General features: G+C 71.2%; 104 protein-coding genes and 2 pseudogenes (1 of these 106 cut by a window edge). 64 read left to right on the top strand and 42 right to left on the bottom strand.

What is annotated here, in order from left to right:
* Positions 1-12, bottom strand: partial view of an MFS transporter gene (locus ACQEV1_RS29800; protein ID WP_433397746.1) — the 5' portion only. The gene continues 1,473 nt to the left of window position 1, outside the view; the window shows 12 of its 1,485 coding nt (coding positions 1-12); it begins with the start codon at positions 10-12; its stop codon lies off the left edge, out of view.
* Positions 13-159: 147 nt separating this feature from the next.
* Here ACQEV1_RS29800 and ACQEV1_RS29795 point away from each other — a divergent pair, with 147 nt between their 5' ends.
* Entirely contained in the window at positions 160-765 is a 606-nt protein-coding gene (locus ACQEV1_RS29795) for a TetR family transcriptional regulator (RefSeq protein ID WP_433397744.1), read from the top strand.
* A gap of 282 nt (positions 766-1,047) precedes the next feature.
* Here the strand turns inward: ACQEV1_RS29795 and ACQEV1_RS29790 are convergent, their stop codons facing one another.
* Genes ACQEV1_RS29790 through ACQEV1_RS29780 form a run of 3 tightly spaced genes read right to left on the bottom strand, consistent with a single transcriptional unit; the run spans position 1,048 to position 2,942 of the window.
* Positions 1,048-1,668: a universal stress protein gene (locus ACQEV1_RS29790; RefSeq protein WP_433406005.1), complete on the bottom strand. Its 621-nt coding sequence runs from the start codon at positions 1,666-1,668 to the stop codon at positions 1,048-1,050.
* Between the two features lie 42 nt (positions 1,669-1,710).
* On the bottom strand, positions 1,711-2,613 hold the full coding sequence (locus ACQEV1_RS29785; RefSeq protein ID WP_433397742.1) for a universal stress protein: 903 nt from the start codon (positions 2,611-2,613) through the stop codon (positions 1,711-1,713).
* Positions 2,610-2,942: a hypothetical protein gene (locus ACQEV1_RS29780; protein WP_433406003.1), complete on the bottom strand. Its 333-nt coding sequence runs from the start codon at positions 2,940-2,942 to the stop codon at positions 2,610-2,612. Before ACQEV1_RS29780 ends, ACQEV1_RS29785 begins: the two co-directional genes overlap by 4 nt.
* Positions 2,943-2,995: 53 nt before the next feature.
* Between ACQEV1_RS29780 and ACQEV1_RS29775 the strand changes: the two genes are divergently transcribed.
* Both ACQEV1_RS29775 and ACQEV1_RS29770 read left to right on the top strand, forming a co-directional pair.
* Positions 2,996-3,529: a CBS domain-containing protein gene (locus ACQEV1_RS29775; RefSeq protein WP_433397740.1), complete on the top strand. Its 534-nt coding sequence runs from the start codon at positions 2,996-2,998 to the stop codon at positions 3,527-3,529.
* A 39-nt stretch (positions 3,530-3,568) separates the two neighbouring features.
* Positions 3,569-4,060 (top strand): lysophospholipid acyltransferase family protein, encoded by a 492-nt coding sequence (locus tag ACQEV1_RS29770; protein WP_433397738.1) that lies wholly within the window; start codon positions 3,569-3,571, stop codon positions 4,058-4,060.
* A gap of 45 nt (positions 4,061-4,105) precedes the next feature.
* Here the strand turns inward: ACQEV1_RS29770 and ACQEV1_RS29765 are convergent, their stop codons facing one another.
* Positions 4,106-4,357: a DUF1876 domain-containing protein gene (locus ACQEV1_RS29765; RefSeq protein WP_285622217.1), complete on the bottom strand. Its 252-nt coding sequence runs from the start codon at positions 4,355-4,357 to the stop codon at positions 4,106-4,108.
* Positions 4,358-5,652: 1,295 nt separating this feature from the next.
* Between ACQEV1_RS29765 and ACQEV1_RS29760 the strand changes: the two genes are divergently transcribed.
* On the top strand, positions 5,653-6,591 hold the full coding sequence (locus ACQEV1_RS29760; RefSeq protein ID WP_433397736.1) for an SDR family oxidoreductase: 939 nt from the start codon (positions 5,653-5,655) through the stop codon (positions 6,589-6,591).
* 173 nt (positions 6,592-6,764) lie between these two features.
* Positions 6,765-7,763 carry a phosphotransferase gene (locus ACQEV1_RS29755; RefSeq protein ID WP_433397734.1) on the top strand — a complete coding sequence of 333 codons (999 nt, stop codon included), beginning with the start codon at positions 6,765-6,767 and terminating at the stop codon, positions 7,761-7,763.
* A 290-nt stretch (positions 7,764-8,053) separates the two neighbouring features.
* Here ACQEV1_RS29755 and ACQEV1_RS29750 read toward each other — a convergent pair whose 3' ends face one another.
* The 3 genes from ACQEV1_RS29750 to ACQEV1_RS29740 all read right to left on the bottom strand — a co-directional run bounded on the left by ACQEV1_RS29750 (position 8,054) and on the right by ACQEV1_RS29740 (position 10,219).
* Positions 8,054-8,746 (bottom strand): SDR family oxidoreductase, encoded by a 693-nt coding sequence (locus ACQEV1_RS29750; protein WP_433406001.1) that lies wholly within the window; start codon positions 8,744-8,746, stop codon positions 8,054-8,056.
* Positions 8,747-8,792: 46 nt separating this feature from the next.
* Positions 8,793-9,248, bottom strand: a complete 456-nt coding sequence (locus ACQEV1_RS29745; protein WP_433397732.1) for an SgcJ/EcaC family oxidoreductase — start codon at positions 9,246-9,248, stop codon at positions 8,793-8,795.
* Positions 9,249-9,322: 74 nt separating this feature from the next.
* Positions 9,323-10,219: an SDR family oxidoreductase gene (locus ACQEV1_RS29740; protein WP_433397730.1), complete on the bottom strand. Its 897-nt coding sequence runs from the start codon at positions 10,217-10,219 to the stop codon at positions 9,323-9,325.
* Positions 10,220-10,335: 116 nt separating this feature from the next.
* Here ACQEV1_RS29740 and ACQEV1_RS29735 point away from each other — a divergent pair, with 116 nt between their 5' ends.
* The 3 genes from ACQEV1_RS29735 to ACQEV1_RS29725 all read left to right on the top strand — a co-directional run bounded on the left by ACQEV1_RS29735 (position 10,336) and on the right by ACQEV1_RS29725 (position 12,777).
* On the top strand, positions 10,336-11,007 hold the full coding sequence (locus ACQEV1_RS29735) for a winged helix-turn-helix transcriptional regulator (RefSeq protein ID WP_433397728.1): 672 nt from the start codon (positions 10,336-10,338) through the stop codon (positions 11,005-11,007).
* Between the two features lie 107 nt (positions 11,008-11,114).
* Positions 11,115-11,516, top strand: coding sequence for a YciI family protein (locus ACQEV1_RS29730; protein WP_285622204.1), 402 nt, complete (start codon positions 11,115-11,117; stop codon positions 11,514-11,516).
* Positions 11,509-12,777 (top strand): RNA polymerase sigma factor, encoded by a 1,269-nt coding sequence (locus tag ACQEV1_RS29725; protein WP_433397726.1) that lies wholly within the window; start codon positions 11,509-11,511, stop codon positions 12,775-12,777. Before ACQEV1_RS29730 ends, ACQEV1_RS29725 begins: the two co-directional genes overlap by 8 nt.
* Here the strand turns inward: ACQEV1_RS29725 and ACQEV1_RS29720 are convergent, their stop codons facing one another.
* The 3 genes and pseudogenes from ACQEV1_RS29720 to ACQEV1_RS29710 form a co-directional block, all read right to left on the bottom strand.
* Positions 12,778-13,428 carry a hypothetical protein gene (locus ACQEV1_RS29720; RefSeq protein WP_433405999.1) on the bottom strand — a complete coding sequence of 217 codons (651 nt, stop codon included), beginning with the start codon at positions 13,426-13,428 and terminating at the stop codon, positions 12,778-12,780.
* 9 nt (positions 13,429-13,437) lie between these two features.
* Positions 13,438-13,530: pseudogene (locus tag ACQEV1_RS29715) on the bottom strand (helix-turn-helix domain-containing protein); the annotation flags it as partial.
* A 12-nt stretch (positions 13,531-13,542) separates the two neighbouring features.
* Positions 13,543-13,701: a hypothetical protein gene (locus ACQEV1_RS29710; protein WP_433397724.1), complete on the bottom strand. Its 159-nt coding sequence runs from the start codon at positions 13,699-13,701 to the stop codon at positions 13,543-13,545.
* Positions 13,702-13,891: 190 nt separating this feature from the next.
* Here ACQEV1_RS29710 and ACQEV1_RS29705 point away from each other — a divergent pair, with 190 nt between their 5' ends.
* Positions 13,892-14,875: an aldo/keto reductase gene (locus ACQEV1_RS29705; RefSeq protein ID WP_433397722.1), complete on the top strand. Its 984-nt coding sequence runs from the start codon at positions 13,892-13,894 to the stop codon at positions 14,873-14,875.
* Between the two features lie 65 nt (positions 14,876-14,940).
* Here the strand turns inward: ACQEV1_RS29705 and ACQEV1_RS29700 are convergent, their stop codons facing one another.
* Positions 14,941-15,477 carry a carboxypeptidase-like regulatory domain-containing protein gene (locus ACQEV1_RS29700; RefSeq protein ID WP_433397720.1) on the bottom strand — a complete coding sequence of 179 codons (537 nt, stop codon included), beginning with the start codon at positions 15,475-15,477 and terminating at the stop codon, positions 14,941-14,943.
* Between the two features lie 292 nt (positions 15,478-15,769).
* Between ACQEV1_RS29700 and ACQEV1_RS29695 the strand changes: the two genes are divergently transcribed.
* From ACQEV1_RS29695 to ACQEV1_RS29680, 4 genes are all read left to right on the top strand, one after another.
* Entirely contained in the window at positions 15,770-17,023 is a 1,254-nt protein-coding gene (locus ACQEV1_RS29695) for a TetR/AcrR family transcriptional regulator (protein ID WP_433397718.1), read from the top strand.
* An 89-nt stretch (positions 17,024-17,112) separates the two neighbouring features.
* Positions 17,113-17,775, top strand: a complete 663-nt coding sequence (locus ACQEV1_RS29690; protein ID WP_433397716.1) for a helix-turn-helix transcriptional regulator — start codon at positions 17,113-17,115, stop codon at positions 17,773-17,775.
* Positions 17,772-17,999, top strand: coding sequence for an ANTAR domain-containing protein (locus tag ACQEV1_RS29685; protein ID WP_433397715.1), 228 nt, complete (start codon positions 17,772-17,774; stop codon positions 17,997-17,999). Before ACQEV1_RS29690 ends, ACQEV1_RS29685 begins: the two co-directional genes overlap by 4 nt.
* A gap of 144 nt (positions 18,000-18,143) precedes the next feature.
* Positions 18,144-18,722 (top strand): SDR family NAD(P)-dependent oxidoreductase, encoded by a 579-nt coding sequence (locus ACQEV1_RS29680; protein ID WP_433405997.1) that lies wholly within the window; start codon positions 18,144-18,146, stop codon positions 18,720-18,722.
* Between the two features lie 71 nt (positions 18,723-18,793).
* Here the strand turns inward: ACQEV1_RS29680 and ACQEV1_RS29675 are convergent, their stop codons facing one another.
* Positions 18,794-19,249, bottom strand: coding sequence for a YbhB/YbcL family Raf kinase inhibitor-like protein (locus ACQEV1_RS29675; RefSeq protein WP_433397713.1), 456 nt, complete (start codon positions 19,247-19,249; stop codon positions 18,794-18,796).
* Positions 19,250-19,323: 74 nt separating this feature from the next.
* On the opposite strand from ACQEV1_RS29675, the gene ACQEV1_RS29670 reads away from it, so the two are divergent.
* From ACQEV1_RS29670 to ACQEV1_RS29655, 4 genes are all read left to right on the top strand, one after another.
* Positions 19,324-19,569: a hypothetical protein gene (locus ACQEV1_RS29670; RefSeq protein ID WP_433397711.1), complete on the top strand. Its 246-nt coding sequence runs from the start codon at positions 19,324-19,326 to the stop codon at positions 19,567-19,569.
* Positions 19,570-19,692: 123 nt separating this feature from the next.
* Positions 19,693-21,075 carry an FAD-binding oxidoreductase gene (locus ACQEV1_RS29665; RefSeq protein ID WP_433397709.1) on the top strand — a complete coding sequence of 461 codons (1,383 nt, stop codon included), beginning with the start codon at positions 19,693-19,695 and terminating at the stop codon, positions 21,073-21,075.
* Positions 21,072-21,635: an AAA family ATPase gene (locus ACQEV1_RS29660; RefSeq protein ID WP_433397707.1), complete on the top strand. Its 564-nt coding sequence runs from the start codon at positions 21,072-21,074 to the stop codon at positions 21,633-21,635. Before ACQEV1_RS29665 ends, ACQEV1_RS29660 begins: the two co-directional genes overlap by 4 nt.
* 52 nt (positions 21,636-21,687) lie before the next feature.
* On the top strand, positions 21,688-22,473 hold the full coding sequence (locus ACQEV1_RS29655) for a GH25 family lysozyme (protein ID WP_433397705.1): 786 nt from the start codon (positions 21,688-21,690) through the stop codon (positions 22,471-22,473).
* Positions 22,474-22,486: 13 nt separating this feature from the next.
* Here the strand turns inward: ACQEV1_RS29655 and ACQEV1_RS29650 are convergent, their stop codons facing one another.
* The 3 genes from ACQEV1_RS29650 to ACQEV1_RS29640 all read right to left on the bottom strand — a co-directional run bounded on the left by ACQEV1_RS29650 (position 22,487) and on the right by ACQEV1_RS29640 (position 25,994).
* A complete protein-coding gene (locus ACQEV1_RS29650) occupies positions 22,487-23,509 on the bottom strand; it encodes an LLM class flavin-dependent oxidoreductase (protein WP_285622175.1) in 1,023 nt (340 codons plus the stop codon).
* A 93-nt stretch (positions 23,510-23,602) separates the two neighbouring features.
* A complete protein-coding gene (locus ACQEV1_RS29645; RefSeq protein ID WP_285622173.1) occupies positions 23,603-24,145 on the bottom strand; it encodes an EF-hand domain-containing protein in 543 nt (180 codons plus the stop codon).
* Positions 24,129-25,994, bottom strand: a complete 1,866-nt coding sequence (locus ACQEV1_RS29640; RefSeq protein WP_433397703.1) for an acyl-CoA dehydrogenase family protein — start codon at positions 25,992-25,994, stop codon at positions 24,129-24,131. Before ACQEV1_RS29640 ends, ACQEV1_RS29645 begins: the two co-directional genes overlap by 17 nt.
* Before the next feature lie 120 nt (positions 25,995-26,114).
* On the opposite strand from ACQEV1_RS29640, the gene ACQEV1_RS29635 reads away from it, so the two are divergent.
* The gene (locus ACQEV1_RS29635; protein WP_433397701.1) at positions 26,115-26,441 is read left to right on the top strand and encodes an IclR family transcriptional regulator domain-containing protein; all 327 of its coding nucleotides are present in this window, start codon (positions 26,115-26,117) and stop codon (positions 26,439-26,441) included.
* Positions 26,441-26,743, top strand: a complete 303-nt coding sequence (locus tag ACQEV1_RS29630) for a hypothetical protein (RefSeq protein ID WP_433397699.1) — start codon at positions 26,441-26,443, stop codon at positions 26,741-26,743. The genes ACQEV1_RS29635 and ACQEV1_RS29630 overlap by 1 nt, the downstream gene beginning before the upstream one ends.
* Before the next feature lie 75 nt (positions 26,744-26,818).
* Here ACQEV1_RS29630 and ACQEV1_RS29625 read toward each other — a convergent pair whose 3' ends face one another.
* Positions 26,819-27,196 carry a VOC family protein gene (locus ACQEV1_RS29625; RefSeq protein WP_285622163.1) on the bottom strand — a complete coding sequence of 126 codons (378 nt, stop codon included), beginning with the start codon at positions 27,194-27,196 and terminating at the stop codon, positions 26,819-26,821.
* Positions 27,197-27,432: 236 nt separating this feature from the next.
* On the opposite strand from ACQEV1_RS29625, the gene ACQEV1_RS29620 reads away from it, so the two are divergent.
* From ACQEV1_RS29620 to ACQEV1_RS29605, 4 genes are all read left to right on the top strand, one after another.
* On the top strand, positions 27,433-27,888 hold the full coding sequence (locus ACQEV1_RS29620; protein WP_285622160.1) for an NUDIX hydrolase: 456 nt from the start codon (positions 27,433-27,435) through the stop codon (positions 27,886-27,888).
* Between the two features lie 141 nt (positions 27,889-28,029).
* Positions 28,030-29,244 (top strand): MFS transporter, encoded by a 1,215-nt coding sequence (locus tag ACQEV1_RS29615; protein WP_433397696.1) that lies wholly within the window; start codon positions 28,030-28,032, stop codon positions 29,242-29,244.
* Positions 29,241-29,690 (top strand): hemerythrin domain-containing protein, encoded by a 450-nt coding sequence (locus ACQEV1_RS29610; RefSeq protein WP_433397694.1) that lies wholly within the window; start codon positions 29,241-29,243, stop codon positions 29,688-29,690. The genes ACQEV1_RS29615 and ACQEV1_RS29610 overlap by 4 nt, the downstream gene beginning before the upstream one ends.
* A 480-nt stretch (positions 29,691-30,170) precedes the next feature.
* The gene (locus tag ACQEV1_RS29605; protein WP_433397692.1) at positions 30,171-31,178 is read left to right on the top strand and encodes an iron-containing redox enzyme family protein; all 1,008 of its coding nucleotides are present in this window, start codon (positions 30,171-30,173) and stop codon (positions 31,176-31,178) included.
* Between the two features lie 164 nt (positions 31,179-31,342).
* Here the strand turns inward: ACQEV1_RS29605 and ACQEV1_RS29600 are convergent, their stop codons facing one another.
* Positions 31,343-31,585, bottom strand: coding sequence for a CDGSH iron-sulfur domain-containing protein (locus tag ACQEV1_RS29600; protein ID WP_285622150.1), 243 nt, complete (start codon positions 31,583-31,585; stop codon positions 31,343-31,345).
* Positions 31,586-31,649: 64 nt separating this feature from the next.
* Here ACQEV1_RS29600 and ACQEV1_RS29595 point away from each other — a divergent pair, with 64 nt between their 5' ends.
* Complete coding sequence (locus ACQEV1_RS29595) at positions 31,650-32,942, top strand: M18 family aminopeptidase (protein WP_433397690.1); 1,293 nt, start codon at positions 31,650-31,652, stop codon at positions 32,940-32,942.
* Positions 32,943-32,999: 57 nt separating this feature from the next.
* Here the strand turns inward: ACQEV1_RS29595 and ACQEV1_RS29590 are convergent, their stop codons facing one another.
* The 3 genes from ACQEV1_RS29590 to ACQEV1_RS29580 all read right to left on the bottom strand — a co-directional run bounded on the left by ACQEV1_RS29590 (position 33,000) and on the right by ACQEV1_RS29580 (position 36,070).
* The gene (locus ACQEV1_RS29590; RefSeq protein ID WP_433397688.1) at positions 33,000-33,977 is read right to left on the bottom strand and encodes an NAD-dependent epimerase/dehydratase family protein; all 978 of its coding nucleotides are present in this window, start codon (positions 33,975-33,977) and stop codon (positions 33,000-33,002) included.
* Positions 33,974-34,411: a MerR family transcriptional regulator gene (locus tag ACQEV1_RS29585; protein WP_433397686.1), complete on the bottom strand. Its 438-nt coding sequence runs from the start codon at positions 34,409-34,411 to the stop codon at positions 33,974-33,976. Before ACQEV1_RS29585 ends, ACQEV1_RS29590 begins: the two co-directional genes overlap by 4 nt.
* A gap of 162 nt (positions 34,412-34,573) precedes the next feature.
* A complete protein-coding gene (locus ACQEV1_RS29580) occupies positions 34,574-36,070 on the bottom strand; it encodes an exo-alpha-sialidase (protein WP_433397684.1) in 1,497 nt (498 codons plus the stop codon).
* A 513-nt stretch (positions 36,071-36,583) separates the two neighbouring features.
* Here ACQEV1_RS29580 and ACQEV1_RS29575 point away from each other — a divergent pair.
* Genes ACQEV1_RS29575 through ACQEV1_RS29560 form a run of 4 tightly spaced genes read left to right on the top strand, consistent with a single transcriptional unit; the run spans position 36,584 to position 43,573 of the window.
* Positions 36,584-38,977 (top strand): hypothetical protein, encoded by a 2,394-nt coding sequence (locus ACQEV1_RS29575; RefSeq protein WP_433397682.1) that lies wholly within the window; start codon positions 36,584-36,586, stop codon positions 38,975-38,977.
* 21 nt (positions 38,978-38,998) lie between these two features.
* Entirely contained in the window at positions 38,999-40,471 is a 1,473-nt protein-coding gene (locus ACQEV1_RS29570) for a glycoside hydrolase family 28 protein (RefSeq protein WP_433397680.1), read from the top strand.
* A gap of 13 nt (positions 40,472-40,484) precedes the next feature.
* Complete coding sequence (locus ACQEV1_RS29565) at positions 40,485-41,843, top strand: DUF1593 domain-containing protein (protein WP_433397678.1); 1,359 nt, start codon at positions 40,485-40,487, stop codon at positions 41,841-41,843.
* Positions 41,844-41,875: 32 nt separating this feature from the next.
* Positions 41,876-43,573 carry a glycoside hydrolase family 43 protein gene (locus tag ACQEV1_RS29560; RefSeq protein WP_433397676.1) on the top strand — a complete coding sequence of 566 codons (1,698 nt, stop codon included), beginning with the start codon at positions 41,876-41,878 and terminating at the stop codon, positions 43,571-43,573.
* A 26-nt stretch (positions 43,574-43,599) separates the two neighbouring features.
* Here the strand turns inward: ACQEV1_RS29560 and ACQEV1_RS29555 are convergent, their stop codons facing one another.
* The 8 genes from ACQEV1_RS29555 to ACQEV1_RS29520 form a co-directional block, all read right to left on the bottom strand.
* The gene (locus ACQEV1_RS29555; protein ID WP_285622126.1) at positions 43,600-44,382 is read right to left on the bottom strand and encodes a FadR/GntR family transcriptional regulator; all 783 of its coding nucleotides are present in this window, start codon (positions 44,380-44,382) and stop codon (positions 43,600-43,602) included.
* A gap of 13 nt (positions 44,383-44,395) precedes the next feature.
* Positions 44,396-45,640: a four-carbon acid sugar kinase family protein gene (locus ACQEV1_RS29550; RefSeq protein ID WP_433397674.1), complete on the bottom strand. Its 1,245-nt coding sequence runs from the start codon at positions 45,638-45,640 to the stop codon at positions 44,396-44,398.
* Positions 45,637-46,056 carry a VOC family protein gene (locus ACQEV1_RS29545; protein WP_285622120.1) on the bottom strand — a complete coding sequence of 140 codons (420 nt, stop codon included), beginning with the start codon at positions 46,054-46,056 and terminating at the stop codon, positions 45,637-45,639. The genes ACQEV1_RS29550 and ACQEV1_RS29545 overlap by 4 nt, the downstream gene beginning before the upstream one ends.
* The gene (locus ACQEV1_RS29540) at positions 46,049-46,813 is read right to left on the bottom strand and encodes an HpcH/HpaI aldolase family protein (RefSeq protein WP_433397672.1); all 765 of its coding nucleotides are present in this window, start codon (positions 46,811-46,813) and stop codon (positions 46,049-46,051) included. The genes ACQEV1_RS29545 and ACQEV1_RS29540 overlap by 8 nt, the downstream gene beginning before the upstream one ends.
* Positions 46,810-47,856: an NAD(P)-dependent oxidoreductase gene (locus tag ACQEV1_RS29535; protein WP_433397670.1), complete on the bottom strand. Its 1,047-nt coding sequence runs from the start codon at positions 47,854-47,856 to the stop codon at positions 46,810-46,812. Before ACQEV1_RS29535 ends, ACQEV1_RS29540 begins: the two co-directional genes overlap by 4 nt.
* Complete coding sequence (locus tag ACQEV1_RS29530) at positions 47,849-49,588, bottom strand: hypothetical protein (RefSeq protein WP_433397668.1); 1,740 nt, start codon at positions 49,586-49,588, stop codon at positions 47,849-47,851. The genes ACQEV1_RS29535 and ACQEV1_RS29530 overlap by 8 nt, the downstream gene beginning before the upstream one ends.
* Before the next feature lie 5 nt (positions 49,589-49,593).
* Complete coding sequence (locus ACQEV1_RS29525; RefSeq protein WP_433397666.1) at positions 49,594-49,716, bottom strand: hypothetical protein; 123 nt, start codon at positions 49,714-49,716, stop codon at positions 49,594-49,596.
* A 144-nt stretch (positions 49,717-49,860) separates the two neighbouring features.
* Complete coding sequence (locus tag ACQEV1_RS29520) at positions 49,861-50,865, bottom strand: aldo/keto reductase (protein ID WP_433397664.1); 1,005 nt, start codon at positions 50,863-50,865, stop codon at positions 49,861-49,863.
* Positions 50,866-51,046: 181 nt separating this feature from the next.
* On the opposite strand from ACQEV1_RS29520, the gene ACQEV1_RS29515 reads away from it, so the two are divergent.
* The 12 genes from ACQEV1_RS29515 (at position 51,047) to ACQEV1_RS29460 (ending at position 64,495) form a co-directional block, all read left to right on the top strand.
* Positions 51,047-53,761 carry a family 78 glycoside hydrolase catalytic domain gene (locus tag ACQEV1_RS29515; RefSeq protein ID WP_433397662.1) on the top strand — a complete coding sequence of 905 codons (2,715 nt, stop codon included), beginning with the start codon at positions 51,047-51,049 and terminating at the stop codon, positions 53,759-53,761.
* Positions 53,758-55,074 (top strand): ABC transporter substrate-binding protein, encoded by a 1,317-nt coding sequence (locus tag ACQEV1_RS29510; RefSeq protein ID WP_433397660.1) that lies wholly within the window; start codon positions 53,758-53,760, stop codon positions 55,072-55,074. The genes ACQEV1_RS29515 and ACQEV1_RS29510 overlap by 4 nt, the downstream gene beginning before the upstream one ends.
* A 38-nt stretch (positions 55,075-55,112) precedes the next feature.
* Entirely contained in the window at positions 55,113-56,054 is a 942-nt protein-coding gene (locus tag ACQEV1_RS29505; RefSeq protein ID WP_433397658.1) for a carbohydrate ABC transporter permease, read from the top strand.
* Complete coding sequence (locus ACQEV1_RS29500) at positions 56,051-56,863, top strand: carbohydrate ABC transporter permease (RefSeq protein WP_433397657.1); 813 nt, start codon at positions 56,051-56,053, stop codon at positions 56,861-56,863. Before ACQEV1_RS29505 ends, ACQEV1_RS29500 begins: the two co-directional genes overlap by 4 nt.
* Positions 56,864-56,903: 40 nt before the next feature.
* Positions 56,904-57,653, top strand: coding sequence for an SDR family NAD(P)-dependent oxidoreductase (locus ACQEV1_RS29495; protein ID WP_433397655.1), 750 nt, complete (start codon positions 56,904-56,906; stop codon positions 57,651-57,653).
* Between the two features lie 29 nt (positions 57,654-57,682).
* Positions 57,683-58,087: a carboxymuconolactone decarboxylase family protein gene (locus tag ACQEV1_RS29490; RefSeq protein WP_285622095.1), complete on the top strand. Its 405-nt coding sequence runs from the start codon at positions 57,683-57,685 to the stop codon at positions 58,085-58,087.
* A 1-nt stretch (position 58,088) separates the two neighbouring features.
* A complete protein-coding gene (locus tag ACQEV1_RS29485; RefSeq protein ID WP_433397652.1) occupies positions 58,089-59,315 on the top strand; it encodes a Tm-1-like ATP-binding domain-containing protein in 1,227 nt (408 codons plus the stop codon).
* Entirely contained in the window at positions 59,312-60,133 is an 822-nt protein-coding gene (locus ACQEV1_RS29480) for a phosphoenolpyruvate hydrolase family protein (RefSeq protein ID WP_285622091.1), read from the top strand. Before ACQEV1_RS29485 ends, ACQEV1_RS29480 begins: the two co-directional genes overlap by 4 nt.
* A gap of 10 nt (positions 60,134-60,143) precedes the next feature.
* Entirely contained in the window at positions 60,144-60,557 is a 414-nt protein-coding gene (locus ACQEV1_RS29475) for a cupin domain-containing protein (RefSeq protein WP_285578661.1), read from the top strand.
* Positions 60,554-60,955, top strand: coding sequence for a cupin domain-containing protein (locus ACQEV1_RS29470; protein ID WP_285622089.1), 402 nt, complete (start codon positions 60,554-60,556; stop codon positions 60,953-60,955). Before ACQEV1_RS29475 ends, ACQEV1_RS29470 begins: the two co-directional genes overlap by 4 nt.
* Positions 60,956-61,016: 61 nt before the next feature.
* Positions 61,017-63,539 carry an MGH1-like glycoside hydrolase domain-containing protein gene (locus ACQEV1_RS29465; RefSeq protein ID WP_433397649.1) on the top strand — a complete coding sequence of 841 codons (2,523 nt, stop codon included), beginning with the start codon at positions 61,017-61,019 and terminating at the stop codon, positions 63,537-63,539.
* A gap of 92 nt (positions 63,540-63,631) precedes the next feature.
* A complete protein-coding gene (locus ACQEV1_RS29460) occupies positions 63,632-64,495 on the top strand; it encodes a DUF6745 domain-containing protein (protein ID WP_433397647.1) in 864 nt (287 codons plus the stop codon).
* Positions 64,496-64,618: 123 nt separating this feature from the next.
* On the opposite strand, the gene ACQEV1_RS29455 is transcribed toward ACQEV1_RS29460, so the two are convergent.
* From ACQEV1_RS29455 to ACQEV1_RS29445, 3 genes are all read right to left on the bottom strand, one after another.
* On the bottom strand, positions 64,619-68,002 hold the full coding sequence (locus ACQEV1_RS29455) for a hypothetical protein (RefSeq protein WP_433397646.1): 3,384 nt from the start codon (positions 68,000-68,002) through the stop codon (positions 64,619-64,621).
* Positions 68,003-68,049: 47 nt separating this feature from the next.
* On the bottom strand, positions 68,050-69,597 hold the full coding sequence (locus ACQEV1_RS29450; protein ID WP_433397645.1) for an FAD-binding oxidoreductase: 1,548 nt from the start codon (positions 69,595-69,597) through the stop codon (positions 68,050-68,052).
* A gap of 235 nt (positions 69,598-69,832) precedes the next feature.
* A complete protein-coding gene (locus ACQEV1_RS29445; RefSeq protein WP_433397643.1) occupies positions 69,833-71,302 on the bottom strand; it encodes an ABC transporter substrate-binding protein in 1,470 nt (489 codons plus the stop codon).
* A gap of 642 nt (positions 71,303-71,944) precedes the next feature.
* On the opposite strand from ACQEV1_RS29445, the gene ACQEV1_RS29440 reads away from it, so the two are divergent.
* Genes ACQEV1_RS29440 through ACQEV1_RS29430 form a run of 3 tightly spaced genes read left to right on the top strand, consistent with a single transcriptional unit; the run spans position 71,945 to position 79,324 of the window.
* Positions 71,945-74,419 (top strand): pectinesterase family protein, encoded by a 2,475-nt coding sequence (locus ACQEV1_RS29440; RefSeq protein ID WP_433397641.1) that lies wholly within the window; start codon positions 71,945-71,947, stop codon positions 74,417-74,419.
* A gap of 4 nt (positions 74,420-74,423) precedes the next feature.
* Entirely contained in the window at positions 74,424-75,647 is a 1,224-nt protein-coding gene (locus tag ACQEV1_RS29435; protein ID WP_433397639.1) for a hypothetical protein, read from the top strand.
* Positions 75,648-75,676: 29 nt separating this feature from the next.
* Positions 75,677-79,324 (top strand): glycosyl hydrolase, encoded by a 3,648-nt coding sequence (locus tag ACQEV1_RS29430; protein WP_433397638.1) that lies wholly within the window; start codon positions 75,677-75,679, stop codon positions 79,322-79,324.
* A 183-nt stretch (positions 79,325-79,507) separates the two neighbouring features.
* Here ACQEV1_RS29430 and ACQEV1_RS29425 read toward each other — a convergent pair whose 3' ends face one another.
* Together ACQEV1_RS29425 and ACQEV1_RS29420 are read right to left on the bottom strand one after the other, a co-directional pair.
* Positions 79,508-83,365, bottom strand: coding sequence for a glycoside hydrolase family 2 TIM barrel-domain containing protein (locus tag ACQEV1_RS29425; protein ID WP_433397636.1), 3,858 nt, complete (start codon positions 83,363-83,365; stop codon positions 79,508-79,510).
* A gap of 561 nt (positions 83,366-83,926) precedes the next feature.
* The gene (locus ACQEV1_RS29420; RefSeq protein WP_285622062.1) at positions 83,927-84,988 is read right to left on the bottom strand and encodes a LacI family DNA-binding transcriptional regulator; all 1,062 of its coding nucleotides are present in this window, start codon (positions 84,986-84,988) and stop codon (positions 83,927-83,929) included.
* Positions 84,989-85,115: 127 nt separating this feature from the next.
* Between ACQEV1_RS29420 and ACQEV1_RS29415 the strand changes: the two genes are divergently transcribed.
* The 3 genes from ACQEV1_RS29415 to ACQEV1_RS29405 all read left to right on the top strand — a co-directional run bounded on the left by ACQEV1_RS29415 (position 85,116) and on the right by ACQEV1_RS29405 (position 90,039).
* On the top strand, positions 85,116-87,662 hold the full coding sequence (locus ACQEV1_RS29415; protein WP_433397633.1) for a glycoside hydrolase family 31 protein: 2,547 nt from the start codon (positions 85,116-85,118) through the stop codon (positions 87,660-87,662).
* A gap of 33 nt (positions 87,663-87,695) precedes the next feature.
* Entirely contained in the window at positions 87,696-89,120 is a 1,425-nt protein-coding gene (locus ACQEV1_RS29410) for a glycoside hydrolase family 28 protein (protein WP_433397631.1), read from the top strand.
* 190 nt (positions 89,121-89,310) lie between these two features.
* Positions 89,311-90,039 carry a hypothetical protein gene (locus ACQEV1_RS29405; RefSeq protein WP_433397629.1) on the top strand — a complete coding sequence of 243 codons (729 nt, stop codon included), beginning with the start codon at positions 89,311-89,313 and terminating at the stop codon, positions 90,037-90,039.
* A 16-nt stretch (positions 90,040-90,055) separates the two neighbouring features.
* On the opposite strand, the gene ACQEV1_RS29400 is transcribed toward ACQEV1_RS29405, so the two are convergent.
* On the bottom strand, positions 90,056-91,888 hold the full coding sequence (locus ACQEV1_RS29400; protein WP_433397627.1) for a substrate-binding domain-containing protein: 1,833 nt from the start codon (positions 91,886-91,888) through the stop codon (positions 90,056-90,058).
* Between the two features lie 261 nt (positions 91,889-92,149).
* Here ACQEV1_RS29400 and ACQEV1_RS29395 point away from each other — a divergent pair, with 261 nt between their 5' ends.
* The 3 genes from ACQEV1_RS29395 to ACQEV1_RS29385 all read left to right on the top strand — a co-directional run bounded on the left by ACQEV1_RS29395 (position 92,150) and on the right by ACQEV1_RS29385 (position 93,872).
* Positions 92,150-92,602 carry a luciferase family protein gene (locus tag ACQEV1_RS29395; RefSeq protein WP_433397625.1) on the top strand — a complete coding sequence of 151 codons (453 nt, stop codon included), beginning with the start codon at positions 92,150-92,152 and terminating at the stop codon, positions 92,600-92,602.
* A gap of 518 nt (positions 92,603-93,120) precedes the next feature.
* Complete coding sequence (locus tag ACQEV1_RS29390; protein ID WP_433405995.1) at positions 93,121-93,567, top strand: hypothetical protein; 447 nt, start codon at positions 93,121-93,123, stop codon at positions 93,565-93,567.
* Complete coding sequence (locus ACQEV1_RS29385) at positions 93,480-93,872, top strand: hypothetical protein (protein WP_433397623.1); 393 nt, start codon at positions 93,480-93,482, stop codon at positions 93,870-93,872. Before ACQEV1_RS29390 ends, ACQEV1_RS29385 begins: the two co-directional genes overlap by 88 nt.
* Positions 93,873-93,876: 4 nt before the next feature.
* Here ACQEV1_RS29385 and ACQEV1_RS29380 read toward each other — a convergent pair whose 3' ends face one another.
* Positions 93,877-94,503, bottom strand: coding sequence for a TetR/AcrR family transcriptional regulator (locus tag ACQEV1_RS29380; protein WP_433397621.1), 627 nt, complete (start codon positions 94,501-94,503; stop codon positions 93,877-93,879).
* Between the two features lie 77 nt (positions 94,504-94,580).
* Here ACQEV1_RS29380 and ACQEV1_RS29375 point away from each other — a divergent pair, with 77 nt between their 5' ends.
* Together ACQEV1_RS29375 and ACQEV1_RS29370 are read left to right on the top strand one after the other, a co-directional pair.
* A complete protein-coding gene (locus tag ACQEV1_RS29375; protein WP_433397619.1) occupies positions 94,581-95,402 on the top strand; it encodes an oxygenase MpaB family protein in 822 nt (273 codons plus the stop codon).
* A gap of 78 nt (positions 95,403-95,480) precedes the next feature.
* Positions 95,481-95,861: a DUF1330 domain-containing protein gene (locus ACQEV1_RS29370; RefSeq protein ID WP_433397617.1), complete on the top strand. Its 381-nt coding sequence runs from the start codon at positions 95,481-95,483 to the stop codon at positions 95,859-95,861.
* A gap of 62 nt (positions 95,862-95,923) precedes the next feature.
* Here ACQEV1_RS29370 and ACQEV1_RS29365 read toward each other — a convergent pair whose 3' ends face one another.
* Both ACQEV1_RS29365 and ACQEV1_RS29360 read right to left on the bottom strand, forming a co-directional pair.
* Positions 95,924-96,736, bottom strand: coding sequence for an SAM hydrolase/SAM-dependent halogenase family protein (locus tag ACQEV1_RS29365; protein ID WP_285634705.1), 813 nt, complete (start codon positions 96,734-96,736; stop codon positions 95,924-95,926).
* A gap of 248 nt (positions 96,737-96,984) precedes the next feature.
* Positions 96,985-97,668 (bottom strand): NUDIX hydrolase, encoded by a 684-nt coding sequence (locus tag ACQEV1_RS29360; RefSeq protein WP_433397615.1) that lies wholly within the window; start codon positions 97,666-97,668, stop codon positions 96,985-96,987.
* Between ACQEV1_RS29360 and ACQEV1_RS29355 the strand changes: the two are divergent.
* The 8 genes and pseudogenes from ACQEV1_RS29355 to ACQEV1_RS29320 all read left to right on the top strand — a co-directional run.
* Positions 97,579-97,944, top strand: a pseudogene (locus ACQEV1_RS29355) (hypothetical protein); the annotation flags it as partial. The gene ACQEV1_RS29360 and the pseudogene ACQEV1_RS29355 overlap by 90 nt on opposite strands.
* A gap of 43 nt (positions 97,945-97,987) precedes the next feature.
* Complete coding sequence (locus ACQEV1_RS29350) at positions 97,988-98,422, top strand: hypothetical protein (RefSeq protein WP_433397613.1); 435 nt, start codon at positions 97,988-97,990, stop codon at positions 98,420-98,422.
* A 25-nt stretch (positions 98,423-98,447) separates the two neighbouring features.
* Positions 98,448-98,999 (top strand): hypothetical protein, encoded by a 552-nt coding sequence (locus ACQEV1_RS29345; protein WP_433397611.1) that lies wholly within the window; start codon positions 98,448-98,450, stop codon positions 98,997-98,999.
* 204 nt (positions 99,000-99,203) lie between these two features.
* On the top strand, positions 99,204-100,157 hold the full coding sequence (locus ACQEV1_RS29340; RefSeq protein ID WP_433397609.1) for an ABC transporter substrate-binding protein: 954 nt from the start codon (positions 99,204-99,206) through the stop codon (positions 100,155-100,157).
* Entirely contained in the window at positions 100,154-100,984 is an 831-nt protein-coding gene (locus ACQEV1_RS29335; protein ID WP_433397607.1) for an ABC transporter permease, read from the top strand. Before ACQEV1_RS29340 ends, ACQEV1_RS29335 begins: the two co-directional genes overlap by 4 nt.
* A 64-nt stretch (positions 100,985-101,048) precedes the next feature.
* Entirely contained in the window at positions 101,049-101,831 is a 783-nt protein-coding gene (locus ACQEV1_RS29330; protein WP_433397606.1) for an ABC transporter permease, read from the top strand.
* A gap of 1 nt (position 101,832) precedes the next feature.
* Positions 101,833-102,657, top strand: coding sequence for an ABC transporter ATP-binding protein (locus ACQEV1_RS29325; RefSeq protein ID WP_433397604.1), 825 nt, complete (start codon positions 101,833-101,835; stop codon positions 102,655-102,657).
* Positions 102,658-102,778: 121 nt separating this feature from the next.
* On the top strand, positions 102,779-103,444 hold the full coding sequence (locus tag ACQEV1_RS29320; RefSeq protein WP_433397602.1) for a GntR family transcriptional regulator: 666 nt from the start codon (positions 102,779-102,781) through the stop codon (positions 103,442-103,444).
* Between the two features lie 5 nt (positions 103,445-103,449).
* Here ACQEV1_RS29320 and ACQEV1_RS29315 read toward each other — a convergent pair whose 3' ends face one another.
* Together ACQEV1_RS29315 and ACQEV1_RS29310 are read right to left on the bottom strand one after the other, a co-directional pair.
* Entirely contained in the window at positions 103,450-104,442 is a 993-nt protein-coding gene (locus ACQEV1_RS29315) for a catechol 2,3-dioxygenase (protein ID WP_433397600.1), read from the bottom strand.
* Positions 104,439-105,515, bottom strand: a complete 1,077-nt coding sequence (locus ACQEV1_RS29310; RefSeq protein WP_433397598.1) for a 4-oxalomesaconate tautomerase — start codon at positions 105,513-105,515, stop codon at positions 104,439-104,441. The genes ACQEV1_RS29315 and ACQEV1_RS29310 overlap by 4 nt, the downstream gene beginning before the upstream one ends.
* A gap of 352 nt (positions 105,516-105,867) precedes the next feature.
* On the opposite strand from ACQEV1_RS29310, the gene ACQEV1_RS29305 reads away from it, so the two are divergent.
* A complete protein-coding gene (locus tag ACQEV1_RS29305; protein ID WP_285634701.1) occupies positions 105,868-106,356 on the top strand; it encodes a TIGR03618 family F420-dependent PPOX class oxidoreductase in 489 nt (162 codons plus the stop codon).
* A 27-nt stretch (positions 106,357-106,383) separates the two neighbouring features.
* Here ACQEV1_RS29305 and ACQEV1_RS29300 read toward each other — a convergent pair whose 3' ends face one another.
* Positions 106,384-107,577: a cytochrome P450 gene (locus tag ACQEV1_RS29300; protein ID WP_433397595.1), complete on the bottom strand. Its 1,194-nt coding sequence runs from the start codon at positions 107,575-107,577 to the stop codon at positions 106,384-106,386.
* 175 nt (positions 107,578-107,752) lie between these two features.
* On the opposite strand from ACQEV1_RS29300, the gene ACQEV1_RS29295 reads away from it, so the two are divergent.
* The 3 genes from ACQEV1_RS29295 (at position 107,753) to ACQEV1_RS29285 (ending at position 110,977) form a co-directional block, all read left to right on the top strand.
* Positions 107,753-108,448 carry a DUF2510 domain-containing protein gene (locus tag ACQEV1_RS29295; protein ID WP_433397593.1) on the top strand — a complete coding sequence of 232 codons (696 nt, stop codon included), beginning with the start codon at positions 107,753-107,755 and terminating at the stop codon, positions 108,446-108,448.
* 65 nt (positions 108,449-108,513) lie between these two features.
* Positions 108,514-109,725 (top strand): CoA transferase, encoded by a 1,212-nt coding sequence (locus ACQEV1_RS29290; protein WP_285634695.1) that lies wholly within the window; start codon positions 108,514-108,516, stop codon positions 109,723-109,725.
* Between the two features lie 61 nt (positions 109,726-109,786).
* On the top strand, positions 109,787-110,977 hold the full coding sequence (locus ACQEV1_RS29285) for an acyl-CoA dehydrogenase family protein (protein WP_433397591.1): 1,191 nt from the start codon (positions 109,787-109,789) through the stop codon (positions 110,975-110,977).
* 33 nt (positions 110,978-111,010) lie between these two features.
* Here ACQEV1_RS29285 and ACQEV1_RS29280 read toward each other — a convergent pair whose 3' ends face one another.
* The gene (locus ACQEV1_RS29280; protein ID WP_433397589.1) at positions 111,011-111,688 is read right to left on the bottom strand and encodes a TetR/AcrR family transcriptional regulator; all 678 of its coding nucleotides are present in this window, start codon (positions 111,686-111,688) and stop codon (positions 111,011-111,013) included.
* 215 nt (positions 111,689-111,903) lie between these two features.
* Between ACQEV1_RS29280 and ACQEV1_RS29275 the strand changes: the two genes are divergently transcribed.
* The gene (locus ACQEV1_RS29275) at positions 111,904-112,461 is read left to right on the top strand and encodes a MarR family winged helix-turn-helix transcriptional regulator (protein WP_433397587.1); all 558 of its coding nucleotides are present in this window, start codon (positions 111,904-111,906) and stop codon (positions 112,459-112,461) included.
* Positions 112,462-112,547 lie beyond the last annotated feature (86 nt).

The raw sequence follows: 112,547 nt of genomic DNA, 5'->3' as shown, positions 1-112,547 counted from the left end.
TATATCGGTCATGAGAGAGGCTCCTGGCGAGGTCGGCAGAGCACGCTGACGTGCTGGTTGACGTCGTTCGGCGCTGCCGTAGGATTAATTCATCAAGCGACGACTTTAAATTCTGTACTTGATGAATTTTAGTGTCAACCGTGCTGGGAGGTTTTTGTCATGAGCGCTCGTACGCCGCTGGGGCGCCGTCCTGGGGAGAGCGTCACCCGCGAGACGATCCTGGACGCGGCGCGCCGCAAGTTCGCCGAGCTCGGCTACGACCGCACCACGCTGCGGAACGTCGCCGCCGACGCCGGTGTGGACGCCGCTCTCGTCTCCCACTTCTTCGGCACCAAGCAGCAGTTGTTCGTCGCGGCGGCGCCGATGCCGCTCGATCCCGAGACCGTCCTGGCCGACCTGCTGAACGGCCCGCGGGAGACCATCGGCCACCGGCTGGCCCGCCATGTCGTGGGGGTCATGGAGTCTACGGACGGCCGATTGAAGATCACCGGCCTGATCCGTGCGGCGACCTCGGAGGAGGCGGCCGCCCGGCTGATCCGCGAGCGCATCACCGAAGCGGTACTGGAACCGTTGGCGCGAGGTCTGGACGTCCCCGAAGCCCGGCTGCGCGCCGCGATGGCGGGATCCCAGGTGGTCGGCCTGATCATGTCCCGGCACGTCATCGGAGTTCAGGCGCTGGCCGACTGCGACGCCGAGACCCTGATCAACACACTGGGGCCGGTCCTGCAGCACTACCTCACCGGACCCCTGCACCGCACCGGATAGGCCCCGGTTCCGCAATGTGGTCGCTGGGAAGAACCGGAGCGGTATGGCTCCGGACCCGCTCGCCCGTCACCTGCGACTACTCGCCACCATCAGCGCGTAGAACACCGCCGTGCCGGGCTCCCGGCGCCTGCCGGTGGAGCAGACGGGGCCCGCCGGGGGCGGGTCCGTCCAGTTAACGGTTCTGTCGCTCTTTCGGTGGTAGCGGGGATCGCCCTGTCAGCTGAGGCGTGCTTGAGGTCAACCAGCTGGTCGGTGTGGTGTTTTCGGGCCTGTCCGGCCTGGTCATCGATGATGTGACGGACGAAGGCGAGCTGATCCGGGTGCGGGCCCGTAGGCAGGAGGTCCCCGTCCCGTCCCGTGTCCCCACCGAAAGGGCGACAGAGCCGAAAACCGTGCACGCAAGGACGTCTCCTCCGACGCGAGGCCCACGGCATCGACGGGGCCTGCGGAGCCGTCGACACCGACAACGATCTCGGCTCGTCGTGGCCGGGTGTCGGTGTCGGTGTCGTGCGGGACGATGACGACCGGGCACGGGGCGTGTTCGGCCACCTGGAGGCTTACCGAGCCGAGCAACAGCCGGGTGAAGCCTCCGGTCCCGCGTGGACCCAGCACCAACAGGGCGGCGTCTTCGGCTTCCTGGAGCAGTGTGAGCGGGATGGGGCCGATCGCGAGCCGGCGATCGACCTGCGGGGATGCGAGGGTGCGGGCCCGTTCTTCCGCGACACGTAGGACCTGCAGCCCTGCGGCCTCCGGCCGTGCCGCCTCCGTTCCGGGCTCTGCCGGAGCTTCGACGTCGTACTCCCAGCGGACCGCGACGTGCACGATCCGCGACGGCTGCCGTCTTCCCGCGGCCTCGGCGGCGGCCCAGTCCGCGGCGTACAGCGCCGTCGCGGATCCGTCCACATCGACCACAACGGGTTGCTCACGGCACCTGGCCTCGGGTGTTCAGCCGGTGCTGGCCGGCCGGACGATGAGCAGGGGGCACGGCGCGTGGTGGATCAGCGCCTGGCTGGTCGAGCCCAGCAGCATCCCGGTGAACCCACCGCGGCCCCGGCTTCCCGCCACCAGCAGTTGCGCGTCGGCGGCCAGTTCGAGCAGTCGCTTCGCCGCCCGTCCTCCGGTGACAACGCGCCGTACGGTGACGTCGGGGTACTTCTCCTGCCATCCGGCCAGCCGCTCCGCGAGCACCTCCTGCTCCCTCGCCTCGATGTCCTCCCAGTCGATGAAGTACTGGCGAGCGGAGGCGTACGCGATGTCGGAGGGGTACTCGGCCCACGCGTGCAGCACCACCAGATCGGTGCGGCGCGCCGCCGCCTCCTCAAAGGCCGTCGCGAGCGCCGCCTCGCTGGTCGGGGAGCCGTCCACGCCGACCACGACCGGTCCGTGCGACGGTGGTGTTCCTTCAGCGCCGGTGCCGCGGATCACTGCTACGGGGCAGTGACCGTGGGCGACCAGGGCGACGGCAGCGGAGCCGGTGAGGAGACCACGGAAACCACCCGCCCCCCTGGCGCCCAGGACCATCAGGTCGGCGTCGTGGGAGATGCCGATCAGCGCCCGTACGAGGTCATCGACCCGCAGAATGGTGTCGACGTCCAGTTCGGGGTGATCTTGGCGGATCGTGGCCGCGGTCTCGGCCAGCTGCCGCCGACCTTCTCCCTCCATCGCCGTGAAGAAGTCACGGGGCGCCGGGAACTGGGCGGCGACCGATGAGACGTCGACGACCTGGACCAGCCGCAGCGGTACCTGCCGGCGTACGGCCTCGTCGGCCGCCCAGCGTGCCGCCTGCAGGCCCGGAGCCGAACCGTCCACACCCGCGACGACCGTTCTCCGGGTGCCATTCTCGGTCATGAGGAGCTCCTTCTCGCCATATCCGGGAACCACGCGCCCACTGTTTCGCCCGGGAAACCGGGCGGACAGTGCCGAAGGTCCCGTCTCGTCCAGGACCCCGACGTCGTCGGCTTGAGCCTTGCCCGTGGTTCCAAGAAAGTTCTCTGCCACCAGTTGTCGTGGACGGGCAGGCCCAGCGCCTCCTGCCCTCGGACGACCGCCTCGGGGTTGAGCGGCTCACCGACACTCGCGACGAAACGCAGCGCCGACAGGTCGTAGTCGTCGGCGACCTCCGCGCCGTGCCTCACCGGCATCCGGATCGCGGTGGGCGCGGTGTACCAGCCCGTCACCCTGTGCTCGGCCAGCACGCGGTACCAGCGGCGCGCGTCGAACTCGCCCGCCGGTGGGTGAGCTCGCGGTCCGCCGGCCTACGGACAGGCGATGTCCGGTTGCGGCGGCCTGGCGTATCCGCTCGGCCGCCTGCGTCCCCTGCCGAATGCGCCGCCCGAGTTCAACCTCGTCTTCGGCGAAGGTCCCGGTGGCCGGTGACCAAGGGCGGAAGTACCGGAGATGGCAGCTTGCACACGCCGCACAGCGGATGCGCGACCTCGATATCGGCGCGATGCCGGTCTGCGGGGATGATGACCGCCTCCACGGAATGATCACCGACCGTGACATCGTGATCAAGTGTGTCGCGGCGGGCGGGGACCCGACGACGATGACCGCGGGCGCGCTCGCGCAGGGCACCCCGGTCTTCATCGGTGCGGACGAGGACGCCGGTCAGGTGCTGCACCTGATGGAAGATCATCGGATCAGGCGGCTGCCGATGATCGACAACCACCGGCTCGTCGGCATGATCAGCGAGGCCGATCTGTTCCGTCATCTTTCCGAGCAGGCCGTCGGTCATTTCGTCGAGGAGGTCTGCGCCAGCGGTTGACGCGGTCGGAAGGCGGCGCCGTCGAGCCAGCTCTCATGGTTGGCCACCGCGACCCACGCTCCCGCCGGAAGCCGATCGGCGGCATCCCGAAGTACATGCTGCTCAGCCACGCTCGACGTCCGGCGGCGGCTCAGCGGCTTCGTCCTACGGTGTCCGGGCGCTGAGTTCGTCGAACGCGTCGACCGGGAAAGCGGTGTCCGTGACACCGCCCGGCTCACCGCGGCCCTCAGACGCGGACAGCGCCTGGTCATGTTCCCGGAAGGACGCCTGGCCGCGGCTGCCCGGCTCCAGGCGTTCCCTATGGGCGCCTTCGTCAGCGCGGTACGCGCCGGGGTGCCGGTGGTGCCGGTCACCATCCAGGGCACCCGGTCGATCCTGTGCCCTGGCCGGTGCTTCCCCCGGCATGGTGCCGTCCGCGTCACTGTCGAGTCGCCCATCCGGCCGGAAGGTACGGGCTGGGCCGCGGCGGTTCAGGCCCGGCAGGCTGCTCAGACGGCGATCGCGCACCGGTCCGGCATCCGACGGCCGTGACACCGCGGTCACCGTCATGCGCTGACCATCCATTCCCGCGGTCGTTCACCGGCCTGCCACGGATTGGGCGACCTCGGCGTTGGCGAGCTGTACGAGCCGGTGGCCCAGATCGATGAGCGCCCGGCCCGCGGCCAGCTCGTCGCCGATCTCCGGTACGGCACGGTCTCGCGGATTCCGCCGGGCGTGGCCGCTTCCCTCGATCGTCATGCCGTCCATCGTGGTGAGCGCGGCACGCACATGGGTGTTCTTGCCGTCCTCATCGATGTCGATCTGCACACTCCACTGTTTGGTCTTCATGGCATCACATCTCCGTTCTCAGCGCGCTCGCGTTCGGCGGCGGCGACGTTCCGCTGCCCGCACAGTCCGACCTTGCGGCGCTGGGAATGGGCCGCGGATGCCCCAGCCGAGCACCCAGACGCCGTCCGGCATCAACGCGATCAACGAACATCATGACTTCGCCCCTCCCACCCTCACGTTTCGTCGGAGAAGCCGGTGTGGCCAGGGCCGATGGTCCTCCGTGCGGGTGTCCCTCCGTCTGGTGGCGGCCACATCCGATCGCGACGGAGACGGCACATGGCTCGCCGGCCTGTGTGAGGAAGGAGGGGCGGTGATCGCCGAGTCGCCATGGTTCCCGCTGGTTGAGGACGTTCGCCCCTGGAGCAGCCGAAATAGGCGGGAAAGCGTGGGACGAGGCCTGCGAGACGAGCGAGGGAGCTTGACCGTGAACCTCCGGCGAAGGAGAGCTCCGACAAAGAGGCCGAGGGAAGGGCTGAGGCCGAACGGGCACCATGCCGGTACGGCGACCTCCACTACCTGAACCGGGTGATACCGGCGGAGGGAGTTCGCCTCGCAGGTCTTCGCGTGTCGAGGGAGACGGGGGCGGCCCGGGACCTGGCGAGGCCGGTGGGCGAATCCCGATCACGGCAGTGAGCTCGGGGTGATCGCCGGGCAGGTCGGGACCGCCTTCGCCGTACGCACCCAACGAGCGTCGCCACGGCTCCTCGGCATGCCGCCGCCGCGGCGCGTGCGTTATCCCGACGTCGCGGTGGCGGAGAACACGCCTCGCGATCGTCCGGTCACGGCGCTCGTGGAGGCATCGGTGGATGCGGACCTCGCCGTCGTCGCCGCCGCGGCCACACCGGTCTACGGCTCGGCTCGGTCGGCCACGGCCTCATCCGCCACGCCCGTTGCCTCGTCGTGGTCGTCCCCTCCCGCGGCGCGGAGAGCGAGGCAAGAGAGGTAGGAAACGTCAGAGCAGGTCCAGGCGGCTGAGTTCGCGGCCGTCGGGCAGGGTTCGACGCCGATGGGTGAACAGGCTCAGCATCTGGCGCGCGGTGCCGACTCGGTGTGGCGGCGTCGAAGACCACTGCGCGCCGGTTGGTCGGCATCGTGGCAAGGGATCGGGTCGGTGTCGGTCCGTAGCCCGCTCGACGTCTCCTCGTCCGTCATGCGTCCGAGCGCGCCCGACGCTGCCGAGAGGTGGATCGGCGATCCGTGGACAGGGCGGCCCTGAATCCGCGGACGGTGAGGTTCGAGCATGGACTCATCCGCCGGTCCGTAGCGGATTCGCCGCAGAACGAAGGAGACCGCTCATGTCTCGCAGCATTGATATCGCCATCCCCGATCTGTCCGGGAAGCTCGCCGTCATCACCGGTGCGAGCGACGGCATCGGGTTCGTCATCGCCACCCGCCTCGTCGAAGCGGGCGCCGAGGTGATCATGCCGGTTCGCAACACGGTCAAGGGTGAGAAGGCCGCCGACCGCATCCGTGGTCTCGTCCCGGGTGCGAAGATCACCACCCGAGCCCTCGACCTGTCCTCGCTCGACTCGGTGGCGGCCCTCGCGGACCGGCTCGTGAGTGAAGGCCGTCCGATCGACATCCTCATCAACAACGCCGGTGTGATGACGCCGCCCAGCCACCAGGTCACCAAGGACGGATTCGAGCTGCAGTTCGGCACCAACCATCTCGGTCACTTCGCCCTCACCCAGGGCCTGCTGCCGCTGCTTCGCGAGGGCATGGCCCGGGTCACGCACCAGACGAGCGTCGCCGCACGCAGCGGTGCGATCAACTGGGACGACCTGAACTGGGAGAACGGTTACGACGCGAGAAAGGCCTACAGCCAGTCCAAGATCGCTGTCGGCCTGTTCGCCCGTGAGCTCGACGCGCGCAGCAAGGCGGCCGGGTGGGGCATCACCAGCAACCTCGCCCACCCCGGCATCTCTCCCACGAACCTGCTGTCCGCACAGCCCGGCATGGGGCGGCAGAAGGACACCGGCTCCGTCCGCCTGATCCGCGCGCTCTCCCGCATGGGCATCCTCGTCGGTACGGTCGACACCGCCGCCCTGCCCGCGCTGCTGGCCGCGACCGGCCCGGACGCGCAGGGCGGCCAGTTCTACGGCCCCAAGGGACGCGGCGACCTCGGTGGCGCTCCAGCGCGGCAGGAGCCGTGGGCTCCGCTGCGCAGCATGGACGACGCCGGCAGGCTCTGGGACGCTTCCGAGCGGCTGGTCGGCGTGCGATTCCCCGCCTGACCGCCGGGGGTGTGCACGCGATCGGGCATTGGTGATCACATGTTCAGGTCATGATCGCTGGACGACCACCTCTATGGTCTCCGGGCGCACCGGCTGGAGTATTAGCCTGCTGTCGGCCCTGGTCTCCGGCTCGAGCGCGGCGACCATCACGACTGTTCCAAGGCTCCGTTCCGATGACCGAATCCTCCAGCGAAGCTCAACTCGCCGCGGTGCGGGCTTACGCGTCAGACGCGATGGGCCGGCCTGCCGAGGCCGTCACCGCCGTGACCCCGTTCGAGGACGGCAACCGCCACGCGGTACACCGGGTCTCCTTTCGCGACGCATCAGATGGCATCCGGGACGTCGTGGTCAGAGTCTCCTTCGGCGGCGACGCCTCCGAGACCGCTCAGGCTGAGCGCGAGGCCGCTGTCCTTGAGCACGTGGGTGGCGTCGCAGCCCCTGTGTTGTACGACTTCCGCCGCACGAGCGATTGGTTCGCTACGCCGGCGATGTGCATGCAGTTCCTTCCCGGACGCCGGGAGGATTTGCGGACGGTGGGCCTGACGGAGATCCGGCGACTCGCCTCGCTCGTGGCCTGGGTCCATGAGCGCCCCGTCGACGGCCTGGGTGAGGGGGCGCGAACCACGATCGCGTCGTATGCCGGTGACCGGCTTCGGGCGATCCTGTCGACCCTCGTCTGGGCTCGTGACCCACTGCCTGAAACGCTCCAGGACCGGTTGCGGAGCGCCGCCGGTTCGCTGGCGGAGAGCTTCGCGGCCTCCTGGGATTCCGGCGAGACCCTCTCGTTGCTGCACGGTGACATCGCTCCGGGAAACGTGCTCTGGAACCCCGGCCCCTGCCTGATCGACTGGGAGTACACGCGGCTCGGAGACCCCGCCGACGAGCTGGCGTACACGTTCGACCAGAACGCGCTGACGCCGTCCCAGCGCCGGGCGTTCTGGGACGGGTACCGGCACGGCATGGACAGCCGCTCGAGACTGGCCTCGATCATTGAACGCGTCAACTGGTGGGAACCGGTGACCCTGCTGGGTTCCGCCCTCTGGTGGGTCGAGCGGTGGGTGCGCCGCACAGAAGGCAACGCCGATCCGGGAGTGCCACGCGAACCGGGCTACTACCTCGGCCACGTCATCAGCCGCATTGATCGGCTGGACACCCTGGTGAGCCCGCCGTGAGGCGCGTCCGCACCAGACCAATGCCTGACGAGGGCGGGTCGGCTCGAAGACGGTCTCCCGGTCCAGCGGTGGCACGCACGGCGTCCACGTCGCCGTCCACGAGGGCGCGGCACCTCGACACTGCGCGACGTCGTTGGGGCCGTCGTGGCGACCGCGTCCGGACGAGCGGCGGTCAGTGGACCGTCTCCGTCCCGGATGAGCCGGACCGCCCATCGCCCGACGCGCGCGTTCCCCTGGTCCCGTCCGGAACACCGGACGGGACCATTCGGACGGAGACTCGCCGATGAGTTCTATCCGGCCGCCGGATAGAGCCGGGCGGCTCCGCCGGCCAGGTTCGTCCGGACCCGGCGGGCGTCTTCGTCGGCGATGATCTCGATGGAGCCCTCCTCGAGAGCGTCGAGGGACAGGGCGGCGATCGCCGCGGGATCGCTCTTGGGAGCGTCGACGGACGCGACCATGTCGGTGTCCATGTATCCGACGTGCAGGGCGGCGACGCTCGTGCCCTGAGCCGCGAGTTCGAGCCGCAGCGCATTGGTGAGCGACCACTGCGCCGACTTGGCCGCGGCGTAGCCGCTGTAACCCGGATAGGTCACCCATGACAGCACGGACAACACGTTGAGGATCGTGCCGCCGCCGCTGTCGGCCAGTTGCGGGGCGAAGGCGCGGCTCACCGTCAGCGTGCCGAAATAGTGGGTCTCCATCTCCAGACGAATGTCCTGCAGGGAACCGTCGGACACCGACGCGCCCGTGTAGGAACCCGCGTTGTTGATCAGCAGCGACACGCCCGACGCCCTCTCCGCCGCGGCGGCCACGGACGCGGCGTCCGTGACATCGATCGCGACGGGAATCACCCCCGGCACATCGAGTGACGCGACGTTCCGGACGCCGCCGTACACGGTGGCGCCGCGTGCCACGAGCTGTTCCGCGAAACGCCGGCCCAATCCGCGATTGGCGCCAGTGACGAATGCCGTACTTCCAGCCATCTTCATCGAATTTCGTTCTCCCTGGGTAAGTCCGGTTTCCTGCCGGTCACGCTTCCGGCGGAGCGGCTCCGGCCGGGCAACTGTGGTAGGCCTCGACGAGCCATCCGTCGTCTCCTCGGGAGAGCGCCCATGTCGCCAGCTCCCATCGGTCGGCCGGAGGCTCGGACTCGCCGGGGAACACGGTCGCGCTCCGGGTGATCACGATCGCCGTGTCGGCGTTGAGGAACCGGACGTTCTCGGCCCGGTGAAGGCGCGTGGATCCCTTCAGCGGGAGGGCGAAGGCCTCGGCCATGCCGGTTCGTACGGCCGCCCTGCCCCGCAGGTGGACCCCGGGCAGGATCACGCTGGCGTTCTCTCCGTACCGCCTGGCGAACGCGTTCGCGTCGCCCTTCGCCCATGCGCTGGACGTCTCGTCGAACACGGCGAGCACCGCACGCTCCTCGACCGGTACGGCCGAGTCGCTGTCACCCGCATCCGCCCGTTCCCGCAGATACGAACTCATCTCATCCCCTTTGTCTCGGCGGCCTTTGCTGGACCGACGCGGCGGACGTGTTGATTTGGACCTCGAGCGCCCGCTCAGGTGGGGGTGACGACGTAGTCGGAGGCGCCGCGGAAGGTGTCGGCGTTGCGACGGGCGAACTCCGCGAAGGTGGTCGGTTCGATGCCGAAGCGCTCGTGGGCGGTGAGGTCGACGGTCGAGCGACCCAGCCGGGTCCGCTCCTGGAAGAGTTGTGTGAACGCGCTCGCTCGCGCCGGCGGGTATCCGGCCTCGATCCAGTCCCGCCGCTTCTCCTCGGCGGTCACGTCGCGGTAGCGGACCGGCTTGCCGATGGCATCGGAGATGTGGCCGGCGACGTCGGTCATGGTGAGGGCCTCAGGACCGGTCATCGTGTACGTCCTGCCTTCGTGACCGGGGGTGGTGAGCACGGCGTAGGCGACTTTGGCGATGTCCTCGACGTCGATCGGGGCGAGCGTCGTGTCACCGAGCGGCAGGCGAAGCTCGCCGGAGCGGACGATGTCCGGCACCTCCTCGAAGTACACCTGCATGAACTGGCTTGGCCGCAGCACGGTCCACGGCGTACCGGAGGCGACCAGGTAACGCTGGATCTGCTCGTGGCTCCGGGACGAGCGGAACCGCTCGGGGTCGAACCCGTCGATCGAGTCCTTGCCGGAGAACTTCACGATGTGGCCCACTCCGGCCCGGATCGCCGCGTCGATGAACGTGCACTGGGTTTCCAGCATCTGCGGACCCGCGCTGCTGATCATCAGTACGCGGTCCACCCCGGCCAGCGCGGATTCCAGCGTCTCGGGCCAGAGCATGTCGCCGGTCCGGACGTCGACGCCCGGCAGTGCCCGTAGACCGTCCGCCTTCTTCGGGTCCCGCACGAGCGCGCGGACCGGTGTGCCCTGCCGTGCGAACTCCCGAACGACGGCAGATCCGGGACGTCCGTTCGCTCCTGTGATGAGGATCATCGCTCCTTCTTCCTGTTCGGAGAACCAGGCGGAGAGTACTTCTCTGGAACTAGTTAGTACAACTTCGATACCAGACAGCTCCGTATCGGAACGTACCGTCGGTTAGACTGGAGGACGTGGGAAGCCCGCGAACCTACGGCGACGCCTGCGCCGCCGCGCATGCCCTCGACCTGGTCGGCGAGCGCTGGGCCCTCCTGGTCGTACGGGAGCTGCTCCTGGGGCCCAAGCGCTTCAGTGATCTGCGCAGCGGCCTGCCGAACGCCGGCCCGAACCGCGTGTCGCAGCGACTACGTGAACTCGAAGAGGCCGGCATCGTGCGTCGCCGCAAGCTCGGTCCGCCCGCCCGGTCCTGGGTGTACGAGCTCACGGAGTGGGGGCGGCAGCTTCAACCGGTCCTCGTCCACCTCGGCCGCTGGGGCAGGCTCTCACCGTTCCGCGACCTCGACGCGGACACCAGCGTGGACGCTCTCATGCTGGCCCTTCAGGGGGACTTCGCCCCGGAGACCGGCGACGGCCGGTCCGCGACCTACGGGCTCGTCTTCGGCGACGACCAGGTCACCGTGCGGATCGCCGACGGTGACATCGGCATCAGCCGCGGCGAGCCCTCCGCTCCGGACGCGACGATCGCCACCGACACCAGGACGTTCGCGGTCGTACTGACCCGAAGACGTGACCTGGAGGAGGCCGTACGCGCCGGAGACCTCACCGTGTCCGGCGACGTGCACGCGGTCGAGTGGCTGTTCGACTCCTTCCCGCGCCCGGAAACGGCCGAGACGCCGTCGGCGTGACCGAACGGCCCTGACCACACGGTTCACGGGGGAGCCGTCCAAATTCCGTGCCGCCCTGCGTCGTATCGGTGAAGAGGGCCATACGACGGCGAAACCGAGGAGGCGAGATGCCGGAGTACATGGTGTTGCTGTACGCCCCGGAGACCGAGGACGAGCAGGACAGGTGGGCGGACATGTCGGAGTGGCTGGCGGTGACGGAGAGCCTGCGGAAGGCCGGGCTGCTCGTCGCCAACGGTCCCCTCCATCCGGTGGCGAGCGCGACCACCGTTCGCGTGCGGGGCGGGGAGACCGAGCTCACCGACGGGCCCTTCGCGGTGACCAAGGAGTTCCTCGCCGGCTACTACGTGCTGAACTGCGCCGACCTCGACGAGGCGTTGCACCACGCGGCGCGAATGCCGACGGCACGCCGGGGCTCGGTCGAGGTCCGGCCGGTCATGAGCGCGCGTGAGGTCCCGGCGCCCGGACCGGACGCCGGGGGCCGGAAGCGGGCCGGAACCGGCAATGGCTGACCTGGCCGCCACGACGGTCGTCCGCGTGTTCCGCGATGAGCGGGCGGCCGTCCTGGCGACCTTGATCAGGTACGTCGGTGACTTCCAGGTCGCCGAAGACGCCGTGCAGGAGGCGTTCGAGGCCGCGCTCGCGACCTGGCGGCGAGATGGGATCCCGGACAACCCTGGAGCGTGGATCACGGTCACCGCCCGGCGGCGGGCGATCGATCTGCTGCGCCGCGCCCGGTCGATCTCCGATCGGGCCGAGCGGCTGGCCGCGCTGCTGCGCCTGGACCAACAGGAGCATGCTCCGATGGGCGAAGCGAGTGCGATCGCCGATGACCGGCTGAGGTTGATCTTCACCTGCTGCCATCCCGCGCTGGACATGCCGGCCCGGGTCGCGCTGACGCTGCGCACGCTCGGTGGTCTGACGACGGGTGAGATCGCGCGGGCCTTCCTGGTCGCCGAGCCCACGATGGGGAAGCGCATCGTCCGAGCCAAGCGCAAGATCGCCGATGCCCACATTCCGTACCGGGTGCCCGCCGGCGAGGAGCTCCCCGGCCGTGTCCGGGGTGTGCTCCGCGTGGTCTACCTGATCTTCAATGAGGGCTATTCCGCCAGCGAGGGCGATCGTCTCGTACGGGCGGAGCTCTGCGACGAGGCGATCCGCCTCGGGCGTCTCCTGTGCGAGCTGATGCCCGGCGACACCGACGCGTGGGGGCTCCTCGCGTTGATGCTGCTGCACGACGCGCGTCGCGCCGCCCGGGTGGACGGACGCGGGCGCTACGTCGCGCTGCGGGATCAGGACCGGGCCCGGTGGGATCGAGACCGGATCAGGGAGGGACTCGGCGCGCTGGAACGCGCCGTGCGGTCCGCGCCCCCCGGCCGGTACCAGCTCGAGGCGGCGATCACCGCACTGCACATCCAGGCATCCGACGCCGACGCGACGGACTGGGCGCAGATCGCGGAGCTGTACGGCGCGCTCGGCCGGCTCAACCCCTCTCCGGTGGTCGGGCTGAACCATGCCACCGCGGTCGGGTTCGCCTACGGGGCCGAAACCGGTCTGGAATTCCTCGGGCCGCTGCTCGATGATCCGGCGCTCGATCACTATCAGCCGTTGCACGCCACGCACGCCGAGTTGCTCAGGCGCGCCGGTGACCTGACGGGCGCCACGCGGGCCTACGCACGAGCGATCGCGCTCTCCGCGAACGCCGTGGAGCGCGCCGAGCTCGAGCGGCGGCTGGAGACGCTGACCGCCGACCGGAGCGGTGACGGAGGCTGATCACTCGGAGCCGTTCTCCTTGCCGGAGCCGACGGTCGATCCGGTCCGGCCCGAGTCCCACCCCGGCGTGCCGGTGAGGTCGAGCAGGACCATGGCGTCGTGGTCGGGGCCGCCCGGCTGGGCGTGGTAGGCGCTGAGGCGCTGGCCGGGGGTGCCCTCCAGCAGCATGCTCTGGTATCCGAGGGTCAGGTCGCCGACGTCGGGGTGATGGAAGGCCTTGGTCGCCGAGGCGTGGGGTCGTACGTCGTAACGTTCCCAGAGCCGGGCGAAGTCGGGGCTCTTCAGGAGCAGTTCGCCGACGAGGGCCGCGAGGTCGGGAGCGTCGGGGTCGGTGCCGGCGAGGGCTCGCAGGCGGGCGACGCAGCCGCGGACCTGACTGGTCCAAACGTCGCCGAACAGGGCGCGGGCAGCGGGATGGAGAAAGACGTACCGGGCCAGGTTGCGATGCCTGGCGGGCCAGTCCTCCAGGCCGGCGTACAGCCGCAGCCCCGCGGGGTTGGCGGCCAGGATGTCCATGGTGCGGCTGAGGATCATCGCGGGGTGGGGCCGCAGGCTCTCCAGCAGGAGCTTGAGGCCGGGTCTGACGGCACGGCTGGGTGCGGCCGGTGGATCGGGGAGGTGGCGCGCCGCGCGGACGGCGAGTTCGAGCAGGTGCTCGTGCTCGGTTTCGCTGAGGCGCAGCGCGCGGGCGAGGGCGTCGACGACGGCCGGGCTCGGGTGGGTCTCGCGGCCGCGTTCGAGGCGGGTGTAGTAGTCGACGCTGACTCAGGCGAGTGTGGCGAGTTCCTCGCGGCGCAGGCCGGGGGTGCGGCGCAGGCCGGGGCCGACGGTGAGGCCGACCCGGTCGGGGGTGATCTCTTCGCGGCGGGCCCGGAGGAACCGCCCGAGCTCGGTTCCGCCGTCGGTGTTCTTCTCACCTGCCATGTCCTCAGTGTTACACCAGGTCCGACGTGCTCAGCGGCGTCGTGAGGGGCCCTGTCACACCCTGGAACGTCCCGGTCTGTCACCCGGCCGACGCGACGTGCAGGGTTGATGTCAGCGGGTCGCCCCCTGCGAATCGGCGGTGCCACGACACGTGAGGTCCGCGACGAATCACCTTGAACGGAGAAGGACAATGAAGCACGTCAAGCTCGGCGACCTGGACGTCGCCCGCATCGGCCTCGGCACGATGGGCATGAGCTTCGCCTACACCGGCGCCGGCAGCGACGACGCCGAGTCGATCCGGACCATTCACCGGGCCCTCGACCTGGGCGTCACGCTCATCGACACCGCCGAGGTCTACGGTCCGTACACCAACGAGGAACTCGTCGGCCGCGCGCTGAAGGGCCACCGCGACCAGGTCGTGCTCGCCACGAAGTTCGGCATGATCTCCCACACCGGCCGCGGCCCTGGGCGGCTCGACAGCAGCCCCGCCGGCATCCGCACCGCCGTCGAGGGATCGCTGCGCCGCCTCGGCACCGACCACATCGACCTGTACTACCAGCACCGCGTCGACCCCGACACCCCCATCGAGGACACCATCGGCACGCTCGCCGAGCTCATCGCCGAAGGCAAGATCCGCCACATCGGGCTCTCCGAGGCGGGGCCGGCGACCATCCGCCGCGCGCACGCGGTCCATCCGATCACCGCGCTGCAGTCCGAATACTCCCTGTGGACCCGCGATGCCGAACCGCAGGTGCTGCCGCTGCTGCGCGAGCTCGGCATCGGCTTCGTCGCCTACTCGCCGCTCGGCCGTGGCCTGCTCACCGGGACCATCGGCTCCACCGACCAGTTCGACGCCGACGACAACCGCAAGAGCAACCCGCGCTTCGCCGGCGAGAACCTCCGACACAACCTGCGCAGCGTCGAAGAGGTCAAAGCCGTCGCGGCCCAGGTCGGCGCGACCCCCGGGCAGGTCGCGCTGGCCTGGCTCCTCACCCGGGGCGAGGACATCGTGCCCATCCCGGGGACCAAGCGCGTCTCCCGACTGGAGGAGAACCTCGCCGCCGACCTCGTGGAGCTCACCGCCGAGCAGATCGCCGCGCTGGACGACCTGACACCCGCGGCCGGCGAGCACCACAACGAGGCCCAGATGCGCATGATCGAACGCCCTCGCTGACCGGACTGGAGTTGCCCGCGGCCCCGATGCCCGGACTGCGACCGCTACCGCATCACCTCCAAGCGTCACTTCGACCACACCTCGGGCTGAGACGCCGTCAGAACGAAGTCCTGGTTCACGGGGGTGGCCGGGCTGAGCAGCAGGCGTGTGGCGACCGGTTGCCGGCCGGGCGCTCCCGCGACGACGACGGCGAAACCCTCGTGGAAGCCCGTGGCCGCGTACTCGCCGTTCTGGTCCGTACGGGAATGGAGGAGCTGGCGGCCGTGCGCGTCGGTGACCGTGATGGTGACGCCCGGCAGTGGTTCTCCGACCGGGCCGCTGACCCGCCCGGTCAGGATCGGTGGCTGCTCGCCGAAGCGGTGCCGATGCGGGGGGGAGGGCGACCGGCTCGGGGAGCTCCACGGTGGGATCCTCCGCGGGAGGCGCGGGAACGTATCCCGCCAGGCCCGCCTGCGCGTCGCGTACGAGCCGTCGCAGCTGTTTGACGTACCCGAGCACGATGAGCGCGGCGCCCGCCGCGATCCAGGCGCAGAGCACCGCGGTGGGCCGGCCCAGCTGCCGGTCGTCGAAGTAGCCGACGGCGCGCAGGGCGTCGGCGGCATTGCCCATCGGCAGGACGGGGTGGAGGACGCGGAAGAAGGCCGAGAGCAGTCCGACGGGGACGGTGCAGCCGCTGGACGGCACGCTGAGCAGGATGAACAGCGTGACGGAGGCCCCGGGGAAGAACGGACCGAGGAAGGACACGAGTCCGTAGGACGTCAGTGACACGGCCTGCGTCAGCAGGAACAGGTACAGCAGGGCGAGCGGATGCGCCGGGATCGCGTCCATCCCGTACGCGCCGGTGAGGTAACAGGCGAGGGCGGCGACGGCCCCGCCGCCGACCATGGTGGCCACGTGCGCGCGACGGCTGAAGCCGACCGCCCGCTGCATGGCGACCACCAGGAAGTAGGCGGGAAGCGTGCAGGCCATCAGGAGGTACAGGGGGCTGCTGCCCAGGCTGTCTCCCGCCCTCGTCGAGACCAGCTCGTGGAAGGCGACGGTGGCGCCGGGCCGCTGGGCCGCGGCGGTGAAGACCTCACGAATGATCGACTCCATGGCGACGCCGTCCGCCTTGGCGCCGTACAGCTGCGAGTGGCGCGGTCCCGGCGCGAACGCCGCCATCGCGTCGTGGTCCAGGACGGCGGTGCGGGCCTCGGCGACGGAGTCGACCGGCTGGAGGGTGAAACCGTCCGGGAGGACGGCGTCGAGCCGGGTCTGCAGCTGCGCCGTCGTGGCCGGGGGAGCGGCGACCGCCACTTCGACGCGGTGCGGCGTCGGGTGGTGGAAGGCCAGCAGGAAGGAGAAGAGCAGCCCGGCCAGGAACAGCGCGGGGAGCCAGAGCCCCATCGCGAGGGTCCGCGCGATCTCACCGGGACGTTTCTTCTTCGCGTGCGCAGATGCCATACGGCGCAGCCTAGCGAAAGATGCACGAGTGCAAGATTGCAGGTGTGCAAAATCGGAGATGAGTACGCTGGGCGTCCGCGGTGGGGAGAGGACTTGATCAACGTGCCGGGCGCATCCACAGGACTCCGTGAACGCAAGAAGGCCGAGACTCGCGAGGCCCTGCGCGCCGCCGCGATCAGGCTCTTCCTGGAACACGGCCCCTCGGCGGTCACGGTGAACGACATCTGTGACGCCGCCCGCGTCTCGCGCCGGACCTTCTTCAACTACTTCGAGAGCAAGGAGGCGGCACTCTTCGCCTGGGACCAGGGCCTCACCGACGAACTCGCCGCCAGACTCGCCGCGCGGCCGTCACACGAACCACCGCTCACCGCCCTGCGCCGGGCGATGGACGACACCATGCCCGGCTTCGCCGTACAGACCGGCTGGCGTGCACGCAAGGAGTTGTTCGGCGTGTATCCCGAGCTGAGGACGAAGATCCTGCACGCCGTCTTCCGCCTCGAGGAGCGGCTCACCGACACCCTCACCGATCGCATCGGCTGCCCGCCGGGCAGCCTCTATCCGCGGCTGCTCGCGGCGACGACCGGGTCGGTCTTCCGCGTGGCCTTCATGACCTGGGCGCCGGAAACGGGGATCAAGGGCCTTCAGACGCTCATCGACGAGGCGTTCGACCACATGGCCGCCGGCCTCTCCCGCCCCGCGTCCTGACGGCTCCGCTCCATCGCCGCTGGCGGATGCCGGCGCCCGGCGAAAGGACGGTCGAGTACGTCGGAAGGCCCAGCGAGAGGTTGCGGACCGTGGGACACGCGGCCGTCGTCGTCGGACGTCCTCGCCGTCCGGCGGTCAGCGGCAACCCGCTGGTCGTCTCCACGGCGTCGCGCCACCTCGCCGCGTCGGTCCTGAACGCCTTTCCCAACACCGCGCTCGCCGGGCGATCCGACGCCGATCGGCGCGACGCCCACCCGCGTACGCTGCGCCGGGCGATCGCGTTCGTCGAGGCCAACGCCGGGCGGGACATCTCCGCCACGGACATCGCCGAGGCCTCCCACGTGCCCGCGCGGGCGGTGCAGCCGGCCTTCCGCAGACACCTGGACACGACGCCGATGGCCTACCTGCGGCGGGTCCGTCTCGACTGCGCACGCGCCGAACCGCGGGCCGCCGTACGGGGAGAGACGACGGTGCGCCGTGTGGCCGCGCGCTGGGGCTTCGCCCGCCCGAGCGCGTTCGCCGCCCGCCACCGCGCCGTCTACGGCGAGTCTCCCTCTGGTTCGCGGTTCCCTCTGGAGACCGAGCCGTGCTGCTCGTGCCGCGGCGTTCGACCACGCGAGACGAGAGCGGTACGTGCGTCATCGCCGTGGTACGGGAGGGCGGCCGGCACCCGATCCGGGCCGGCGAACGCTCCGCGCCGAACGCCTGCGGTTCGCTCGTCCGAGCCGCCATCGAGACCGCCGTGCGGATGAGCCACGTCCTCACGGAGGCGAACCGCACCATCGTCAGCCTCCGCAAGGCTCTGTGGACCCGCACCGTCATCGGCCAGGTCACCGGCGTCATCATGGCCCAGCGCGGCCTGACGGCGGACGGGGCCTTCGAAGCGCTGGCCCGGGCCTCCCAGCACCGGAACGTGAAACTCGCCGAGCTCGCCCGGACCCTGGTGGAGAACCCGCACAGCGACCGTGTGCTGTGACGTGCGCCTGCCGGCCTCACTGAGAGCCCTGAAACATAGGCTTTGACCAGGGGAAACGCGGTCGAATGCGTCATGCGCCGTCCGTGATCGGAGACCGGGTCGAGCGCCGGCCGCGACGGCGGAGCGCGTAGGACGCGACTCGATATCCGCAGAGGAGAAGGATATGACCAGGCACGACAGGCCGCTGGCGCTCGTGACCGGCGCGTCCGGCTCGCGGGCAACGATCTCGCGGCGGAACTCCGGCTCGTGAACCTCAACGTCACCTCGGCGGTGCACCTGATCCGGCTCGTGCTCCCGCACATGGTCGAGCAGGGGAGTGGCCGGGTCCTGATCACCTCCTCGATCGCCGCGACGATGCCGGGGCCCTACTACGCGACCTACGCCGCCTCGAAGGCGTTCCTCTACTCCTTCGCCGAGGCGATCCGCCACGAGCTGCGGGAGAGCGGAGTGACGGTGACCGCGCTGATGCCCGGCCCGACCGACACCGGCTTCTTCGAGCGGGCCGGCATGGAGGACACGAAACTCGGCGCGATGGAGAACAAGGACGACGCCGCCGAGGTCGCGCGCCAAGGCTTCGCGGCGCTCATGGCCGGCAAGGACCACGTCGTCGCGGGTTCGCTGAAGAATCGGGCGCAGGCCGCGGCGGCGAAGGTGTTGCCCGAGACCGCCAAGGCCAAGGCCCAGGCCCGCCTGACCGAACCCGGATCGGCCGGCGACGAGTGAGCGCGCCCACGAGTGCCGGACCGCGACGACGACGCACTGATCGGGCGCCCCGTCCGGCCACGGTTCGTGGGTCAGCGGCCGTAGGTGCCGACGAGGGTGCCGGTCGCCATGACCTTCTCCTCGACGGCCTCGTCCAGGTCCGCGGCGGAGAAGCCGGGTGCCAGGTCCGACGGTTCGGACAGGGCCAGGAGGCGGAAGAAGTACCGGTGCGGTTCGTCGCCCGCCGGTGGGTGCGGGCCGCCGTACCCGGCGCTGCCGTAGTCGTTGCGTCCGGCCACGGCCTCGGTCGGCTGTTCGCCCGGCCCGACGCCCTCGGTCTCCGCGGGGATCCCGGCCAGGAGCCAGTGGGTGAACGTACCGGTCGGAGCGTCCGGGTCCTCGCAGACCAGCACCAGCTCGACCGCCTCATCGGGAACTCCGGACCACTCCAGCGGGGGAGAGACGTCCCCGGCCTGGTGCGAGTACTCCCTCGGTATGCGCGTGTGATCGTCGAACGCCGCGCTCCGTAGCTCCATCTGCGTCGTCATCTGATGTCCTCGAAGGTGAGGTCGTCGCCGTACCGCCGTCTCCGTGAGCCGGCCGTTCCCTACCCCATACCCAGGTGACTCACCTGAGCCTGACGGTCTTGGAGCGGGAGCGGCGCGTGCGGCCGGACGGCGCTCGGCGGTACCGGCGGCCGGAGGGGGCGTTCGGGTACTACGTCTACCTGCCGCTGCTGGAGGTCGGGTACGTCCCGCGGTGGAAGTACGCGCCGGGCGAGGAGATCCGCCGCCACACGACGGCCACCGGGCGCGAAGCCGGCGCGTTCCCGCAGGACGGCCGGTGGGCCTCCTGCGTCTCACGGTGACGGGCGGCACCGGGCCCGTCTTCACGGTAGGCGGACTCGGTCATCGACCCCGGTTCCCGTACCGAGGGGAAACGCCCCGTATCGTTCCTCCTTGCGAACGCCGTGCAGAGAAGGAGCCGCCCGATGACCACCGGCCTTGCCGGGGACCTGCGTGACGCCCTTCCCGGCGTGCCCGTGGTCGACGACCCCGACGCGCTGTCCGCCTACGCCCGCGACCAGGTGCCCGGTCTCCCGGCCGGCAAGCCGGCCGCCGCGGTCTTCCCGGCCGAGACCGCGGAGGTCCAGGAGATCATGCGGATCGCCTCCCGCACGGGAACGCCCGTCGTGACCCAGGGCGCCGCGACCGGCCTGGCCGGCGCGGCGAACGCCGTGGACGGCTGCCTGATCCTGTCCACCCGGCGGATGGACCGCATCCTCGAGATCGACGCGGCCGAGGGCATCGCGGTCGTCCAGCCGGGCGTGGTCAACGCGCGGCTGCGCGAGGCGGCGCAGCGCGACGGCCGCTTCTACCCGCCCGACCCCGGCAGCTTCGAGGCGTGCACGATCGGCGGGAACGTCGCCACCGGCGCGGGCGGCATGTGCTGCGTGAAGTACGGCGTGACCGCCGACTACGTACGGGCCCTGGAAGTGGTGCTGGCCGACGGGTCGGTGCTGCGGACCGGCCGCCGTACGGTCAAGGGGGTCGCCGGGTACGACCTCGTGAAGCTGTTCACCGGCTCGGAGGGCACCCTCGGAGTGATCACCGAGGTCACCGTGGCGCTGCGCGCCGCGCCCGCCCCGCCTCGTACCGTCGTCGCCGAGTTCGGCTCGCTCGCCGCCGCGGGTGCGGCGATCTCGGCGGTGCTCGCCGGCGGCGCGACGCCGTCGCTCGTGGAGATCCTGGACCGTACGACGCTGGCCGCGATCGAGTCGTGGCAGCCGCTCGGCATCGGCTCGGACGTCGCCGCGCTCGTGCTGCTGCAGTCCGACGCCGCCGACGCGGACGCGCAGACGGAGGCCTGGTCCGGCGTGCTGGAGGGGACGGAGGCGACCGGCGTCTACAAGGCCGACGACGCCGCCGAGTCCGAGCTGCTCATGCAGGCCCGGCGGCTCGCGTACCCGGCGCTCGAACGCCTCGGCGGCACCCTCCTCGACGACGTCGCCGTGCCCCGGGGCGCGCTCACCACACTGATCGAGGGCGTGGAGCGGATCGCCGCGGCGCACGGCCTGACCATCGGCGTCTTCGGCCACGCGGGCGACGGCAACCTGCACCCCACGATCGTCTACGACCGGGCGGACCCGGCCGGCGAGCGGCGGGCGTTCGCCGCGTTCGACGACATCGTGTCGCTCGCGCTCGACCTCGGCGGCACCGTCACCGGCGAACACGGCGTCGGCCTGCTGAAGCGTTCGTGGCTGGCCCGCGAGCTGGACCCGGTGGCGCTGCGGGTGCACGCGAGCATCAAGGCCGCGCTGGACCCGGCGGGGCTGCTCAATCCCTCCAAGGTCTTCGAGGCGACCGCCGGATGAGACCGATCGGGGCCGAACCCGCGCATCACGGCCTGGTCGTCATCACCGGCGGCCCCGGATCGGGCAAGACCACGCTGGTCGACCTGTTGCGGGAGAGCGGATTCGCGACCGCGCCCGAGGCCGGGCGAGCGATCATCCAGACCCAGCGGAGGATCGGCGGGCCCTGGCTCGACCCCCTGCTGTTCGCCGAGCTGATGCTGAGCTGGGACATCCGCTCCTACGACTGGGCGCTGGGCCGGCCGGGACCGGTGTTCTTCGACCACGCGGTGCCGTGCGTGGCCGGGTATCTCGACCTGGTGGGCAAGGACGTACCCGAGCATGTGGAGGCCGCGGTGGCGGCCTTCCCGTACCGGCCGGCGGTGTTCGTGGCGCCGCCCTGGCCCGAGATCTACCGCACCGACGAGGAGCGGGAGCAGAGCCCGGCCGAGGCCCGGCGGACGTACGAGGCCATGGTCACGGCGTACACGCGCTACGGCTACGACCTCGTCGAACTCCCCCGCTCCGACCCACAGGCGCGCCTGCGCTTCGTCCTCGACCACCTGGGCCACACCGCCGGCTGACCGCTCCGCTATGTTCTGCGATGCAGAGATCGTCAGAGGAAAGGCCCGTTCGTTGCGTCATCTCCGTGGGTTCGCCGTCGTGCTGCTGTGCGCGGGTCTGACCGCCTGCTCCGCCGGCCCCTCCGCGCGGCGAGACGCCGACCCGGTCAGCGTGCCGCAGGACAGCAGCGTCCGGCCGGCCGCCGTGCCCAAGGGCCTCATCCTCGGCGTGGACGTCAGCGCCTACCAGCCGCACGTCGACTGGACGACGGTGCGGTCGAGCGGCGCGAGGTTCGCGTACATCAAGGCGACCGAGGGCGTGAAGTACAGGAGTTCGACGTTCGCCGCCCAGTACGCGGGCGCCCTGAACGCGGGCCTGGCCCACGGCGCCTACCACTACGCGACGCCGAACACCTCGAGCGGCACCAAACAGGCCGACTACTTCGTCGCGAACGGCGGCGACGGAAAGGCCGACGGCCACACCCTCCCGGGCGTGCTCGACATCGAGGACAACCCGTACGGCAAGGACAAGTGCTACGGCCTGACCCACGCGAAGATGAACACGTGGATCAGCGACTTCCTGCACGAGTACCGGGCACGTACGGGCAGGCACGCGCTGATCAACACGTTCCGCGCGTGGTGGATCACCTGCACGGGCAACGCGGGAGCCAAGCCCGGCAGCGCCTTCGGCGCCACGTACCCGCTGTGGGTCAACGACCACAAGGCGACGCCGAGCGACGTCCCGATCCCGTCGGCGTGGCGGTCCTACACGGTCTGGCAGTGGACCGACAAGGGCAAGTACGGCGACGAGGACTACATCAGGTCCTCATCGGTCCTCACCGGCCTCCTCGCCAAGTGACCCGGGCCGCGGTTCAGCGCCAGCCGAGGTCGGGCGCCACGTACTTGAGGATGTTCTCCAGCAGGTGGGCGTTGTAGTCGACGCCGAGCTGGCTCGGGATGGTGAGCAGCAGGGTGTCGGCGGACTGGACGGCCTCGTCCTGGGCGAGCTCCTTGACCAGGACGTCCGGCTCGGCGGCGTACGACCGGCCGAAGATCGCTCGGGTCGTCTCGTCGATCATGCCGACCTGGTCCTTCGAGTTCCGGTCGTGTCCGAAGTAGGCGCGGTCCAGGTCGGTCGTGAGGGCGAAGATGCTGCGGCTCACCGACACCCGCGGTTGCCGCGGATGGCCGGCCTCCTTCCACGCCTCACGGAACGCCTCGATCTGCCTGCGCTGCTGGACGTGCAGCGGCTCACCGGTCTCGTCGTCCTTGAGCGTGGAGCTCTGGAGGTTCATGCCGAGCTTCGCGGCCCACACGCTGGTCGCGTTCGAGCTGGAACCCCACCAGATGCGGTCGCGCAGGCCCTCGGAGTGCGGTTCGAGCCGCAACAGCCCCGGCGGGTTGGGGAACATCGGCCGGGGGTTCGGCCGCGCGAAGCCCTCGCCCTCGATCACCGTGAGGAACGTCTCGGCGTGCCGGCGTGCCATGTCGGCGTCCGTCTCGCCCTCGGCGGGGGAGTAACCGAAGTGACGCCACCCGTCGATCACCTGCTCGGGGGAGCCGCGGCTGATGCCGAGCTGGAGCCTGCCGTCCGCGATGAGGTCGGCCGCGCCGGCGTCCTCCGCCATGTACATCGGGTTCTCGTACCGCATGTCGATCACGCCGGTGCCGATCTCGATCTTCGAGGTACGCGCGCCGATCGCGGCGAGCAGCGGGAACGGGCTGCCGGCCTGGCGGGCGAAGTGATGCACCCGGAAGTACGCCCCGTCCACGCCGAGTTCCTCGGCCGCGACCGCGAGGTCGATGGACTGGTGCAGGAAGTCGCGGGCGGTACGGGTCCGCGACTGCGGGCTCGGCGTCCAGTGCCCGAAGGAGAGAAAACCGATCTTCTTCACACGAACCTTCAGCGCGCGACGGCCACGTTTGATTCCGGTGCGCCGCGCGGATGTCGACGCGGCGCACCGGGAACCGAGCGATGCCTGCCCGGCTCAGAACCTTCCGAACAGGGCGTTGCCGGGGAGCTCCGGATCCGTGCCCAGGAAGTACTCCTCGATCGCCGTCTGTAGCTCGTCCGGGGTCAGGAATCCGCTCCCGTCCTTGTCGAGGGCGGTGAACGCGACCCGGCACTCCGGCTCGGGTACGCCGTAGCCGGAGAGGGCCCGGGCGAAGTCGTCCGCTGTGACCTTTCCGGTCGACCCGGTGTCGGCGATGGTGAGGATCGCGTCCGAGATGGGCTTCATCCGCTGGTAGCCCTGAGGGTCGTCACGGACGCCCGCGTTGTAGGCCGTCAGATACTCGTCGAAGTTCACATGTCCGTTGCCGTTGGTGTCCATCGGCTTGATGACGTCCTCCCAGAACCGGGTGAACGCCTGGCGCAGCTCGTGGTGTTCGGCCGATCCCTCGGCGATGCCGAACGCGCTGCGGACGTTGTCGGCCGTGGTCAGGTAGTCGTTCAGCTCGAGCGTTCCGCTCTGGTCACGGTCCATGAGCGTGAAGAAGTGCTTCAGCTTCCGGTCAAGGAGCTGGGACATCGATATCTCCTCTTTCGTCGGGACTTTCGGTGCGGGCGTGCCGAGTGACGCGATCGAATGCGGCGAGGAAGTCGGTCCGGGCGATGGGAAAGCGGTCCAGGAGCTTCGGTGACACCGCGAGGGCGTCGACCAGTGTCAGCGCGTGCGGCGCGAGTTCGGCCCTGGCGGCTTCGGCGGCGTCGGGCAGCTCACGGACGTGATCAGCGGTGATCCGTCCTTCGGCGAGCAGGTCTCCCGCGTGCCGGGCGAGACACCCCAGCACGAAGAGGCGGTGGACGGCCAGCAGCAGCGTACGGGCCTCGTGGTGGCCGGACCGGGTGGCGGCCGACAGCAGAGAGCGGGCGGCCTGACACTCCGCGTGGGCGCTGGTCATCTCCAGGGCGGGGCCGACGGCGGCGTTCCAGCGGTCCAGCGGAGTGGTGGAGGACGCCTGGATCCAGCGGGCACTTGCTCGCTGGTGCCAGATGTACTCGAGGTCGCCCAGCAGAGCCTGGAGGAACTCCGGGTCGTCGAGCCGGCGCCCGTCGGGTGCCGTCGCGGCCGGCACCGGCAGCTCCCGGGCGAGCAGCTCACCGGCCGCCTTCCCCCAGATGACGAGGTTGTCGCCCTCCGCGGTGATGCCGGCCGTGTAGAAGTCCGGGAGCTCGGCGATGCCGTTGAGGGGAAGGACGCCCTGCGCGCCGCACCGCTCCCGGCACTCGACCGCGACCGCCCGTCCCCGCCAGGTGATCCATGCCTTGGCGATGGCGACGAGCCTGTCGTCGTCCGCGCGGCCGGCCGCTCCGCCCCGTACCCACTGACTCAGCACGGCGCGGTGCAGCAGGGTCACGGCATAGGTGTCGGCCAGCGCGTCCAGCAACCGGGTGCGGTGACTGCCGTGATCGAACAGGGGCACGCTCTGCCCGCCGAGCAGGCCGGTGGTACGGCGAGTGTGGGCGTAGCGCACGGCGATGGTCAGGGCGGTCCGGGTGAGACCGACGGCGCCGGCGCTCATGTGGAGCTTGCCCGGGGTGACCCGGTCGATCGAACGCAGGAACCGCAGCCGGTGTTTGTCCACCGAACTCGTGAAGGCGCCGTCCGCCGCGAGTCGCCCGTGCTCGCCCGCCAGGAACGCGTGAGGGGGCAGCCGGACATGGTCGAAGGAGGTCAGGCAGTGGTCCACCGCATAACCGATCTTGTCCGGCAGCCGGCGGATCCGGACGCCCGGGAGTGCTCCCCGGTCATCGGTCAGTGGTGTCAGGAAGAGGAAGACTCCCTGGTCCTTCCCCCGGTGGATCAGCCGGGCGGCGACGAGTCCGGTCTTGGGCCCGCCGGCCGTGCCCGCGTTGGGCATGAACTTCCGCGCGGCGGGTGTCGGGGTGTGCAGCACGAAGCCGCCGGTCGAAGGGTCGTAGGTCGCGGTGGTCTCCAGCCGCGCCGCGTCGTTGCCGTGCCCGACCTCGGTGCACAGGAAGATCCCCGTGTGCCGCATCGTGAGGAACGGCGTGAGGTCCCGGCGGTCGTCCGCGTCGTGGTCGAGCAGGCTTCCGAGGAAGAGGTTGTAATGAATGCCCGCGAATGTGGCCAGTCCGCCTTCTGTCGGGCACAGCCATTCGTGCAACGCGGCCAGCGCTTCCACATCGTCGACGAGTTCTTCGACGGAGTCGAGGGTCTGGTTGATCAGCCGTAGTCGTCGGTAGGAACCGGCCACGCGTTCCTCCGGACCGGCGTCGGCCGGGTAACGGAACGACGCGTCGTCACTTAAGGCCCGCCACGGCGCGTGGACCGCGTCGAACCTCCCTGCGAACAGGGCGTCGGTCAAGGCGGCGGTCGTGCTGGGAACCGGATCGGCCGGCGTTGGTATCGGCATCGCGAGCATCAGTGTAAACCGCGCTGTAAAAATGGCAATGGCGCGTCCATGAATTGTCGCCGTACACCCAGAATTTCGCCGACTCGGGGCATGCAGTACAGTCCCGACAAACGAGCCATAATGCTCATACGACTGTGGGAGCTGGCCTCTCGTACGTCGCCGACCCCCGGTCTGCGGGAGGCGGCGATGCCGTTCCTGGAGGGTCTGCACGACGTCGTCGGACATCACACCCAGCTGGGCGTGCTGGAGGGCCGTGAAGCGCTGTTCGTGGAGCGTCTGTCGGTGCCCGGTTCGGTCGTCAACATCACGCGCATCGCGGGCCGGCTTCCCCTGCACGCCTCCTCCGCCGGGCTCGTACTGCTGGCGGAACTGCGGGAACAGATCCTCGCCGGCCCGCTGGAGCGCTACACCCCGCACACTCCCGGCACGAGGGCAGGAAGATCCTGATGTTCCTCGGCGCCGCGAACCGCGACCCGCGCCGTTGGGACTCACCCGACGCCTTCGACCTGGCGCGCGACCCGTCCGCTCATGTCGGCTTCGGGATGGGAACCCGCCGCATCGCCCTCATCCAGCGACGCCTCGCCCGGCTGCTGGCGCCGACCGCGGCGGTGCGGATCCTGCCGTGCCCGTTCGAGGCGGTGCCCGTCAACGAGGCCCTGTGGTGGCACCCGGTGCACACCCAGGACGCCGCCCACATCTGGCTGCGCGAGACCGCCGCCCGGGTCGCCGCCGACCTCGAGACCGGATGATCGTGCGACGCCCGAGTACCGGGGTGCGGACAGCGCGTGGCCCTGGGTGGCGACAGCCGGTGCCGAGTTCTCCGCTCAGGCGGTCAGGTAGTCGGCTCGGCCCTCGTCGTCGAGCTCGAACGAGCCCTTCGGGATGACGCAGAACTCGTTCCCCTCGGGATCGGCCATGACGAGGAAGCCGCCGGGGTCGTACTCGGTCAGGCGCCGTCCGCCCAGGGCCTCCAGCCTGCTCTGCTCGGCCGCCGGGTCCTCCGACTCCAGGTCCAGGTGCAGCCGGTTCTTGCCGGCCTTGGCGCGGTCGGTGCGCTGGAACCCCACGCCCAGCCCGTTCCTGCGTTCGAGCCAGACGTACGGTCCGACGCGCCCGGCCACCGGCCGGCCGAGCACCTCGCTCCAGAAGGCCGCCAGCCGCTCCGGATCGGCGGAGTCGACGATCACACAGTTGATGTCCATGGCCACCAACCTGCCAGCAACAGGTCCGAACGGCCCAGCCGCCGAAGGTCGGGCGGGCGTCGGCCTGCTCGGCGCCGACGCCCGCCTCGGCGGTGGCGTCCAGCAGCCGCGACAGCTCGCCGTGCCGATCGGCCCTTCACCTCATTCGCCGGCGTGTCGGGTCGTCCTTCGGACAGGCCGCCTCGTCGGTGGGCAGACTTGAGGAACCTCTGCTCGACGAGCGTTCAGGAGGTGCCGTGACCCGCCATTTCACCGCTTCGGCCGTCATTCTCGCCGACGACCACGTGCTCTTACTCAACAGCGCGAAAGGGGATGGCTGGATCTATCCCGGCGGTCATGTGGAGCCGGGCGAAGATCTCGCGCAGGCGGCGCTCCGTGAGGTCCGTGAGGAGGTCGGGCTGCGGGTCGAGCTCATCGCCGAACGGCGGTTCTCTCATCCGCGGATCGAGGAGGTGCTGTTGCCGTTCACCATCATGGACGTGGCCGTCTCGGACAACAGGATCGGCCGGCACCGGCATCTCGACGCCGTTTACGCGGCCCGTCCGCTGACCACGAACGTCGTCCTCGACGCCGCCGAGGCTCAGGGGTATCGCTGGGTGCCGGTCGATGAGGTCGCGTCGCTCCCGGTCCCGGCCGAGCTCCCCGACCTCATCGCGGCCGTGGCCGAGTACGCCGCGTCGATCACGTCATGACCTCCGGACCGGGAACCATCCCCGGGCGGCTCTCAGCGGGCCGTGACCGTGGGGCCGCGGCGTGCCCCTGGCATGGTCGGAATCCCGCCCTGGCGCGGTGATCGGGTGCGCCGTCGCCGTAGGCGCCTGGCGAATATTGCCGTGCCGCTCGCATCCCGTCCCTACCGTGTGTTCCTGGCGGCCGAGCTGATCTCATCGGCCGGCGGGGCGGTCGCTCCGATCGCGCTGGCTTTTTCGATCTTGCAGATCGGAGGTCGCGGATCCGGTATCGCCGTCGTGCTGGGTGGTGAGTTCGTCGTTTACCTGGTGCTGCTGCCGGTCACCGGGGTGATCGCCGACCGCACCGCCGGCGTCGGTGTGCTGGTCGTCTCCCAGGTGATCGCGGCGGCCTTTCAGATGGCCGAGGCCCTCCTGATCATTTCGGGTACGGCGAGGGTGTGGTCGTTGGCGGTCGTCGCGGGCGGTGGAGCGGGGGCCGCGGCGTTGTTCACTCCGGCCGGGCGGCGGGTGCTCCCAATATTGGTGCCGGCCGGGCAGCTCGACCGCGCCAACGCGCTGTCCCAGGCCGGTAAGCACGGCCTCGCCACGATCGGGCCGGTCGCCGGAGGAATCCTGGTGACCACCGTCGGACCGGGCTGGGGGATCGCCTGGGACTCGGTCACGTTCGTGGTCGCCGCCGTGCTGTTCTCCCGGCTTCCGCGCCCGCCTGCCCTGCCGGACCACCACCGGCGGCGGTGGGACAGGAGATGGGCGGGTGAACTGGCCGACGGGGTTCGTGCCCTGACCGGCCGGACCTGGTTGTGGACGACCACGCTCGCGGACTGCCTCTCCGGCGGCGCGTTCGCGGCGGCGATGCTCATCGGCCCGCTGTACGCGCGCCAGTATCTGCACGGTGCGATCAGCTGGGGCGCGATCGCGGGCGGGCTGGCCGCCGGCAGCGCTCTTGGCGGCATCATGGCCACCGCCTGGACCATGCGAAGACCCGGCATCGTCATCAGCGTCGGGTCGGCGGCCATGTGCGTGGGACCGGCGGCGATGGCCACCGGGATGCCTCTGCCGCTCATCATGGCCGGCACCCTGGTCGCGGGCATCGCGTTCGGGCCTGCGGCGGTCGCGCGGGCGACCGTGGTCCAGCAGCACGTCCCCGGCCACCGACTCGGCCGGGTCAGCGCTTACCAGGAGTTCGCCGCATCCGTGCCGATCCCGATCGCCTATGCCCTCGCGGGAGTCACCGCGGACCGGCTCGGAGCCCGGATCGTCATCGGAGCCTGTGCCGCGATCATCGCCGTCGCCGGGCTCACGCCCTTGGCCGTGCGAGACGTCCGGCGACTCGCGTTCGCCGGTGTGGACCGGTGATTCACGTGCATGTCGTCTCCGGTGTTCGGCTCGAGGAGTCCAAGCACGAGGCCGTCGAGGAGGAGTTCTTCTGGCCGGCCGTACGTGACCGGGTCCCCGACGGGGACCGCCTGGCCGACCACGCGGTCGAGCAGGAGCAGGCGGCCGAGCACGTGCTGAACGACCTCATCGGTCTCAAGGCCGACGACCCGAAGTTCGACGAGCTCGTCCGCGGCTTCATCGCCGACGGCCGGGAGCACATCGCGTACGAGGAGACCAGTGTCCGGCCGGAGCCGCGCAAGGCGCTCGGCGCCGAGGAGGCCGACGACCTCGGCACCAGGCTGCAGCAGGGCAAGAAGGCGGCGCCCACACCCTCACACGCCGCCGAAACCGGGTCTGCCGAAGACGGCGGGTCCGGCGATCGCGGCAGCGGACCGAGTCCGCGACGCGGTGACCGGACGCGGTAAGGACTGAGCGGCCCCGACACCGCTCCATCCCGGCCGCCCGCACATGGGCCGGTCGCCCCACGAGCCACAGGTCCCGCACGATGGCGTGCGGGGCCTGTCGTGGTCGCCGTCCGACGTCTTCAGGCACGCGGCTCCGCGTCATCGCCCACGGCGCCGGCCAGGTCCGCCCGTCGCCACCACACCGGCGAGCTCCGAGCGGGCGGCAAGGGCGGCCGCCTCGCCGGCGGGTGCCGTCCACCGGGCGGCTCCGCTCGCCGGCTCGGCCACCAGTCGGCCGCCAAGCTGACGCACGCGCGAAACCACGGGCCCGCCTGCGCGAACGTCCCGGTCGCCGGCACGGCCATGCCCGGTTTAGCCACCGTCCGCCAGGGCAGCGCGTGCAGTCCACTGCTTGTCCCCAGGGAGGACGGATGAACCACGACGGTCTCTGGCGCGTCAACGAGGCCGGGCCCGCGGCGGCCCGTTCCGCAGGCGGTTGACGTGCGGCTGCCGGCTCCCCGCGGTCCGATCACCGCGTTGCTCTTCGACCACCTGCCCACCGGTCCGCACGCCCTGCCCCCGGCACCGCCCGCAGGCCCCGATGACCCTTTTCAGGACGAAGACCTGCAGCTCGCGCTGTTCGCCTGCTACGAGATCCACTACCGGGGTTTCGACAACGTGCCCGAAACATGGGAGTGGCATCCCTCGTTGATCGCTTTCCGGACGCGGCTCGAGGACCGCTTCGAGCGGCGGTTGGGCGTGCTCGTGCCGCCGCGGGTCGGGATGACCGACGTTCCCGGCGCGCTGGCGCGACTGGTGGAGACCGCGGACGGGCCCTCGCTCGCGACGTTCGTGCAGCGAGAGGCGACGCTCGAGCAGTTTCGCGAGTTCGTCCGGCATCGCTCGATCTACCAGCTCAAGGAGGCCGACCCGCACTCGTGGGCGATCCCGCGCCTCAGCGGTCCGGCCAAGGCGGCGCTCGTGGAGATCCAGGCGGATGAGTACGGCGGAGGCCGGCCCGAGCTCATGCACGCCGAACTGTTCCGCACGACGATGCGCGGGCTCGGCCTGGACGACACCTATGGGGCCTACCTGGACGTCGTGCCGGCCATCACGCTCGCCGTGAACAACCTGATGTCGTTCTTCGGCCTGCACCGGCGGCGCATCGGAGCGCTGGTCGGCCACCTGGCGGCGTTCGAGATGACCTCGTCGCAGCCGAACCGTCGCTACAGCGCCGGCCTCGCCCGGCTGGGCGCCGACCGTACGACCCGCCGGTTCTACGACGAGCACGTCCAGGCCGACGCGGTGCACGAGCAGCTCGCCGCGCACGACCTGGCGGGCCGGCTGGCCGCCCAGCGACCGGAGCTCGCCGCCGATGTGATCTTCGGCGCGGCGTCCTGCCTGGCGGTCGAGCGGCTGTTCGCCGAGCACCTGCTGGCCTGCTGGAGTGCGGGGTCGAGTTCACTGCGGTCCGGCCGGACCGCAGTGCGGGCGCCGGCGGCCGGATGAGCGGGTGCGACTACATCCGGCCGCTGCGTTGGAGCGCCGGTCCGGATGGCCGAGCGCGCGATGTGTCGGCTGGATCGCCCTGGCGAGCCGGTTCATGGGCGGCGTGCCCTACGCCGGCCGGCGGCTGAAGGTCGCCGCGCACTCTCGCCGGCGGCTCGCCACGGTCACGGAATCTCGTCCGGAGCACTCGCCGCCCGGAACTTCACCGCCTTGTGGGAGCCGTCGCAGAACGGCTTGGTGGCGGATCGACCGCATCGACACAGGGCGATCGTCTTTCGCCCCGGATCGATCGGCCGGCCGTCCTGCGTGAGCAGCTCCACCGGCCCACGGACGATCAGCGGACCGTTCTCGTACGGGACGACGGTCGTCCGTGGGTCCCCGGGGCTCTGGCGCGCCGAGTGAGTCATGCTCCCGGGCCTTCCCGCGCAGCCCGCGATAAACGTCCGGTCGTGGCGTCCCTAGCCTTGCCCTATGAGCGCACAGCTGTACTTCGACCGGGAGCACACCGATGATCTGGCGGCCTTCGTCGCGGCCGGGCCGTCGCCGTACCACGTGGTGGCGAACGTCGCCGAACGTCTGGAGAAGGCCGGGTTCACGCGGCTCGCGGAGACCGATGCCTGGGACGGTGGGTCCGGCGGACGCTACGTCGTACGCGGCGGGGCGATCATCGCCTGGTTCGTCCCGGAGGGCGCGCCGCCGGAGACACCGTTCCGGATCGTCGGGGCGCACACCGACTCGCCGAACCTGCGGGTCAAGCCGCGACCGGACTCGGGTGCGTACGGCTGGCGGCAGGTCGCCGTCGAGATCTACGGCGGGCCGCTGCTCAACAGCTGGCTCGACCGTGACCTCGGCCTGTCCGGCCGGCTCGTGCTGCGGGACGGCGGCACGCGCCTGCTCGCCGTCGACCGGCCGCTGCTCCGGGTCCCGCAGCTGGCGATCCACCTCGACCGGAACGTCAACGAGCAGGGGCTCGTCCTCGACCGGCAGCGGCACATGCAGCCCGTGTGGGGTCTCGGCGCCGTCGATGAGGGTGGCCTGATCCGGTTCGCCGCCGAGCAGGCGGGCGTGGAGGCGTCCGACGTCGTCGGCTGGGACCTCATGGTCCACGACGTCCAGCCTCCCGCGTACCTGGGGCGCGACCAGGAGTTCCTCGCCGCGGCACGACTGGACAACCAGCTGTCCGTACACGCCGCGACCGCCGCGCTCACCGCGGTCGCCGGTTCGTCCGATCTCTCGTACGTGCCGGTGCTGGCCGCGTTCGACCACGAGGAGAACGGCAGCGAGTCCGACACCGGCGCCGGCGGGCCGCTGCTCGGCCGGGTCCTGGAGCGGTCGGTCTTCGTGCGCGGCGGCTCGTACGAGGACCGGGCCCGGGCCTTCGCCGGGACCGTCTGCGTGTCCGCCGACACCGGCCACGGCGTGCACCCGAACTACGCGGAACGGCACGACCCGACGCACCGGCCGATGCCGGGCGGCGGCCCGATCCTCAAGGTCAACGTCAACCAGCGGTACGCCACGGACGGCGCCGGGCGCGGGATCTTCGCCGAGGCGTGCGACCGCGCGGGCGTGCCGCTCCAGGAGTTCGTCTCCAACAACGCGATCCCGTGCGGCACGACGATCGGCCCGATCACGGCGGCCCGGTACGGCATCACCACGGTGGACGTGGGCGTGCCGATCCTGTCCATGCACTCGGCCCGGGAGCTGTGCGGCGCGGACGACCCGTTCCTGCTGGCCAACGCGCTGAAGGCGGTCCTGGAGGGCTGAGGCGATCACGCACGACGGTCGAAGCGGGAGATCGACGGGGCCGCCGGCGCGGCCCCGTCATCGTGCGTGCTCCAGCAGGCCGAGGTCGCGCAGGTTCTCGGCCGTCTGCACGATCGTCGTCTCGGCCGCGCGCGGGCGCCATCCGAGCCGTTCACGGGCCCGGTCGTTGTGGATGATCGGCCGCGGCGGGTCGTCTCCCGGCGCCTCCCGCGTGGGCACGCGCGCGGCGAGGGAGCCGAGCCGCCGGCGCAGGACCTCGGCCACCTCCAGGAAGCTGAGCGCCGGGCCGTCGGCGACGGCCAGGAAGCGCCGGCCCGCGGCCTCGGGCGCGGCCATGGCGCGGATGTGCAGGTCCGCCACGTCACGCACGTCGACGACTCCGAAGCGCTGGCGGGGCGCGACACTCATGGCCCCCTCCAGCATCGCCTTGATCAGATGCGTCGAGGAGCGCAGGCCGGTCGTGAGGGTGGGCCCGAAGATGGCCGTCGGGTTGATGACGACGAGCTCGGTGTCACCGCCGTCGCGGTCCATCAGATCCCATGCGGCACGCTCGGCGATCGCCTTGGAGCGCGGGTAGGGCGCCAGTCCCGGCGTGTCGGGATCGGTCCAGTCGTCTTCGGTGAACTCGGCGCCCGGCTTGGGCGTGTATCCGATCGCGGCGAAGGACGAGGTGAGCACGACGCGCCGGGCACCCGCGTCACGCGCGGCACGTAGTACCCGCAGCGTGCCCTCGCGGGCAGGGACGATCAGTTCGTCGGGGTCCTCGGGCTGGGCAACCGGGATGGGCGAGGCGACGTGATGGACCTCTGCACAGCCGGTCACCGCGGCGGGCCAGCCGTCGTCGGCCGTCAGGTCCGCCGTGACGACCTCCAGTCCGGCGTCATCGGCACCGCCGCGGCGCACCGCCGCGCGCAGGTCGGCCTCACTCGCCGTCGAGCGCGCCGTGGCGCGCACCCGGCTTCCGCCCCGCAGCAGTGCGGCGATCAGCTGGGTCCCCACATAACCGGACCCGCCGGTGACCAGAACCGGGCTCATCGCAGCACTCCCAAGCGGTCGACGGCGTCCACCAGGCGCCGCGTCACCTCGGCCTCCGCGGTCCCGTCGCCACGGTCGCGGGCGTCCCACAGCGCCGCCTTCTCCCGCAGATAGCCGAGCCGCGCCTGCTGCGCGACGATCTCGGCCTCGATGCGCTTCGCGTGACGCAGCAGCAGGTTCCGCTGCTCGGCCGCCGCCGCCCGTCCGCGCCCACGGTTGGCCAGGTAGGTACGCATGTCCTCGATGCCCACGCCGACGGCGCGCAGACAGGCCAGCGCCTCGAGCACGTCCAGGTCCTCGGTGCGGTAACGGCGATGCCCGCTCTTCTCGTCGCGGTCGACCGGGCCGACCAGCCCGACATCTTCGTAGTAGCGCAGCGTCGGCTCGCTCAGCCCGCTGCGCCGGGACACGTCCTGAATGGTGAAGGTCGCCATGCGGGCAGCAGAACACACCTCAAGCGCTTGAGGTCAAGCGCAGGGTGACCAGCGGCGGGACGTGACGGACCGGGCCGGCGGGGTCGCCGGACGGTCCGGCGGCGACCGGGCGGGCGGCCTGGGGCCGAGCCCGCCCGGTCTCCGCGAAAGGCCGCCGGGGGATCAGCCGCCGCTCGCGATGGTGATGTCCTGTCGGAGCAGCGTCGCGTACGCCGGCGTGATGCCCTTGCCGGACCGCTCGCCGACCCGTTCGCGCAGGGCGGCGAGCTCGCCCTTGACGTCCGACACGGACGCGCCGCCCCCGACCTCCTTCATGATCTTGTTGGCCTGGCCGACCAGCTGGACCGCGAGTCCGTCGTCCGAGATGGCGTGGGTCTGCGCGCCCTCGAGGATGATGCCGGGGAGGTCGTCCGTGGTGACGGGAAGGGACGACAGCGGCACCTTGGTGATGGCGACGTCCTCCTTGTTGACCGAGTAGATGACCCACAGGTCCGTGTCGGTGGCGATCGCGGACGGGTACTCGAACCCGAGGTTCTTGTGTCCGCCCGCGTAGCGGAGCGGCGGCGCGGTGTGGCGGAGCACGCCGACCCGGTCGAAGTGCACGCCGTCGCTCGCGAGGGAGATCGAGATGGGGTCGCGCTGCGTGGGCGGCTGTTCGTTGCCGACGACGTACACCTGACCGTCCGGCAACTGGCCGACGAACGACTTGCTCCGCGCGTCGGGCAGGCTGGTGCGGATGGGCGGGTCCCAGGTCCTGCCGCGGTCGTGGCTCGCCTGGGCGTAGAGCCGGCCGGTGTTGTTGCCGCGCCAGAGCCGAACATACGTGCCGTCGGTCTGCACATAGGCGTGCGTCACGTGGCCGAGCGTCTGGCCGTCGGCGGCGGGAGCGTCCTCGGTCCACCCGCTCTTGTAGTCCCACGGCGGGGTGTTGCGAGGGTCGGCGAGGTACGCGGTGATCTGCCGCGCGATCGCGCCGTACCTCGGGTCCGAGGCGTTCGGGTAGCTCGGGAAGCCGGGTTTGGGCTGCGGAGAGGTCGTCTCCAGCCAGAAGATCGGCCCGAGCGTGCCGTCCGGCGCGACCCGCCGCGCGACGCGGCCCCACCCCTTCTTGGTCCGGTCGTCGCCGGACTGGACCCAGTCCCAGACGTCGGCGACGGCGTAGACGTTCCCGCCGATCGTCGCGTACCCGTCGGCGGTCACGACGCGGCCGGGGACGCGCCCGTCGGAGCCGGGTTCGTCGGGTGGGTTCTTGTCCTGGGGCGGGAAGTAGACCGTCCAGGCGGCCCAGCCGCCGCCGGTCGAGACGGTGCCGAGCACCCGCTGGCCGGGGTTGTCCTCGTTCACCGCGCCGTTGGACCACGAGGCGAAGAGGGTGCCGTTCTGGAAGGTCACCATCGGGTGGTGGCTGTAGGTCCCCGTGGAGGGGGTGGCGTGGTACAGCTCGGTCGTCGACAGGTCGCCGAGCACCGGGTATCCCCGGGTGGGCTGGTCGTTCTGGGGGTAGGGGGCGGTCCAGTCGACGAGCGGGCGGGCCGCCGTCGGCACCTCCGCCACGACGCGCGGTGGCGCCTTGTCGGGCGCGACGGTCGCCGCCAACACCGGTAGCGGCACGGCGATGATGGCCGCCGTGATCCACGCGGTCCTGCGTACCAGTTGCATGCGAGTTCCCTTCCGCTGACGCGACGGCGGGCGCTCCCGCCCACCACGGGTACGACCCGGTCCAACGGAAAACCTTTTCCCACTTCGCCCCGGTTCACGTTGTGCTCTCGCGGACAGCCAGCCGGGATCGCGCGAGCTCATGACCTGTGAGGGGGCGGCGGAACGGTGCGGCGACCGGGCCGGCGGTCCGCCGCGCCGCGTGTCCCGGAGACACCGGGCGTCACGCGGCGCCGGAGAGCGGCGTCCGGCCGCCTCTCGGCTGCGGTCATGGTGCGACGGACCGGGAGGGTTGTCAACAAGATCCTTGATGCGTTTCGTCGGCGGTATGTCCGATCTCGGCCGCGTGCTTGACCGGAGTCGGCCGCGGTGCGAGCCTCGGCAGCGTAGGAAAACCTTTTCCCGCAAGCCGACCGTCAGGGCGTGGGGCCGTGCCGCGCCCTCTGATCCAGGACACCGCGTCAACCTCCCCCTTCTGCCAGCCACGTGAGCCCAGCGATTCTTGAGGAGTCTCTCGTGTTCGATCGCCGACAGTTCCTGTCAGCCGCGGGTGGCGCGACGGTGGCCGCGGGCGCCCCGCTGCTGCCGCGCCAGGCCCAGGCCGCTCCCCGAGGATCCGGCGGCAACGGCGCCCCCATCGATCGCCATGCGCTGGTGTCGCGGCACAACGTGGTGCGCACGTCGGCGGACCAGGAATGGCCGCTCCAGGTGGGCAACGGGTCGTTCGCGTTCAACGCCGACATCACCGGGCTGCAGACGTTCACGCCGTTCAACACGCTGGCGAACTGGGCCTGGTACACCGCTCCGCCGCCCCCGGGACAGAAACCGTCCGACTTCCAGGGGGAGGTCTGGGACACCCACGGCCGGCCGGTACGGTACTGGATCCCCAATGACACCCAGACCGCGCTGTCGGACTGGATGCGGATGTATCCGCAGCTCATCAGCCTCGCGCGCACCGGGCTGCGGCTGGTCACCCGCGACGGCTGGGACGCCACGAGCAAGGACCTCACCGACTGCCATCAGGAGCTCGACCTGTGGACCGGCACGCTCGACAGCCGCTTCCAGGTCGACGGCGAACCGGTGCGGGTGCGCACCTGCTGCCACCCCGACTTCGACGCCGTCGCCGTCACGGTCGAGTCGCCGCTCGTCGACGCGGGCCGGTTGTCGGTCCTCGTGGACTTTCCCTTCGTCGACACGCTGGCCAAGAGAGCGGTCTATGTGGGCGACTGGGACCACCCCGACGCGCACAGGACCAGCCTGGCCCGCCGGTCGGGGCGGCGGGCCGACATCACCCACACCCTCAGCGGCCTCCACGACCTGACCTACCACACGGGGGTGCGCTGGTCGGCCGGCGCCGAGCTGAACGCGCCGGCGGGTGGCCCGCTCACCATCACCTCGGCTCGCTACGGCGCCGGGAGCACCTGGGTGGACGTGACCGCCCGGCTGCGCGACAAGGTCGCGGGCGATTCCGTGTTCGCCACCGTCGACGCCGATCTGGTCGGCACCGAGACGGGCGCCGGCGACGTCCTCGAGGTCGTCTACCGTCTCGGCGACGACGTGCGCCGCGAGCGGGTCGCCACCGGCGCCGAGCTGCGCATCGGCCGGCTCGCGGAGGAGCACCGCTACACGCTCACCGGCGGCGAGCACGGCCGCCTCGAGTTCGTCGTCCTGTTCTCCCCGGACACCGCACGGTCGCTTCCGCGACCGGATTCGGTGTTCGCGGCCGGCGCCCGCCACTGGCCGCGGCACTGGAAGTCCGGCGGCGCGGTCGACCTGTCCGGCAGCACCGATTCGCGCTGGTTCGAACTCGAACGCCGCATCGTGCTCTCGCAGTACCTCGAAGCGGTGAACGACGCCGGATCGTTCCCGACCCAGGAGAGCGGCCTGGTCCTGCGCACCTGGTGGGGCAAGGCGCAGATGGAGATGTACTGGTGGCACGCGGCGCACTGGGCGCTGTGGAACCGCTGGGACATCCTCGACCGATCCGTCACCATCTACCAGCGGCTGCTCGCCTCGTCGCGGAAACGGGCCGCGGCGCAGGGCTACAAGGGTGCCAAATGGCCCAAGATGATCGGCCCCGACCTGCGCCAGTCGCCGGGTGAGACCAACGTGCTGCTCATCTGGCAGCAGCCGCACCCGATGTTCCTGGCCGAACTCGACTACCGCGCCCATCCCACCCGGCAGACGCTGGAGAAATGGCGGGAGGTGCTCTTCGCCACCGCCGACTTCCTCGCGTCCTACGCCTTCTGGGACGAACCCACGAAGCGCTACATCCTCGGCCCCCCGCTGCAGGTGATGTCCGAGAACGCCGACTCCAAGACCGCCATGAACCCGACGTTCGAGCTGTCGTACTGGCGGATGGGACTGCGCATCGCCCAGACGTGGCGCGAGCGCCTCGGCCTGGACCGCGACTCCGACTGGGACAAGGTCCTGCACGGCCTCGCGGAACTGCCCGTGGAGGACGGTGTGTACGTCCTCTACGAGGGCGTGCCCGACATGTGGACGAAGTACAACTTCGACCATCCCGGGCCGGCGGTCGTGTACGGCTGGCTGCCCGGCGACGGCGTCGACATGGACACCTTCCTCCGCACCGCGCACAAGGTCTTCGCCGAATGGCAGGTCGACCGGTGGAGCTGGGACTTCCCGATGATCGCGATGACCGCCGCCCGCATCGGCGAGCCCGAGCAGGCGCTGCACTGGCTGCTCTATCCGGGCGGGGCCGACAACATCGACGACGCCGGGTACGGCGACACGCACGGCTACCCGTACCTCCCGGACAACGGCGGCCTGCTCTACGCGATCGCGTTCATGTGCGCCGGCTGGGACGGCGCCCCCGACCGGCACGCTCCCGGGTTCCCCGACGACGGCACCTGGACCGTCCGCTGGGAGAACCTCAGCCCCGCACTGTAGGCGCCATTCACGGAGGCCGACATGACATGGTCACGACGTAACTTCCTCGCCACGAGCGTCGCGGCGACCGCCGGCGGCGCGGCGCTGGGCGGGATCGGCCCCGCGTCGCCGGCCTGGGCGGCGACGGCCGCCGGCACGCCACCGGGAACCGGCGGGGCGCCGGGGTGGCGGCGCGCCGCGGAGATCACCCGGCGCGTCCGGCCGCCGCGGTTTCCCGCCCGCCGGTTCGCCGTCACCGACTTCGGCGCGGCCGGCGACGGCACGACCGACTGCACCGAGGCGTTCCGCCGGGCGATCGGCGCCTGCCACGCCGCCGGCGGCGGTCACGTCGACGTCCCGGCGGGGACGTTCCTCACCGGCGCGATCCACCTGCTCAGCGGCGTCGACCTGCACGTCGGCGACGGAGCGACGATCCTGTTCAGCACCGACCCGGCCGCCTACCTGCCGGCCGTCTACACCCGCTTCTCCTCCATCGAGTGCTACAACTACTCGCCCTTCATCTACGCGTACGACCAGGAGAACATCGCGGTCACGGGTTCGGGGACGCTCGACGGGCAGGGCGGCACGGAGCACTGGTGGCCGTGGGTGGGCAACGCGGCGTACGGCTGGAAGCCGGGCGACCCCGAGGAGAGCGCCGACTGGGCGGCGCTGCAGGACATGGCCGACCGGGGCGTGCCGGTGAAGCAACGGGTGTTCGGCGCCGGGCACTACCTGCGGCCGAACTTCCTGCAGTTCTACCGCTGCCGCTCCGTGCTGGTCGAGGGCGTCACGCTGCACCGGTCGCCGATGTGGCAGATCCACCCGGTGCTCTCGGAGAACGTCACCGTGCGCGACGTCCACGTCGACAGCAGGGGGCCCAACAACGACGGCTGCGACCCGGAGTCGTGCTCCGGGGTGGTGATCCAGCGGTGCGTGTTCGACGCGGGCGACGACTCCATCGCCATCAAGGCCGGCCGTGGCGCCGACGGACGGCGGGTGAACGTGCCCTGCGAGGACGTCCTCATCGAGGACTGCGACATGCGGATCCGCTACGGCGCGGTGGCGATCGGCAGCGACACGACCGGCGGCATCCGCAACGTGTTCGTGCGCCGCTGCACCATGGGCAGCCCGAACCTGTACTTCGGCCTGTACATCAAGACCAACTCGGTGCGCGGCGGCTTCGTCGAGAACGTCTACCTGCGCGACATCCACATCAGCTCGCTGCTGAAGGAGACCATCTCGATCGACCTGTACCACGGCGAGGGGGACACCGGCTCCTACCCGCCGCTCGTGCGGAACATCGACATCCGCAACCTGTACTGCGACACGAGCCGCGCCCCCTTGTTCATCCGGGGCTACCCGGACGACCCGTTGCACGACATCAGCCTCGTGAACTGCACGTTCACGAACGTTCAGCGCGACAGCACCATCGCGAACATCGACGGCCTGACCTTCGACCGGGTGACCGTCGGCGGTCAGCCGGTGACCACGCCGCCGGTCATCGGAAACACCTGAGGAGCCCCCCGGCATGATCGAGAGACGAGACTTCCTGCGCTACACGGCGCTGGCGGCCGGAACGGCGCTGGGCACGGCCGTCATGGCGAGCTCCCCCGCGGCGGCCCTGGGCTCCGTCGCCGACCACACTCCGCCGAACGCCCGCCCGCGCATCATCTGGAACACCGACATCGGTGGCAGCGATCCGGACGACTGGCAGTCCCTCGTCCATCTCCTGGTGTACGCGGACCGCTTCGACATCGAGGGGCTCGTCCACTCGCCGCCCGGAACGAACAGCGCTCAGCCGATCCTCGACGTCATCGACGTGTACGAGCGTGACTACCCGAACCTGCGGACGTACTCACCTCGTTACCCGAAGCCCGACCGGCTGCGGGCGATCACCAAACAGGGAGCGGCCGGGTACGGCTGGCAGCGGCCCGCGGGGTTCGACCGCCCGACCGAAGGGTCCCAATGGATCGTCGAACGCGCTCGTCGCCATGACCGGCGCCCGCTGTATCTCCTGATGGCAGGGGGAATCGACGACCTGGCGCAGGCGCTGCACGACGCTCCCGACATCCTGCCGAAGCTCCGCGTCTACTGGATCGGCGGGCCGAACAAGATGTGGAGCGTGGAGGCCTACGACTACATCGAGACCCACCATCCGAAGCTCTGGATGATCGAGTCGAACTCCACGTATCGCGGCTGGTTCACCGGCGGCGATCAGACCGGCGAGTGGGGGAACACCGCGTTCGTGACGACGCACGTCGCCGGCAAGGGAGCGCTCGGCGACTTCTTCGCGGGGGAGCGCGGCGGTGAGCTGAAGATGGGCGACAGCCCGGCCATCGGCTGGTTCCTGAACGGCGTCCAGAACCCGTCGAAGCCCGGCTGGGGCGGCCGGTACGCGCGCCTCTGGGACGGCCGCAGGACCGTCTTCGACCGCCTGACCACCTCGGCGGACACGGTCGAGACCTACGGCGTCACCGAGATCGCCCTGCCGATCCCCGAGGGCTTCGCCTCCGGCAACACCGCGCAGCTGCTGACGGATGGCCGGGTCCCCTCGCTCGCCGTGAACGACGGCAAGGCGCTGCGGTTCCGTTTCTCTCCGAAGACGCCGCAGGTCTGGTCGTACGTGATCCAGAGCGACTTCGCCGGGCTCGACGGCCTCTCCGGCCGGTTCACCGCCGTGGCGCCGCCGATCGAACGCGCGAGCAGGCCGTCCGCCACCCATCCGAACTGGTGGTGTGACGACCAGGATCCCGCGGCCGCCGTAGGGATCTATCCCGGTGCGAAGAGCGTGAGCCAGTGGCGTCTGGAGTACCTGCGCGACTTCGCCGACCGGATGCTCCGCTGCGCCGCACCGGCCCGGCCGCCGAGGGTCCGGTCCGGCGCATGACGTGGCAAGCCTGGACGACCAGAGGAAGGGACATGATGGTTGAGCAGAGTCGCAGGCGGGCCCTGCAGACGGGCCTGGGGGCGGTGGCCGGCTCGGTGGTCCTGAGCCGGCTCGCCGGCACGGCCGGCGCGGCGGAACCGTTCCGGGCCGGCACCGCGGCCGTTCCGGCGGACCGGTCGCGGCCCGATCTTCCATGGGTCGCCGACCTCGGCGACGGCCGCTACCAGAATCCGGTGCTGAACGCCGACTGGTCCGACCCGGACGCGGTACGCGTCGGCTCGTACTTCTATCTCACCGCGTCGACGTTCAACCGGACCCCGGGGCTGCCGATCCTGCGGTCGCGGGACCTGGTGAACTGGACGATCATCGGGCACGCGCTGACCGAGCTGGAGCCGCGCGACCACTTCAGCGTGCCGCAGCACGGGAACGGCGTGTGGGCGCCGGCGATCCGGCATCACGACGGCAGGTTCTGGATCGTCTATCCGGATCCGGACTACGGCATCTTCGTCACCACCGCCGTCGACCCGGCGGGCCCGTGGACCAAGCCGTACGCGCTGAAGCCGGGACTCGGCCTGATCGACCCGTGCCCGCTGTGGGACTCGGACGGCAGCGCCTACCTGATCCACGCCTGGGCCAAGAGCCGGTCGGGGATCAACAACCGGCTGACGTTGCACCGGATGAGCCCGGACGGGAAAGAGCTGCTGGACGACGGCCAGGTCGTGGTGAACGGGGACGAGATCCCGGGCTACACCACGTTGGAGGGCCCCAAGCTGTACAAGCGCGACGGCTGGTACTGGATCTTCGCGCCGGCGGGCGGGGTGAAGCCCGGATGGCAGTCCGCGTTCCGGTCGCGCGACATCTTCGGCCCGTACGAGAACCGTATCGTGCTCGCCCAGGGCGACACGCCGATCAACGGGCCGCACCAGGGGGCCTGGGTCACCACGCCCCAGGGCGAGGACTGGTTCCTGCACTTCCAGGACCGCGGGGCGTACGGCCGGGTGGTCCACCTGCAGCCGATGCGGTGGCGCGACGACGGCTGGCCGGTGATGGGCGACGACGACGGCAGCGGGCGTGGCACGCCGGTGCTGGTCCACCGCAAGCCGGCGGTGGGACGGCCGTCGAAGATCTGCGCCCCCGCCGGCAGCGACGAGTTCACCGGCCACCGGCTCGGCGAGCAGTGGTTCTGGCAGGCGAACTCCGACCCGTCCTGGGGTTCACCGCACGGCGGCCGGCTCCGCCTGGCCTGCCCGCCCAGCGCCGACACCGCGGACCTGCGGCTGCTGCCGAACGTGCTGGGTCAGCGTTTCCCGGCCGAGTCGTTCGTGGCGACCACGTCGCTCTCCCTCCGCGCGACGAGAGAGGACGTGCGGGCCGGGCTGGTGGTACTCGGAGACGCCTACGCGTGGATCGGGTTGCGACGCGTCGGCTCGCAGCTCGTCCTGCAGTACCGGACCGCGGCCAAGAGCCAGGGTGAGGTGGACGCCGCCGCCTCGATCCCGCTGCCGCGCGGCCGCGACTCCGTGGTGCTCCGGGTCGAGGTCGGACCGGGCGCCGTGTGCCGGTTCTCGGCCGACCCGGACGGACGCGGCCTGCGGCCGGTCGGCGGGACGTTCACCGCGGCCCCGAGCACCTGGGTGGGAGCCACGCTCGGCCTGTTCGGCACCGCCCCCTCCGGCCCGGACCAGGGCGACACCGCCGAGGTCGACTGGTTCCGTGCCGGCCCGGCCTGAGAAGCCGGACGCGACCCTGCGGGGCCCTAGTGGTCCCGCAGGGAGCGTTCGAGGCGTGCGCCCGCGGCCCGCATGTGGGCCCGCATGGCCTCGGCCGCGGCCTCGGGCACGCGTTCGCGGACGGCGGTCAGGATGGCGGCGTGCTCGGCGATCGTGGTGTCGGTGCTGCCCACCTCGTGGATCGCCCGCCGGATCCACACCCGCAGCAGCGACCGGATGCTGCCCAGGATGTCGTTGAGCACGGAGTTGCCCGCCGCGTTGGCCAGCGTCAGGTGGAAGGCGACGTCGGCCTCGACGAACGCGGCGCTGTCCGGGGCGGCGCGCATCTCCTCCAGGTGCTCGGCGAGTTCGGCGACGGCCTGGTCGTCGGCGCGCTCGGCGGCCAGCCCGGCGATGATCGTCTCGATGTGCCGGCGGGCCTCGATGAGGTCGAGCACCTGCGGCTGGCCGAGCATCAGACCCCACTCGATCGCGCTGGGCAGCAGGCTCGAGGTGTTCTGCTTGAGGTACGTGCCGTCGCCCTGGCGTACCTCGATGATGCCCAGCACGTCCAGCGCCTTGAGCGCCTCGCGGATCGTGGATCGCCCGACGGCGAGGCTCTCGGCGAGCTGCCGTTCGGAGGGCAGCCGGGTGCCGGGGGAGAGCTGCCCCGACAGCAGCTGCGACAGCAGTTGCCGTGCGATGTCGACGACCGCGCTCTCCCGCTGCGGGGCGGACAGCAGGATCTGCGGTGTCTCCGCGCGGGGAGTCGGCTCTCGCGGAGATTTGGGCCGTGCCTCGCCCGTCGAGGCGTTGGAGGGTTCCACCACACCAGGTCCCTTCTCAGATCAGCCCGAAGACGTGCGCGATGTCGACCAGGGTCCGTTCGCCGCCGACGTTGCCGGGCACGACGGCGTACGGGATGGGGCCGCCCGCCGAAGCGGGGACCTCCCACACTGCGATTCCGGGCAGCAGGGGACCCACCACCCGGGCCGTCCGTGCGCCCAGCCCGCGGCGCGCCACCTCGGCGGAGGTGATGCCGCCCTTGGCGATGACGGCCGCCAGCAGCCGCGCGTTCGGGGTGACGGCCCCGCACAACGCCCGCATGACCTGGGCCCCGTGCCGGAGGGCGCCGTGCTCCGCCCGCCGCGTCCGCTCACTGGCCACGATGGCCACGCCGCCACGAGCGAGTTCGGCGCCCAGCGCCGCGGCCAGGCGCGCCCCCTCCCGGTCCGGGTCGGACAGGGCGGCGGTCGTCGATACGGTGTGCACTGGTGTCTTCAGGTCGCGGGAGAGCGCGGCGAGTTGCCGACTGCTCGCGTCGGTGTGCGAGCCGCAGACGACAAGGGTACCGCCGGTGCGACCCCGCGCGGGGGGTGAAACCGGCCGGGCGGAGTGCCGGCCCGCCCGCATGGCGGCCAGCGGGGCGGCGCACCGCAGCGTCACCGCGCGGCCGGCCGCCCGCGCCCGGTCCAGCCCCGCGGAGATGACGGCGAGATCGTCGTCGGTCTCGGCGTCCGGCACCACGACCGTGCCGGCCGGGGCCGCGCACAGCGCCCGCGCCACCGCGTCCGGCCCGTCGGCGCGCAGCGCCGCCAGGTCGACCGGACGCGCGTCGCGGCCGCCGATCTCGCGGACCCAGCCGGGCAGGGTACGGGCCCGGTAGCCGAAGACCGGATCGGCCGCGAACTCCGTGTCGGCGGCCACCTGCCGGCGCCCGTCCACGGTGACGTAGTGCACGCCGTCGACCGTGGTCCGCCCGCCCGCGGGGAACGCCGGGACGAACAGCAGCACGTCCCCGCCGAACACGTCCGACTCGGCGAAGACGTGCCCGCGCAGCGTGGAGTCGCCGCGCAGGACGTACTCCGCCCGCACCCCGGCGGCGTCGACCCGGGCGCGAACGCGCCGCAGCAGGGCCACGGCCTCGTCCTCCTCCATCGCCCGGGTGTTGGTGAGCACGTACACCGCGTCGTCGGCGCCGGGCACCCGGGTGGGATCGGCCTCCGGATCAAGGAGCACCGGGACGCCCCGGGCCGACTGGGTGCCGGTCGGGTCGTCGTCCAGCACGATGGTGATCGGACGGGTCATCGGACGGGCTTCCTTTCGGTGAGTTCGACGCGGACTCCGTTCGGCTCGTGCAGCAGGAAGCAGGCCCGCCGCCCCCGGCCGCCGGCGAAGATCCTCGCGCCCTCCTCGCCGGGCAGCGCGTCCAGCACCGGCTCGATCCGCTTCACGTTGAAGCACAGGTGGTGCAGTCCCTCGCCGCGGGTGCGCAGGAAGTCGGCGACCGGGCCGGGCCGCAACGGCTGGACGAGCTGGATCAGCACGTTGCCGCCGTCCAGGTAGGTGAGCCGGACGCCGGGCTCGTCGGCCTCCTCATCACCGACGACCTTCAGCCCGAGCCGGGACACGTAGAACGGCAGCGCCGCGTCCGCGTCGTGCACCGCGACCGCCACGTGGTCGACGAAGTCCACCCGCGGCGGGCGGCCGGGAATGTCAGCCAAGTCCCCGTACCTCGCTCAGGCCGGACCGCAGCGCCGCCTGGTAGATCCACAGGTCGCCGCCGTACGCCAGGATCCGGAAGCCGCGCTTGATCAGCATCTCCGCCTCCTGCGGTCCGCCGGCCATGAACCCGGCGTGCTTGCCCGCCGCCCGCGCCGCCGCCGCGACCCGGTCCAGCGCGGCCAGGTAGTCGGGGTGGTCGAACCGCCCGGGGATGCCCATGCTGTTGGTCAGGTCGAAGTGGCCGACCCACAGCACGTCCACCCCGTCGACGGCGGCGATCTCCTCGACCGCGGCCAGCCCCGCCACCGTCTCGATCTGCGTGATGACCAGGTGCTCCTCGTTGACTCGCCGCATGTAGGCGACGTTGTCCGTGGCCGCGTAGTCGTCGTGGGCGACGCCGAACGCGGCGCCGCGCACCCCGTCCGGGGGGTACTTGGCCCAGCGCACGATGTCGCGGGCCTCCTCGGCCGACTCCACCATCGGCACCATGACGCCGCGCGCCCCGGTGTCCAGCGCGCGGGAGATGGTCGTACGGGCGGCGTGCGGTACCCGGATGAGAGGGGCTGCGTCCCGCGTGGTGGCGACCAGCCTGCCGAGCGTCTCCCAGCCCCAGCCGGTGTGCTCGGCGTCGTAGATGACGAACTGCGCCCCGGCCCCGGCGGCCAGCCGGCCGATGCCCAGGGTGGCGAACTCGAAGACGAAGGTGCCCAGGACGAGGTCTCCGTCGCGGAGCCCCTGCTTCAGGGTCGTGGTCAACGAACGGCCTTCCGTGAGTGGCGGATGCGTGCCCGCAGCCGGGGATGGTCCAGTGCCTGCGGGTTGACCGGGTGTGCCGGCTCCCGGCCGGCGGCCAGGTCGAGTACTGCGGCGATGGCGCCCTCGCCGTTGCCCAGGGCCAGCTCGTCGGTCCACGCGATGGCGTGCGGGGCGAGCAGCACGTTCGGCAGCGACAGCAGGGGATCGTCGGGGCGCGGCGGTTCGGCTTCGAGGACGTCGAGGGCGGCGCCCGCGATGCGCCTTTCGGCCAGGATCTCGGTCAGCGCGCTCTGCTCGACGATGGGCCCGCGCGCCACATTGACCAAGAACGCGGTGGGCTTCATCAGGGCGAGCCGGCCGGCGTCGAGGAGGTGATGCGTCTGCGGGGTGAGTGCGCAGGTGACGACCGCGAAGTCGGCGCGGGCCAGCAGCTGCTCCAGCTCGACGAGTTCGACGCCCCGCGCGGCGGCGGCCTGCGGATCGGCGTACGGGTCGGCGGCCAGCTGCGTCATGCCGAGCGGCTCGCACAGCCGCGACACCTCGCGTCCGATGTTGCCCCACCCGATCAGTCCGAGGGTGCGCCCGGACGGGGAGACGCCCATGTGGTCGAGCTTGTCGTTCCACCGGCCGGTGCGGACCAGCCGGTCCTTGTCGAGCACCCGGTGGGACAGCGCGAGCAGCAGGGTGAGCGCGGACACCGCGACGGGCCTGCGGACACCGTCGGGCGTGATGGTCACCAGCACTCCCGCCTCGGTGCAGGCCGCGACGTCCACGTTGTCGTAGCCGACGCCGAAGCGCGCCACCAGTGAGAGCCGGTCGGCGTCGGCGACGGTGGCCGCGGTCACCCGGGGGCCCAGCACGATGAGCGCGTCGTCCCCGGCGACGTCGGCGGCGGCGAGCTCTCCGTTCTCGGCGGCGGGCAGGAAGTCCCAGACGACGCCGTCGGCCTCATCGAGCCGGCGCAGGCCGATGTCGCCCCAGCCGATGCGGCCGTCGTCGGTCAGGAAGTCGCGTGTCAGGCCGACGCGGAACGGCTCAGGCATCCGGAGTCCTCTCCTGGCGGGTACGGGTGGTCGGGGGACTGAAGGCGACGGACGGGCCGGGCAGGACGAGCGGGCCGTCGCGCGCAGGCCGTACGCCGTCCGCGAGCGGGGACTCCGCGAGCAGTTCCCAGTCGCGCCCGCCGGGGTCGAGGGCGCGTGGCTCGTCCGACGGGTTGGCGACGATGATCAGATGGCGGGCGTCCTTGCGGACGGCCAGGCCGGTCAGCCCGTCCGGCAGGTCCAGCCGGACGAGCCGCCCGCCCGCGTACGGGCGAAGCGCGGCGAGCACGTGCCACACCGGCGCCCCCACCACGCCGCGCGGGCCGGTCGTCTCGTACAGGGAGATCTCCGCCGCGCCCGCGAGACCCAGCGCCGCCAGCGCCCCGACCGTCCAGGCCGCGCCGAACGGGCCGCGGTGCCGGGGATCGGGCGGCGGGGGCGGTGCGTCCGGCGCCCACGGATCCCAGGCGGGCCGCAGGCTCACCGGGCCGACCAGCACCGGCCGCCCGCCCGCCAGCTCGCGGGCCTGCGCCACCACCCGGGGATGGACCCGCAGGGTCTCCAGGACGCTGGCGGTGTCGTCGGCGTGCGCGGTCGCCGTGATCGGGAAGCACAGGAGGTCCAGCAGGTCGACGGGCAGCCCGTCCGCCCGGTTCAGCTCGGCGAAGTGCGCCCGGCTGCCGCCGCCGATCCGTACGCCGGTGCCCGCGAACACCCGCCGCGCCGCCTCGGCGAGCTCGCGCGTCGTGGTCAGGCGGGGGCCGAACAGCAGGAGCGTGTCCATGGGCATTCCGGCCAGCTCGGCGAGCTGGCCGGGGGTCACGCGCACCGCGCCGACCCGCAGCGGGACGCCGAGCTCCCGCGCGACCTCGCTCGCCTCGGCGACGCGTTCCCGCCAGCCGTCCAGATCCACCCGGACGTCCGCGTGGACGAAGGCGGGCCCGGCCTCGGCCAGAGCCCGCGACTCGGCGGGGACCAGGCCGCGGTGCTGCAACCCGATCGCCGGAAGCGGCGGCCCGTCCGCGCCGAGCCGCACTCCGGCGGGACCTCGCGCGGGCGTCCGGGCGGGGGCGGGCCGGCCGGTGACGCTCAGGCGCATCCGCTGGCGAACGCGCCGGCCGCGCCGCAGCCGGACGGGGAAGGGCAGCGACAGGGGAGTGCCGTAGGTCTTGTAGGAGGCGTCGGTCCAGTTGCGCTGGTCCTCGGTCTCGAAGACGTCACCGTCCAGCTCGATCGACACCTCCAGCCCGCCGTCGCGGTATCGCATCGCGACGATGTCGCGCAGCGGCTGGTGGGGGCTGATCCGCTCGGGGAACCGGCCGGTGTGCTCGCCGCCGGGCCCCCGCACGAGCACGGGAGTCCCGGCCAGGCGCAGCGGGTGCAGCAGGCACAGCCCGACGCGGCTGCGCAGGAAGTCGCGTTCGGCCTGACCGTCCATCTCGAAGGTGAGCTCGCGGTCGGTGAGGCTGATCGTGCCGGTCCAGCGGAAGCCGACGTCGCCGTCGTCGTGCCGGACGTGGACCGTGACGCGGTCGCCGCCCTCGGATTCGACGCCGAGCACCTGCGCGGGCACGGTCCGCCAGTCACGGTCGCGGACGCCGACGTAGACCCGCCGCAGCACCGGCGTACCGGCGAACCGGACGCGGTCCAGCGCCGCGCCGAGCAGATCGGCCCGCAGCGGCCCGTGCCCGAGCGGCCGGGGCGTGGGCTCTGGGGAGGTGGCTGCGGTCATGGCGGTCATCTTCCGGTCCGGGTCCGGTCGTGCGGTCCGGCGGCGGGTCGGGTGCGGTCGAGCGTCGCGTCGCGCGGGTCGGCGCGCGTCGGCCGGGGCGTGGGCTCTGGGGAGGTGGCTGCGGTCATGGCGGTCATCTTCCGGTCCGGGTCCGGTCGTGCGGTCCGGTGGCGGGTCGGGTGCGGTCGAGCGTCGCGTCGCGCGGGTCGGCGCGCGTCGGCCGGGGCGTGGGCTCTGGAGAGGCGGCAGCGGTCACGGCGGTCACCTTCTGATCACCCGGTCGACCGGCGGACGAGCTCGACGAGGTCCCGGCCGCTCTCGCCGATCTCATCGAGCGCCGCGACCTGCTCCGGGGCGAGGGTGAGCCCGGCGGCCGCCACGCTCGCGTCCAGCTCGGCGAGGGTCTCGGGGCCGGCGATGGCGCTGGCCACACCGGGGCGGGCCAGCAGCCAGGCCAGCGCCAGCCGTTCGGGCGGCTGCCCCCACTCCCGGGCCAGCGAGGACAGCCGTCCGGCCGCCTCCCGCTGCCGGGCCGAGTAGCCCTGTCCGCCCCACCGCCGCTCGCCGGCGTACTCGCGGGAGGCCGCGTCCTCTCCGGCCAGCAGCCCGCCGCTCAACGGGCTGAAGGCCACGAGGGACAGCCCGAACCGCCGGGCGGCGGGCACCATCTCCCGCTCCACCGCGCGGTCCACGAGGTTGTAGCGGACCTGGGCGCACACCGGCGGGTCGAGCCCCAGGTCGCTGCCGATCCACAGGGCGTGGGTCAGCTGCCAGGCCGGGTAGGTGGACAGCGCCGCGTACCGCACCTTGCCCTGCCGCACCATGTCGTCGAACGCCCGCAGCGTCTGCGCCAGCGGCGTGTCCGGGTCGGGGTGGTGGGCGTAGTAGACGTCGACGTGGTCGGTGCGCAGCCGGCGCAGGCTGGCCTCGAGCTGGCGGAACAGGTGCCGCCGGGACAGCCCCCGGTCGCCCACGCCCGGTCCGACCGGCTCGCCCGCCTTGGTGGCCAGCACCACCTCGTCGCGCCGCCCGCGCAGCGCCCGGCCGACCAGTTCCTCGGCGGGCTCACGTGCCGCGGCCGGCGGCGTACCGGGACGGTCGAAGTGCGGGAGATGGCCGTAGGAGTTCGCGGTGTCGACGAAGTTGACCCCGCGGTCGAGGGCGGCGTGCACAAGGCGGGTCGCGTCGTCGGCGGCGGGGGCCACTCCGAACGTCGCCGTGCCGAGGCAGATCCGCGACACCCGAATGCCCGAAGGCCCGAGGAGGGAGTACTCCATCGCCCGGCCGCCCTTCTGAATGCCTGGTTTGTTCCCGGACCGTAAACCGCCCTCGCAAATTGGTCAACCGGTTGACCAATCCGAAAAACGCGACTTACGATCACGGCCGGTACGTGACCTGGATCACCTGTCGTGCCCCATATACGGCGGCCGGGTGCGTCCGAAAGGAGGTGGCCGATCCGTGCGGAGCCTCGTTCCCTACGGCCTGGCCTGCGAGTTCCTCGATGAGCCGACCACCGTCGATGAGCCGGCGCCACGCCTGTCGTGGCGGCTGCGCTCCTCTCGCGTCGCCGACCGGCAGAGCGCCTACCGGATTCGGGTGACCGCCGAACCCGCCACGGGCTCCGGCGGCACCGGGGTTTGGGACACCGGCCGCATCGAGTCCGACGCCACCTCGGCGGCCTACCACGGGGCGGCGCTGCGGCCGTGCACCCGCTACCGGTGGGACGTCGAGGTCTGGAGCCGCGACGGCCGGCCCGACGGGCACGCGTCGTCCTGGTTCGAGACCGGGCTGCGGAGCCCGGACGGCTGGGCCGGCGCCGCCTGGATCACCCGGGACGAGAACACGCTGCCGCTGTTCGAGCCGCCCCGCGACGACCACCGCACCCTCAACACCCGTCACCTGGCGCCCTGCCTGCGGCTGCGCAGGGCCTTCGCGCTGCCCCGGCGGCCCGCCCGAGCCCGGCTGTACGCCTCCGCGCAGGGCGTCTACCGGGCGAGCGTCAACGGCCGGCCCGTGTCGGACGCCGAGCTCGAACCCGGCTGGAGCGACTACCGCGACCGCGTCCAGTACCGGGCCTACGACGTCACCGCCCTGGTCGGCGAAGGCACGAACGTCCTCGCGGCGCTCGTCGGAGACGGCTGGTGGAGCGGCTTCGTCGGCTTCGACCCGCGCCGCGCCGGCAAGATCTACGGAGACCGGCCCGCGTTCGTCGCCCGGCTGCTGGTGGAGTTCCCCGACGGGGAACGGATGTGGCTCGGTACGGACGAGACCTGGCGGGAGTCGCCCGGCCCGGTCCGCCACTCCGACCTGCTGATGGGCGAGTTCCACGACGCGCGGGAGCCGCACGGAGGCTGGGACAGGCCGGGCTTCGACGACTCCGGCTGGCCGCGGGCGATCGTCGCCGGCCGCGACACCACGAAGCTGCGCGCCGCCCGCGCCCAGCCCGTCCGGGTGACGAGCCGCCTCCCGGCGGTCGAGGTGTCGGCCCGGCCCGACGGCACGGTCATCGCCGACCTCGGCCAGAACATCGTCGGCCGGGTCCGGCTGACCGTACGCGGCGCCGAGCCCGGCCGCCACATCGTGCTCCGCCACGCCGAGACGCTCGACCCGGACGGCGGCCTCTACACCGCCAACCTGCGCCGCGCGGAGGCACGCGACGTCTACGTCTGCTCAGGCGAGCCGGTGGAGGTCTACGAACCCGTCTTCACCTGCCACGGCTTCCGGTACGTCGAGCTGTCCGGTTATCCGGGGGTGCCGGAACCGGGCGACGTGGTGGGCGCGGTGCTGCACAGCGACACTCCGTGGACGGGCGAGTTCTCCTGCGGCGACCCCGACGTGGAGCGGCTGCACGCCAACATCCGCTGGGGGCAGCGCGGCAACTTCGTCTCGGTGCCGACCGACTGCCCGCAGCGGGACGAGCGGCTCGGCTGGCTCGCCGACGCCCAGGTCTTCCTGCCCACCGCGGCCCGCGGCGCGGACGTCGCCGCGTTCTTCGCCGGCTGGATGGAGGACGTCCTGGCCGGCCAGGACGAGGACGGCGCGTTCGGCGACGTCGCGCCCAAGGTGTCGATCCTGCGTGAGGGCGCACCGGGCTGGGGTGACGCCGGGGTGATCGTGCCGTGGACGCTGTACCGGCTGTACGGCGACGAACGGATACTGGACCGCTCCTTCCCGGCGATGACGCGCTGGGTCGAACACATCCGGCGGCACAACCCCGACCTGGTCTGGCGCCATCGCACCGGACGGCACTACGGCGACTGGCTGCAGATCGGCGCCGAGACTCCCCGGGAGGTGCTGGCCACCGCCTACTTCGCCCGGTCCGCCGAGCTGGTGGGAAGGGCCGCGCGGGTGCTCGGCCGTCCCGGAGACGCGGCGCGGTACGAGGCGCTGGCGGCGGACGTGCGGCGGGTCTTCGCCGACCGGTTCGTGGGCCCGGACGGCCGCGTCCACGGCGACACCCAGACCGGCTACCTGCTGGCCCTGGAGTTCGGGCTCGTCCCGCCGGAACTCGAGCAGGCCGCCGCCGGACACCTGGCGGCCGACGTGGAGAAGCACGACCATCACCTGACCACCGGGTTCATCGGCGTCTCCCTGCTGTGCCCGGTGCTGACCCGCGCCGGCCGCGCCGACCTCGCGTACGCCCTGCTCCACCAGGACACGTTCCCGAGCTGGCTGTTCTCGGTACGGCACGGCGCCACCACCGTCTGGGAGCGCTGGGACGGCTGGACCCCGGACGGCGGCTTCCAGTCCGCCAACATGAACTCCTTCAACCACTACAGCCTCGGGGCCGTCGGCGACTGGCTCTACGGGGGAGTGGCCGGCATCGGGCAGGCGCCCGACTCCGCCGGCTACCGCCACATCGTGGTGCGCCCGCGTCCCGGCGGCAGGCTGACCTGGGCCTCGGCCGCCCAGGAGACCGTACGCGGACGGATCGAGTCGGCCTGGTCGCTGACCGATGACCGCATCGCCCTCGACGTGCTGGTCCCGCCGGGCGAGCCCGCCACCGTCCACGTGCCGACCACCGACCCCGGCACCGTCCTCGTGGACGGCCGCCCCGCCGCCGAACGGGTGGAGGTCCTCGCCCGGCACGACGGCGAACTGGTCTGCGCCGTCCCGTCCGGCCGCCACCGTCTCACGGCCGCCTGGCACCTCACCCACCGGAGGATCCCATGAACATCGGCAGACGAACCGCCCCGGGTCCGAGCCGCCGCGACTTCATGCGGCTGAGCGGCGCGGCCGGCGCGGCGCTGGGGCTGAGTGCCTGCGGCTTCGGCCGCTCGGACGGCGGCGGCAGCGCGCTCAAGGTCTGGGACCAGTTCACCACGTCACCGCAGAACGAGGCCGTCCGGAAGGTCTACGACCTCTACCGGAGGTCGTCCGGCGTCACCATCGACCGCACCACCCAGCCGGGCGACCAGATGACCACCGTGGGCAAGACCGCGCTGGCCTCCGGCACCGGCCCCGACGTCATCTACTACGAGGTGGGCAAGGGCAACGCCGGAGTGCTGGCCGAGGCCGGGCTGCTCCTCCCGCTGGACGACCTGGCCGCCGAGCACGGCTGGCTGAACAAGATCACGCCGTTCGCCCTGCGCGAAGCCCGGCTGGACGGCAAGCTCTACGGCCTGCCCAACGAGACCGAGACCACCGCCCTGTTCTACAACAAGACGCTGATCGACAAGTCCGGGCTGACCGTCCCGCGGACCTTCGACGAACTGCTGAGCTTCTGCGCCAAGGCCAAGGCCAAGAAGCTCATCCCGATCGCCTACGGCCAGGCCGACGTCTACCCGTGCTGGTGGGCCTTCTCCCTGATGACCAACAACATCGTGGGCGGCAGGGCCATGGGAGATCTGGTCTTCGACGGCAAGGGCAGCTGGAACACCCCGCAGATGAAGCAGGCCATCCAGCTGTTCTTCGTCGACCTGGTCAAGGCCGGCGCGTTCATCGACGGCCTCAACTCCCTGCACGGCCCCGACGCGCAGTCGATGTTCCTGTCCGGCAAGGCCCTGATGAACCTCAACGGCACCTGGGCCGTCGGCGCCGTCGAGAAGGGGCTGCCGGGCCAGGAGGTCGGCATCATGCCGATGCCGTCCATCGACGGCGGTGACCGCGTCTACCCGGCGGGCACCGGCTCGGCCTACTACATCTCGGCAAAGTCCAAGCGCGGCGAGGAGGCCGGCGCGTTCCTGGACTCCCTCTACCAGCCGGAGGCACTGCGCGTCTGGGTGGAGCAGGGCAAGATCTTCCCGCCCGTGCCGTTCGACTCCTCAGGCTGGTCGCTGTCGCCCCTGCAGAAGCAGGCGCTCGGCGCCGCGCAGAACGGCGGCGGCGACGCCACCCGCAACCTCGGCTACTCGGTCAACCACGGCAAGGCGTCGCCCGGCTTCCTCAACGCGATGACCAGCGGCTTCCAGGCGGTCGTCCAGGGTCGCAAGACTCCGGCGCGGCAGGCCGACGACCTGCAGAAGGCGTGGGAGAAGGGACGGTAGGTGATGGAGACGTTCCCCCCTCCGCGGAGGGAGGCGGCATGGCGACCACGATGACCCGGTCCAGGCCGCCGCTCGCCGGGCGCTCCACCGCGCCCGCCGCCCGACGCCGGCCCGGCGACCGGCGCGTGTCCGGCTACCTGTTCGTGCTGCCGGCGCTCGCCGTGTACGCCCTGTTCATCCTGTATCCGCTGGTCCAGTCGGTCTATCTGAGCCTCACCGACTGGGACGGCGCGAAGCCCCACAAGACCTTCATCGGCCTGGGCAACTTCGACCGGCTCGTGCACGACACCCTGTTCTGGCGGGCGCTGTGGCACAACCTGATCTGGGTGGTGCTCGGCACCGCGCTGGCGATGGCGGTCAGCCTGCTGCTGGCCATGCTGGTGTGGAGCCGGCCACGGGGGTTCACGGTGTTCCGCACCGTCTACTTCATGCCGCAGATCCTCCCGGCCATCATCGTCGGCATCGTGTGGAGCTGGATCTACAGCCCCGCCTTCGGCATCCTCGACCGCGGCCTGTCCGCGGTCGGCCTGGGGTCGTGGAGCCGCGGCTGGCTGGGCGACCCGGACTTCGCGCTCTACGCGGTGCTGGTCGCCTCGGTCTGGGCCACCATCGGGCTGGCCTTCGTCATCTTCACTGCCGCGCTGCACAACGTCGACCAGGACCTGCTGGACGCCGCCCGGGTGGACGGCGCCGGCGCCTGGCAGCGGTTCCGGCACGTCGTCGTGCCGCAGCTGTCCAGCGCGGTCACGCTGGTCACCGTGCTGCTGCTGGTGCACGGGTTCCAGGCGTTCGACCACGTCTGGATCATGACCAAGGGCGGCCCGGACAACAGCACCCAGCTGCTGGCCACCTACACGTACCAGAAGGCCTTCATGGAGAACGACGTCGGCTACGGCGCGGCGATCTCGCTGGTGCTCACCGTCCTGTCGCTGGTGGTGTCGCTGGCCGTCGTACGCCTGCGCGAGAGGGGCGACCGATGATCACGCGCACCTCCCGGTACGTGATCCTGGCGATGTTCCTGGTGCTCTTCCTGCTGCCGTTCGTGTGGATCTGGTCGTCGGCGCTGAAGTCCAACAGCGAGATCAACGCCGATCCGTTCGGGCTGCCCACCAGCCCGCAGTGGGGGAACCTGGCCGACGCCTGGACCACCGGGCGGTTCGGCAAGTACCTCGGCAACACCGTGCTGTACTGCGCGTTCGTGGTACCCGGGGTGACCGTGCTGTCCTGCCTGGCGGGCTACGCGCTGGGCACCCGGCGGCTGCCCGGCGAGCGGTACCTGCTGGGGCTGTTCCTGCTGGGCATCATGATCCCGTTCCAGTCGATCATGGTGCCGCAGTATTACCTGGTGCGCGACCTCGACCTGCTCGGCAGCTACTGGGGCGTCATCGTGCCGAGCATCGCGCTGGGCCTGGCCTTCGGCACCTTCCTGATGCGCTCGTTCTTCCGCGAGCTGCCCGAGGAGATCGGCAACGCGGCCCGGCTGGACGGCGCGGGGGAGTGGCGGGTGTTCAGCCGGATCATGCTGCCGCTGGCCCGGCCGGGGCTGATCACCATGGTGGTGCTGCAGTTCATGTTCACCTGGAACATGTTCCTGATCCCGCTGCTGTACGGGCAGGACGAGAACCTGCGGCCGGTGTCCACCGGGATCATGTTCTTCATCGGCGAGTACAGCGTCGACCGCTCCATGATCGCCGCCGGGGTCACTCTGGCCAGCGTCCCGATCATCGTCGTCTACCTGGTGCTGCAACGGCACTTCATCCAGGGCATGACCTCGGGTGCCCTCAAATGACGCACTCGCACTGACGCACATCGACGAAAGGGGATCCACCATGCGGCTGGCCGGCAAGAAGGCGGTCGTCACCGGCGCGGGCGGTGCGCTCGGCCAGGTCATCAGCCGGGCGCTGGCCCGGGAGGGCTGCGACGTGGCCGGGGTCGACCTGGCGCAGGAGGGGCTGACCCGGTTCGGCAAGACGGTACGGGAGGTGGGACGCGAGGCCCTCGAACTGGAGGCCGACCTCACCGACTTCGACGACGTCCAGCGGGCGGCCGACCAGGTACGGGACGACTGGGGCGGCATCGACATCCTGGTCAACAACGCCGGCGGCGGCATGGTGCGGCCGTTCGCCGAGATGACGCCGCAGGACTGGCAGCGGATGGTCGACACCAACCTGACCAGCGTGTTCAACATGACCCGTGCGGCGCTGCCGGCCATGCGGGGCCGGGACGGCGGCCGGATCGTCAGCATCGCCTCGATCGCCGCGCTGCGCGGAGGGAGACTCGTACGGAACGCCACCGGCTACGCGGCGGCCAAGGCAGGCGTGGTCGGGCTGACCAAGGCGCTGGCGATCGAGCTGGCCGAGGAGGGGATCACCGTGAACTGCGTCGCGCCGGGCGCGCAGCACACTCCGGGCCGCGACCGGGACACCCCCGAGGTCCGGGAGGCGCTGCTCGCCCAGATCCCCACGCGTACCCTCGGCCGTCCCGAGGACCTCGCCGAGACGATCGTCTTCCTGTGCCTGCCGTCGGCCGCGTACCTGACCGGCGTGATCCTGCCGCAGGACGGCGGCCACTCCATCTGAAAGCCCACCCGGGAAGGAACGACCACCACATGGACGGTTCTGGTTCGCAGCGGGGTCGGCACCGCTACGACGAGGTGTACGGAGAGGGCGCGGCGGACCGGCTGCTGGCCGCGCTCAGCGGCCCCGGCGCCGATCTCGGACGCTACGGCATCGACTTCAACTTCGGCGAGATCTACTCCCGGCCCGGCCTGGACCTGCGGCAGCGGCAGATCGCCTCGATCGCCGCGCTGGTCGGCATGGGCGACTGCGCGCCGCAGCTCAAAGGGCACATCAACGCGGGGCTCAACGTCGGCCTCACCCCGGAGGAGATCGTCGAGGTGATCATCCACTGCGTCCAGTACACCGGTTTCCCGCGCGCCATCAACGCGGTGAACGTGGCCAAGGGCGTCTTCGCGGACCGGGCCGTCGCGGCCGGTAACGGGAAGGACGGCTGAGGTGACGACGATCGTTCTCATCGGCACCCTGGACACCAAGGGCCGGGAGTACGCCTGGTTGCGCGACCGGTTGCGGGAGCACGGCTGCACGCCGTTCGTCGTGGACGCCGGCACCGGCGACCCGGACGGCATCGTCCCGGACGTGAGCAACGTCGCGGTGGCCCGGGCCGCCGACAGCGACCTGGCGGAGCTGCGCGCCGCCGGTGACCGGGGAGCCGCCGTCGCGACCATGTCCGAGGGCGCCGCCGCCGTGCTCGCCGGCCTGTACGCCGGGGGCCGGGTCGACGGCGTGCTGGCCGTCGGCGGCAGCGGCGGCTCGGCCATCGCCGCCCGCGCGATGCGGGAGCTGCCCATCGGCGTGCCGAAGCTGCTGGTGTCGACCATGGCCTCGGGCGAGGTCTCCCCCTATGTCGGGGCCAAGGACGTCACGCTGACCTACAGCGTCGTGGACATCGCCGGTGTCAACCGGGTGTCGCGGCGGATCCTCGGCAACGCGGCCGCGGCGGTCGCCGGGATGGCCACCGCGTCCATCCCGGCCGGCGCCGACGAGCGCCCGCTGGTCGCCGCGTCGATGTTCGGCGTCACCACGCCCGCCGTCGAGGCGGCGCGGGCCCGGCTGGAGGAACTCGGCTACGAGGTGCTGGTCTTCCACGCCACCGGTGCGGGCGGCCGGGCGCTGGAGGGGCTGGCCGAGAGCGGGATGCTGGCCGGGGTGCTCGACCTGACCACCACCGAACTCGCCGACGACCTGGTCGGCGGCGTGCTGTCGGCGGGGCCGGACCGGCTGACCGCCGCCGGCGCGCACGGCGTGCCGCAGGTGGTCGCGCCGGGTGCCCTCGACATGGTCAACTTCGGCCCCCGCGACACCGTCCCGGACCGCTTCGCGGACCGCGACCTGTACGTCCACAACCCGACGGTGACGCTCATGCGCACCACCGCCGAGGAGATGGCCGAGCTGGGCCGGCGGATCGCCGGCCGGCTCCGGGCGGCGCGCGGCCCGGTCGCGCTCTACCTGCCGCGCCGTGGAGTGTCCGCGCTGGACGCCGAGGGCGCAGCCTTCCACCGGCCCGAGGCCGACGGGGAGTGCTTCGCCGAGCTGGCCAAGGGCGTGGCCGGGTCGCCCGTGGAACTGGTCGACCTCGATCTGCACATCAACGACCCGGAGTTCGGCCGGGCCATGGCCGAACGGCTGGACCTAATGATCAAAGATGCGGGAGGGACCACGTGAACCGCAGCACCGCACTGGACCGCCTCCGCGGCACGGTCGCGGCAGGCACCCCGATCATCGGCGCCGGGGCCGGCACCGGGCTGTCGGCCAAGTGCGCCGAGGCCGGCGGCGCCGACCTGATCATCATCTACAACTCCGGCCGCTACCGGATGGCCGGCCGGGGCTCGCTCGCCGGGCTGATGCCGTACGGCGACGCGAACCAGATCGTCCTGGACATGGCGGGCGAGGTGCTGCCGGTGGTGCGCGACACCCCCGTCCTGGCCGGAGTGTGCGGCACCGACCCCTTCCGGCTGATGCCCCGGTTCCTGGACCGGCTCGCCGAGACGGGCTTCAGCGGCGTGCAGAACTTCCCCACGGTCGGCCTGATCGACGGGGTGTTCCGGCAGAACCTGGAAGAGACGGGAATGGGCTTCGAGCTGGAGGTCGACATGATCCGGCTCGCCGCCGAGCGGGACCTGCTGACCGCGCCGTACGTCTTCGACACCGCCCAGGCCGAGGCGATGGCCGCGGCCGGCGCCGACGTGCTGGTGCCGCACATGGGCCTGACCACCAAGGGCAGCATCGGCGCGAACACCGCGATCGGGCTGGACGAGGCGGTCGAACGCGTCCAGGCGATGCGCGACGCGGCGGTGGCCGTCCGCCCGGACGTCATCGTGCTGTGCCACGGCGGTCCCATCGCCGAGCCCGCCGACGCCGCGTACGTCCTGGAGCACACCACGGGCGTGGCCGGCTTCTTCGGAGCCTCATCGGTCGAACGGCTGCCGACCGAACAGGCCATCACCGCCCAGGTGTCCGCCTTCAAGTCACTGCAGATCTGAGAGGACCGCCATGCACGTCACTCCCGGCGACGTCGCCACCATGTCCTTCGACTGGGGATCGATCAAGTGGTTCGTCACTCCGTCCCGCGTGCCCGGGGCGGGCAGCACCCTCGGTGAGGTGATCATCAATCCGGGCCGCGGCCACGCCCGGCACAACCACCCCGGCGCCGAGGAGATCATCTACGTCATCTCCGGCGAGGCCACCCAGATGGTGGACGACGGTGAGCCGTTCACCATCCGGGAGGGCGACACCGTCCACATCCCCAAGGGCGCCTACCACTCCACCCAGAACGACACCTGGCGGCCGCTGCGCCTGATCGTCACCTACACGCCCGGCGGCGAGGAGAAGGCGCTGGAGAGCGCCCCGGACTTCTGCCTGCACGAGGCCGGTGCCGTCCCGGAATGGTCGCAGGCCGGCCGGTGACCCTGATCAGGACGGCGCACGGCGGCACCTGGAGCCGGGACCGCCCCGCGTGGTCCACCCTCACGGCGGCCGGCCCCTTCCGGGTGCCGGCCGCCGGTGGGCGGTTCGACCGCCACCACCACGACTGCGACGAGTACTGGCTCATCATCACCGGCCGGGCCACCGTGACCAGCGGCCCGCACACCCACCTCGTCGGACCGGGCGACCTGCTGTGCACCCCGGCCGGTGAGGAGCACGACATCGTCGAGATCTACGGGGAGCTGACCGGGTTCTTCTTCGAGGGCCCGCTGCGCCCCGGCGGACGCCCCGGTCACCTGCACCGCGACCCCGCCCAGGCCACCGGCCACGGCGTTCCCTGCCGCCCGGAGCCCCCGGCCGGCCTTCCCCGCACCACCTGACCGGCCGACGGCCGATCACCAGCGTTGACAGAGCGATGCGAAAGGGTCCGCGATGACAGGCATGGCACGTCGGCAGTTCCTGGCCGGCACTGGACTGGCAGGGCTGGGCGGACTGACCGCGGGGCCGCTCGGATCGGCGGCCCGGGCCTCGGCGGCCGATGAGTCACCGGCCGCCGCGGGCCGTACGGCCGGGCCCGGCGAGATCCCGTACCCGACGCTCGCCCGTCCGTTCGCCATGCCGGGGGTGAAGGACCAGGACTGGACCGGCGCGCTGTTCGTCACCCGCGACGAGGCCCGGTTTGCGGTCCGGGTGGGCCTGCTGACGGCCGCGGGAGGCCTGATCAGGGAGAAGATGACCAACAACCTGTGGCGCTTCGGCCCCTCCGCCCCCGACGGCGTCTACAAGCAGGTCACGGTCAGCTCGGACGACCGCAAGATCATGCCGGCGCACCTCGACGCGCTGCGTGAGGTGATCGCCCATCCCGACTGGTTCACCGCGCAGGAGCTCACCGACGCGCAGGCGTCGCTCCCGCAGCTGGAGCAGAAGTACGCGACGGTCCAGGCGCAGAAGCGCACCATCCGCGTCCGCTACGCGCGGACCGACGGCGGCCGCGGCGTCGTCGCGGCGGTGACCGCGCTCGACGCGGACCTGTCGATCGTGCTCGAGGTCGCGGCGCCGTGGACCGAGACCCCGAAGTTCGCGGTGGCGAACGGATGCGTGCTCGGCAGCGAACCCGGCGTCGCGAACGCGTCGAGGACCGGCTACTTCGCGCTCGCGCCGGGCGAGCCGGCCGAGCGTACGACGCTCTACGCCTCGGTCGCCGACATGGTCGCCGGTGAGACCGGCGGGTCCGGCGCGGCCGGTACCGCCGTCGCGGCGCTGCGCTACGACCTGGCCAAGGGACAGACGATCACCTTCACCGCGACCTGCGACGACGCGCCCGTCACCCTGAAACCCGCCCCGCGGGACGAGACGAGGGCCCGGCTCGACGCCGCCCAGGCGCGTGTCGCCCGTGGATATCTCACCGGAACCGGGCCGGTGGGCCGCGTCGCCGACGCCGTACGGGACGCGCTGTCGCTCAACACCAACTACGACAGGACGACCCTGCGGAACTTCGTGATGTGGGGCTGGGGTGGCGCCGGCGGCCTGTTCACCGGCTGGGACTCCGCCTTCGACGCGATCGAGGCCACGTCGGTGAGCGCCGAGCTGGCCATGCAGCACGAGCGCGACGTCTTCGCCGCGCCGCCACCGCCCAACCAAGTGAAGATCAACGGACCGCGCTACGACCAGCAGAACTCCGGACCCATGCACGCGTACGCGGTGTGGCGCCTGTACACCAGGCTCGGGGACCGGGACCTCGTCGTCGCCGTCTATCCCCAGCTGGTCGCGTTCTTCGATCTGCTGCCGGAGTGGGACGCCGACGGCGACGGCCTGCTCGAAACGCCGTACTTCGGTGATCGGATCGGCGGGCGCGGCAACCATCTGGGGCTGGACGACAGCCCCGTCTACGCCGACTACCAGAAGGTCCCGAAGAAGGGCGGAAGCGGCGACCCGCGTCCGAACACCAACCTGACCGACGTGGCGCTCAACGCCTACTACGCGCTGATGGCCGAGCTCCTGGCGAAGATGGCACGCCTGCAGGGCAAGGCGGCCGACGCGGCCCGGTTCGAGGCGGTGTACGAGCGGATCAAGGCAGGTGTCAACGACCGGCTCTGGAACGAGGAGCGCGGGCTGTACCTCAGCCGTTACCTGGACGGCGGCTGGAACGAGGTCGTGACACCGACGGTCTTCTATCCGCTGTTCGCCGGAATCGCCACGCCGGAGCGTGCCCGCGTGCTCGTCGCGGATCACCTGCTCGACCCGGAGGAGTTCTGGGGTGACTACGTCATCCCCAGCGTCGCACGCGACGACCCGACGTACTGCTCGGGTGGCCCGGTGCATCCGCGGTCGAAGCACTTCAAGTTCTTCACCAAGTACAACGACGGCACGGCGCCGGAGCAGTGGAAGGGCGCGGCGTGGCCGCCGATGAACTTCACCGTGTACGAGGGACTCAAGCGGTACGGCTTCGACCGGGAGGCCGGTGAGTTCGCGGCGCGGAGCACCCGCATGTACCTGGACGCCTACGACCGCGACGGATGGTTCCCGGAGTCGTTCGACCCGGAGCCCGATCAGTCGATCATGGACTCGGCCGTCGACACGGCGTGGCGCACCTACTCGTGGAGCAACGCGATGGCCATCCAGACCATTCACGAACTGCTGTCGGACGACCCGTGGGACGACCCGGAGGCGCTGATGTTCGGCAGCCTGACGCTCCCGGGCACGAACTCGGTGTCGAACCTGGTGCTGCGCGGTCACCGGTACGCGGTCACCGCGGGCCCCCGATCGACGACCGTGACCAGGAACGGGCGGCCGATCTTCCGCAGCGAGGGCGGACGGGTCGCCGTGCGCGACTTCGTACTGACCGAGAAGGGCGCCTCCTTCGACATCACCGCCGCCGCGCCTACGGACGTGAAGGTGATCCCCGGGAACGGCCGGGCCCGCTCCGTGCGGGTGCCGGCCGGACACCGCCACGTCGAGCTCTGACGCCGGGCAGGGGCGCCGCTTGCGCGGGCCGGGGAGACAGGCCATCATCAGAGCATGATCTCCAACCGAAAGGGCGGCGACGCCCTCGCGCGTTGATCGCGCCCGCGCGGCGCGAAGACGCCGCCGAGACCGTCATCCGCGTCCGTGGCAAGAACGCTCACGACCGATGGCGGGAAGCTCTCAAGATCCGGCAGGAGTGGCTCGACCACGGCCTGTCCACCCGGCCGGCCGACCGGCGGACCGCCGAAGCGGCATTGACCGCCGTCTACGCGAGGATGGCGCGGCCGAAACCCCGTTTCACGTGGGTCGAGTCTCCGCATCAGGCGATCCCGCTCATCGCGGGTTCGCCGACGCTCGACCAGCTGTACGCGTGGATCCGGGATCCTCGTCCGCGGGGGACACCACCACTGGCCAGCGATCTGGCCATGGTCGCGTCCCAGCTGCGCGGCACGCTCAGTGCCGGTGTCGCCTATCTGGACCCTGAGCTGTCCGCGGCGCGGAAGGGCAAGGACAAGCCCTGGCCCGAACTGCCGCCGCTGACGGCGCTCGACACCGGTGTGCCTCTGGGCGTGGTGCTGCACCAGGGCATCCGCACCGCACTCCACCGGAGCCTCGCCACGGGGTTCCGCGAACCCGTTCTTCGCACGCTGGCCGGCGGACGCCCCGTCCCGGTGTGCTGGTACGGGCAACAGGACGCGGCGTGGGTCGCGTACTACGACACCCTGCACCGGCTCGGACTGGCCAGGTACGGGCCGGACGCACTCGACCACCTCGGCGACTGGGCGGCGCTGGCGCGCTCCTGCGGCTGGTGGTGGCCGGGCGAGGACGTGTGCGTCGTCGTGGAACGCCCCGAACTGGTGCAGACCGAACCGGTCCCCGGAACCTGGCACGACGAGGTCCGCCTCCGTCGCGGCGGCGTCCGCTACCGCGACGGCTGGCATCCGCTCCTGACCTGACCGACCGGCGGGCCGGAACGAGATCGCTTCTCTCGTCCCGGCCCGCCCCGATGCGGGCCGGCCCGCGCCCCGGCCGGCCCTGAGGACGAACCCGGTCCACGTCGAAGCGGTGACCTCGGGCCGTTATTCGGTGGCCGTACGGACGCGGCGGGCCAGGTAGGAGACGTCCGGGTGGGGGTGGGTGCGAAGCCGGCGCAGCAGCCCGCGCCAGGGAGCCGACCATCCGGCGCGGGGCCCGCAGGCCTGGACGAGCGCCACGGCGGCGGCCCCGGCGACGAGGTCGTCGCGTCCGGCCGCGGCGGTCGCGTGGGGGAGCACGTCGGCCGGATCCGGCGTGTCCGCGGAGGAAGGAACCGTCCCGGCCGCGCGGGCGTACCGGGCGGGCCCGTCCGCGAACGCCTCGGTGCCGCCCGCTCTCCGCGTCAGCACCCCGGCGACCTCGGCGATCGCGAAGGCTGAGCCGATCGGCCGGTCCAGCAGCGCGGCGAGGGTTCCCGGCCGGTCCCAGCGGAGGGTGGAGGCCGCGAGCAGTGCGCCGAGCGGTTCGGGCAGCACATCGTCCACCGCCGCGAGGACCGGATCGGCGTGGTCGCGGTCGGCTCGCGCCGCCCGGGCGAGCGCGGTGACGGCGGCGTCGAGGCGCTGCGCGACGGGAAGGTCGCGTTCCGGTTCCGCGTCGGCGGGCTCGTCGGCGGTGGCGAGTGCCGCGACGGCATTCCGCAGTTCCGTTCCCGCGTCACCGCTCATCGCGCAGGTGACGAGCCCGTCGAGGGCGATCCGCCAGGTGGCGGTCTCGGTGAGGTCCTGGAACCGGGCGGCGAGCGTGCCGGTGGCCTCCGGCGACCAGGACGCCCACGAGGGCAGCCAGCCGAGCGCCTCGCCCCGTACCGCCGGGTCGGCGGAGCGTGCGGCGTTCACGACCAGACCCGCGTACCGGGCGCGGTGGCGCGGCTCGACGGTGAGCGGCGCGGCGCCGAGAACCTGGCGGGCCAGGTCGCGGGAGCCCGCGACCGCCTCGGTCAGGATCCGCTCGCCGACCGGCAGGTCGAGGAGCTGCCGGGCGGCCGAGACGATGGCGGTACGGACGTCGCGGTGCTGTCCCTCCCGGTCCCAGGCCTGCGCGAGGATGCCCCCGGCGTCCGGGACGCGATGGTGGGCGATCAGCCGTACCGCCTCCTTGCGGGCGGTGATCTTTCCCTCCGCGAGGACCGGTGCGAGCGCGGCCGGCAACGCGCTCGGCGGGGTGAACCGGGCCGCCCGCGTGGCGGCGTACGCGGCGACGTGCGCGTCATCGCCGGTGACGTGGGCCAGCAGGTCGCCGAGCACGGATCGCGGGCTCGCGGTCCAGGCGGCGGCGGTCAGCGCCGCCCGCCGGACCAGCGGTTCCCGCGCACGCAGGTAACGGCGCAGCTCATCGGCCGAGGTGGAGGGCACGTCACCGATCAGGCGGACCGCACGGGCGCGTTCGCGCTCGGGCACGGAGCGGTCGGTGGCGGCCCGGTGCAGCAGCCTGAGGTAGGCCGCTCGCTGCGCGGCGGTCCACCGGCGCGGCCACGGCCGCGCGACGTAGGGGACGAAGGTGATCGAGCGACGCCAGAACCGGCCGCCCGGGATGTCGCCCGACAGCACGCTCCCCAGGAGATCGGTCCGTTCCGTCGCGAGGACGCGGAACACCGTGGGCAGCACCACGGACGAACGGTCCACCCCGATGACGTGCTCCACGCGTTCGGCCCGGGTGCGCGATGGGCGGAGCCAGTGCTCGATCGCCCGGGTGATGACGCTGTCGCGCTTGGCGTGCAGGGCGCTCTCCAGGGCCGCCTGCAGCTCCGGCACGTCGTCGCCCCGGCGGCCGAGCGCCGTCGCCAGGGCGAAGGTGAGCCGGAACTCGTCCCTGGCGCTGTCCCGCTCCAGCCAGGGCACGAGGCCACGCACCAGCGCGTGCTCGTCGCCGCGACGCAGGCAGTCGTCGAGACGGCCGATGAGGACCCCGCTGCCGCAGTCGGCGAGCGTGCCGAGCGCGTCGAGCGCGAAGGCCGTCAGGTCGCGGTCGCCACGGGAGGCACCCTGCCGGAAGGCCGACGCGACGAGCCGGGAGAGCGCGTGCACGGTCTGATGGGACAGGTCACGTGCGTTGAGGGCGTCCTCGACGAACCGGCCGAGCACGGCGGTGTGCCCGGCCCGCAACAGGCCCGGCGGCACCGCGGTGAGCGCCCGCAACGCCCGCTGCCGCACCGGGTCCTGCTCATTGCGGAGCCTCGCCAGTGACCCGAGCGCGTCGCTGAAGATCTCCGGGTCCCGGCCGCGTCCCGCGCAGGCGATCAGCAGCTCGTAGCCGCGCCCTCGCTCCTCGGCATCGGCGCGCCGCGTCACCTCCCGCAGCGTGTCGGCGGCCTGCTCGTAGGGGAGGAAGGCGGTGACCTCGAGGATCCGCCACGGGTCATCGGCGACCTTGCGCAGCCCCAGCATCCGGTGGGCCTCGCGGCCGCGCCGGGCCAAGGGCAGGACGTCGAGCACCGCGGGCGCGAGTTCCCTGGCGGAAAGGTCGATGCCCGCCATGGCCGCGTCGAAGACCGGCTCCCTGCGGGCGGGCGGGAACGCCCTGAGCAGGAGGACCAGCGCGGCGTCGTCCTCCCGCACGGCCCGCAGCAGCTCGGCCAGCCGGGGTTCGGGCAGCAGCCGGACCAGCCGTTCGCGCACGCTCCTGGCCCGGAGCAGCCGGCCCAGCGACGGGCGGGCGTCCGGACGCAGCAACAGGTCGCACATCCGCTCGGGAGCAGCGGCGATCAGCACACCCAGCTTGGGTACGAGCGCGCTGCTCGGCCCGGTCGGCTCCCAGTACCCCTCCAGCAGGCCGATCACCCGCAGCGGGAAGTGGCGTACGGCCTCGGCCAGGCCGGGGCCCCGCGACGTCCACCACACCCGGCGCAGCTGCCGGGGGAGCTCGGCCAGTTCCCGTTCGGCCTGGTCGAGCATTGACCGAGGATGAAGATGGCCCAGCGTGCTCCAGTTGGGAACGGCGTAGGAGAGCTCCGGCAGCAGGCGGTCCACCGCCTCGGCACCGCAGGCGGGAAGCAACGCCGCGGCCTCTCGGTCGCCCCACCGGTCGCGGACCGGTCCGAGCAGGCTCTCGGCGAGATCGGCACGGCGGTGCCGGCGGACGGTCCGGTACAGCAGGGCGCGCGACTCCGCCGGCGCGTCCCTGAGGAAGGCGGCCAGCGCCGTCGCGTCGGTGGCGCCGAGCCGTACGGCCGCGCCGATCGCCGTGGCGGCGACGTCGGCATCGGCATCTCCGACCGCGGCGGCGATGTGGTCCAGCGCAGCCTCATCACGCGCGGCCGCCGCGATGAACAGGCCCAGCGAACGCTCATAGGCACCGCGCTCGCCCAGCTCGCCGAGCAGGCGAGCCCGCTCGGCGGGGTCCAGTCGTGTGCGGAGCCCGGCGAGACGTGCGCATCGCGCCCGATAGGTCAGTGGCTCGATCTCGGCCAGCAGCTCGTCGGCATGCATGACCAAGATCCTGCCGGACGGCCGCTCAGGGATACGACCGCTTTTTGTCATTCTCGGCTGGATGCGCCGACCGTTTGGGGAGAGCGGAAGAGGCGGTCCGGATCGTAGCGGTCTTTGACCTTGAGCAGGTTTGAGTAGTTACTACCGAAGTAGGCCTGCTTCCAATCCGTGAGTCCGGCGTCGGCGTAGTTCTGATACGCCTGCCCGCTCGCGTACGGCTTCATCGCGGTGTGGAGCGCGCGCAGCCAGGCTTGCTGAGCTCGGACCGCGGCGCTCGGCGCGGTCGTTTCCCACGTCGTGGTGAACTGCCCGTTGAAGAGGCCGTCGCGGTGCACGAACGCGGTGGCGTCCGCGCGCACTCGGTTCACGGCGCCGCCCAGTGCGTCGAAGGCGATCCCGCCCTGGCCGCCGCCTGCGAGGCCGCCGCGGGTACGGACCGCGGACAGGATCGCGTCGATGCCCGCCGTCGTCATCGGGCGGGTGAAGATGTGCGAGGCCGCATACTCGCATTCGCGGGTTTCCCGTCCGGCGGACGTCTGCCCGGGAAGGCCGCCCGGGAGATGGCATTGATCGGCGCTGAGCGTCGTGCAACCGGCTTCGATCATCATCGCGTGCCCGTAGGTGGTCGGCTCGATCACCTGTGAGGAGGGTTCCGCGCCGATCCGGGACTTCAAGGTTTCGATCAGCCGTTCGGCGTCCTCCTGGGCGCCGAGGTAGGTGCCCCCTACCTGGACCGTGGGGCCGGCCTGGCCTTGGCCGTTCAGAACGTGGAGATTCGACCACAGTTCATCCGGCGCGAACGGCGCCCAACGCTGCCACGCGTCGATCACCGATGTGGCCACGGGCCATGGCCAGCCGATGAAGAACACGACGATATCGGAGGTGGAATGGGTGGAGAAGGTGAAATCGGTCGCTATGCCGAAGGTGGCTCCGCCCCCTCCACGGCAGGCCCAGAACAGATCGGGGTTGTTCCCGTCGTCACAGGTGAGCCGCCGCCCGTCCGCGGTCACCAGTTCGACCGCGCGGAGCCGGTCGGAGAGGATCCCGTATTTGCGGGCGACCACGCCGACGCCACCGCCGAGAGTCAGGCCGGAGATGCCGACGGTCGGACAGGATCCCGCCGGTATCGCGACGCCCTGGGCGGTCAGCCGGTCATAGACGTCGACCAGCCGTGCCCCGGCGCCGATCCGCGCGGTGCCCGACGACGTGTCGGCCCGAATCGACGACATCGGGCTCACGTCGATGACCAGGCCCTCGACGAGCGACGCACCGGTGTAGCTGTGCCCTCCGCACCGCGGCGCCACCGGCAGGCCATAACGCCGGACGAAATTCACGCACTCCGCGACATCGTGCGGATTCTCGCAGTAGGCGATGCCCGAAGGCCTGATCGTGTCGAAGCGTGGATTGAAGTTCTTGCGCGCCATCGCGTAATCGGTGTCACCCGGCCTGATGAGCCGCCCCTGCAGAGATTGCTTCAGCGCCGACCAGTCCGCGTTCTTCGGCGTGGAAGACGCGCGGCGTGGACCGTGCGACGTCGCACTCGTGCCGGTGGGCCTGCACGCACCGCCGACGGTCGTTGTGAGCGCCCCGGTCACCGTGAGTCCTGCGGCGCGTATGAACTCTCTCCGCCTCATGCGGTTACCAGGGTCCTTTCTCCGGGGAATTCCCGCGATCGGGCACATCTGTGTAGATGCGGCCGAGACCGGAAGAGTTCGTGCGTCGCCGTGTCCCGGGTCAACGGGAACGGGTATGGCAGGCCCGCGAACATGCCGGTGGCCGCGGTGCCCAGTGGAAACCGGGCACCGCGGCCACCGGTGCGATGCGGGTGGGCTACCAGTCCAGACCGGCGGCGGTCTGGTTCTTGATGTAGGCGGGAATGTCCGTCTGCTCCGCGACAGCGAGGGCCGACTCGACCGTCATACCGTCCCGCAGCACGTGCTGGCGGAACACCGAGTACATCGGGATATCCCAGTACTTGGTGTTCTGGTAGTTCTTCAGTACCGCGTTCGAACCCCAGTACACGCCGGACGTGTCGACCTTGGAAAGCTCCGGAACGGCCTTACCGAAGCTGTCCTCGACCGCCGGGGTCCGCAGAACTCCCTTGATGCCGTGGCTCGACAACTCGGTCTGCCCCTGCTCGGACACCAGCCACTTCACGATGTTGAGCGCGTCCTGCTGGTGGGTCGACTGCGGCGGGATGAAGGCCGCGGTCTGGTTGGGCTGGTACGTCGACGTCGAACCCTGCTTGAGCACCGGGATCGAAGTGACACCGACGTCGATGCTCTTGCGCAGCTCGTCGTATTTCGCCGTGTCGCTCTGCTTGATGAACTCGTTGCTGCCGGCGTAGGTGGGGAGCCTGCTCAGCGTGTCAACGGCCATCGCGACGTGGCCCGGACGGCTCATGTCGCCCTTGAGGAAGTCGTCGACCGTGGTGAATCCGTTGTGCGGGATCGAGAGGAACCGGTTGAGGTTGTCGCCGAGCTCTTGCCACCCCGGTGTGGTGAGGTCCACCTTCGCGTCCTCGGGCTTCGGGGTCCAGCTGTCGGTCGGCGTGAACGGGTACAGACCCGACTGGTTGTACTGCAGGTATTGGTCGGGGTGCTGCATGTACCCCTTGTAGGCGTCGGTTCCCACCTGCCGGGTCAGCTTCTTGGCCAGCTTGTAGATCTGGTCGTAGGTCATCCCCGACTTCGGGTACTTCACCCCGAACTTGTCGAAGATCTTTTTATTGTAGTAAAGGACGTAGTCGTCCTCGAAGACGGGAACGCCGTACAGCTTGCCCTCGGAGCGCGACTTCACCTGCTCCACCGCGCCCTGGTTGAGCTTGCTGAGGTCCAGTCCGCCCTGCTGGACCATGGACGTCATGTCCTGCACCCAGCCGCGCGGCTTGAGGTCCCGGGCGATCCGCTGGTACGGATTGTCGAGGATGATGTCAGGCACGACGCCGGCCGCCTGAAGGTCCTCATAGCGCACCGGGTAGTCCCAGGTGGCGTACTTGATCTTGAGGTTCGGAAAGGCCTGCCGCAGCTTGTTGCCGATGACGTTGTTGAAGACGCTCTCGGCCTCGCGCTGACCGTCGGCGTTCGCCTCGAACGGCTTGTAGTTGGCCGCGAAGATGAAGACTTCATCCTTCTTGACGCAGAAGGGCACGTTGTAGCGGTTGGGCACGTTGACGCCGTCGGTGCAGTCATCCGTGGCGGTGCCCGCCTTCTGACCGGCGACCGCCGCTTGCGGCGCCCAGCCGAGCAACAGCGCAGCGACCGCCGAGGCGATCAGCCGTCGTGCGAACTTGCCTTTCACGTTCCTTGTACCTCCACGTATCGGGTTCCGCGGTCGCCTCGATCAACGCCGTGCTGGTCGGGCATCTCCCTGGCCCACCCGCACGAGGCTGAGAGCCGCCGCCGGATGCTCATCGCCGGCCACTCCTTCCGCGATCTCGGCGTTTCGGCGAGGAAAAGGTTTTCCCAAGTGTGTAACCGACTTCCCGGGGCTCGTCAATCGTTTGACCGGGTGGCCGGTCCCGGCCACGGCCGGTCGGACACCGCCGCGCCGGGCGGCCTGCCATGCCGCCGTGACCTCCCTCGACACCTGCCGCCGACGCGAGGACCGGTGCCGCGTGACGCCTCGGAAGGAGCGCCTCCGGCGGCGGCGCCACGGACCTCCGACGTGCGGCGCCTCAGGTGAAGCCGTTCCGCGCGGCCGCCTCGGACCGGCGGCGCGCGACGCCCCGGGTGGAGCGGCGGACCGCCTCCGCGGGGGACGGTCGCGACGCCGCGCCGGGTGCTGTCTGCGATATGACGCCGCAAACGCCCGGTAGCGCCACGAATGTCCGGCGTCAAGGTCTTGACGCCTCCGCGTTGCAACAGCGACCGTTGCTCGGGAAAAGGATTTCCCGAAACCCGCCCTGGTGAGGCGGGCTCGGGCTGCGTGAGGGAGACCGCCGTGCGACTTCTCTGCCGGTTCCTGATGGTCGTGAGTCTGTGCGCGGCGGCGCTGATGGTCGTGCCCGCAGGCCCGGAGGCCTTCGCGGCGCCGAGCCCGGCGACCTTCGGGCCGAACGACCCGCGGATCGAGTTCGAGGGTCACTGGGCGAAGGACGACGACCTGGCGATCACCGTGAACTCCGGCTCGTCGCTGCGGTTCCGGTTCACCGGCGGCACGCTGGCCGCGCAGTTCAAGACGGCGAGCATCACCGTGCCGTCGCAGGTCTACGTCTCGGTCGACCGCGGTGAGCCGAAGCCGGTGAAGGTCGACAGCGACCGGATCGTGCTGGCGGAGGGCCTCGATCCGGCGGTGACCCACACCGCGGAGATCGTCGTCAAGGACGTCGACGAGTACGAGAACCGCTGGAGCATGCCGCTGCAGTCCGGCATCGTGCTGTCGAAGATCGAACTCGCGCCCGGCGCGACGCTGGAGTCGCTGCCGCGCACCCCACAGCACCGGCTGGAGTTCTACGGCGACTCGATCACCGAGGGCGTGATGGCGCTCTGCCCGACGCTCGGAGTCGACTGCGCCGACGGCACGAAGGACTACGCCTACCTGGTCGGCAAGGCGTTCGACGCCCAGACCAACCAGGTCGGCTTCGGCAAGCAGGGCATCATCCAACCCGGCCACGGCAACGTCGGTACCGCCGCGGAGTCCTTCGGCTGGAATCTGTCCGGCCATCCGGCGGCGCCGTTCGATCCCGACGCGGTGGTGGTCAACTTCGGCGCCAACGACGCGGCCTACTCCGGAGACCGGTTCACGCCGCGCTACGAGGCGTACCTGCGCCAGATCAGGGCCGCGGACCCCGGCGCGCTGATCCTCGCGATGCGGCCCTTCGACGGCACCCACGCCTCCGACATCGCCGCCGCCGTCAAGGCGCGGCACGACCGGCGCACCGTGTACGTCGACACCACCGGCTGGCTCGGTGCGAGCGACTACAACGGCGGCTCGCACCCGAACATCGAGGGGCACCGCAAGGCCGCCACCCGGCTGAGCGCGGTGATGGAGCGGCTGACCGGCTGGCACGCGGCCGCGCCCGGCGACGACGCCGCCCCCCGGCTGGCTCCGGACGGCGTGCGGCGGTCCACCTGCACCGACAGCCCGTTGCGGCTGACCTTCGCCGGACCGGTCGAGCTCGGTGTGCGCGGCCGGCTCCAGGTGCGTCGCGCCGACGGCACGGTGGTCGACACCATCGATCTCGCGGACCCGGCGAGCTACCAGCGCACCGTCGGCGGCGCCCGCTCCGACTTCGGCGAACCGCATCGGTGGGCGTACCAGCCGGTGGTCGTCGAGGGGCGTACGGCAACGGTCTACCTGCACGCGAAGCTCCCGCCCGGCCAGGTCTACCACGTGACCGTCGACCCCGGCTTCTTCGTCGGCAACGGCGGCATCGGCTCCCGTACGGCCTGGACGTTCCGTACCCGCCCCGACCCGAAACCCGGCACCGCCCGGCTGACCGTCGACGGTGGCGGCGGCGCGGACTTCTGCACCGTGCAGGGCGCCGTCGACTTCGTGGCGGAGGGCAATGACAGGCCGGTGCGGATCGACGTCGCCCCGGGGTTCTACCGCGAGCTGGTGTACGTCCCGCAGACGAAGCCGCACATCGCCATCCGCGGCGCCGGCGCCGGACGCACCACGATCGGCTACCCGAACAACAACCTGCTGAACGGCGACTACGCGATGGCCAACGTGCCGATCGAGCAGGCGTACTGCCCGCGCCGGGTGCTGGCCGACCCGGACCGGTTCAACTGCTGGCGGGCCGCGATGGGGGTCGACGCCGACGACTTCGCGATGTCCGGCGTCACGGTGCGGAACCTGACCCCGTACCACGGCTCGCAGGCGGAGGCGTTCCGGGGCAACGGTGACCGGATCGTGCTGGACCGGGTCCGGATCCTCGGCTACCAGGACAGCCTGCGGCTCCAGGGGAAGGCGGTCGTGACCGGCGCCTACGTCGAGGGCGACGTCGACTTCGTGTGGGGCACCGGCGGGGTGTTCATGCGGGACTCGGAGCTGAAGGCGCTCCACGAGGGCTACTACAACCAGGTCCGCAACACCGACACCGGTCCCGGGAACGTGTTCGTGAACGTCCGGCTGACCCGGGCGCCGGACGTGCCGGACGACAGCGTCTTCCTGGGCCGTGTCGAGCTGAGCCGGTTCCCGACGAGCCAGGTGGTGTTCATCGACTCCGCGATGGACAAGCACGTGAAGCGGGCCGGCTGGCAGATCACCAGCCCGAACGACTGCGCGGCCGCCGGACAGCTGCGGTTCTGGGAGTACCACAGCACCGACCTGGCCGGGAAACCGCTCGACACGAGCGCTCGGCTCGCGTGCTCGCGGCAGCTGACGGACGACGAGGCGGCCAAGCTGCGCGACCCGTCGTACGTCCTCGGCTGGGATCCGCGGCCCGCGCTCCAGACCCTGCGAGAAAGGTGAACCGATGACCTCCGTGAACCGTAGATCGATGCTGGGCACGCTCGGCGCCGCCGCCGCGTCGGCCTCCGTCAGCTGGACGCTCCCGGCCGCCGCGGAGGCGAGCACCGGGGGAGGCGACCGGCCGCGTTCGGCGCCGCGCCCGGTGGCGCCGGTCAACGCCGAGGTGGCGGCCGCGCACAGCGCGGCGTACAAGACGCTGCCGCAGGTGGTGGTCGGCGTGGACGTCGAGGAGCTGATGACGATCCACACCGCGGCCGACGTCCAGGCGATGCGGCCCCGGCTCGTCGCCCAGGTCTGGAAGTCCACCGGTGTGCTGCCGGACGGCCTGCCCGAGGTCCAGCGCGACGTCGGCGCTCCGGCCGAACTGCCGGCGTTCGAAGGCGTACGGCGGTACGACCGGCTCACCGTCCGTCTGCCGTTCGGGCTGTACTCGACGGTGTTCGTGCTCGAACCGCGGCGCCGGCCGCACAGCCGGGTCGCGTTCTACCACAACGGCCATGGCGAGCCGCTGGACACCATGCAGCGCACCGCCCAGGGGCTGCTCGACCACGGCTACGTCGTGCTGCTGTTCGCGATGCCGTTCTACCACTGGAACCCGACGACGCTGCGGGACCCGAACGACCCGTCGGTGACCCGGAAGCCGTCGCACAACGACCTGGGCCTGTGGGAGTCGGCGACGTTCTCGCCGCTGGCCTTCTTCCTGGAGCCGCCGGCCGTGGCGATGAACCACGTGCGGGCGACGTACCGGCCGTCGTCGGTGCAGATGGTCGGGCTGTCCGGTGGGGGATGGACGACCACGGTCTACCCGGCGCTGGACCCCCGGATCACCCGCTCGTACCCGACGGCCGGCTCACTGCCGTTCTTCGTGCGGCCCGGATCGCCGAAGCCGAGCCCGACCCGCGGCGACTGGGAGCAGCGTCAGGACATGCAGCCCGGCTTCTACGGCGTCGCCGACTTCCCCGACATCTACGCGCTCGCCTCGGTCGGGCCGAACCGCCGGCAGATGCAGATCCTCAACCGGTTCGACGAGTGCTGCTTCAACGGCGTCGGGCACCGCGGCTACGAGGCGGCCGTACGGCAGCGGATCGCGGTCATCGGCGGTGGTGACGGGGCCGGCGGCCACTGGGAGCTGCTCGAGGACGCCACCCACGGTCAGCACCAGATCAGCCCGTTCGCGCTGTCCGTCATCCTCTGGGACCTCGACGTCAACTGCGCCCACCTCCCCTAGACCGACAGCAGCGGCGACAGGAGACGACCATGCGTGGACGGACAGCGAAACGGAGAGCGAACCTGTGCCTCCGCGCGTTCGCCGCGGCGGCCCTGCTGGGAGGCCTCGCGGCGCCGTCGGCGCTCGCCGGGGCCTCCCCGGGATCGCCGGACCGGGGCGGGTCGGCGGGGGCAGGCGATCCCGCGCCCGCGCTGACCGCCCGGAACTTCGCCGATCCACCGACGGCGGTACGTCCGAAGTACCGGTGGTGGCTTCCGGGAGCCAACACCAGCGACGACGAGCTACGCCGGGAGATCGGCCAGATCGCTCAGGCCGGCGGCGGTGGCGTCGAGGTCACCGCGTTCGCGGCGCCGGGCGCCACCACCGATCCCGTCTTCGGCAGCGACAGCTACCTTGACGAGAACGGCTTCGGCTCGCCGAAGTGGCGGCACAAGCTCAAGGTGATCGCCGACGCCGCCCGGAAGGACGGCGTGATCCTGGACATGGCCCTCGGCCCGTCGTGGCCGGTGGTCGTGCCTTCGGTGCACAACTTCAACCAGCCGTCCGCGCAGCAGCAACTGATCTACGGCGCCGAGTTCACCGCGGCCGGCGGCAGCCGCGACGGGGCGCTCCCGCCGACGGCCACGAGCCCGCCGACCGTGGACACCCTCGCCTGCCCGGCGACGCCGTCCGGTGCGACGGACGTTCGGCTCTCGAACATCGCCGGCCTGGCCGCCGGAGACCGGATCACGCTCGGTTCGGACGCGGACGCCGACACCGTCACGATCAAACGGGTGGGAACCTCGGCGGGCTGCACGACCGTGGCGACGGACGCGGCCGCCGGCGCGACCGCTGTATCGGTCGCGGACGTGCCGGACGGCCTGCGGGCCGGCGACCGGATCGTCCTCGGCTCCGGAGCGGACCAGGACGTCGCCACCGTCACCGGCCTCGGCACGCAGAGCATGAAGTCGACCCTGTACGCGGCGGCCGCCGCGGGCGCCACCAGTGTGATGGTCGCCAACGACATGAACCTCGATCCGGGCGGCACGGTCGTGATCGGCTTCGGATCCGGCCAGGAGACGCGAAAGCTCACCAAGGTCGCGTCCAGCGGCAGCGGAAAGCCGGGCACGCTGACGTTCGACACCCCGCTCGAACGCGCCCACGCCCGCGGTGCGGCGACCGCGACTCCCGGCGGCGGCATCACGGTCAAGCCCACGCCGGCCCATCCGCATCCGGCCGGGGAACTGGTCCGGCGGGACGGGATCGGCGCGACTCCGACCGTCGTGACCCCGTCCGCCCATGCGCATTCCGCGGGCGCGGAGGCCATGGACACGGCGAAGACCTCCCTCGTGGCGGTGGTCGCCGTCCAGTGCAGCGCCGACTGCGCTCCCGGAGGCACCGGACCGCAGAAGCTCGACCGCGCGTCCGTGCGCGACGTGACGAAACTGGTCGACGCGAGCGGCGGGCTCCACTACACGTTCCCCACCGGGAACGGTCACCCGTGGGTCCTGATGGACTTCTACCAGACCGCCGACGGGCGACTGCAGTCGACGACGGCCGCCAAGTCACCCGACTACGCCCTCGATCACCTGAGCGCGTCCGGCGCCAAGGCCACCGGCGATTTCTGGGACCACTCGGTTCTCGGCGGTCCCGACGGTCCGCGGACCTCCGGGGGCGCCTTCTTCGAGGACTCACTGGAACTGGGCTACAACGAGACCTGGACCTCCGACTTCGCCCAGCGGTTCCAGAAGCTACGGGGCTACTCGGTGACGACGTTCCTGCCGGCGCTGGCCGGCTACGCCATCCACCGCAAGGGGGTGTACCCGGCCGCCTTCGACTTCTCCGACGGCAGCAGTGACAAGGCGCGCTGGGACTACGCGCAGACCTGGAGCGACCTGTACTCCGACCGGTACCTGCCCGCCCTGCGACGGTGGACGGAGAGCAACGGCATGACGCTCCGCGCCCAGCCGTACGGCGATCCGATCGACGCGGCGCATGCCGCGGAGCACATCGGCATTCCCGAGGGGGAGGGCCTGGAGTTCTCCGGTCACAATTCGGACCAGCAGTTCAAGGTGATCGCGTCCGGGGCGTACATGAGCGGGGCGCCCGTGGTGTCCAGCGAGTGCTGCGCGATCTCCGGCAAGGTGTGGGGGACGACCGTCGCGGAGAACCTCTCGACCGAGCTCTACGCCGGTCTGGCCGGTGGCGACAACCAGGTCGTCTGGCACGGGTTTCCGTACCTGGAGTCGCCGGCCGGCTCCGGCGCGCAGACGCAGTGGCCGGGGTTCAGCTACGGCGGGAACACCAGCTTCGCGGAGGCATGGGGTCCGCGGATGCCGCAGTGGTCCGACGTGAAGGCGGTCAACGACCACATCGCCCGGCTGTCGCTCGTGCTGCGACAGGGCACGCCGCGGTTCGACGTGGGCGTCTACTACCAGAACACCGGCCTGTCCGGGCAGGCGAACGACCGGTCTGACGCCATCATCCCCAACACGTCCGCGATGGCGACCGCCGGATACACCTACGGGTACATCAGCCCGGAGTTCCTCAAGGAGCCCGCGGCCGAGTACACCGGCGGGCAGCTGTTCCCGGGCAAATCCGGTTACCGGGCACTGCTGCTCAACAACCAGCAGACCTACCGTCGGGACGCCGCCGACAAGATCCTCGACCTGGCGCGGCAGGGCCTGCCGATCGTCGTCGTCGGCTCGGACCAGCCGCCGGCCGTCACCACCCCCGGCTACGGCCCCGCCGACGAGGCCGCGGTGCGGAAGGACATCGCGACGCTGTACTCCTACATCGGCGACGGGCGACACCAGGTCGTACGGGCTGCGACGCAGGACGACGTGCCCGCGGCGCTGACCTCCCTCGGCGTGACGGCGGCGGCCGCGCACGTCGGCACGGCGTCCGGGCGGATCGTGGACGTGCGCCGTCACACCGCCGACACCGACTACTACTTCCTCTACAACGACTCCGGCACGACGGCCGAGCAGACCCTGCGGCTGACCGGCGACGGCGCCGCGTACCGCCTCGACACGTGGAGCGGGCAGGTCACCCGGCTCGCCGAGCGCGCCACCGGCTCGCACGCGGTGACGCTGCCGGTGCGGCTCGCCGCCCATGACGCGACCGTGATCGCGGTGGCCCGCGACGGCCGGTTCGGCGGCGCGGCGGCCCCATCCGGTGAGCCGGGCGGAACGCCCACCGCGCAGCCGCTGACGTCCTGGCAGCTGACCGTGGACAGCTGGACGCCGGGTCCCTCGGGCCGCCCCGACGACACGGCCCACACCGCGATCGGACCGCTCACGGTCATCGCGGGCTCCACCGGCGAGCTCCCCGCCTGGTCGCACATCACCAGGTCGGCGGGCTTCCCGGCGGATCTGGCCGACGTGGCGGGCGTGGGCACCTACACCACCCACGTACGGCTCGACGGCCCCGCACGCGACGCCTCCCTCGATCTCGGCGCCGTCGTGGACACGTCCAGGGTGTCGGTCAACGGCCACACGCTGCCGCCGCAGGACCTGCTCGACCTCAGCCGGGTCGACGTCGGCCGCTACCTGCGGCCGGGGGACAACACGATCACGGTGCGGGTCGCCAGCCCGCTGATCAACGCGGTACGCGTCGCCCCGGGAGCCGGCGCGGCCGGCCGCCGGCGTACGGACAACGGCCTGATGGGACCGGTGAGGCTCACCACCACGAAGTGACCGGACCGCGGGCCGAGCCCGCGGAGAGCCCGCGCGGACGGCACCGTCCTGTCCGCGCGGGCTCCATGCGTCCGTCGGTGCGCGGGGCACGGCGGGTGTCGTGAAGGCATCAGACGCGCGATGCCCTGCTCCGCGGACCGACGAACATCCGCGGAGCAGGGCACCGGGTGATGCGAGGAGCCGTTACTTCCCCTCGTACAGCGCGCGGATCCGGCTCTCGGACAGCGCGCGTCCGAAGACGCGGAAGTCGTCCACGGCGCCGGGCAGGTAGGGATCGCCCTCGATCTGCGACCGGCCGATGTGGTTGCGCGTCGTCTCGCCCAGGTACATCGGCACGAGGTCCATGGCGGGGTTGGCGTCGACCTGGACGCCGTCCACGTACAGGCGACCGCCGCCGTTGGCGCCGGCCAGGGTGACCGCGAGGTGCTTCCATTCGCCGGCCGGCAGGGGCGGCGCGTGCAGGTGCTGCTCCGCGCCCGAGCCGTTCATCGTGATGGCGAACATCAGCATGTCGTCGGTGAGCTCCGGAGGACGCAGCTTGGTGCCCTGGGTCAGGAACATGTAGGTGACCCGGTCGAAGCCGAAGTCGAAGATCCGCAGCCACCGCGGCAGGGAGGTCAGGTTGACCCAGCAGGCGACGGTGGCCTCGCGGGCCCCGGCCAGGACCCCCTGCGGTAGCCGGACGTGGCCGTCGCCGGAGCCGGCGGCGTTGAGCCGTACGGCGTTGCCGGTCCGCCCGGAGCCCCAGGCGGCGTCGCCGACGAGGGCCGCCGTCATGTCCCGGTCGTGCCGGCCGCTCGAGTCGCTCGCGGTCCGCCCCGTGCTCTCGTCGAACTTGTACCAGGCGATCGTCTCCGGCGGCTCGGGGCCGCCGGCCACGACGACGTTCGTCGCCTCGCTCCAGACCTGGAGCCGCCGGCGAGCCGCCTGGTCGGCATAGCCCGCCTCGGCCTTCACGGAGAACCTGCCGAAGACACCGGCCGGCGGTGTGACGGCCCAGGTCGTCTTCACGGTCTTCCCTGGGGCGACGCGGCCGAAGTGATCCGGCGTGCGCGCCTTGACGGTCCACCCCGGTGGCGCCTCGATCGTGAGGCGTACGTCGCGGGCGGGCGACCCCGCCTGGGCGTCGTTGGAGAACCTGGCCGTGATCTCGGCGGTCTCGCCGGGGCCGACCTCGCCGACGCCGTCGACCGCCAGCCGCGCCGTCTTGCGGTCGAAGGAGAACCAGATCGTCCGCCGGTAGTCTCCCGCCCCCGAGTTCCGCTGCCCCGAAGGTCCGGTCTGGTCCGGGACATGGTTCTTGTCGCCGATGGCGGCGATGCCGTCGAGGAAGGAGATGCTCCCGCCGGGGAAGGCCGCCGTCGCGTGGCCGGGATTGGGCCCGAACTTCGGCGTGTACAGGCGGAGGAACATGTCCTCCTCCGCGACGATCGTGATGTCGCCCTCACGGGCGTTCAGCACCGCCCAGTAGGTGCCGGCGTGGTAGCCCTTGAACTCCGGGTACTTCCAGTGATCGGCTCCCCAGAGATCGGCGCCGGTCGAAGTGTCGTTGTACCTCTTGTACCAGGTGTCGGTGACCGGGCCCTGCATCCGGTTCTTCCAGACGCGGTACGGCCCCTTGCCCAGCCATCTGACCGCGCCCACCTGGTTCTCGGGATAGTCGAAGGAGACACCCGAGAAGTCCCGGTCGCCGGACACCCGGTACCGGTACGCCATCTGCAGCCACCCGCTGCCGAGCATGCGCCAGGTGACGTACGACAGGTCGCCGGTGTACTCGGCCTCGACGACGTGCGCGGCGCCCTCCTGCCGATGAGTGATGCCGGAGAGCGTCGGGTTCCCGGCGGTCGCCACGGGCCCGTTGGTGAGCGAGATGGAGGAGCCGTTCTTGCGGACGCCGGTCAGCAGGCCGGTGTGCTTGCTGACCGTGACCTCGGTCCCCGAGGCGGTCATCGTGATCGCGTCCGGCGTCTCCGTCGCCGTCACGGTGCCGGAGCCGGCCGCCACGATGCGGTCCTTGTGGCTCGCGGCCTCCTTGATCGGCCACACCCACGAGCACACCTCGCGGCCGGCGGGGTCGACGGCGGTCAGCGCCAGCGCGTCGGACCGCTTCACCGTGGGAGCCGGGAGACGGAGCGTCAGCGTCGTGCTCTCGCCCGGCCCGGTGCCGCGTACGCCCTTCACCGCGCCGCTCGCCACCACCGTGTGCCCGGTGGCCTCCTCGTACGGCCCACGGAATCCGATCAGTCGCCAGTTGAACCGGCACGCGCCGAGGTCGGTGAAGTCGTACCTGTTGGTGAGCTCGATGGCGAAGACCGCCGGATCGCCGGAATCCTTCAGGGTGGCGAGGATCGGCGACCAGATCTCCCTGATCGCGTCGAAGCTCCCCTCCTTCTGACGGTACGGCCCCACGACGCCGTCCGGGGCGCGGTCGGCCGCCACGTTGATCCGGTCGCCCTGGTCGGTGCGGACGATCCCGCTGTCGAACAGCGCCCAGATGAAGCCTCCGCCGGAGTTCGGCCGGCTCGTCATGAGGTTCCAGTAGTCCGCCAGCCCGGCGCCGCCGCCACCGTCGTACATGGAGTGGAGGAACTCCGTCGGCAGGTAGACGGCGTCCGGCTCGTTCTCCAGGTAGCCCTGCGTCTCCGCGTACGACGGGTAGTGGGTGGTCCGGATGCCGTTGAACGGTGCGCTCGACGGGTGCAGGACGGCCCGGCGCTGCGGGTCGTAGGACGCGAAGTCGCCGTCCACGGCGGTGTTCCAGCCGCCCTCGTTGCCGTTGTCCCAGAAGATGACGCACGGATGGTTGACGTCCCGGACGACCATCTCCTCCACGAGCCGTTTCGCGCTCGGCGTGTCGTACGCGTTGTGCCAGCCGGGCAGCTCGTTCAGCACGTACAGGCCGAGTTCGTCGGCGTAGTCGTAGAAGTTCTGGTCCTGCGGGTAGTGCGACAGCCGGACGGCGTTGATGTTCATCTGCTTCATCAGCAGGATGTCGTCGCGGTTGAGCGCCGGGCTGGTCGTACGGCCGGAGTCCGGCCATTCGGCGTGCCGCGTGATGCCCTTGAGCATGATCCGCTTGCCGTTGACGAAGATCCCCTTGCCCGGCCGTACTTCGACGGTGCGGAAGCCGAACCGCTCGGTGACCACGTGCAGCACCTGGCCGCCCTTGGTCAGCGTGACTTCCAGCTGGTAGAGGTTCGGGGTCTCCGCCGTCCACAGATCGGGGTTCCGCACCCGGGTGGAGAGGGACGCCTTGTCCGCGCCGGCGCGGACGGCCGCCGAGAAGGCGGGGCCGACGCCGGTCCCGTCCGTGGACTTGATCTGCGCCCGCAGGCCGTCGGCCCCGGCGACGGCGCCCAGGAAGACGTCCACGGACAGCGACCCGTCGGCCTGCGCGTCGATCGCCACGCGGTCGATGTACTCGGCGGGGTGCGCCAGCAGATAGACCGGCCGGTAGATGCCGCCGAAGATCCAGTAGTCGCCCCTCCGCTCCGCGCCGTTGATCGAGGCGTTGGCGGACTCCTTGTCGACGATCACCTTCAACTGGTTCGAGCCACCGAACGCGAGCACCTTGGTGACGTCGTACGTGAAGCGGACGAACCCGCCCTGATGCACCGGCCCGACGGCCGACCCGTTGATCCACACACGGGTGTCCGTCATGCTTCCTTCGAAGACGATGAACACCTTCCGGCCGCGCCAGGCCGCGGGAACCGTGAACGCGTGCTCGTACACGCCCTGCTCGTTCGGCTGGTCGGGGTGGTCGTCGACGAAGTCGCCGTAGTCGTACGCGCCGAAGCCGTGGAACTCCCAGTTCGACGGCACGGGAACGGTGGTCCATCGGCCGGAGTTCCGTCCGCTGGTCAGCATGAAGCGCCAGTCGACCACGTGGTCCTTGTCGGTGCCCGACAGGTACGCGACCTCGGACTTCATCGGCGCCGACGCGCCAGGGCCCCCCGCGGCCGACGCCGTACCCTGACCGGCCGGCGGCTGCGCCGCGATGCCGAGCGCGCCGAGCTTGAGTACCGTCCTCCGGCTGAACATCTGCCGTCCTCTCCGGGCGGCCGGGTGGAATCCGCACCTTGGTGGGAAAAGGTTTTCCTCAAAGTAGGCCCGAGAGGAAGGCGAGGTCAACAGCCCTCCGGCCCCGTCTTTCCCCAGCGCCACCGCCGGGTCGGGGGTGGCGCTGGCCCGCGCCGACCCGACCGGGCGAGCGTTGAGTCCGGTCGGCCAAGCGGCGGGACGGGACCCGTCAGGTCAGGTGGGGTCGAGGCACTCGCCCGGCCAGGTGAGGTCGGACGGCATCCGTCCGGTGGGCGGCACCGGACGGGACCTGCCCGATCAGCTGGAGCCGGGTCGCATCCGTCCGGTCGGAAGCCATTTGCCCTCGCCTGGTGGGACGGCGTCCGGACCGCTTCCGTCCGGTTCGGTCGGGGCCGGATCACGTCCGCCTGGCCGGCCCACTGGCCCGGTCGGGCTGCACTCGTCCGGTCGGGCGTGGCCGGGCCACTTCCGTCCCGGTCCGGGGGTGCCGGGCCGTGCCCGTCCGGTCGGGTCGTGTGGCGTCGGTCGGGGCCCGGGCGGGGGAGGCCTTCCGACCGTTGGTCAGGCCTTGGCGGTTTTCGGTAGGGGGGTGATGGCGCCCGCCGGTGGTGCGGTCGAGTCGCGGGTGATCAGTTCCGCGCTCGCCGTGACGACCCGGCCGGTCTCGCCGGCGCCGTCGATGGCGCCGCTCGAGGCGAACAGTTCCCACGCCCGGCGGCCCAGGTCCTGTTTGCTCACCCTCACCGTCGTCAGGCGGGGGCGCAGCAGCTCGCTCAGCGCGATGTCGTCGAAGCCGGTGAGCGAGACGTCGCGAGGCACCGAGACGCCGAGTTCGTCGAACCGGGCGAGCACGCCCAGAGCGACGTAGTCGCTGAACGCCATCACGGCGGTCGCACCGGTGGCGAGGGCGGCGTCGGCGGCGCGGTGCCCGTCGACGCTGCTCGATCCGCACGGCACCTGGAACACCTCGAAATCCGGGCCGGACGCCGCGCGCAGGGCCCGCTGTCTGGCCCGTTCCGACCACGCACGTGCCGGGCCGCGCAGGTAGGCGACCCGGCGGTGGCCGAGCTCCCGCAGATGCCGGCAGATCCCGGCCATTCCCGCCTCGAAGTCCACGACGACGGCGGGAACCTGGCCGCCTCGGCCCACCCGGTTCACGCACACGAGGTGGGGCACCGCCTGGGCGAGTTTCGCCAGCTCCCGCTGGGGCATCCGCGGTGAGCACAGCACCACGCCGTCCGCCCACCGGGACAGTTCCAAGGCCGCGTCGTGCTCGGCGCCGCCCTTCTCCCCGGTGTCCGCGACGAGGGTGCGGAAGTCCGACTCCTCGGCGGCGTTCGTCACTCCCTTGAGCACCTCGGCGAAGTACGGGTTGCCGACGTCCGGCACGACGACGCCCACCGCGTGGGTGGCGCCGCGCAGCAGTCCCTGCGCCGCCGGATTCGGCCGGTACCCCAGCCGGTTCACCGCGTCGCGTACCCGTTGTTCCAGGTCGGCCGAGACCGGCTTGGTGCCGGTCAGGACTCGCGAGACGGTTGCCGGCGATACGGCGGCCTCCCGCGCGACATCGATGATGGTCGCTCGGGGCGGCCGCGCCCCCGCGTCGGTTCGCACCCTGTCCATGGCGGCATTGCACCACATGGCGGCCTCTCCTGGCGCATGCGGCCGGTCAGATCGAGATGGAGGTTGACGGAACCGGTCCTCCGTGTGATTTTTTGGGGAAAAGGTTTTCCGGCGGAGGCATCGGCTCGTGATCCCCCGAACAACGACCACATCCCTGCGACGGCGGTCGGCGATACTGCCGGTCGCCCTGCTGGTACCGGCGTCCCTCGCGCCGTCCGCGCCCGCGGCCCGGTCCGCCGCGGCTCCGGCCGTGATCGGCTGGCGGGCCACCGCCGGCCCGTTCGGGCTGAGCTTCCTGCGGAACGGGCGGCCGGTCACGGCCGAGGCGGACGGATCGGCGGCAGGACCGGGGGGCCGGCTGTCGTACCAGGTCGGCGGGACCGCCTCCAGCCGGGACGGCGCCACGTACCACCGGCTGACGGATCTCGTCTCGCGGCACACGATCCCCGGCGGCATCGCGTACACCGTGGCGACCGACGAACCCGGGCGTACCGCCACCGTGAACGTCACCCGTGCGGCCCAGGGCCTCCACGTCCGCTGGTCGTTCTCGCCCGCGAGCGACGTCACCGCCGTCTTCGAGGCGCTGACCGCGCGTGGCGACGAGCACTACCTCGGCGGCAGTTCGGCGGCCTACGTCGACCTGCGCGGGCACATCCGGGGGTGGAGCCCCGGCAAGGAGGGCAACGAGGCGGGCGACTACTGCCAGAACCAGGAGCAGAGCGCCAGCACCTTCTACCTGAGCTCCGGCGGCTACGGGTTCCACGCGGACACGAGGCACATCGGCCGGTTCGCCTTCCCCGGCGCGACCCAGGTGAGCGACGGGCCGAACTGCGGGCGCTCGCCGAGCGTCCCGTCCGGCGAGCCGCAGCCGTACGCCTGCCCGGTGGCCGCGACCGCCCAGCCCGACCGCGTGCAGATCTGCGTGAAGGACAGCGAACTGACCTACGACGTGTACGCCGGCTCGCCGTCGGAGGTCACCACCGGCTACTACCGCACCGTCGGCATGCCGAGCCTGCCGCCTCCCGGCCAGTTCGCGCTGATCAAGTGGCGGGACGTCAACGCCGACCAGGCCCAGGTGCTCGACGACGTCGCCGAGATGAAGAAGCTGAACATCCCGCTCGGCACCATCTTCATCGACAACCCGTGGGAGCGGCAGCCCGCCGGCAACACCCACCGGATCAACGGCAGCGCCTGCACGAACAGCGGCCGGTTCGACCCGACCTTCTTCCCCGATCCGCGGCAGATGATCGACACCATCCACGCCCAGGGGGTGAGATTCGGGCTCTGGGTGACGTCGACGGCGTCCTCACCGTCGTCCTCACAGGGCGGCGGGTCCTGCGCCGGGATCAATGACGTCTGGGCCAGGAACGACTGGCTCGTCCCGGGCACGAACTACATCGACTTCACCATCCCGGCGGCGCGGAAGTACTACGTCGACCAGCTGACGCGCCTGTTCGGCATGGGCGTCGACATGGTCAAGGAGGATCGCGGCGAGGAGTACCGGCTGGAGACCACGCCGCTCGCCGGCGGATCCGGGGCCGGGCTCTACCTGCGTTACCCCGAGCTGTACCACGCCGCGGTCACCGAAGCGCTGCGCGCCGTGCACGGGAACGACTTCGAGACGCTGGTCCGCGCCGGAGCGCCCGGCACCGCCGAGAACACGCACGGCATGTGGGGCAGCGACGGCTACGAGACCTTCGCCGCGCTGCGCACCGAGCTCCGCTACGGCGTGAGCGAGTCACTGACCGGGCACTTCGCCTGGGGATCGGACACCGGCGGCATCGACCCCCAGAAACCCGCCGACGCGACGAACAGCCCGGCGCCGTCGCTGTTCAGCCGCTGGGCGCAGTTCAGCGCGGTCAGCCCGGTGTTCGAGGTCGGGGGAGCGGGGCTGAACGCCACCCCGTGGAAGTACGACGCGGACACCGTCCGGCGCTTCCGCGACGCCGTCGTGCTGCACTACGAGCTCTTCCCCTACCTGTACGGCCTGGCCCGCCAGGCCGCCCGCACCGGCGTGCCCATCATGCGCGCGGTCGGTTTCCAGTACCCCGGAGACCAGACCGCCTGGGCCCAGGACCAGGAGTTCATGGTCGGCCCGGACCTGCTCGCCGCGCCGGTCACCGCCGACCGCGCCGGCACCGACGGCGCGGCGGGCGAGCCGACACCGGTGAGCGTCTACCTGCCCGCCGGAACCTGGGTCGACCTGTACAGCGGCCAGACCGTCACCGGCGGGCGTACGGTCACCCGGAGGACGGGCCCGGACGAGTTCCCGCTCTACCTGCGGGCGGGCACCGCCATCGGCTTCCACGACCGGGCCACCGGTGACTGGGGCACCGACGACCTGTCCAGGCAGGGCCGGTCCGGGTGGATGTACGCCCCGGGCGCGGGCGACGCCCGGCCCGTCGGCTCCGACCAGGGACGACTCGACGCGTCCACCCGAGGCGGGACGGTACGGCTGCGGCTGACCGGCGCCCCGGCCAGGGCCCAGGTCCGGGTGCTGCTGCCGAGCGCGCCCCGCTCCGTGACCGTGAACGGCCGCCCGCTCCCGAAGGCGGCGGACGCCGCCGCGCTGGGGGCCGCGGACGACGGTTGGACCTTCACCCAGGGCCCGTTCGGCGGCGTCGTCCTCAAGGTGCTCCCACACGCGGGCGCCGCGAACGTGACCATTCGATGACCTTGACCGTCAACTTCCGTCTCAGGAGGACAAATGACCGAAAACTGGCCACGACGCCGGGTGCTGGGAATGGGCGGGGCGATACTGGGCGGCGGCCTGCTGGCCGCGGCGGTCGGCGGACCGGCCTTCGCCCAGACGGATCCCTGGAAGACCGCCGACGCGATCCGCAGACGGGTGCGGGCGCCGAAGTTCCCGCACCATGAGTACCGGATCACCGACTTCGGCGCGAAGGGCGACGGGGTCACCGACTGCACCCGGGCGTTCGAGGCGGCGATCGGCACCTGCGCGCGACGCGGCGGCGGCCACGTGATCGTGCCGCCCGGCCGGTACCTGACCGGGCCGATCAACCTGCGCAGCTTCGTGGACCTCCGCGTGAGCGAGGGCGCCACGATCCTGTTCAGCACGGATCCCCAGAAGTACCCGCCCGTCTACACCCGCTGGCAGGGCATCGAGTGCTACAACTACTCGCCCTTCATCTACGCGTACGGCGCCCGCAACGTCGCGGTCACCGGCAAGGGCACGCTCGACGGGCAGGCCGGCAACACCGCCTGGTGGCCGTGGACGGGCAGCACGCGCTACGGCTGGACGCAGGGCATCCCGACGCAGGGCGACGACTGGAACGCACTGCAGGACATGGCCGACCGCGGCGTCCCGGTGCGCGAACGCGTTTTCGGCCCCGGGCACTACCTCCGGCCGAACATGGTCCAGCCGTACCGCTGCCGTGACGTGCTCATCGAGGACGTCACCATCGTCAACTCGCCGATGTGGGAGATCCACCCGGTGCTCTCGCAGCGGGTGCTCGTGCGGAACGTCACGGTCTCCAGCCACGGGCCCAACAACGACGGCTGCGACCCCGAGTCGTGCACCGACGTGGTCATCACCGGCAGTACCTTCGACACCGGCGACGACTGCATCGCCATCAAGTCCGGGCGCAACGCCGACGGCCGCCGGGTCAACGTGCCCAGCCGGAACATCCTGGTCGAGAACTGTGAGATGCGCGACGGCCACGGCGGCGTGACGATGGGCAGTGAGGAGAGCGGGGGCATCAGCGGGGTCTTCGCCCAGAACCTGCGGATGACCAGCCCGAACCTCGGATACGGCCTGCGCCTCAAGACCAACTCCGTACGCGGCGGCTACATCCACGACGTCCACATGCGCGACGTCGAGGTGACCCAGATCGCGGACGCCGCGATCCAGATCGACTTCTACTACGACGAAGGCCCCGGCCACCCGTACAACCCCTCGGTGAGCGGCATCAACGTCGAGAACCTGCACGTCGGCACCACCAACAGGGTGTTCGAGATGCGCGGCTACCCCGACGACCCGATCCGCGACATCACCCTCACCCACTGCGTGTTCGACAAGGCGACCAACACCGACATCGTGGAGGACGTCGAGGGGCTCGTGCTCAACGACGTCACCGTCAACGGCAAGCCGCTCGAGCCGGCGACCAACTGAACCCCGGCCCGGCACCGGTCCGCCGGTGCCGGGCCCCGGCCGTCCGGAGCCTGAGAGATGATGAGGCGGCGATTTTCCCTGGTCGACGGTGCCGGAAGAATGCTCCAATGTCCCCATGGCCGGAATGGGTATTACGGTGTGTCTACCTGCGCGAGAGGCCGGTCGAGTAGAAGCAGCGGTCGCAGCGGCGATGGCGCCCTTCGCGATCGACTACCTGCGCGGCGACGAGCTGGATATCTGGGACTCCTGGTGCATCACCGGTGGCACGGCGCACGGCGGCGGGTTCAACGTTCTTCCCGGCCATGGGCGGGACCCCAGACTGATCCACGAGCTCCCGAACCGGTGGCTGACCGGGCACGAGCCGGTCCCCAACGACTTCGGCTGGTGCGCGGGCGGGCCTCGCGAACTCCTCGACTTCTCCGCGTCGCGCGAGGAAGCCCGTGATCTGGCCGACGCGGCGTGGCAGATGTGGCGGAAACTGGCGGCGGAACTGCCACCATCCCGGCCCTGGCAGGTCTATCACGACCGCAAGGTGGCCGAGTTCCGGACCTACTCACTCGATCAGGCCGCAGCCGACTACCGCGCCCAGCCGCTCGTCAAGGCGTTCGACGGCTATCTGGAGACGCTGCCCACCGAACGCTACCGGTACCAGTTCCTGCGATTCGCCGACCCGGTCGTCGAGGTCGGACGCGTAAGCAGGGAGGAGTTCATCGAACGGAGAGCTCTGCGCCAACGCGATGTCCTCACCCTGGAGGGCTGGTGGTACGAGGACGGTGGCCCGGGGATCCACGGAGCCTGCCACAGTCCTGCCCGGTGCCCCCACGAACCGGAGCTGACGGCGGGCCAAGACCACATCGACGGCTATCTGGCCGGCCTGTCCGGTGACACGCTCCTGGTCAACGTGCGCTGCCACGTCTGAGGGGACGCGTTGGGTCTCAGTTCGCCTGGCAGGGAGCCGAGAGCAGTGCGGCCGGGGTGACGCAGGCGGGAGCGCCCGCCTGCTGGAGCAGCCTCCTGGCGTCGTCGGTGGCGAGGAACGTGAGGAACGCCGAAGCGGAGCTGCCGTTGGGCGGTGGCCCGTCGGTGTAGAAGATCTCCGGGGCGACGAACGAGTAGCGGTCCATCGCCCGGGACGCCGTCGGCGTCCTGCCGTCCAGGGCGAGGATGCGCACGTTGGGGTAGCGGCGGGCGTCCGAGGCGACGTGCACTTCGGCGTAACCGATCGTGCCGGGGACGGTGTCGACGGTGTCGAGGACCTGCGCCTGGCTGCTGCGCTCGCAGCGGATGACGTGGAGCGCGACGCGGAGGTCGTCCTTGCGCCGGCAGTCGCTGGACGACAGGTCCGGCTCGGGTCCTTTCAGCACGTGCTCCTCGAAGATCCCCCGGGTGCCCGAGCCCTCGGTCCTGCTGACCAGCCGTATCGGCAGGTCGGCGCCGCCCTTGAACCGGTTCCAGTCGGTCGGGCCGGTGTTCTGCGCGTAGATGGAACGCAGGTCGCGCAGGGACAGACCGGTCACGTTCGTGTCCCTGTTGGCGATGACGGCGAACGCGACCAGTGCGACCGGGTAGCCACGGAAACCGCGCAGCCTGACCTCATCGGAGTCGGGCGCGAGATAGCCGTCGTGCATCGCGACGGTCGACGCGGCGTTGCCGGCGGTGAGGGCGCGTACTCCCTCGTTCGACCCGATCGCGCTCACCTCGATCTTCGCGTGCGGGCACCGGTCCTCATAGCCCCGCCGGATGATGTCGGCCGTCCGTTCGAACGCGGTGGAGCCGACGAGGTGCAGTGTCCCGGTGAAGCACAGGGAGCCGGGCGAGGCGGCTCCGCCGGCCAGCCGGCCCACGCCGGCACCGGCGGCGAACACCACCACCGCGGCGGTGGCGACCGACAGTGACCACCGCCGGCCGGCTCTCCACCGCCGCGTGGCCGTGGTCGTGTCCGGGTCGGCGTGTCGTTCGCTCTCGGCCGCCGCCAGGCGTTCCCGCAGCTCCGCCGCCTCCGTCTGGGCGGCGGCGAGTCGCCGCCGCAGCTCGGCGCCCTCGGCGCGGGCACCGGCCAGGTCGTCCGTCGGCAGGATGTGCCGGACCCGTTCGTACGCCTCGACCCAGCGTGCGATCTCCGCGGCGGGCAGCCCGCAGGCCCGCGCGAAGTGACCGACGCGGGTGCGTTCCCGGTCGCTGGTGGTGCGCCAGCGATCCTTCTGGAGCATCGCGCTGATCGTGGCGTCCGGGAGCGTGCCCCACGAGCGTTTCTCGATCTCGGACTGCCGGGGCGAGCCCGCCCATTTCCGCAGCTCCGCCAGGAGCACGTAGAAGTGCCGGATGTCGTTGGCCGTGGACGGGTCGGGCAGCCGCCGGTCGACGGTGAACGTCGGCTCGGTCCAGGGCTTGAACGTCACCGGGTACCGTTCGGTCAGCTGCCGCCACGGGACCTTCGTCCGGTAGGTCTCGATCGCCTTCGTCGGTTTGCCGTTCCCGTTCCGTTCGAACGCGCCGACCAGTTGCCCTCCCCACTCCTCCCACCGGGCGGCCTCGGCCGCCGCCCACCGGCCGCGTACCTCGCTCACCTCGACGCCGTCCACGCCCGCCGCGGCCAGGCAGGCGCTGACGACCTCCCAGGACATCAGCTCGCCGTCCCCGGCCAGCAACGCGCGGACCGTCGCGTCCAGCAGCCCGGTCCGCCGCGCCAGGTCGTCCGCCTCGGTTCCGCCCATGCGGACGACCAGATCACGGATGAACTCCGCCTTCTGATCGGCGTAGGAGTCCAACACCCGCTCCGTCCGTCTCGCGCGTTCTCGCCCCTGAGCGCCCGTTGCGGGGCGGCTATCCACACTGCGGCCCGGGCGGTGCCGGGCGCCGCGAGTTATCCAGAAGTTCGCGTTCTTGTTCCTGTCTGTACCGCCGAGACCCCGTCCGGGGGGATTCCAGGAACGCACCAGGAATTCCGGGAGGCACCTGGAACGGGCGGAATCGCACCAGGACGCCCGCTGATCGCCGGTTCGCGGCGGTGATCGGCCACGCTGGCTTTCATGCGCCTGGGAAACCGCCCGATCTCGTACGCCGACCTGGTGATCGATCGATTCCAGAACTGGCCGCTGACGGAGTGCCGGGTGCAGCATCCGCCCGGCCGCGCCCTGGCCCTGCACGGCCTGCAGGTCCTCCACCTCCATCGGGACGACCTGGCCGAGGTCTTCCTCACCGGGCCGGTCATCGACCGTCTCGACACCGCGCTTTCCGCCTCCGGCCGCGTCGACGTCTTCGCGGACACCGGCTGGGTCCAGGTCCACCTCGACACCGAAGGCGACCTGTTCCTGCTGCAGTCCCTGGTGAGCCTGGCCATCCAGGCCAACGACCCCGCGTCCCACCCGATCCGCCCCGCCGTCACCGACTGCCCGGCGTACGTCCGCGGGCCCGTGCCGGCACCGTCGTGGCGTGATCGCCGGGTCCGCGTCCGCAGGGGCCGGGCGAACCTGGCCGTATGACGGGCCGGCCGCCTCAGGCCGGATCCCGGGGCGACAGCGGATCGCGGTCACGTAGATCAGCCTGAGCAGGCACCCGCCGGTGATTTCTCGCACCAGATCGCCGAGCGGCGTCGCGTGGACGGCTCCGGGCCGTTCGAGGCGCCGCGCGGCGAACCTTCCGACCGGCGAGGCGTACGGTGGCGTCACGGTGTCATATCCATGGGGAGGACACGAAAGGGCAGAACCGGGCGAAGCGCCGGCGGTTAGGGACCGACGGCCGTCATCACAGGCCCTGCGCCCGCTCCCGTACGGTGGCCGGCTCCTCCTCGGGCCGGACCGGATGAACGCCGGCCCTACGAGCGCGGCGCCGAACGCGACCGTCGCGGCCGTGTCCAGCCGGCGGCCTGGCCATCGAGCTCGTGCCCGGGCCGTCCGCCTAGCGGCAGGCCGGCCGCCCTGCGTTGAGGCGCCGTACGGCGATGGCACGGCTCGCGTGCGGCGACGATCGTCGCTCGCCCTGAACGGCAAGGGGCGACGACATCAACCGGGCACTCCAGTCCACCGCCGGCCTCACCCAGGACCTGGCCGCGCAGGACCAGCGGATCGTCCGCCTCGCCAGGAACCTGTGCGCGTTCGCCGCCGGGCTGAACCGCTGGGCCCGCGACCTGGGCGGCACCATCGACGACATCGCCGGCGCCGGCCGGCCGCTCACCGAGGAGCGCACCCGGCTCAAGGGGTTCCTGTCCGGCATGGTCACGGTGATCCACAAGAGCGGCGTCCTCATCACCGCGTACCGGGAGGCGCTGCCGAGCCTCACCGCGGACCTGTCCAACGTCGTGATGTCCCTCAAGGCGAACAGCGGATCGCGGCGGCAGGCGATCGGGTCGAGGGCGCCAGCGTGCGAGAACGGGTGTCGGCGAGCATCGACGGCTGGCTGGAACTGCTCGACCGCCACTCCGAGGCCTGGCTCGCCGCGCTGGAGATGACCGGTTCCGGCGGTGATCCGCAGCTCGCCCGTGTCCTGGACGACGCCCGCGAACGTGCGAGCGACCGCATCAACGAGGTCGTCGGCGTGACCACGCTGGCCGCCGAGCACCCGGAGGTCAACGCCGTCCTGCGCGGCTACAGCGGGATGGCGGAGCCGATCTCCCGGGAATGGCTCCGACGCGGCCGCCTGACCCGCCGCCAGGCCCAGCTGCTGCTGGAGGAGGCCCTCCTGCACATCATCTCCACGGTGCTGCCTCAGGTCATCGCGAACCAGGACGCGAAGGCGCCGAACCCCGGCCGGTGAAGGGTCAGCCGGCGCCTTCGCGGCCGGCGATGGCGGTGAAGATCTTCACGCACTCGGCCACGAGCTCCTCCTCGCTCACCGCGAGAGCGCCGGACAGCCAGGCGGTCAGCGTCTGCGCGAGACCGCCCACGACGAACTGGGCGACGAGGTCGAGTTCCGGGCTGTCCGCGATGCCGTAGACCTCCCTGGCCTGCCCGCTGAGCAGCCGGGCGAAGAACGTGGAGGACTCCAGCCGCCGCCGGGCGAGCAGGGGATCGGTCAGCGTGACCGAGAACAGCACCCGCCCGTGGCGCGGGTCGCCGGCCACGGCGCGGACCAGGTGCTCGATGCCGGCGCGGATCTTCACGTCGGTCTCGGGCCCGGCGGCCTCCAGCGCGGACAGGGCGGCCGCGGCGACGGTCTGGACGACGTGCTCGTAGACGGCCGCCACGAGCTCGTCGCGGCCGGGGAAGCTCTCGTAGAAGTAGCGCGCGGTCAGCCCGGCCCGCTGGCACACCCGGCGCACGGTGAGCTGGTCGCCCCCGGCACCGCCGAGCAGGTCCAGGCCCGCCTCGATCAGCTGCGCCCGCCGCTCCGCCCTGCGGTCGGCGCCGCTGACGCCTCCGTAGGTCCGCATCTCCGCAGCAGCCATGCGGCCATCTTGACAGGTCGTTCCCCGGCGAGGAATCTGATAACAGGCGTTGTCAGAATATTTCCCCCGGAGCTGCCATGTCGGCCACCGAACCCGTTCCGCTGGACAAGAAGGTGATCGTCGGCGCCGCGCTCATGGCGGGCGCCGCCAACGTGATCATGCAGCTGGCCCGTCCGGGGGTCGGCTACGGCGTGATCGAGAGCAAGGTGGAGAGCGGGCAGTTGCACCGTCACCCGATCAAACGGTCCCGGACGACCTTCGGCTACCTGGCCGTCGCCCTCCTCGGCACCCCGGAGGAGAAGGCGGCCTACCGCAAGGCGGTGAACAGGTCGCACGCGCAGGTGCGCTCGGGGCCGGACAGTCCGGTTCGGTACGACGCGTTCGACCCCGGCCTGCAACTCTGGGTCGCCGCGTGCCTCTACCGGGGGTTCGAGGACACCTACCAGGCGTTCGTCGGCCCGCTCGAGCCCGCCGACCGGGAGCGGCTGTACCAGGCGGCGGCCACGCTGGGCACGACGCTGCAGGTGCCGCCGGAGGCCTGGCCCGCCGACCGTGAGACCTTCGAGGACTACTGGCGCGAGGAGATGAAACAGGTCTCGATCGACGAGCCGGTCCGCCGTCACCTGCTCGACATCGCCGACCTGCGGTTCCTGCCCTGGCCGGTCAGCGCGGCCTTCGGAGGGTTCAACCGGTTCGTCACGACCGGGTTCCTGCCCCCGGACTTCCGTGAGGAGATGCGGCTGCCCTGGAGCGACCGGGACCAGCGCCGGTTCGACCGGCTTATCGCCGTCGTCCGGGCGATGGTCCGCGTACAGCCTCCGCCGGTCCGGCGATTCCCCTTCGACCTGCTGATATGGGACGTACGCCGGCGCATCCGCACGGGCCGTCCACTGGTGTGACCGCCGCCGGTGGTCTGGGCCGGCCGGCCCATCGCGGGCAAGATGGACGCAGTCGACCAACGGATGGGCTGGTGTCGTATGGCGATCGATCCGACGGGCAAGGACCTCAAGCGCTTTCTGGCGCACGAGCCGGAGCGGCCGGTGGTGATGCTGAACCTGCTCCGCTTCAAGGACGGCGGCGCCGAAGGGTACGCCGATTATCTGCGCCACTTCAGGCGCTTCGCGGAGCAGGTGGGCGCCGCCATCATCTATTACGGCCTCGGCTCCGACCCCATCGTCGCCGAGCAGGGGCAGGACTGGGACGCCGTGTTACTCGTCTCCTACCCGAGCCGGTACGCCTTCTCCGAGATGGTGCGCGACGAGGACTACCAGCGCGGCACTCACCTCCGTACCGACTCTCTCGTGGAGGCGGTGCTCCAGCCCACGGCCGACGCGAGTCCGGCGGTCTGGGGCGACTGACCCCGGAAGGGCGGCGCGCCCCCGATCGGCCCGCGTGGCCGGTCGGGGGCGCGTCCGGTGAATCAGCCGAAGGTGATCACGACACTCGCTCCGGGGACCACGGCCCACTTCTCGACGAAGCTTCCCTGGTTGACGCCCAGGGCGAATGAGCCGCGGCTGTTGACGTACGCCAGCGGCTCGCCCACGCCCACCTCACCGAACGTGTGGCAGAAGGGGATGTCGAGGGCGTTGCCGTCCAGCGCGATCTGGAGCCGCTCGCCCGGGGCCGCCTCGCGGTCGGGAAGCAGCGCCTGGGGGACGTTCGTCCAGACGTTGCCGAACGCCTTGTCGATGCGGACGACCTCGCCGCGCGCGCCGTTGTCCAGGCGCTCGGGCTCCGAGTACGGGAACCGTACGATCTTGTCGAGGTCCAGCTTCGGACCCACCTCGGAGAGCGGGGTGCCGGCGGCGAGGTGCCCGGCGCAGGCCGCGACGACGTCCTTGCCGTACCAGGTCGGCGTCACCGGCTGGTGCATGACGTCGGGCGAGGTCACCTCGTGGCACTCGACGGCGGGAACCGACCGCAGGGCATGGGTGAGCAGGCCGTTGTTCGGTGCGACGAGGAGCTGATCCTTCTCGTTACGGACGACGATCGTCCTGGTGGCGGTCCCGGTCTCGGGGTAGACGTACGCGCATATCACCGAGTTCTCGGGAAAGGATGCCGGCACGTCGGCGAGGTAGAGGGCGCCTTCGCGGACGGCGAACGGGGTGACGTCATGAGTGATGTCGACGACTAATGCGGTTGGCGCGATCGTGTACATCAGCCCTTTGCACAAGGCATGCGCCTCGTCTGCGCTTCCCGTATCGGAAAGGAAAGCGATCAAGCGGTTCGGCACGAACGGACCTCCATGTAAGGGGCGTGAAGACGCCGTATGCTGGTCGAACACTTAGTTTCAAACGCGGCTCAATTGAGCATGTACGGCCAATACGCTACGCAGAATATTGCGTCATCGCGCGACGGTCATCCCCAAGAGCGCGAATGTATATCTATACCGTCCGGCTGTTTCGTGCGTACCAAAGTCGCAGCACGGATACGACCCTCTGCCCATGCGGGCGATAATGCGGAGGCGCCGCCGGTTTATCGCTATTCCATGCAGCGGCCGCCGGTCCGCGCGGGACTCTCGTGACCGGCGTGGGAGGTGCGCATCATCGGCGGATAGAGCTGCGTGGCGGGACCCTTGCGGTAGAGGAGTGCGGGGCGGCCGGTCTCGAGCGCGCGTTTCTCTCCGGTCGGCACGATGAATCCCTCCGTCCGGTTGACCTTCCGGTAGAAGTTCCGGAGGTCCAGGGGAACGCCCCACACCGCCTCGTACACCCGTTTGAGATCGCCCATGGTGAAGTCGCGATCGCAGAAGGCGGTGGCCAGGGTGGTGTGCTCCAGCATCCTGCGGGCGTGTTCGAGGGCGTCGCGGAGGATGACGTCATGGTCGAAGGCCAGGCGGTCACCGCCGGACAGCAGGGGCTCGACCGGCTCCCAGGTCGCGGCGGCGGCGTCGCTGCCGGCCGTGGGAACCGGCAGGTCGGGGGCCAGCGCCAGGTAGGAGACGGTGACGACACGCCCACGGGGGTCGCGGTCGGGGGCCGAATAGGTCCCGAGCTGCTCAAGGTGCGGGAGTCCGGGGCCGCCGAGCCCGGTCTCCTCCAGTAGCTCCCTTCGGGCGGCGCCGTCGAGGTCCTCGTGGTCGCGCATGAATCCGCCGGGGAGCGCCAGGCGGCCGCGGTACGGCGGGTTACCCCGCTTCACCAGCAGCACCTGCAGGCGGAACACATCAGTGGAAGCTCCGACGGTGGTCGTCCTGACCGCGATCGATCTGGAGTACGAAGCGGTGCGGAGACACCTGCGCGACGTTCGTACGCACACGCACCCGGCGGGCACGATCTTCGAGGTCGGGAACTTACCCGGGGCCGCGGACCGTGTCGCGCTGGCGGTGATGGGGGAGGGAACACGAGTGCGGCGGCCATCGCCGAACGCTCGATCGCGCTGTTCGCGCCCCGCCTGCTCCTGTTCGTCGGCATCGCCGGCGCACTGAAGGACGACATCCGGCTGGGTGACGTGGTGGTGCCCACGCGGGTGTACGGCTATTACGGTGGACGCGAGGACCCCGTCGCCCTCCGCGCGGCCTCGAAGCTACGAGGCACCGCACGCCCTGCTGCGGCGCGCCCAGCTCATCGGCTGGCGGGGAGACTGGGCCCGGACGCCGGCCGACGCCGGCTCCGCCGACCGCCCCCAGTGCCATTTCAAGCCCATCGCGGCCGGTGAGGTGGTGCTCGACTCCCGGCGGTCACCGCTGGCCAGGCGGCTGAACGACCACTACAACGACGCCGCCGCCATCGAGATGGAAGGCGCCGGGGTGTCGATCGCGGGGCATCTCAACCAGTCCCTGCCGGTGCTCATCATCCGGGGCATCAGCGACCGCGCCGACGGCGCCAAGGGCACGACGGACCGGCGGGGCACCCAGGAGACCGCGGCACGCCACGCCGCCGCGTTCGCGTTCGCGCTGGGCGGCGACCTCGACGGTTGATCGCGGAACGAACGAGGGGCGAGGAATGAAGTCCATACCGCCGGCCGTCACCGTTCTCCTCATGGAGTACGAGCAGCTCAAGGAGGAACAGCGCGGCCGCATCAGCACCCGCGACAATCTGGTGTACGCCACGCTCGGCGTGATCTCGGTGACCGCCATCGGCGCGGTCGAGACCGGCCGGGCGGCCATGCTGCTCCTCCTGCCGATCGCGTGTGCGGCGCTGGGCTGGACCCACCTGGTGAACGACGACCGCATCACCGCGATCGGCCCGCACATCCAGACGGTCCTCACGCCGAGCCTGGTCGCCCTGCTCGGCGCGCGGACGCCGCTGCTCAGCTGGGAGACCCGGCACCGCGGGGATCGCTGGCGGCGTACCCGCGTACGCCTTCAGCTGCCGGCCAAGCTGATCCTGTACTGCGTCCCCGGGGCCGCGGCCCTGACGATCTGCTGGATCCGGATTCCCATGCCCGCGCCGCTCACCACGGTCGCGATGGCCGAGGCCCTACTGGTCGCCGGCCTGGCCCACCAAATGACCCGGCATACCAAGTTGGCGAATAGATCGTTGACAATTCTGTAAGAGATTTCTAGCATCATCGTCACGCCAACGGTGCCATCGGGGAGGTGCGGCCGTCCGGTCGTCGGTCCTCGCGGGCCGGCCGTCCGGCACAGGCCGTCCCGCGCCGATGGGGCGGCCGACGACGCGGCGGCCCGGATGCCTCGGATCGGTCGTGTCGACAGCCGACGTCAGCTCACCTTCTCGACCGACGTCCTGGAGAGCACCGTGACAAGAATCCGCGCGGCTCTGGCCGCCGCCTCCGTACTCCTCCTCGCCGCGTGTGGATCGGGGCAGGGGCCCGAATCCTCCGACAAGGGCCCGACCACGGTTAAGGTCAGCGTCATCCCCATCGTCGACGTGGCGCCGGTCTACCTGGGGAACCAGCAGGGGTTCTTCGCCGAGCAGGGACTGAAGCCGCAGGTGGAGACCGCCCAGGGCGGGGCGGCGATCGTGCCGGCGGTGGTCAGCGGGCAGGTCGACTTCGGGTTCAGCAACTACACGTCGCTGATCATCGCCCGCTCCAAGGGGCTGCCGCTCAAGGTCGTCGCACCGGGCAACGCCTCGACCGGCGTCAAGGGCAAGGACTTCGGCGGGGTGGTCGTGAAGTCCGGCAGCCCGATCAAGTCGGCCAAGGACCTCGTCGGCAAGCGCGTCGCGGTCAACACCCTCAACAACATCAACGACACCACCGTCCGGGCTTCGATCCGGGCCGCCGGCGGTGACGCGAAGAACGTGAAGTTCACCGAGCTGGCGTTCCCCGACATGCAGGCCGCCCTGGACAAGGGGAACGTCGACGCGATCCAGGTCGTCGAGCCCTTCCTCACCACCGCGCTGAAGGGCGGCGGGCGGCTGGTCGCGTCCAACTACGTCGACACCGCCCCGAACCTCACCATCGCCGCGTACTTCACCTCGCAGAAGACGGCCGCGTCAAAGCCCGATCTGGTCAAGCGGTTCACCGCGGCGATGCAGAAGTCACTGCGGTACGCGGACGCGAATCCGGACGCGGTGCGCAAGGTCCTGGGCACCTACACCAAGATCGATCCGTCGGTCGCCGGTGCGCTGACGCTGCCGACGTACCCCGCGCAGGTCAACGGCGCCGGGCTGCGGACCCTGGAGAACCTCGCCGCGCAGGACGGGCTGATCACCAAGACCCCGGACGTCAAGGACCTGCTGCCGTGACGGCGGCGGTGACGGCGGACGCGACGGGCGACGGCCGGGGCGGACGCCGTCACCGGTCCGCGCCCGCCTGGGCCCTCGGACTGGCCGGTCTCGCCGGGCTGATGGCGGTCGTGGAGCTGGTGCCCCGCGTCGGGCTGGTACGCCGGCGGTTCCTGCCGCCGTTCAGCGCCATGGTCTCCGCGCTGGCCGACGAGGCCGGGACCGGAACGTTCTGGCACGCCCTGCTGGAGACGCTGCGCGGCTGGGCCATCGGACTGGCGATCGCGACGGTCGCGGGCGTGGTGCTGGGCATCCTCATCGGCGGCCTTCCGCTGGTACGGGCGGCGATGACCTCGACGATCGAGTTCCTGCGGCCGATCCCGTCGGTGGCGCTGATCCCGCTGGCCGTGCTGCTCTACGGCACCGCCATGCGCTCCACGCTCCTGCTGGTCGTCTACGCCTCCTTCTGGCAGGTGCTCGTGCAGGTCCTGTACGGCGTCCGGGACGTGGACCCGGTGGCCCGCGAGACCGCGCGCTCCTACCGCTTCCGCCCGCTGACGCAGGTGCGCACCGTCACCTGGCCGACCGCCCTGCCGTACGTGATGACCGGGTTCCGGCTCGGGGCGGCGGTCGCGCTGATCCTGGAGATCACCGGCGAGCTGGTCATCGGGTCGCCGGGTCTCGGCAAGCAGATCGCGGTGGCGCAGAGCTCGGACGCGGTTCCCGCGATGTACGCACTGGTGATCGTGGTCGGGCTGATCGGGGTCATCGTCAACGTGGCCGTACGCGCCGTCGAGCGCCGGGTCCTCCGGTGGCATCCGTCGGTCCGCCGCGAGGTCGTGTCATGACCGAGCGAAGCGAGGGCATCACAGGGCACGCCCAGTGGTCACCTTCGCCGACGAAGGAGGACTCGTGACCGTTCTGAGCCTGGTGCGGAGCGTCGTCCTCCTGCTCGCCGTGCCGGTGATCCTCTTCTGGGCGTGGTGGCTGGCGACGGCGCACAGCACCGACTTCTTCTGGCCGCCGCTGCGCCAGATCCTGGGCACGTTCGACGACACGTGGTTCCACGGCCGGCTCACCGGCGATGTGCTGCCCAGCCTGCTCCGACTGCTCGCCGGGTACGCCCTGGCCCTGGTGCTGGGAGTGGGCCTCGGCGTCGCGATCGGCTCGGTGCGCGTGCTCCGTGCCCTGCTGGAGCCGGTCCTGGAGTTCTTCCGGGCGATTCCCTCGCCCGTCCTGGTGCCGATCCTGATGCTGTTCGCCGGCATCGGGAACGAGATGAAGATCCTGGTGATCTTCTCCGGATGCGTGTGGCCGATCCTGCTGAACACCGTCGAGGGCGTACGCGCGCTGGACGAGGTGCTGAGCGACACCGCCCGCTGCTACCGGATGCGCCCGCACTCGCGGCTCGTCCACCTGGTCCTGCGGGGAGCGAGCCCGCAGATCGCGGCCGGCGCGCGGCAGGCGCTGTCCATCGGCATCATCCTGATGGTGATCAGCGAGATGTTCGCCGCGAGCAACGGGGTGGGCTTCACCATCATCCAGTTCCAGCGCAGCTTCTCGATCCCGCAGATGTGGAGCGGGATCATCCTGCTCGGGCTGATCGGCATCGCCCTGTCAGCCGTCTTCCAGGTGCTCGAGGCCCGGGTGCTGAGCTGGTACACCGGCCTGCGCCGCGCACAGCGAAAGGGTTGAGATGACCACCACGCCGACCGGGACCGCGGAGGACGCCTCCACACTGCTGGACGTCCGTGCCCTCCGAAAGGTCTACCCGGGCAAGGGCCGCGGTGTCGAGGCGGTCAGCGACCTGACGTTCACCGTGGGCGCGGGCGAGCTGGTCTGCATCGTCGGGCCGTCCGGCGCGGGCAAGACCACGCTGTTGCGCTGCGTCGCCGGCCTCCTGGACTGCACGTCCGGGGAGGTGGTGCTCGAAGGGCAGCAGGTGACCGGCCCGCCGACCGGAATGGCCATGGTCTTCCAGGAGTACGGCCGCAGCCTCTTCCCCTGGATGACCGTGCGCCAGAACGTCGAGCGCCCGCTGAAGGAGAAGAAGGTCCCCAAGGCCGAGCGGCGGCGGCTCGTACGGGAGGCGCTGGAGGCCGTCGGCCTGGCCGAGGTGCACGACGCCCACCCCTGGCAGCTGTCGGGCGGCATGCAGCAGCGTGTCGCCATCGCGCGGGCGGTCGCCTACGAACCGCACATCCTGCTGATGGACGAGCCCTTCGCCGCCGTGGACGCCCAGACCCGCGCCGAGCTGGAGGACCTCGTACGTGCTCTCTGGAAGCGCCTCAGAGTCACCGTCCTCTTCGTCACCCACGACATCGACGAGTCGGTCTACCTGGGACAGCGCGTCATCGTCCTGTCGAACGCGCCGACGGTCGTGCTGGAGGAGGTCAGGATCGATCTGCCGGACGAGCGCGACCAGCTCACCACGCGTTCCGGCCCGCGCTTCGCCGAACTGCGGGCCCACGTCTACGAACTCATCCAGCAGGCGAAGGAAGGCCACCGGCCGGCGGGCTGAGCGACGGTGCGCTCCGCCGGAGCGGCCGGTTCCTATAATCGTCATCGATTTTCCGAGGTTCCCCGACGGCCCATGTGGTGGACACGGGGCGGGTCGACGACGCGCCCGCGAGCGAGGAAGCATGCCAACGCACGAGCAGACCACGGACGCCGACCGGAACGCCGAACCCGTCGACATCACCGCCGCGATCCGGACGGCGATCGTCCGGGGGGACTTCGCGCCCAACCAGCGCCTCGTCGAGGCGGACCTGTCCGAGCAGTTCGGCGTCAGCCGCGGCGGCGTACGCGCGGCGCTGTTCGCGCTGACCAACGAGGGTCTGGTCGAGCGGATCCAGCACCGGGGCGCCCGCGTCCGCGCCGTCCCCCTGGACGAGGCGATCGAGATCTCCGAGGTCCGCATGGCCGTGGAGGGCCTGTGCGCCGCCAAGGCCGCCGAGCGCGCGACCGCCGAGCAGGCGGCCGAACTCCGCGGCATCGACGAGGCCATGCGCGCCGCCGTCGCGGACGGTCACGTGCTGCGGTACTCCGAACTCAACAAGGCCCTCCACGGGCGGATCATCGAGATCAGCGGTCAGCGGACCGCCGCCGAGGTGCTTCGGCGGCTGCGCGCGCAGAACGTCCGGCACCAGTTCCAGCTGGCCCTGGTGCCCGGCCGCCCGAACGTCTCGCTGGCCGAGCACCACGCCATCATCGAGGCGATCTTCGCCCGTGAGCCGGAGGCCGCCGAGCGGGCGGCACGCGCCCATCTGACCAGCGTCATCAAGGCGCTGCGCTCCGTCCCGTCCTGACGCGGCTACTGGACGTCGACCGGAGCGCCGCCGGCCTCGGGGCCGGGATCGACGGGCACCGGCGGGGTGCCGTGGGTGTGGAAGGACTCGATCGTCTTCAACCCCCAGGCCTGGCCCTTGGCGCGCTCGGTCTCGGTCCAGGTGATCGGTTTCCAGTCGGGGGCCAGCACCAGGCGCGCGCACGGGTTGCAGAGCTCGATGCGGTTGCCGCCGGGCTCGTAGACGTAGAGGAAGAAGGTCTGCTGGATGGCGTGCTTGTGCGGGCCGGTCTCGATGAAGACGTCGTTGTCGAGGAAGATGTCGGCGGCGCGGAGGATGTCCTCACGGGTGTCGGTGGCGAACGCGATGTGGTGCAGGCGGCCGTTGGCGCCGGTCCAGTCGCGCGTGTAGACGATGTCGTAGGACTTGTTGGTGAAGTGCAGCCAGCGCCCGGCGATGGCGCCGCTGTCGAGCCGGATCTGCTCGGTGGTGCGGCCGCCCAGCGCGTCCTGCAGGAACTCGGTGCTGGGCTCGACCTCGGCGGACAGGAAGTTGACGTGGTCGAGGCGGCGGACGCACACGCCCATCGCGGGGTAGGCCTGCGCCTGGTTCTTCAGCGACGGCTTCAGCTCGGGCGGCGCCTGGTACCACTCGCTCTCCCAGTACAGCTCCAGCTCGTGACCGTCGGGATCGCGGAAGACGTAGGTCGGGCCGATGCCGGGGTCGCCGTCGCGCCAGCCGACGCCCAGCCCCGCCTCCTCGATGGCCTTGACCCGCCGGTCGAGCGCCTCCTGGGACCACGTGCGCAGCGCGGTGCGGCGGATCCCGGAGGTGTGGTGGGCGGTGAGCTTGAGCGTGTGATGCTCGTAGTCGTCCCAGGTGCGCAGGTACACCGAGTCACCCTCGGCGCCGACCTCCGTCAGGCCCATGACGCGGGTGAAGAACCACCGGCTCCTGTCCGGCTCGGGCGTCAGCAGTTCGACGTTCCCGACGTGTGCGATCTCATGTGCGATGGTCACTGGGACCTCCGGGGAAAGACGGTTCCGTCCAGGAGCTTGCGGGCCGTGCGGACGACGCTGGACCGCCGTACCGACGTCCCGTCCAGTTCGACCGCGACGTCCAGCCGGCCGGTGGGATGCTCGATGCTCATCGGCTCACCCGGTGCCGGAAGCCGAGCGAGGTCGTGGCCGGCCGCGCCGTCCATCAGCAGCGCGGTCGCCACCGTGACGGCGCCGAGCACGCCGATCGAGGTGTGGACGCGCAGCGGGATGAACGTGCGCGTGCAGATCATCCCGTCCTCGCGGGGCGGCGCCACCAGCGTCGTCTTGGGGACGGAGCCGGCGGACACGTCGCCCAGCCCCATCAGCTTCCCGGCGCGCAGCCGCAGCGACTGGATCCGCTCGCGCAACTCCTCGTCACGGACCAGGTCGGCGACGGTCTCGTAACCGGTGATCCCCAGGTCGGACGCCGCGGCGACGACGACGGGCATGCCGTTGTCGACGCAGGTGACCTCGATGCCGTCGACGATGTCGCGGACGTTCCCGGTCGGCAGCAGCGCGCCGCACGCCGAGCCCTCGGTGTTCTCGAAGTCGAGGACGATCGGCGCCGCGGTGCCGGGCACGCCGGAGATCGCGGTGTCCCCGTCGTAGCGGGGGACACCGCCGGGGGTGGGGAACGACGCGGTGACGACGCCGCCGGAGTTGACCATCCGGATCCGCACACTCGTCTGCTCCGGCCCGGCCTCGACCAGACCGCGTTCGACCGCGAACGGCCCGATGCCGGCCAGGATGTTGCCGCAGTTCTGCCGGTCGGACACGGTCGGCTCGTCCACGCCGAGCTGCAGGAACAGGTAGTCGACGTCGACGTCCGGCTCACCGGCCGGGGAGACGACCGCGACCTTGCTGGTCAGCGGGTGTGCGCCGCCGATGCCGTCGATCTGCCGGGGATCGGGCGTGCCCATCACGCGCAACAGCAACGCGTCACGTTCGGCGGGGTCCGCGGGCAGGTCCTCGGCGAGGAAGTAGGCGCCCTTGGACGTGCCGCCGCGCATCACCATGCAGCGGATGCCGTCCGTCGTGTTCGCGCCGCTCATACCGGCCGCAACCCTTCCTCGCCGTAGCTCCGGGACAGGGCGAGCGCCCCGCCCCATGATGACAATCTGGCTCCAAAATTGTCAACAATTCTGCCTCAGATCCTCGCATGGAGGCAGCGGCGAGTACACGGTGCCGTGGAGTCGAACCGCGGGCCCTGACGGCGCCAGAGGTGGCCGGGCTCGTCGTCGGCGGCCTGGAGCGTCGCCGGCGCAGGCGAAGGCGCCCTCCCGTTGCCTTCGCGACCGGCGTGGCCGGTGTACAGATTGGACTGAAGCGGATCGTCTAGAACGGAACTATCCGCTATGGTCTCTTCTGCGTGATCTCACCGGAACGCGGAAGGACTTGATTCAGATGAGCGACACCACCGCCGTACACCGCCCCGGCCAGGGGCCGGGCCCGCGGGCCCTCACCGAGCAGGAGGCGGTCCGTCTTCTCGGCGGGCAGCAGTTCGGCGTGCTGGCGACCCTGAAGCGCAGCGGCCAGCCGCATCTGGCCTCGATGGTCTACGCCTGGGACCCGCACGAGCGGATCATCCGGATCCCGTCGGTCGCCGACCGCATCAAGGTCCGTCACCTCCTCAAGGATCCGCGCGCGACGTTCCAGGTGCAGGGCGAAACCGTGCTCTCCTACGCGGTGGCCGAGGGCGAGGCGGAGGTCTCGGACGTCACCACGCGGCCCGGCGACGCCATCGGCCGGGAACTGCTGCCGCTGTTCGGGATCACCGATCCGGCCGACGAAACGGAGTTCTTCGAGCGGATGGTGCGAGACCGGCGCCTGGTCATCAGGCTCCGGGTGTCACACCTGTACGGAACGGCCCTGGACGGTCCCCTGACGCGATAGCCGGGGTGTGGCACCTCCGTGTAGCACTCAGGGGGCCGCCGGGAACACCACCGGGACGCTGTTGATGCCGACGACCCCGGTCGGCCAGATCACCTGGGGCCGGGCGCCGGGGGCCAGCTCGTACTCGGGGATGCGGCGGTGCCACTCCTCCAGGACGATCCGCAGCTGGACCCGGGCCAGGTGGACGCCGATGCACCGGTGCGGCCCGCTGCCCCAGGTCAGGTTGTTGTACTCGCGGCCCGGGTCGAAGGCGTCCGGGTCGTCCAGCTCCCGGGGATCCCGGTTGACGGCGCCCATGGCCACCCCCACGGCGGCCCCCGCCGGAATGCGCACGCCCTCCAGGACGACGTCCTTGGCCGCCACCCGCGGGATGACGGCGTTGGGCGGGTCGATCCGCAGCATCTCCTCGATCGCCGCCGGGATGGCGGAGGGGTCCTCGGCGAGCCGGCGGCGCAGTTCGGGGTGCGTGGCCAGCCGGGCGAACATCAGGCTCAGCGCGCTCGTCACGGTGTCGACGCCGGCCAGGACGAAGATGAAGCAGAGGCCGATGGCCTCCTCGTCGGTGAACGGCTCGTCCGCCGAGTCGTTCTCGAACAGGTCGCGCAGAAGGCCGCCGGCCCGGCCGGCCCGGCACTCGGCGACGTGCGCGGCGACGTAGGCGTACAGCTCGGCCGCCGACCGCACCGCCTCGGGTGTCGCCTCGCCGGATCCGGACAGGTCGGCCAGCTGGACGATGACCTCGCGCCAGGAGAGGAGGCGATCGAGGTCGTGCGCGGGTATGCCGAAGAGGGCGAGGAACGCCGCGGCCGGTATCGGCCGCGCGAGCTCGGTGACCACGTCGCAGGAACCGCGTTCGGCCACAGTGTCGATGAGCGCGACCGCGTCGTCCCGCACCGCCTGTTCTAAGGTCGCGGCCGCGCGCGGGGTGAAGAACGGCTGGAGCAGGCGCCGGTAGCGGGTGTGGGCGGGCGGGTCGAAGGCGATGGGCACCAGCGGCACGGGGCTGCCGAGCGTGTCGAACGCCTGCTGCGACGAGAAGGTCCCGGGGTTCTTGAAGACGTGCTCGGCCAGCTCGCGCGTCGTGACGAGATAGCCGGTGTCGGCGTGCACCACGGGCCCTGCCGCGCGCAGGATCGCGTAGCCCTCACCTCGATCGTCGGCCATCGGCAGCCGGTCCATCCGGAGCAGACCCTCGTCCGTCGACTCTGCGGTCATCGCCATCTCGCTTCCGTGAGGCATCGTGGGCTTGATGCGCCGAATCGTATGAGTTGCCTGGATTGCCGTTAAAGCACCGAAAGGTCGCTTCGGCGCGTCGCTGTGCGCGGGCCTTGGCAACGGAGGCGAAATGGATATCGTCGAACCGGCCGTCGATCCTGACACGAAGGGAGACGGGCCGTTGACTCAGCCTGGCTGGTACGCCGATCCGTCCGGTGGCGACGGGCATCGCTGGTGGGACGGGACCCGGTGGACCGAGCACGTCAACCCGCCTCCGCAGCGGTACGGCACGGACCGGCCGGCGGGGCCGGGCGACGGGCCGGTCTTACACAAGACGCGTTACGGGGTCGAGTTGTACGCCGACGCGAATTCGATCACCTGGGACGGGACGACGATCGAGCTGGCGAAGGCGGAGTTCGTCGGATACACGGTCGTGCAGAACCGGATGCGAGGGCCGCTGAACATCGGCAGCGTGCACACCTCGACCGACTACCACTTCGAGATCGGGTTCTTCCCCGTCAACCAGGCGCCCGCCATCGCGTTCGAGGAGACGGGCCTGCGCGCGAAGACGTCGCCGTCCGACTGGCAGTTCCTCGTCGACCTGTCCCGGACGTACGTGGAGCCGCGGCTGCTCCAGCAGTACCTCGCCGCGATCGAGGCGGGGCAGACCGTGGAGGTCGGCAAGGTACGGATCAACCGGGACGGGTTCGTCGGCGGCGGCGTGTCGCACGCCTGGCACGGCATCGCGGGCGTCACCTTCGAGAAGGGCGACTACTTCGTCCACGAGCGGGGCGCCGCGAAGCCGATCCTGCGGATCCCGCAGCAGAACCAGAACGTCATGCTGCTCCCACAGATCTTCGACACGTTGAAACGCTGACGCCGGCCGCCCCCCGAGCGGCCTGACGGTTCCAGCATGACGGGTTCTCCAAGGGAGGCGTCGCGGTGAGTACGGACCTGGACCGGCCGCTCGCGGGGTTGCGCGTGGTCGAGTGCGCGACCTTCGTCGCGGGCCCGTCCGGCGGTATGGCGCTGGCACAGCTGGGCGCGGACGTCATCCGCGTCGACGCGATCGGCGGCGGGCCCGACCACCGGCGCTGGCCGCTCGCCCCGGCGGGCGGGAGCCTGTACTGGAACGGCCTCAACAAGGGGAAGCGTTCGGTGACCGTCGACCTGTCCGCGCCCGAGGGCCGGGAGCTGGTCACCGCGTTGGTCACCGCGCCCGGCCCGCAGGCCGGGATCCTCCTGGAGAACACCGGCCGCGCGTGGCTGTCCTACGACACGCTCGCGAAGAGGCGGCCCGACCTGATCCACCTGCGCATCCAGGGTCACGCGGACGGGCGGCCGGCGGTCGACTACACCGTGAACGCCGCGACCGGGGTCCCCGACGTGACCGGCCCGGAGACGACCACGACGCCCGTCAACCACGTCCTGCCGGCATGGGACCTGCTCACCGGCATGACGGCGACCACCGGACTCCTGGCGGCCCTGCACCGGCGGCAGCGGACCGGCCGCGGAGGCCTCATCGAGCTCGCCCTCGCCGACGTGGCACTGGCGAGCGTCGCCAACCTGGGCTGGCTGGCCGAGGCCCAGCTGAGCGGCCATGACCGTGCCAAGCAGGGCAACCATCTCTACGGCGCCTTCGGCGTCGACTTCGCCACCCGCGACGGGAGACGGGTCATGGTGGTGGCGCTGACCGCCTCGCAGTGGCGCGCCCTGTGCCGGGCCACCGGCACCGAGAAGGTGTTCGCGGCGATGGGGGAGGCGCTGCGGGCCGACTTCTCCCAGGACGACGACCGCTACCGCTGGCGGAAGGTGATCGAGCCCATCCTCCGGCCGTGGTTCGAGGACCGGACGGCCGAGGAGGCCGGGCGCGCGCTCGACGCCGCACGCGTGCTGTGGGGCCCGTACCGGACGTTCACTGAGGCCGCCGCGGCGGGCGACCCCCTGATCGCGCAGGTGGAGCAGCCGGGGACCGGGGTGGTCGCCTCGGCCGGCAGCCCGCTGCGCTGGTCCGGCGGCGGATCGGCTCCTCCGGCCGCCGCGCCCCGCCTGGGCGCCCACACCCACGAGGTGCTCTCCGACGTGCTCGGCCTCACGCGGGCGGACCTCTCGCGGCTGTCCGAGGCGGGCGTCATCGGCGGAGTGTCCCCCTGATCCTCGCTCGTCGCCGTACCGGCGTCTCCGATCCGACCGCACCACTGAGGCAGGGAACGCGATGGCACGACTCGCCCACACCGCCGGGCTCACCGATCTGCAGCAGGAGATCCTGAGCACCGTACGGGACTTCGTCAGCAAGGAGATCATTCCGCACGCCCGTGAGCTGGAGCGCTCCGACACCTATCCCCAGGACATCGTCGACGGCATGCGGCGGCTCGGATTGTTCGGCCTGATGATCCCGGAGGAGTACGGCGGGCTCGGCGAGTCGCTGCTGACGTACGCGCTCGTCGTCGAGGAGATCGCACGAGGCTGGATGAGCGTCTCCGGCGTGATCAACACGCACTTCATCGTCGCCTACATGCTCCAGCGGTACGGCACGGAGGCGCAGAAGCGGCACTTCCTGCCCAGGATGGCCGAAGGAGCCGTGCGCGGGGCGTTCTCGATGTCCGAACCGGACCTCGGCTCCGACGTCGCGGCGATCAGGACGCACGCCCGGCGGGACGGTGACGAGTACGTCATCGACGGCACGAAGATGTGGCTGACCAACGGCGGCAGCGCCAACCTCATCGCCCTGCTGGCCCGTACGGACGAGGGCGCGCGACGGCCGCACGACAACCTGACCGCCTTCCTGATCGAGAAGCCGGAGGGCTTCGGCGAGGTCCGGCCCGGGCTGACCATCCCGGGCAAGATCGAGAAGATGGGCTACAAGGGCGTCGACACGACGGAGGCCGTCTTCTCCGGCCTCCGGGTCGGGGCGGACGCGGTCCTCGGCGCCGCGCCGGGCACCGGCTTCCGCCAGATGATGGACGGCATCGAGGTCGGCCGGGTGAACGTGGCGGCGCGCGCCTGCGGCATCGCCGTCCGGGCGTTCGAGCTGGCCGTGGCGTACGCCCAGGAGCGCCACGCGTTCGGGCGGGCCATCGCCGGTCACCAGGCGATCGCCTTCAAGCTCGCGGAGATGGCGACCAAGGTCGAGGCCGCTCACCTGATGATGGTGAACGCGGCGCGGCTGAAGGATTCGGGGGAGCGCAACGACGTCCAGGCCGGGATGGCCAAGCTGCTCGCCTCCGAGTACTGCATGGAGGTCACGCAGGACGCCTTCCGGATTCACGGCGGCTACGGCTACTCGAAGGAGTACGAGATCGAGCGGCTGATGCGCGAGGCGCCGTTCCTGCTGATCGGTGAGGGCACCAGCGAGATCCAGAAGACCATCATCAGCCGGGGCCTGCTCCGCGACTACGGGGAATGACTCAGGGAGCGGCTTCGTCGAGCGGCACCGGCGTCACCGGGAGGACGGTGCGGCCTGCCGTCCGAACGCGCCGGCCTTCCAGAGGACACGGATGTGGTCGATCAGCGGCGGCCCGACGGCGCGCAGCGCCGCGACGTCGTTCTCCGCGGCGGCGTTGGTCACCATGGCGCTGGTCGCCGCGACGATCGTCTGGCACGTGAAGCGGCCCGCCTCGTCGGTGACGCCCAGCAGGTCGGCGAGCACCGTCGTGATGGTGCCCTGCAGCCGGCTCCGGCGCTGCACGGCGGCGGACCCGGCCGCGTACACCTCGATCAGGAACAGCCGGGTGTAGGGCAGCTCGGCGGCGAGCACTTCGAGGTAGGCGGTGAACGCCAGCTCGAACCGTCGCAGCGGATCATTGGCGACCTCGGGCGCGAGCGCGCCGCTCTCGTCGGTGCCGACCATCTCCAGCAGCCGCTGCATCAGCAGGTCGGCCGCGAACTCGAACGCGGTCATGAAGCAGTCGAGCTTGGAGTCGAACACCTGGTAGAAGGTCTGCCGCGACACCCCTGACCGGGCGAGTACGTCCGCGACGGAGGTGGCCACGTATCCCTTCTCGGCCATCACCTCCGCCATCGCCGCGCACAGCCGCGCGCGCTGGATGCGCTCCAGTTCGTCCCGAGAGAGCGCGTGCCGCCCGCGGGGCAGCCTGCGCGGCAACGACTCCGACACGCGTTCACCATAGTCCGCCGCCGACCCTGAAAGTGCCATGAGGGGCGGCGCCACGCCTGCCCAATGAGCAGGCTGTGAACGCCCGGTCACCTCTGAGGCGACGGTGACGCTTGGTCATCACCCAATGTCCGCAGAGTGAGACATATGCGCTGACCTGGGAATATGTGGCAATCGGGAGGCGGTTGCCTGACTCAAGGCACTCGGGGAGGCGGGCCATGAGCGAGTACGCGGTGGAGCGTGCACGGCAGATGTTCCAGGCGCGGCAGGCGAGCGAGAGCCGGCACTCGCGCCGGCCGGTCGCCGCGGAGACGCCCGCCGAGCCGGACGGTGACGCCGGCGATCTCATCGGCGCCCTGCATCTCATCCACTCACGGCTGCGCCGGCTCGACGGCCGGCTCCGTGCGGAGCACCGGCTCAACCTCACCGAGATGCACGTCCTCTCGGTGATCCCGACGGTCCCTCCGTCGCGGCGGACGCGCGGCGACGCGGCGGCGCGGCTGGCCAGGGACATCGAGCTCTCGCCCAGCGGCCTGACCCGTCTGGTCGACCGCCTGGTGTCGCGCGGCCTGGTGTCACGAGTCGAGGACAGATGGGATCGGCGCGTCACGCACCTGGTGCTCACCGAGCGGGGCCGCGCCGTACGCGACGTCGTCCTGCCACGGGCCGTCGCGCACATCCGGGACGGTTGCGGCGACGAGGGAATGCCGATCGAGCGGCTGCGGTGGGTGGCCGCGGTGCCCACCGGGCGAGGGGGGACGCCGAGAGGGTCCTGACGGCCGGCGGCCGTCTCCGATCGTTGCGCGGTCAAGCGATCCGAAGAAATCGCCGCTCACCGTCCTTGGGACGGATATCGCGTCCG

Source organism: Actinoallomurus sp. CA-142502 (assembly GCF_050936355.1).
GTDB classification, from domain to species: domain Bacteria; phylum Actinomycetota; class Actinomycetes; order Streptosporangiales; family Streptosporangiaceae; genus Actinoallomurus; species Actinoallomurus iriomotensis.
The sequence above is the reverse complement of the archived record's forward strand: the minus strand, read 5'-3'. Positions and strand labels throughout refer to the sequence as shown.

What these genes read in the sequence shown, in the direction of transcription:
- ACQEV1_RS29795 (WP_433397744.1), top strand. Translation starts at nt 160, where the DNA reads ATGAGCGCTCGTACGCCGCTGGGGCGCCGTCCTGGGGAGAGCGTCACC.
- ACQEV1_RS29785 (WP_433397742.1), bottom strand. Translation starts at nt 2,613, where the DNA reads ATGACCGAGAATGGCACCCGGAGAACGGTCGTCGCGGGTGTGGACGGT.
- ACQEV1_RS29765 (WP_285622217.1), bottom strand. Translation starts at nt 4,357, where the DNA reads ATGAAGACCAAACAGTGGAGTGTGCAGATCGACATCGATGAGGACGGC.
- ACQEV1_RS29760 (WP_433397736.1), top strand. Translation starts at nt 5,653, where the DNA reads ATGTCTCGCAGCATTGATATCGCCATCCCCGATCTGTCCGGGAAGCTC.
- ACQEV1_RS29755 (WP_433397734.1), top strand. Translation starts at nt 6,765, where the DNA reads ATGACCGAATCCTCCAGCGAAGCTCAACTCGCCGCGGTGCGGGCTTAC.
- ACQEV1_RS29750 (WP_433406001.1), bottom strand. Translation starts at nt 8,746, where the DNA reads ATGGCTGGAAGTACGGCATTCGTCACTGGCGCCAATCGCGGATTGGGC.
- ACQEV1_RS29745 (WP_433397732.1), bottom strand. Translation starts at nt 9,248, where the DNA reads ATGAGTTCGTATCTGCGGGAACGGGCGGATGCGGGTGACAGCGACTCG.
- ACQEV1_RS29740 (WP_433397730.1), bottom strand. Translation starts at nt 10,219, where the DNA reads ATGATCCTCATCACAGGAGCGAACGGACGTCCCGGATCTGCCGTCGTT.
- ACQEV1_RS29730 (WP_285622204.1), top strand. Translation starts at nt 11,115, where the DNA reads ATGCCGGAGTACATGGTGTTGCTGTACGCCCCGGAGACCGAGGACGAG.
- ACQEV1_RS29725 (WP_433397726.1), top strand. Translation starts at nt 11,509, where the DNA reads ATGGCTGACCTGGCCGCCACGACGGTCGTCCGCGTGTTCCGCGATGAG.
- ACQEV1_RS29710 (WP_433397724.1), bottom strand. Translation starts at nt 13,701, where the DNA reads ATGGCAGGTGAGAAGAACACCGACGGCGGAACCGAGCTCGGGCGGTTC.
- ACQEV1_RS29705 (WP_433397722.1), top strand. Translation starts at nt 13,892, where the DNA reads ATGAAGCACGTCAAGCTCGGCGACCTGGACGTCGCCCGCATCGGCCTC.
- ACQEV1_RS29700 (WP_433397720.1), bottom strand. Translation starts at nt 15,477, where the DNA reads ATGCCGCCGACGCCCTGCGCGCCGTCGGCTACTTCGACGACCGGCAGC.
- ACQEV1_RS29685 (WP_433397715.1), top strand. Translation starts at nt 17,772, where the DNA reads ATGAGCCACGTCCTCACGGAGGCGAACCGCACCATCGTCAGCCTCCGC.
- ACQEV1_RS29675 (WP_433397713.1), bottom strand. Translation starts at nt 19,249, where the DNA reads ATGACGACGCAGATGGAGCTACGGAGCGCGGCGTTCGACGATCACACG.
- ACQEV1_RS29665 (WP_433397709.1), top strand. Translation starts at nt 19,693, where the DNA reads ATGACCACCGGCCTTGCCGGGGACCTGCGTGACGCCCTTCCCGGCGTG.
- ACQEV1_RS29660 (WP_433397707.1), top strand. Translation starts at nt 21,072, where the DNA reads ATGAGACCGATCGGGGCCGAACCCGCGCATCACGGCCTGGTCGTCATC.
- ACQEV1_RS29645 (WP_285622173.1), bottom strand. Translation starts at nt 24,145, where the DNA reads ATGTCCCAGCTCCTTGACCGGAAGCTGAAGCACTTCTTCACGCTCATG.
- ACQEV1_RS29640 (WP_433397703.1), bottom strand. Translation starts at nt 25,994, where the DNA reads ATGCCGATACCAACGCCGGCCGATCCGGTTCCCAGCACGACCGCCGCC.
- ACQEV1_RS29635 (WP_433397701.1), top strand. Translation starts at nt 26,115, where the DNA reads ATGCTCATACGACTGTGGGAGCTGGCCTCTCGTACGTCGCCGACCCCC.
- ACQEV1_RS29630 (WP_433397699.1), top strand. Translation starts at nt 26,441, where the DNA reads ATGTTCCTCGGCGCCGCGAACCGCGACCCGCGCCGTTGGGACTCACCC.
- ACQEV1_RS29625 (WP_285622163.1), bottom strand. Translation starts at nt 27,196, where the DNA reads ATGGACATCAACTGTGTGATCGTCGACTCCGCCGATCCGGAGCGGCTG.
- ACQEV1_RS29600 (WP_285622150.1), bottom strand. Translation starts at nt 31,585, where the DNA reads ATGACTCACTCGGCGCGCCAGAGCCCCGGGGACCCACGGACGACCGTC.
- ACQEV1_RS29595 (WP_433397690.1), top strand. Translation starts at nt 31,650, where the DNA reads ATGAGCGCACAGCTGTACTTCGACCGGGAGCACACCGATGATCTGGCG.
- ACQEV1_RS29590 (WP_433397688.1), bottom strand. Translation starts at nt 33,977, where the DNA reads ATGAGCCCGGTTCTGGTCACCGGCGGGTCCGGTTATGTGGGGACCCAG.
- ACQEV1_RS29585 (WP_433397686.1), bottom strand. Translation starts at nt 34,411, where the DNA reads ATGGCGACCTTCACCATTCAGGACGTGTCCCGGCGCAGCGGGCTGAGC.
- ACQEV1_RS29580 (WP_433397684.1), bottom strand. Translation starts at nt 36,070, where the DNA reads ATGCAACTGGTACGCAGGACCGCGTGGATCACGGCGGCCATCATCGCC.
- ACQEV1_RS29570 (WP_433397680.1), top strand. Translation starts at nt 38,999, where the DNA reads ATGACATGGTCACGACGTAACTTCCTCGCCACGAGCGTCGCGGCGACC.
- ACQEV1_RS29565 (WP_433397678.1), top strand. Translation starts at nt 40,485, where the DNA reads ATGATCGAGAGACGAGACTTCCTGCGCTACACGGCGCTGGCGGCCGGA.
- ACQEV1_RS29560 (WP_433397676.1), top strand. Translation starts at nt 41,876, where the DNA reads ATGATGGTTGAGCAGAGTCGCAGGCGGGCCCTGCAGACGGGCCTGGGG.
- ACQEV1_RS29550 (WP_433397674.1), bottom strand. Translation starts at nt 45,640, where the DNA reads ATGACCCGTCCGATCACCATCGTGCTGGACGACGACCCGACCGGCACC.
- ACQEV1_RS29535 (WP_433397670.1), bottom strand. Translation starts at nt 47,856, where the DNA reads ATGCCTGAGCCGTTCCGCGTCGGCCTGACACGCGACTTCCTGACCGAC.
- ACQEV1_RS29530 (WP_433397668.1), bottom strand. Translation starts at nt 49,588, where the DNA reads ATGACCGCAGCCACCTCCCCAGAGCCCACGCCCCGGCCGCTCGGGCAC.
- ACQEV1_RS29525 (WP_433397666.1), bottom strand. Translation starts at nt 49,716, where the DNA reads ATGACCGCAGCCACCTCCCCAGAGCCCACGCCCCGGCCGACGCGCGCC.
- ACQEV1_RS29520 (WP_433397664.1), bottom strand. Translation starts at nt 50,865, where the DNA reads ATGGAGTACTCCCTCCTCGGGCCTTCGGGCATTCGGGTGTCGCGGATC.
- ACQEV1_RS29510 (WP_433397660.1), top strand. Translation starts at nt 53,758, where the DNA reads ATGAACATCGGCAGACGAACCGCCCCGGGTCCGAGCCGCCGCGACTTC.
- ACQEV1_RS29505 (WP_433397658.1), top strand. Translation starts at nt 55,113, where the DNA reads ATGGCGACCACGATGACCCGGTCCAGGCCGCCGCTCGCCGGGCGCTCC.
- ACQEV1_RS29500 (WP_433397657.1), top strand. Translation starts at nt 56,051, where the DNA reads ATGATCACGCGCACCTCCCGGTACGTGATCCTGGCGATGTTCCTGGTG.
- ACQEV1_RS29495 (WP_433397655.1), top strand. Translation starts at nt 56,904, where the DNA reads ATGCGGCTGGCCGGCAAGAAGGCGGTCGTCACCGGCGCGGGCGGTGCG.
- ACQEV1_RS29490 (WP_285622095.1), top strand. Translation starts at nt 57,683, where the DNA reads ATGGACGGTTCTGGTTCGCAGCGGGGTCGGCACCGCTACGACGAGGTG.
- ACQEV1_RS29475 (WP_285578661.1), top strand. Translation starts at nt 60,144, where the DNA reads ATGCACGTCACTCCCGGCGACGTCGCCACCATGTCCTTCGACTGGGGA.
- ACQEV1_RS29465 (WP_433397649.1), top strand. Translation starts at nt 61,017, where the DNA reads ATGGCACGTCGGCAGTTCCTGGCCGGCACTGGACTGGCAGGGCTGGGC.
- ACQEV1_RS29455 (WP_433397646.1), bottom strand. Translation starts at nt 68,002, where the DNA reads ATGCATGCCGACGAGCTGCTGGCCGAGATCGAGCCACTGACCTATCGG.
- ACQEV1_RS29435 (WP_433397639.1), top strand. Translation starts at nt 74,424, where the DNA reads ATGACCTCCGTGAACCGTAGATCGATGCTGGGCACGCTCGGCGCCGCC.
- ACQEV1_RS29430 (WP_433397638.1), top strand. Translation starts at nt 75,677, where the DNA reads ATGCGTGGACGGACAGCGAAACGGAGAGCGAACCTGTGCCTCCGCGCG.
- ACQEV1_RS29425 (WP_433397636.1), bottom strand. Translation starts at nt 83,365, where the DNA reads ATGTTCAGCCGGAGGACGGTACTCAAGCTCGGCGCGCTCGGCATCGCG.
- ACQEV1_RS29420 (WP_285622062.1), bottom strand. Translation starts at nt 84,988, where the DNA reads ATGGACAGGGTGCGAACCGACGCGGGGGCGCGGCCGCCCCGAGCGACC.
- ACQEV1_RS29410 (WP_433397631.1), top strand. Translation starts at nt 87,696, where the DNA reads ATGACCGAAAACTGGCCACGACGCCGGGTGCTGGGAATGGGCGGGGCG.
- ACQEV1_RS29405 (WP_433397629.1), top strand. Translation starts at nt 89,311, where the DNA reads ATGGCGCCCTTCGCGATCGACTACCTGCGCGGCGACGAGCTGGATATC.
- ACQEV1_RS29395 (WP_433397625.1), top strand. Translation starts at nt 92,150, where the DNA reads ATGCGCCTGGGAAACCGCCCGATCTCGTACGCCGACCTGGTGATCGAT.
- ACQEV1_RS29380 (WP_433397621.1), bottom strand. Translation starts at nt 94,503, where the DNA reads ATGGCTGCTGCGGAGATGCGGACCTACGGAGGCGTCAGCGGCGCCGAC.
- ACQEV1_RS29375 (WP_433397619.1), top strand. Translation starts at nt 94,581, where the DNA reads ATGTCGGCCACCGAACCCGTTCCGCTGGACAAGAAGGTGATCGTCGGC.
- ACQEV1_RS29370 (WP_433397617.1), top strand. Translation starts at nt 95,481, where the DNA reads ATGGCGATCGATCCGACGGGCAAGGACCTCAAGCGCTTTCTGGCGCAC.
- ACQEV1_RS29345 (WP_433397611.1), top strand. Translation starts at nt 98,448, where the DNA reads ATGAAGTCCATACCGCCGGCCGTCACCGTTCTCCTCATGGAGTACGAG.
- ACQEV1_RS29325 (WP_433397604.1), top strand. Translation starts at nt 101,833, where the DNA reads ATGACCACCACGCCGACCGGGACCGCGGAGGACGCCTCCACACTGCTG.
- ACQEV1_RS29320 (WP_433397602.1), top strand. Translation starts at nt 102,779, where the DNA reads ATGCCAACGCACGAGCAGACCACGGACGCCGACCGGAACGCCGAACCC.
- ACQEV1_RS29310 (WP_433397598.1), bottom strand. Translation starts at nt 105,515, where the DNA reads ATGAGCGGCGCGAACACGACGGACGGCATCCGCTGCATGGTGATGCGC.
- ACQEV1_RS29305 (WP_285634701.1), top strand. Translation starts at nt 105,868, where the DNA reads ATGAGCGACACCACCGCCGTACACCGCCCCGGCCAGGGGCCGGGCCCG.
- ACQEV1_RS29300 (WP_433397595.1), bottom strand. Translation starts at nt 107,577, where the DNA reads ATGGCGATGACCGCAGAGTCGACGGACGAGGGTCTGCTCCGGATGGAC.
- ACQEV1_RS29285 (WP_433397591.1), top strand. Translation starts at nt 109,787, where the DNA reads ATGGCACGACTCGCCCACACCGCCGGGCTCACCGATCTGCAGCAGGAG.
- ACQEV1_RS29275 (WP_433397587.1), top strand. Translation starts at nt 111,904, where the DNA reads ATGAGCGAGTACGCGGTGGAGCGTGCACGGCAGATGTTCCAGGCGCGG.